The 112,225-nt window shown below is 62.6% G+C and carries 109 protein-coding genes, 1 tRNA gene and 1 pseudogene (2 of these 111 only partly in view); 55 read left to right on the top strand and 56 right to left on the bottom strand.

Annotation, left to right across the window (positions count from 1 at the left end; translation table 11 throughout):
* On the bottom strand, nucleotides 1–672 hold the 5' portion of the coding sequence (locus MESCI2_RS0111140; protein WP_027036665.1) for a LysR family transcriptional regulator. Its footprint begins 255 nt before the window's first position; 672 of the gene's 927 nt are visible here — the first part of the coding sequence; it begins with the start codon at nucleotides 670–672; its stop codon lies off the left edge, out of view.
* Nucleotides 673–788: 116 nt separating this feature from the next.
* On the opposite strand from MESCI2_RS0111140, the gene MESCI2_RS0111130 reads away from it, so the two are divergent.
* The 13 genes from MESCI2_RS0111130 to lpxB all read left to right on the top strand — a co-directional run bounded on the left by MESCI2_RS0111130 (nucleotide 789) and on the right by lpxB (nucleotide 13,887).
* Nucleotides 789–1,316, top strand: a complete 528-nt coding sequence (locus MESCI2_RS0111130) for a nuclear transport factor 2 family protein (RefSeq protein WP_027036664.1) — start codon at nucleotides 789–791, stop codon at nucleotides 1,314–1,316.
* A gap of 37 nt (nucleotides 1,317–1,353) precedes the next feature.
* Nucleotides 1,354–2,463, top strand: coding sequence for an aldo/keto reductase (locus tag MESCI2_RS0111125; RefSeq protein WP_027036663.1), 1,110 nt, complete (start codon nucleotides 1,354–1,356; stop codon nucleotides 2,461–2,463).
* A gap of 149 nt (nucleotides 2,464–2,612) precedes the next feature.
* On the top strand, nucleotides 2,613–3,335 hold the full coding sequence (gene pyrH / locus MESCI2_RS0111120) for a UMP kinase (protein ID WP_013531760.1): 723 nt from the start codon (nucleotides 2,613–2,615) through the stop codon (nucleotides 3,333–3,335).
* Nucleotides 3,336–3,434: 99 nt separating this feature from the next.
* Complete coding sequence (frr, locus tag MESCI2_RS0111115; RefSeq protein ID WP_013531759.1) at nucleotides 3,435–3,989, top strand: ribosome recycling factor; 555 nt, start codon at nucleotides 3,435–3,437, stop codon at nucleotides 3,987–3,989.
* 34 nt (nucleotides 3,990–4,023) lie between these two features.
* Nucleotides 4,024–4,758, top strand: a complete 735-nt coding sequence (locus tag MESCI2_RS0111110; protein ID WP_027036662.1) for an isoprenyl transferase — start codon at nucleotides 4,024–4,026, stop codon at nucleotides 4,756–4,758.
* Nucleotides 4,755–5,570, top strand: coding sequence for a phosphatidate cytidylyltransferase (locus MESCI2_RS0111105; protein WP_027036661.1), 816 nt, complete (start codon nucleotides 4,755–4,757; stop codon nucleotides 5,568–5,570). Before MESCI2_RS0111110 ends, MESCI2_RS0111105 begins: the two co-directional genes overlap by 4 nt.
* Before the next feature lie 104 nt (nucleotides 5,571–5,674).
* The gene (gene rseP, locus MESCI2_RS0111100) at nucleotides 5,675–6,817 is read left to right on the top strand and encodes an RIP metalloprotease RseP (RefSeq protein ID WP_027036660.1); all 1,143 of its coding nucleotides are present in this window, start codon (nucleotides 5,675–5,677) and stop codon (nucleotides 6,815–6,817) included.
* 217 nt (nucleotides 6,818–7,034) lie between these two features.
* Nucleotides 7,035–9,401: an outer membrane protein assembly factor BamA gene (bamA, locus tag MESCI2_RS0111090; RefSeq protein WP_027036659.1), complete on the top strand. Its 2,367-nt coding sequence runs from the start codon at nucleotides 7,035–7,037 to the stop codon at nucleotides 9,399–9,401.
* 75 nt (nucleotides 9,402–9,476) lie between these two features.
* Nucleotides 9,477–10,535, top strand: a complete 1,059-nt coding sequence (gene lpxD / locus MESCI2_RS0111085) for a UDP-3-O-(3-hydroxymyristoyl)glucosamine N-acyltransferase (RefSeq protein WP_027036658.1) — start codon at nucleotides 9,477–9,479, stop codon at nucleotides 10,533–10,535.
* The gene (gene fabZ / locus MESCI2_RS0111080; protein WP_027036657.1) at nucleotides 10,528–10,995 is read left to right on the top strand and encodes a 3-hydroxyacyl-ACP dehydratase FabZ; all 468 of its coding nucleotides are present in this window, start codon (nucleotides 10,528–10,530) and stop codon (nucleotides 10,993–10,995) included. The genes lpxD and fabZ overlap by 8 nt, the downstream gene beginning before the upstream one ends.
* A gap of 13 nt (nucleotides 10,996–11,008) precedes the next feature.
* Nucleotides 11,009–11,842: an acyl-ACP--UDP-N-acetylglucosamine O-acyltransferase gene (lpxA, locus tag MESCI2_RS0111075; protein WP_013531752.1), complete on the top strand. Its 834-nt coding sequence runs from the start codon at nucleotides 11,009–11,011 to the stop codon at nucleotides 11,840–11,842.
* Entirely contained in the window at nucleotides 11,829–12,725 is an 897-nt protein-coding gene (locus MESCI2_RS0111070; protein ID WP_245270302.1) for an LpxI family protein, read from the top strand. The genes lpxA and MESCI2_RS0111070 overlap by 14 nt, the downstream gene beginning before the upstream one ends.
* The gene (lpxB, locus tag MESCI2_RS0111065) at nucleotides 12,715–13,887 is read left to right on the top strand and encodes a lipid-A-disaccharide synthase (protein ID WP_027036655.1); all 1,173 of its coding nucleotides are present in this window, start codon (nucleotides 12,715–12,717) and stop codon (nucleotides 13,885–13,887) included. Before MESCI2_RS0111070 ends, lpxB begins: the two co-directional genes overlap by 11 nt.
* 31 nt (nucleotides 13,888–13,918) lie before the next feature.
* Here the strand turns inward: lpxB and gltA are convergent, their stop codons facing one another.
* Nucleotides 13,919–15,247, bottom strand: coding sequence for a citrate synthase (gltA, locus tag MESCI2_RS0111060; RefSeq protein ID WP_027036654.1), 1,329 nt, complete (start codon nucleotides 15,245–15,247; stop codon nucleotides 13,919–13,921).
* A gap of 185 nt (nucleotides 15,248–15,432) precedes the next feature.
* Complete coding sequence (gene gltX / locus MESCI2_RS0111055; protein ID WP_027036653.1) at nucleotides 15,433–16,857, bottom strand: glutamate--tRNA ligase; 1,425 nt, start codon at nucleotides 16,855–16,857, stop codon at nucleotides 15,433–15,435.
* 102 nt (nucleotides 16,858–16,959) lie between these two features.
* Here gltX and MESCI2_RS0111050 point away from each other — a divergent pair, with 102 nt between their 5' ends.
* Nucleotides 16,960–19,422 (top strand): ComEC/Rec2 family competence protein, encoded by a 2,463-nt coding sequence (locus tag MESCI2_RS0111050; protein ID WP_027036652.1) that lies wholly within the window; start codon nucleotides 16,960–16,962, stop codon nucleotides 19,420–19,422.
* Here MESCI2_RS0111050 and lexA read toward each other — a convergent pair.
* From lexA to MESCI2_RS0111030, 4 genes are all read right to left on the bottom strand, one after another.
* Complete coding sequence (lexA, locus tag MESCI2_RS0111045) at nucleotides 19,416–20,156, bottom strand: transcriptional repressor LexA (RefSeq protein WP_027036651.1); 741 nt, start codon at nucleotides 20,154–20,156, stop codon at nucleotides 19,416–19,418. The two genes, MESCI2_RS0111050 and lexA, sit on opposite strands and share 7 nt — an antisense overlap.
* A gap of 408 nt (nucleotides 20,157–20,564) precedes the next feature.
* Entirely contained in the window at nucleotides 20,565–21,812 is a 1,248-nt protein-coding gene (gene kynU, locus MESCI2_RS0111040) for a kynureninase (protein WP_027036650.1), read from the bottom strand.
* Between the two features lie 71 nt (nucleotides 21,813–21,883).
* Complete coding sequence (gene kynA, locus MESCI2_RS0111035; RefSeq protein ID WP_027036649.1) at nucleotides 21,884–22,720, bottom strand: tryptophan 2,3-dioxygenase; 837 nt, start codon at nucleotides 22,718–22,720, stop codon at nucleotides 21,884–21,886.
* Complete coding sequence (locus MESCI2_RS0111030; protein ID WP_027036648.1) at nucleotides 22,717–24,342, bottom strand: AMP-binding protein; 1,626 nt, start codon at nucleotides 24,340–24,342, stop codon at nucleotides 22,717–22,719. Before MESCI2_RS0111030 ends, kynA begins: the two co-directional genes overlap by 4 nt.
* A 313-nt stretch (nucleotides 24,343–24,655) precedes the next feature.
* Here MESCI2_RS0111030 and MESCI2_RS0111025 point away from each other — a divergent pair, with 313 nt between their 5' ends.
* Nucleotides 24,656–25,486, top strand: a complete 831-nt coding sequence (locus MESCI2_RS0111025) for an alpha/beta hydrolase (RefSeq protein ID WP_027036647.1) — start codon at nucleotides 24,656–24,658, stop codon at nucleotides 25,484–25,486.
* Nucleotides 25,487–25,534: 48 nt separating this feature from the next.
* Here the strand turns inward: MESCI2_RS0111025 and MESCI2_RS0111020 are convergent, their stop codons facing one another.
* Genes MESCI2_RS0111020 through MESCI2_RS0111000 form a run of 5 tightly spaced genes read right to left on the bottom strand, consistent with a single transcriptional unit; the run spans nucleotide 25,535 to nucleotide 30,947 of the window.
* The gene (locus MESCI2_RS0111020) at nucleotides 25,535–26,740 is read right to left on the bottom strand and encodes a molybdopterin molybdotransferase MoeA (RefSeq protein WP_027036646.1); all 1,206 of its coding nucleotides are present in this window, start codon (nucleotides 26,738–26,740) and stop codon (nucleotides 25,535–25,537) included.
* Nucleotides 26,740–27,222: a cyclic pyranopterin monophosphate synthase MoaC gene (gene moaC, locus MESCI2_RS0111015; protein WP_027036645.1), complete on the bottom strand. Its 483-nt coding sequence runs from the start codon at nucleotides 27,220–27,222 to the stop codon at nucleotides 26,740–26,742. The genes MESCI2_RS0111020 and moaC overlap by 1 nt, the downstream gene beginning before the upstream one ends.
* Before the next feature lie 2 nt (nucleotides 27,223–27,224).
* A complete protein-coding gene (gene trpC / locus MESCI2_RS0111010; RefSeq protein WP_027036644.1) occupies nucleotides 27,225–28,037 on the bottom strand; it encodes an indole-3-glycerol phosphate synthase TrpC in 813 nt (270 codons plus the stop codon).
* A gap of 10 nt (nucleotides 28,038–28,047) precedes the next feature.
* Nucleotides 28,048–29,058: an anthranilate phosphoribosyltransferase gene (gene trpD, locus MESCI2_RS0111005; protein WP_027036643.1), complete on the bottom strand. Its 1,011-nt coding sequence runs from the start codon at nucleotides 29,056–29,058 to the stop codon at nucleotides 28,048–28,050.
* Nucleotides 29,055–30,947 carry a SurA N-terminal domain-containing protein gene (locus MESCI2_RS0111000; protein WP_027036642.1) on the bottom strand — a complete coding sequence of 631 codons (1,893 nt, stop codon included), beginning with the start codon at nucleotides 30,945–30,947 and terminating at the stop codon, nucleotides 29,055–29,057. The genes trpD and MESCI2_RS0111000 overlap by 4 nt, the downstream gene beginning before the upstream one ends.
* 145 nt (nucleotides 30,948–31,092) lie before the next feature.
* Here MESCI2_RS0111000 and tpiA point away from each other — a divergent pair, with 145 nt between their 5' ends.
* The 5 genes from tpiA to MESCI2_RS0110975 all read left to right on the top strand — a co-directional run bounded on the left by tpiA (nucleotide 31,093) and on the right by MESCI2_RS0110975 (nucleotide 36,167).
* Nucleotides 31,093–31,860, top strand: coding sequence for a triose-phosphate isomerase (gene tpiA, locus MESCI2_RS0110995; RefSeq protein WP_027036641.1), 768 nt, complete (start codon nucleotides 31,093–31,095; stop codon nucleotides 31,858–31,860).
* 170 nt (nucleotides 31,861–32,030) lie between these two features.
* Nucleotides 32,031–32,501 (top strand): preprotein translocase subunit SecG, encoded by a 471-nt coding sequence (secG, locus tag MESCI2_RS0110990; protein ID WP_027036640.1) that lies wholly within the window; start codon nucleotides 32,031–32,033, stop codon nucleotides 32,499–32,501.
* Nucleotides 32,502–32,712: 211 nt separating this feature from the next.
* Nucleotides 32,713–33,843, top strand: a complete 1,131-nt coding sequence (locus MESCI2_RS0110985; protein ID WP_027036639.1) for a L,D-transpeptidase — start codon at nucleotides 32,713–32,715, stop codon at nucleotides 33,841–33,843.
* 137 nt (nucleotides 33,844–33,980) lie between these two features.
* Nucleotides 33,981–35,618, top strand: a complete 1,638-nt coding sequence (locus MESCI2_RS0110980; RefSeq protein WP_081738693.1) for a CTP synthase — start codon at nucleotides 33,981–33,983, stop codon at nucleotides 35,616–35,618.
* A 12-nt stretch (nucleotides 35,619–35,630) separates the two neighbouring features.
* The gene (locus MESCI2_RS0110975; RefSeq protein WP_027036637.1) at nucleotides 35,631–36,167 is read left to right on the top strand and encodes a DUF1697 domain-containing protein; all 537 of its coding nucleotides are present in this window, start codon (nucleotides 35,631–35,633) and stop codon (nucleotides 36,165–36,167) included.
* Nucleotides 36,168–36,203: 36 nt separating this feature from the next.
* Here MESCI2_RS0110975 and MESCI2_RS0110970 read toward each other — a convergent pair whose 3' ends face one another.
* Entirely contained in the window at nucleotides 36,204–37,661 is a 1,458-nt protein-coding gene (locus MESCI2_RS0110970) for an NCS1 family nucleobase:cation symporter-1 (protein ID WP_027036636.1), read from the bottom strand.
* 225 nt (nucleotides 37,662–37,886) lie between these two features.
* Nucleotides 37,887–38,789, bottom strand: a complete 903-nt coding sequence (locus MESCI2_RS0110965; RefSeq protein WP_027036635.1) for a LysR substrate-binding domain-containing protein — start codon at nucleotides 38,787–38,789, stop codon at nucleotides 37,887–37,889.
* 245 nt (nucleotides 38,790–39,034) lie between these two features.
* Between MESCI2_RS0110965 and MESCI2_RS0110960 the strand changes: the two genes are divergently transcribed.
* From MESCI2_RS0110960 to dusA, 9 genes are all read left to right on the top strand, one after another.
* Nucleotides 39,035–40,549 carry a leucyl aminopeptidase gene (locus tag MESCI2_RS0110960; RefSeq protein WP_027036634.1) on the top strand — a complete coding sequence of 505 codons (1,515 nt, stop codon included), beginning with the start codon at nucleotides 39,035–39,037 and terminating at the stop codon, nucleotides 40,547–40,549.
* A gap of 54 nt (nucleotides 40,550–40,603) precedes the next feature.
* Complete coding sequence (locus MESCI2_RS0110955) at nucleotides 40,604–41,509, top strand: proline iminopeptidase-family hydrolase (protein ID WP_027036633.1); 906 nt, start codon at nucleotides 40,604–40,606, stop codon at nucleotides 41,507–41,509.
* A 19-nt stretch (nucleotides 41,510–41,528) separates the two neighbouring features.
* Complete coding sequence (locus MESCI2_RS0110950) at nucleotides 41,529–43,190, top strand: ABC transporter substrate-binding protein (protein WP_024503325.1); 1,662 nt, start codon at nucleotides 41,529–41,531, stop codon at nucleotides 43,188–43,190.
* 39 nt (nucleotides 43,191–43,229) lie between these two features.
* Nucleotides 43,230–44,246: an ABC transporter permease gene (locus tag MESCI2_RS0110945; protein ID WP_027036632.1), complete on the top strand. Its 1,017-nt coding sequence runs from the start codon at nucleotides 43,230–43,232 to the stop codon at nucleotides 44,244–44,246.
* The gene (locus MESCI2_RS0110940) at nucleotides 44,246–45,217 is read left to right on the top strand and encodes an ABC transporter permease (protein WP_027036631.1); all 972 of its coding nucleotides are present in this window, start codon (nucleotides 44,246–44,248) and stop codon (nucleotides 45,215–45,217) included. The genes MESCI2_RS0110945 and MESCI2_RS0110940 overlap by 1 nt, the downstream gene beginning before the upstream one ends.
* Complete coding sequence (locus tag MESCI2_RS0110935) at nucleotides 45,214–46,173, top strand: ABC transporter ATP-binding protein (RefSeq protein WP_027036630.1); 960 nt, start codon at nucleotides 45,214–45,216, stop codon at nucleotides 46,171–46,173. The genes MESCI2_RS0110940 and MESCI2_RS0110935 overlap by 4 nt, the downstream gene beginning before the upstream one ends.
* An 8-nt stretch (nucleotides 46,174–46,181) precedes the next feature.
* The gene (locus MESCI2_RS0110930; RefSeq protein WP_032900728.1) at nucleotides 46,182–47,168 is read left to right on the top strand and encodes a dipeptide ABC transporter ATP-binding protein; all 987 of its coding nucleotides are present in this window, start codon (nucleotides 46,182–46,184) and stop codon (nucleotides 47,166–47,168) included.
* 139 nt (nucleotides 47,169–47,307) lie between these two features.
* Nucleotides 47,308–47,610 carry a DUF982 domain-containing protein gene (locus MESCI2_RS0110925; protein WP_027036628.1) on the top strand — a complete coding sequence of 101 codons (303 nt, stop codon included), beginning with the start codon at nucleotides 47,308–47,310 and terminating at the stop codon, nucleotides 47,608–47,610.
* A 365-nt stretch (nucleotides 47,611–47,975) separates the two neighbouring features.
* The gene (dusA, locus tag MESCI2_RS0110920; protein WP_027036627.1) at nucleotides 47,976–48,974 is read left to right on the top strand and encodes a tRNA dihydrouridine(20/20a) synthase DusA; all 999 of its coding nucleotides are present in this window, start codon (nucleotides 47,976–47,978) and stop codon (nucleotides 48,972–48,974) included.
* A gap of 10 nt (nucleotides 48,975–48,984) precedes the next feature.
* Here dusA and MESCI2_RS0110915 read toward each other — a convergent pair whose 3' ends face one another.
* Nucleotides 48,985–49,689 (bottom strand): TIGR02281 family clan AA aspartic protease, encoded by a 705-nt coding sequence (locus MESCI2_RS0110915; RefSeq protein ID WP_027036626.1) that lies wholly within the window; start codon nucleotides 49,687–49,689, stop codon nucleotides 48,985–48,987.
* Nucleotides 49,690–49,696: 7 nt separating this feature from the next.
* A complete protein-coding gene (locus MESCI2_RS0110910) occupies nucleotides 49,697–49,930 on the bottom strand; it encodes a DUF1289 domain-containing protein (RefSeq protein WP_027036625.1) in 234 nt (77 codons plus the stop codon).
* A gap of 197 nt (nucleotides 49,931–50,127) precedes the next feature.
* Between MESCI2_RS0110910 and MESCI2_RS0110905 the strand changes: the two genes are divergently transcribed.
* Nucleotides 50,128–51,126 (top strand): nicotinate-nucleotide--dimethylbenzimidazole phosphoribosyltransferase, encoded by a 999-nt coding sequence (locus MESCI2_RS0110905; protein ID WP_027036624.1) that lies wholly within the window; start codon nucleotides 50,128–50,130, stop codon nucleotides 51,124–51,126.
* Between the two features lie 12 nt (nucleotides 51,127–51,138).
* On the opposite strand, the gene MESCI2_RS0110900 is transcribed toward MESCI2_RS0110905, so the two are convergent.
* The gene (locus tag MESCI2_RS0110900; protein WP_027036623.1) at nucleotides 51,139–52,659 is read right to left on the bottom strand and encodes a sensor histidine kinase; all 1,521 of its coding nucleotides are present in this window, start codon (nucleotides 52,657–52,659) and stop codon (nucleotides 51,139–51,141) included.
* 75 nt (nucleotides 52,660–52,734) lie between these two features.
* Between MESCI2_RS0110900 and MESCI2_RS0110895 the strand changes: the two genes are divergently transcribed.
* From MESCI2_RS0110895 to MESCI2_RS0110880, 4 genes are all read left to right on the top strand, one after another.
* Nucleotides 52,735–53,355 carry a thermonuclease family protein gene (locus MESCI2_RS0110895; protein ID WP_027036622.1) on the top strand — a complete coding sequence of 207 codons (621 nt, stop codon included), beginning with the start codon at nucleotides 52,735–52,737 and terminating at the stop codon, nucleotides 53,353–53,355.
* Between the two features lie 43 nt (nucleotides 53,356–53,398).
* A complete protein-coding gene (locus MESCI2_RS0110890; protein ID WP_027036621.1) occupies nucleotides 53,399–54,010 on the top strand; it encodes a glutathione S-transferase in 612 nt (203 codons plus the stop codon).
* Complete coding sequence (locus tag MESCI2_RS0110885; RefSeq protein WP_032900655.1) at nucleotides 53,950–54,630, top strand: uracil-DNA glycosylase family protein; 681 nt, start codon at nucleotides 53,950–53,952, stop codon at nucleotides 54,628–54,630. The genes MESCI2_RS0110890 and MESCI2_RS0110885 overlap by 61 nt, the downstream gene beginning before the upstream one ends.
* Before the next feature lie 108 nt (nucleotides 54,631–54,738).
* Nucleotides 54,739–55,230, top strand: a complete 492-nt coding sequence (locus MESCI2_RS0110880) for an Lrp/AsnC family transcriptional regulator (protein WP_006205209.1) — start codon at nucleotides 54,739–54,741, stop codon at nucleotides 55,228–55,230.
* Between the two features lie 27 nt (nucleotides 55,231–55,257).
* Here the strand turns inward: MESCI2_RS0110880 and MESCI2_RS0110875 are convergent, their stop codons facing one another.
* From MESCI2_RS0110875 to moaA, 12 genes are all read right to left on the bottom strand, one after another.
* Nucleotides 55,258–55,827 carry a DUF3299 domain-containing protein gene (locus MESCI2_RS0110875; protein WP_027036619.1) on the bottom strand — a complete coding sequence of 190 codons (570 nt, stop codon included), beginning with the start codon at nucleotides 55,825–55,827 and terminating at the stop codon, nucleotides 55,258–55,260.
* 150 nt (nucleotides 55,828–55,977) lie between these two features.
* Nucleotides 55,978–56,682: a DNA alkylation repair protein gene (locus MESCI2_RS0110870; RefSeq protein ID WP_027036618.1), complete on the bottom strand. Its 705-nt coding sequence runs from the start codon at nucleotides 56,680–56,682 to the stop codon at nucleotides 55,978–55,980.
* 9 nt (nucleotides 56,683–56,691) lie between these two features.
* Nucleotides 56,692–57,561 carry an NAD(P)-dependent oxidoreductase gene (locus MESCI2_RS0110865; RefSeq protein WP_013531708.1) on the bottom strand — a complete coding sequence of 290 codons (870 nt, stop codon included), beginning with the start codon at nucleotides 57,559–57,561 and terminating at the stop codon, nucleotides 56,692–56,694.
* Between the two features lie 108 nt (nucleotides 57,562–57,669).
* Nucleotides 57,670–58,491, bottom strand: a complete 822-nt coding sequence (locus MESCI2_RS0110860; protein ID WP_027036617.1) for an ABC transporter permease — start codon at nucleotides 58,489–58,491, stop codon at nucleotides 57,670–57,672.
* A complete protein-coding gene (locus tag MESCI2_RS0110855) occupies nucleotides 58,488–59,207 on the bottom strand; it encodes an ABC transporter permease (RefSeq protein WP_027036616.1) in 720 nt (239 codons plus the stop codon). Before MESCI2_RS0110855 ends, MESCI2_RS0110860 begins: the two co-directional genes overlap by 4 nt.
* Before the next feature lie 77 nt (nucleotides 59,208–59,284).
* The gene (locus MESCI2_RS0110850) at nucleotides 59,285–60,070 is read right to left on the bottom strand and encodes an ABC transporter substrate-binding protein (RefSeq protein ID WP_027036615.1); all 786 of its coding nucleotides are present in this window, start codon (nucleotides 60,068–60,070) and stop codon (nucleotides 59,285–59,287) included.
* A gap of 156 nt (nucleotides 60,071–60,226) precedes the next feature.
* Entirely contained in the window at nucleotides 60,227–60,736 is a 510-nt protein-coding gene (gene mobB, locus MESCI2_RS0110845; RefSeq protein WP_027036614.1) for a molybdopterin-guanine dinucleotide biosynthesis protein B, read from the bottom strand.
* The gene (gene mobA / locus MESCI2_RS0110840; protein ID WP_027036613.1) at nucleotides 60,733–61,359 is read right to left on the bottom strand and encodes a molybdenum cofactor guanylyltransferase MobA; all 627 of its coding nucleotides are present in this window, start codon (nucleotides 61,357–61,359) and stop codon (nucleotides 60,733–60,735) included. The genes mobB and mobA overlap by 4 nt, the downstream gene beginning before the upstream one ends.
* Nucleotides 61,360–61,414: 55 nt before the next feature.
* Nucleotides 61,415–62,335 carry a DMT family transporter gene (locus MESCI2_RS0110835; RefSeq protein ID WP_027036612.1) on the bottom strand — a complete coding sequence of 307 codons (921 nt, stop codon included), beginning with the start codon at nucleotides 62,333–62,335 and terminating at the stop codon, nucleotides 61,415–61,417.
* A 220-nt stretch (nucleotides 62,336–62,555) separates the two neighbouring features.
* The gene (locus tag MESCI2_RS0110830) at nucleotides 62,556–62,915 is read right to left on the bottom strand and encodes a hypothetical protein (RefSeq protein WP_027036611.1); all 360 of its coding nucleotides are present in this window, start codon (nucleotides 62,913–62,915) and stop codon (nucleotides 62,556–62,558) included.
* Between the two features lie 120 nt (nucleotides 62,916–63,035).
* Nucleotides 63,036–63,506, bottom strand: a complete 471-nt coding sequence (locus MESCI2_RS0110825) for a hypothetical protein (protein ID WP_027036610.1) — start codon at nucleotides 63,504–63,506, stop codon at nucleotides 63,036–63,038.
* A 54-nt stretch (nucleotides 63,507–63,560) separates the two neighbouring features.
* The gene (gene moaA, locus MESCI2_RS0110820; RefSeq protein WP_027036609.1) at nucleotides 63,561–64,556 is read right to left on the bottom strand and encodes a GTP 3',8-cyclase MoaA; all 996 of its coding nucleotides are present in this window, start codon (nucleotides 64,554–64,556) and stop codon (nucleotides 63,561–63,563) included.
* A gap of 193 nt (nucleotides 64,557–64,749) precedes the next feature.
* On the opposite strand from moaA, the gene MESCI2_RS0110815 reads away from it, so the two are divergent.
* Entirely contained in the window at nucleotides 64,750–65,103 is a 354-nt protein-coding gene (locus MESCI2_RS0110815; protein ID WP_027036608.1) for a gamma-butyrobetaine hydroxylase-like domain-containing protein, read from the top strand.
* A gap of 73 nt (nucleotides 65,104–65,176) precedes the next feature.
* Entirely contained in the window at nucleotides 65,177–65,788 is a 612-nt protein-coding gene (locus MESCI2_RS0110810) for a pyridoxamine 5'-phosphate oxidase family protein (protein ID WP_027036607.1), read from the top strand.
* Between the two features lie 15 nt (nucleotides 65,789–65,803).
* On the opposite strand, the gene MESCI2_RS0110805 is transcribed toward MESCI2_RS0110810, so the two are convergent.
* Entirely contained in the window at nucleotides 65,804–66,256 is a 453-nt protein-coding gene (locus MESCI2_RS0110805; RefSeq protein WP_023813960.1) for a MarR family winged helix-turn-helix transcriptional regulator, read from the bottom strand.
* Between the two features lie 47 nt (nucleotides 66,257–66,303).
* On the opposite strand from MESCI2_RS0110805, the gene MESCI2_RS0110800 reads away from it, so the two are divergent.
* Nucleotides 66,304–67,212 (top strand): alpha/beta hydrolase, encoded by a 909-nt coding sequence (locus MESCI2_RS0110800; protein ID WP_027036606.1) that lies wholly within the window; start codon nucleotides 66,304–66,306, stop codon nucleotides 67,210–67,212.
* A gap of 13 nt (nucleotides 67,213–67,225) precedes the next feature.
* Here the strand turns inward: MESCI2_RS0110800 and MESCI2_RS0110795 are convergent, their stop codons facing one another.
* A complete protein-coding gene (locus MESCI2_RS0110795; protein ID WP_013531694.1) occupies nucleotides 67,226–67,621 on the bottom strand; it encodes a rhodanese-like domain-containing protein in 396 nt (131 codons plus the stop codon).
* Between the two features lie 54 nt (nucleotides 67,622–67,675).
* Entirely contained in the window at nucleotides 67,676–68,290 is a 615-nt protein-coding gene (locus MESCI2_RS0110790; RefSeq protein WP_027036605.1) for a TetR/AcrR family transcriptional regulator, read from the bottom strand.
* A 98-nt stretch (nucleotides 68,291–68,388) separates the two neighbouring features.
* On the opposite strand from MESCI2_RS0110790, the gene MESCI2_RS0110785 reads away from it, so the two are divergent.
* The 3 genes from MESCI2_RS0110785 (at nucleotide 68,389) to MESCI2_RS0110775 (ending at nucleotide 72,343) form a co-directional block, all read left to right on the top strand.
* Complete coding sequence (locus MESCI2_RS0110785; RefSeq protein WP_027036604.1) at nucleotides 68,389–69,135, top strand: 3-oxoacyl-ACP reductase family protein; 747 nt, start codon at nucleotides 68,389–68,391, stop codon at nucleotides 69,133–69,135.
* Nucleotides 69,136–69,344: 209 nt separating this feature from the next.
* Complete coding sequence (locus tag MESCI2_RS0110780; RefSeq protein ID WP_027036603.1) at nucleotides 69,345–71,231, top strand: L,D-transpeptidase family protein; 1,887 nt, start codon at nucleotides 69,345–69,347, stop codon at nucleotides 71,229–71,231.
* Between the two features lie 173 nt (nucleotides 71,232–71,404).
* Entirely contained in the window at nucleotides 71,405–72,343 is a 939-nt protein-coding gene (locus MESCI2_RS0110775; RefSeq protein WP_027036602.1) for an arginase family protein, read from the top strand.
* 92 nt (nucleotides 72,344–72,435) lie between these two features.
* Here MESCI2_RS0110775 and MESCI2_RS0110770 read toward each other — a convergent pair whose 3' ends face one another.
* The 3 genes from MESCI2_RS0110770 to MESCI2_RS1000000139270 form a co-directional block, all read right to left on the bottom strand.
* Nucleotides 72,436–72,921, bottom strand: coding sequence for a hypothetical protein (locus MESCI2_RS0110770; protein WP_027036601.1), 486 nt, complete (start codon nucleotides 72,919–72,921; stop codon nucleotides 72,436–72,438).
* Nucleotides 72,922–73,272: 351 nt separating this feature from the next.
* Entirely contained in the window at nucleotides 73,273–73,530 is a 258-nt protein-coding gene (locus MESCI2_RS0110765) for a PepSY domain-containing protein (RefSeq protein ID WP_024503292.1), read from the bottom strand.
* 127 nt (nucleotides 73,531–73,657) lie between these two features.
* Nucleotides 73,658–73,891 carry a GcrA family cell cycle regulator gene (locus tag MESCI2_RS1000000139270; protein WP_127219003.1) on the bottom strand — a complete coding sequence of 78 codons (234 nt, stop codon included), beginning with the start codon at nucleotides 73,889–73,891 and terminating at the stop codon, nucleotides 73,658–73,660.
* Nucleotides 73,892–74,203: 312 nt separating this feature from the next.
* On the opposite strand from MESCI2_RS1000000139270, the gene MESCI2_RS0110760 reads away from it, so the two are divergent.
* Entirely contained in the window at nucleotides 74,204–74,557 is a 354-nt protein-coding gene (locus tag MESCI2_RS0110760) for a hypothetical protein (RefSeq protein ID WP_027036600.1), read from the top strand.
* Between the two features lie 252 nt (nucleotides 74,558–74,809).
* On the opposite strand, the gene MESCI2_RS0110755 is transcribed toward MESCI2_RS0110760, so the two are convergent.
* Both MESCI2_RS0110755 and MESCI2_RS0110750 read right to left on the bottom strand, forming a co-directional pair.
* A tRNA-Val gene (locus MESCI2_RS0110755) sits at nucleotides 74,810–74,884 on the bottom strand.
* Nucleotides 74,885–75,024: 140 nt separating this feature from the next.
* Nucleotides 75,025–75,708, bottom strand: coding sequence for a phosphoglycolate phosphatase (locus tag MESCI2_RS0110750; protein WP_027036599.1), 684 nt, complete (start codon nucleotides 75,706–75,708; stop codon nucleotides 75,025–75,027).
* A 313-nt stretch (nucleotides 75,709–76,021) separates the two neighbouring features.
* On the opposite strand from MESCI2_RS0110750, the gene rpiA reads away from it, so the two are divergent.
* From rpiA to gor, 3 genes are all read left to right on the top strand, one after another.
* Entirely contained in the window at nucleotides 76,022–76,753 is a 732-nt protein-coding gene (gene rpiA, locus MESCI2_RS0110745; RefSeq protein WP_027036598.1) for a ribose-5-phosphate isomerase RpiA, read from the top strand.
* Nucleotides 76,740–77,342, top strand: a complete 603-nt coding sequence (locus tag MESCI2_RS0110740) for a DUF2059 domain-containing protein (protein ID WP_027036597.1) — start codon at nucleotides 76,740–76,742, stop codon at nucleotides 77,340–77,342. The genes rpiA and MESCI2_RS0110740 overlap by 14 nt, the downstream gene beginning before the upstream one ends.
* Before the next feature lie 117 nt (nucleotides 77,343–77,459).
* Nucleotides 77,460–78,851, top strand: a complete 1,392-nt coding sequence (gor, locus tag MESCI2_RS0110735) for a glutathione-disulfide reductase (RefSeq protein ID WP_027036596.1) — start codon at nucleotides 77,460–77,462, stop codon at nucleotides 78,849–78,851.
* 60 nt (nucleotides 78,852–78,911) lie between these two features.
* Here the strand turns inward: gor and mgtE are convergent, their stop codons facing one another.
* Both mgtE and MESCI2_RS0110725 read right to left on the bottom strand, forming a co-directional pair.
* On the bottom strand, nucleotides 78,912–80,276 hold the full coding sequence (mgtE, locus tag MESCI2_RS0110730; protein WP_027036595.1) for a magnesium transporter: 1,365 nt from the start codon (nucleotides 80,274–80,276) through the stop codon (nucleotides 78,912–78,914).
* A gap of 273 nt (nucleotides 80,277–80,549) precedes the next feature.
* Complete coding sequence (locus MESCI2_RS0110725; RefSeq protein ID WP_027036594.1) at nucleotides 80,550–82,448, bottom strand: ABC transporter ATP-binding protein/permease; 1,899 nt, start codon at nucleotides 82,446–82,448, stop codon at nucleotides 80,550–80,552.
* Between the two features lie 597 nt (nucleotides 82,449–83,045).
* On the opposite strand from MESCI2_RS0110725, the gene MESCI2_RS0110720 reads away from it, so the two are divergent.
* The gene (locus tag MESCI2_RS0110720; protein WP_027036593.1) at nucleotides 83,046–83,480 is read left to right on the top strand and encodes a hypothetical protein; all 435 of its coding nucleotides are present in this window, start codon (nucleotides 83,046–83,048) and stop codon (nucleotides 83,478–83,480) included.
* Nucleotides 83,481–83,517: 37 nt separating this feature from the next.
* On the opposite strand, the gene MESCI2_RS0110715 is transcribed toward MESCI2_RS0110720, so the two are convergent.
* Together MESCI2_RS0110715 and MESCI2_RS0110710 are read right to left on the bottom strand one after the other, a co-directional pair.
* Nucleotides 83,518–84,198, bottom strand: a complete 681-nt coding sequence (locus tag MESCI2_RS0110715) for a DsbA family oxidoreductase (RefSeq protein ID WP_027036592.1) — start codon at nucleotides 84,196–84,198, stop codon at nucleotides 83,518–83,520.
* A 17-nt stretch (nucleotides 84,199–84,215) separates the two neighbouring features.
* The gene (locus MESCI2_RS0110710) at nucleotides 84,216–86,036 is read right to left on the bottom strand and encodes an extracellular solute-binding protein (protein WP_027036591.1); all 1,821 of its coding nucleotides are present in this window, start codon (nucleotides 86,034–86,036) and stop codon (nucleotides 84,216–84,218) included.
* Between the two features lie 232 nt (nucleotides 86,037–86,268).
* Here MESCI2_RS0110710 and MESCI2_RS0110705 point away from each other — a divergent pair, with 232 nt between their 5' ends.
* Nucleotides 86,269–86,898 (top strand): invasion associated locus B family protein, encoded by a 630-nt coding sequence (locus tag MESCI2_RS0110705; RefSeq protein ID WP_027036590.1) that lies wholly within the window; start codon nucleotides 86,269–86,271, stop codon nucleotides 86,896–86,898.
* Between the two features lie 71 nt (nucleotides 86,899–86,969).
* On the opposite strand, the gene hspQ is transcribed toward MESCI2_RS0110705, so the two are convergent.
* Complete coding sequence (gene hspQ / locus MESCI2_RS0110700) at nucleotides 86,970–87,293, bottom strand: heat shock protein HspQ (RefSeq protein ID WP_023811879.1); 324 nt, start codon at nucleotides 87,291–87,293, stop codon at nucleotides 86,970–86,972.
* 125 nt (nucleotides 87,294–87,418) lie between these two features.
* Between hspQ and MESCI2_RS0110695 the strand changes: the two genes are divergently transcribed.
* Nucleotides 87,419–88,381, top strand: coding sequence for an AEC family transporter (locus MESCI2_RS0110695; protein ID WP_027036589.1), 963 nt, complete (start codon nucleotides 87,419–87,421; stop codon nucleotides 88,379–88,381).
* On the opposite strand, the gene MESCI2_RS0110690 is transcribed toward MESCI2_RS0110695, so the two are convergent.
* A complete protein-coding gene (locus MESCI2_RS0110690; protein ID WP_027036588.1) occupies nucleotides 88,358–89,569 on the bottom strand; it encodes a UbiH/UbiF family hydroxylase in 1,212 nt (403 codons plus the stop codon). The genes MESCI2_RS0110695 and MESCI2_RS0110690 overlap by 24 nt on opposite strands.
* A 70-nt stretch (nucleotides 89,570–89,639) precedes the next feature.
* Here MESCI2_RS0110690 and MESCI2_RS0110685 point away from each other — a divergent pair, with 70 nt between their 5' ends.
* The 8 genes from MESCI2_RS0110685 to MESCI2_RS0110650 all read left to right on the top strand — a co-directional run bounded on the left by MESCI2_RS0110685 (nucleotide 89,640) and on the right by MESCI2_RS0110650 (nucleotide 97,919).
* The gene (locus tag MESCI2_RS0110685) at nucleotides 89,640–90,578 is read left to right on the top strand and encodes a DUF2182 domain-containing protein (RefSeq protein WP_027036587.1); all 939 of its coding nucleotides are present in this window, start codon (nucleotides 89,640–89,642) and stop codon (nucleotides 90,576–90,578) included.
* A 14-nt stretch (nucleotides 90,579–90,592) separates the two neighbouring features.
* A complete protein-coding gene (locus MESCI2_RS0110680; protein WP_027036586.1) occupies nucleotides 90,593–91,207 on the top strand; it encodes a DUF1326 domain-containing protein in 615 nt (204 codons plus the stop codon).
* Between the two features lie 23 nt (nucleotides 91,208–91,230).
* Nucleotides 91,231–92,037, top strand: coding sequence for a phosphatidylcholine synthase (pcsA, locus tag MESCI2_RS0110675; RefSeq protein WP_027036585.1), 807 nt, complete (start codon nucleotides 91,231–91,233; stop codon nucleotides 92,035–92,037).
* A gap of 28 nt (nucleotides 92,038–92,065) precedes the next feature.
* A complete protein-coding gene (locus MESCI2_RS0110670; RefSeq protein WP_027036584.1) occupies nucleotides 92,066–93,043 on the top strand; it encodes a quinone oxidoreductase family protein in 978 nt (325 codons plus the stop codon).
* A gap of 133 nt (nucleotides 93,044–93,176) precedes the next feature.
* Nucleotides 93,177–94,754 (top strand): ABC transporter ATP-binding protein, encoded by a 1,578-nt coding sequence (locus MESCI2_RS0110665; protein WP_032900646.1) that lies wholly within the window; start codon nucleotides 93,177–93,179, stop codon nucleotides 94,752–94,754.
* Entirely contained in the window at nucleotides 94,751–95,881 is a 1,131-nt protein-coding gene (locus MESCI2_RS0110660) for an ABC transporter permease (RefSeq protein WP_027036582.1), read from the top strand. The genes MESCI2_RS0110665 and MESCI2_RS0110660 overlap by 4 nt, the downstream gene beginning before the upstream one ends.
* Nucleotides 95,881–96,801, top strand: coding sequence for an ABC transporter permease (locus tag MESCI2_RS0110655; RefSeq protein WP_027036581.1), 921 nt, complete (start codon nucleotides 95,881–95,883; stop codon nucleotides 96,799–96,801). The genes MESCI2_RS0110660 and MESCI2_RS0110655 overlap by 1 nt, the downstream gene beginning before the upstream one ends.
* 50 nt (nucleotides 96,802–96,851) lie before the next feature.
* Entirely contained in the window at nucleotides 96,852–97,919 is a 1,068-nt protein-coding gene (locus MESCI2_RS0110650) for a BMP family ABC transporter substrate-binding protein (protein WP_027036580.1), read from the top strand.
* Nucleotides 97,920–97,966: 47 nt separating this feature from the next.
* Here MESCI2_RS0110650 and MESCI2_RS01000000134615 read toward each other — a convergent pair whose 3' ends face one another.
* The 13 genes and pseudogenes from MESCI2_RS01000000134615 to MESCI2_RS0110585 form a co-directional block, all read right to left on the bottom strand.
* Entirely contained in the window at nucleotides 97,967–99,073 is a 1,107-nt protein-coding gene (locus MESCI2_RS01000000134615) for an acyltransferase family protein (RefSeq protein ID WP_081738690.1), read from the bottom strand.
* 99 nt (nucleotides 99,074–99,172) lie between these two features.
* Entirely contained in the window at nucleotides 99,173–100,486 is a 1,314-nt protein-coding gene (gene rimO / locus MESCI2_RS0110640) for a 30S ribosomal protein S12 methylthiotransferase RimO (RefSeq protein ID WP_027036579.1), read from the bottom strand.
* A gap of 142 nt (nucleotides 100,487–100,628) precedes the next feature.
* Nucleotides 100,629–101,291 carry a TerC family protein gene (locus tag MESCI2_RS0110635; RefSeq protein ID WP_027036578.1) on the bottom strand — a complete coding sequence of 221 codons (663 nt, stop codon included), beginning with the start codon at nucleotides 101,289–101,291 and terminating at the stop codon, nucleotides 100,629–100,631.
* Between the two features lie 181 nt (nucleotides 101,292–101,472).
* Nucleotides 101,473–101,880, bottom strand: coding sequence for a DUF930 domain-containing protein (locus MESCI2_RS0110630; RefSeq protein ID WP_032900643.1), 408 nt, complete (start codon nucleotides 101,878–101,880; stop codon nucleotides 101,473–101,475).
* 56 nt (nucleotides 101,881–101,936) lie between these two features.
* A complete protein-coding gene (locus MESCI2_RS0110625; protein ID WP_027036576.1) occupies nucleotides 101,937–102,632 on the bottom strand; it encodes a DUF2161 domain-containing phosphodiesterase in 696 nt (231 codons plus the stop codon).
* Nucleotides 102,633–102,731: 99 nt separating this feature from the next.
* On the bottom strand, nucleotides 102,732–103,529 hold the full coding sequence (locus tag MESCI2_RS01000000134610; protein ID WP_032900640.1) for a sterol desaturase family protein: 798 nt from the start codon (nucleotides 103,527–103,529) through the stop codon (nucleotides 102,732–102,734).
* Nucleotides 103,530–103,722: 193 nt separating this feature from the next.
* Nucleotides 103,723–103,827, bottom strand: a pseudogene (locus MESCI2_RS1000000138445) (LysR family transcriptional regulator); the annotation flags it as partial.
* Between the two features lie 160 nt (nucleotides 103,828–103,987).
* On the bottom strand, nucleotides 103,988–104,800 hold the full coding sequence (locus tag MESCI2_RS0110610; RefSeq protein ID WP_027036574.1) for an NAD-dependent epimerase/dehydratase family protein: 813 nt from the start codon (nucleotides 104,798–104,800) through the stop codon (nucleotides 103,988–103,990).
* A gap of 3 nt (nucleotides 104,801–104,803) precedes the next feature.
* Nucleotides 104,804–106,006: a pyridoxal phosphate-dependent aminotransferase gene (locus tag MESCI2_RS0110605; protein ID WP_027036573.1), complete on the bottom strand. Its 1,203-nt coding sequence runs from the start codon at nucleotides 106,004–106,006 to the stop codon at nucleotides 104,804–104,806.
* On the bottom strand, nucleotides 106,003–107,622 hold the full coding sequence (locus MESCI2_RS0110600; protein ID WP_027036572.1) for a hydantoinase B/oxoprolinase family protein: 1,620 nt from the start codon (nucleotides 107,620–107,622) through the stop codon (nucleotides 106,003–106,005). The genes MESCI2_RS0110605 and MESCI2_RS0110600 overlap by 4 nt, the downstream gene beginning before the upstream one ends.
* A complete protein-coding gene (locus MESCI2_RS0110595) occupies nucleotides 107,619–109,715 on the bottom strand; it encodes a hydantoinase/oxoprolinase family protein (RefSeq protein ID WP_027036571.1) in 2,097 nt (698 codons plus the stop codon). The genes MESCI2_RS0110600 and MESCI2_RS0110595 overlap by 4 nt, the downstream gene beginning before the upstream one ends.
* Nucleotides 109,712–111,382 (bottom strand): thiamine pyrophosphate-binding protein, encoded by a 1,671-nt coding sequence (locus MESCI2_RS0110590; protein WP_027036570.1) that lies wholly within the window; start codon nucleotides 111,380–111,382, stop codon nucleotides 109,712–109,714. The genes MESCI2_RS0110595 and MESCI2_RS0110590 overlap by 4 nt, the downstream gene beginning before the upstream one ends.
* Before the next feature lie 116 nt (nucleotides 111,383–111,498).
* A protein-coding gene (locus tag MESCI2_RS0110585; protein WP_027036569.1) for an FAD-binding oxidoreductase crosses the window boundary here: on the bottom strand, nucleotides 111,499–112,225 show its 3' portion. The gene runs 680 nt beyond the window's last position; only the last 727 of its 1,407 coding nucleotides appear in the window; its start codon lies off the right edge, out of view; the stop codon is at nucleotides 111,499–111,501.

The following is a 112,225-nucleotide window of genomic DNA, read 5'->3' as shown; positions in this document are numbered from 1 at the left end:
GACAACGCTGCCCCGCGTCTCCACGGCGATGTCCTTGCCATCATCGATCAGATCCCAGCGATAGAGCGCACCGGAGCGGACGAGCCGGTAGCCGATACAATTGTGGTTCGCCAGGTCGGCAACGCTGCCGGGACGGCCGTGCCTTCCGATGTAAGCGGGCGAGGCGACGATGACGACGGAGAATGGCGGCGTCAGCCGGACCACGACCATGTCCTGAGCGATCATCTCGCCAAGCCGGATGCCGGCATCGAAGCCTTCGCCGACGATATCGACCAGAGCCTGGTCGGCGAAGACCTCGACCGTAACCTCCGGATAGCGCTCGGCCATCGCCGCGACCACCGGCGTCACCGCCAATGGTATCGCGATGTTGGAGGCGTTGATCCTGAGCAGGCCAGACGGCCTGCCTTTGACGCTGCGGATGCGGTCCATCCGCTCGGCAATATCCTGGAGGGCCGGAGCCGCCGTTTCCACCAGCGCCTTGCCGGCCTCGGTGAGCGAAACGCTGCGAGTCGTGCGGGCGAACAAGGGCTGGCCGATCCGTTCTTCGACAATGCGCACCGCATGGCTGACCGCCGAAGGGCTCATGCCGAGTTCGGCAGCCGCAAGCGCGAAGCCGCCGCGCCGGGCAACGGCGACCACGACAGGGAGATGGCTGAGCAGATCGCGATCCATTCATGAATGATATCGCATGGTCTTTGCGAACAATGCAATCTTATCGATGCCAAGGCTGCGGTCCACATTGTCGCCAACACATCGGCGATCGGCCGATCGCATCGAGGAGACGAGACATGAATGCGTTAAGACAGGTAACTTTCGCGGCAGGCATGGCGTTGGCGCCGATGGGCGCCGGCGGGGCGGAACCATCCGACTGGCAGGCCCTCGCAGACGAACGCGCGGTCATTCGCATTGCCGATGCCATCGACCGGGCCGTCGACGCCCAGGACTGGAAACTTGCACGCAGCTATTTCGCGGATCGGGTCACTGCCGACTTCAGCAGTCTCTCAGGACAGCCGGCGGCCAACATCGCCTCCGACGATCTGATCGGCGCCTGGGCGGCCAACCTCAAGGGCAGCAAGACAAGCCTGCATCTGCGCACCAATCACCAGGTCGTTCTCGACGCGGACACGGCGACGGTCCTGTCGAACGGCTATGCCTGGAACCGGATGGAAGGAAATGGCGACCCGCTCTGGGAGGTCTGGGGCACCTATGTGCATCACCTGACGCGTTTCGCGGATGGCTGGAAGGTCGATGGCTTCACGTTCCACATGACACACGAGCGCGGCAATCCCTGGGTCAAGAACACTCCGGGCCAGTGACGCGCGGGGTACCGAGCATTGGAAGACGATTATGACCATGACCATGACCTACTACACTCTTGGCAACAGCGGCCTCAGGGTCAGCCGGCTGGCGCTGGGCACGATGACTTTCGGCAAGGAATGGGGCTGGGGAGCGGACAGGGACACGGCGCGGGCGATTTTCGACGCCTATGTCGAGGCGGGCGGCAATTTGTTCGACACGGCGGATCTCTACACAGACGGCACGGCCGAAGCCTGGCTTGGTGAATTCATCGCCGAGCGCGGGCTTCGCGACACGGCGGTGATCGCCAGCAAATTCACCATGAACACGCAGCCCGGCAATCCGAATGCCGGCGGCAATGGCCGCAAGAACATCATGCGGGCCATCGATGCTTCACTGAAGCGGTTGGGCACCGACTATATCGATCTTTATCTCATGCATGTCTGGGACAAGCTGACCCCGGCTGAAGAGGTCATGCGCACGCTGGACGACCTGGTTCGGATGGGCAAGGTGCGCCATGTCGGCCTGTCCGATGTGCCCGCCTGGTATGCGGGCCGCGCACAGGCGATCGCCGAATTCCGCGGATATGAGCCGGTTTCGGCGCTGCAGCTCGAATATTCGTTGGCCGAACGCGCGATCGAGAATGAGTTCGTGCCATTCGGCACGCGCCATGGCGCCGGCATCATGGTGTGGAGCCCGCTGGCTAGCGGACTGCTGAGCGGCAAGTATCGGCCTGCTCAGGCCGGAAACGCGGGCCGGCTCGACGGATTTCGCAACTCGACGCATCCAGGTTTCCAAAAGTTCACGCAACGCAACTGGGCTATCGTGGCCGAACTCGAGAAGGTCGCATCCGAGATCGGCCGCAGCATGCCTCAGGTCGCGCTCAACTGGGTGGCGACGCAGCCGGGGATCGCAACCGTCATCCTCGGTGCGACGACGCTCAGCCAAATGCATGACAATCTTGGCGCGCTGGATTTCGAGATTCCGAAAGCGCATCGCTACCGGCTGGAGAGAGCCAGCAGAACTCCAGCGCCGTTTCCCTATTCCTATTTCGGCTCGCAGATACAGGCGCGCGTTACCGGCGGCGCGACAACCGGCGACAAGCCCTCCAGCTACGCGTCACCGGTGCTCGTCGAAGGAGAGTCGGCCAGCGTGTCCACCAATTGATTGATGGGACAGGAAACCGGCGAATTTGCCGTTTGGGCGCCGCGTGACATCGCGGCGCCCTTCGTGTATCGGAACGCCATTGTTTCGAGGCGGCACCTGCGCGAGGGGAGCCACTTGGAACGCGCCACACGCAAAATGACGAGGCCCAGATGACGGTGAAGCCCCTCTACCGACGTGTCTTGCTGAAAGCGTCGGGCGAAGCATTGATGGGCGAGCAGCATTTCGGCATCGACGTTTCAGTGGTGGATCGCATCGCCGGCGACATCGCCGAGGCGCGCGCATTGGGCATCGAGGTCGGCGTTGTCATCGGCGGCGGCAACATTTTTCGCGGCGTGGCCGTTGCCTCCAAGGGCGGCGACCGTGTCACCGGCGACCACATGGGCATGCTTGCCACGGTGATCAATTCGTTGGCGCTGCGCACGTCGTTGAACAAGATCGGCGTCGACGCCGTGGTGCTTTCGGCGATCGCCATGCCCGAACTGTGCGAGAGCTTTTCGCAGCGCCAGGCGACCGCCTACATGAACCAGGGCAAGGTGGTGATCTTTGCCGGCGGTACCGGCAATCCATTCTTCACCACTGATTCGGCCGCAGCCCTTCGCGCCGCTGAAATCGGCGCCGACGCGCTGTTCAAGGGCACTCAGGTCGACGGCGTCTATTCGGCGGACCCGAAGAAGGACCCGAATGCGACGCGTTTCGAGCGCATCAGCCATGGCGAAGTCATAAATCGCGGCCTTTCCATCATGGATACTGCTGCGATTGCACTTGCGCGCGAAAACAACATTCCGATAATCGTCTATTCGATCCACGAAAAAGGTGGCTTCGGCGATATTCTGAGGGGCGGCGGCCGTTGCACGGTCGTCGCGGACGATTGATCGGCGGCCTGACCCGAAAAGGATGCCGGGTTTCGAAAGCCCGATTCGAAGACGGCCCCGAGGCAGTGAACCCGCATTAGACGGGTCGAGGAGACAAAGATGAGCGGTGAGTACGACGATCTCAAGCGGCGCATGGATGGGGCTATTGCCGCGTTCAAGCATGATCTGGCCTCGCTGCGGACCGGTCGCGCCTCCAGCAATCTGCTCGATGCGATCCAGGTGCAGGCCTACGGCACCACCATGCCGATCAATCAGGTCGCCAACGTCTCGGTGCCGGAGCCGCGCATGATCTCGGTATCCGTATGGGACAAGTCGATGGTTGGCGCGGTCGACCGCGCGATCCGCGAATCCAATTTGGGATTCAACCCGATCGTAGACGGCACCAACCTCAGGATTCCACTTCCCGAACTTAACGAACAGCGCCGCAAGGAATTGGTCAAGATCTCGCACACCTACGCCGAGAACGCCCGTGTCGCCGCGCGCCATGTGCGCCGCGACGGCATGGACTTCCTGAAGAAGGCGGAGAAGGACGGCGACATCAGCGAAGACGATCAGCGCAAGCGCTCGGACCAGGTCCAGAAACTTACCGACGAGACGATCAGCACCATCGACCACCTGCTTTCCGATAAGGAAGCTGAAATCATGCAGGTTTAGGGTCTTGGCCGCCGGCTGACCCGAAAGCGAGAACATGGCAACGCCCGCGCATGTCGCGATCATCATGGACGGAAACGGACGCTGGGCCAAGGCGCGCGGCATGCCCCGCCTTGCGGGCCACCGTGCCGGTGTCGAGGCGCTGCGCAAGACGGTGCGCGCGGCACCTGGGCTCGGCATCTCCTACCTGACCGTCTATGCGTTCTCATCGGAGAACTGGTCGCGGCCGAAGTCCGAGGTCAGCGACCTGATGGGCCTCTTGAAAATGTTCATCCGCCGTGACCTTGCCGAACTGCACCAGAGCGGTGTGCGGGTTAGAATCATCGGTGACCGGGCAGGGCTGCAGCCTGATATCAGGGGACTGCTCGACGAGGCCGAAACGCTGACGGCCGCAAACGAATCGCTGACGCTGGTGATCGCCTTCAACTATGGCGGACGAGACGAAATCGTTCGCACGGCACAAAAGCTTGCGGCGGCCGTGGCGCGTGGCGAACTCGACGCCGAGGCGATATCAGCCGAAAGCTTTGCCGGTGCGCTTGATACGCAAGGCATTCCCGACCCGGAACTGGTCATCCGCACCAGCGGCGAGCTTCGATTGTCGAATTTCCTTCTGTGGCAAGCCGCCTATAGCGAACTCGTCTTCCTGCCTTGCTACTGGCCCGACTTCAGCCGCGAGCACCTTGCGGAGGCCTTGCGTGAGTTTGCCGGCCGCGAACGCCGTTTCGGCGGACTTGGAGGCCAGGACGTCGCTTCGCGACCGGCCGCGGGATGAGCAATCTTCAACTGCGTATCGTTTCGGCGATCGTGCTCGCCATCATCACTCTCGGCTTGACCTGGATCGGCGGTCTGCCGTTCCGGCTGCTGTGCGCCGTAATATCGGCGGCGATCTTCTATGAATGGACCCGCATGTCGCGCCCGACCGGGGCAACGGGCCTTGGTTTTCTGCCGGAAGCACTGCTGGTTGTCTTCATTGGCGCCTTGATTGGCGGTCTGGCCGCCTCCTGGCTGCTGCCGCTTGTGGCGGCCATTGTTGCCGCAACGGCGATAGCCGCCTCGGTTCGCAAGACCGGACAATGGGATGCGAGCGGCCTTGCCTATGCCGCGGTTTCAGGCCTGTCGCTCGCCTTGCTGCGCGATGGCGATCATTCAGGCCTCATTGCCATCCTGTTCCTGTTCGCGGTCGTCTGGGCCACCGATATCCTTGCTTATTTCGTTGGCCGTGCCGTTGGGGGGCCGAAACTGGCGCCCTCTATCTCGCCCGGCAAGACGCGCAGCGGCGCGCTCGGCGGCGCGCTCGGCGGCGTCGTCGCCGGGCTGGTCCTCGCCGTAGCTGCCGGTGTCGGCAATCTGGCATTGCTCGGCCTGGTGGCGCTCGTGCTGTCGATTGTCTCGCAGGCGGGCGACCTGTTTGAATCCTGGGTCAAGCGCCGCCATGGCCGCAAGGACTCAGGTGCGCTCATACCGGGCCATGGCGGCGTCATGGATCGCGTCGATGGGCTTGTCGCAGCGGCATTCGCCCTATACGTCATCGGCTGGATTTCGGCGAACGCCGATCATCCGGCGCAGGGTCTGTTTCCCGTTTGAGTGGTGTCATTTCAGGGTCCTTTGCGCGGTGCGCCTTGGATTCGCCCGGATTGGTGTCACAGTCGCGGCGCAGTGTGCGCCGTGGAAGAATTTGAGGGTTTGTCTTGAACGAGATTCTTCACGCGCTTTTCAGCACAGAAGGCTTTGTCCTCGGCACGCTGGTGCCATTCCTCTTCGTGCTGACCGTGGTCGTGTTCGTCCACGAAATGGGCCATTACCTTGTCGGGCGCTGGTGCGGCATCGGCGTCAGGGCCTTCTCGATAGGCTTCGGCCCGGAACTCTTCGGCTTCAACGACAGCCACGGCACGCGCTGGAAACTGTGTGCGATACCGCTTGGCGGCTATGTCAAATTCGTCGGCGACATGAACGCCACATCGAGCCAGCCCACGTCGGAAGAAATTGAAACGCTGACCGAGGAAGAGCGCAAGGTCGCCTTTCACACGCAGCCGATCTGGAAGCGCGCCGCAACGGTGGTGGCCGGACCGCTGTTCAATTTCCTGCTGACGATCGTCGTCTTTTCCGTGCTGTTCACCGCCTATGGCCGCTATGTCGCCGAGCCCATGGTGGCCGAGGTGACCGCCGACAGCCCGGCGGCGAAGGCCGGCATCCTTCCCGGCGACCGATTCGTCAGCGTCGACGGCAACAAGGTCGAAACCTTTGGCGACGTCCAACGCCTGGTCTCGGGCCGTGCCGACGACGCAATCACCTTCGTCATGTTGCGCGACGGCCAGGAGGTCACCGTGACCGCGGCGCCGCGGCTGATGGAACAGGAGGACGCGCTCGGCAACAAGGTCAAGGTCGCCGTGATCGGTGTCGTCAACAACAAGGAACTCGGCCAGCCGAGGCTCATCACCTACACACCGGTCGGAGCGGTCGCGGCGGCGGTCGAGGAAACCGGTCACGTCATCCAGCGCACCGGGCAGTTCCTGCAGCGCTTTGTTGTCGGACGCGAAGACAAATGTCAGCTGGGCGGCCCGGTGAAGATCGCCGACATGGCGGGCAGGGCTGCGAAACTGGGATTCGAATGGCTGGTGCAGCTGGTTGCACTGCTATCCGTTGGCATCGGAATTCTGAACCTTTTGCCGATTCCCCCCCTCGACGGCGGTCACCTCTTGTTCTACGGGGTGGAGGCTGTCATTCGCCGTCCGGTGTCGGAACGGATGATGGAATTAGCCTATCGGGCCGGGTTGCTTCTGGTGCTGTGCTTCATGGGGTTCGTTTTTTGGAACGATCTGTTTGGGTGCTGAAATCATGAAGAAATTTGGCTTCTGCATGGACGATGTTGAGACGCCGTTTACCATGCAAGGGGATATGAGTGACGCGAAAGCCACGCCGCAGGGTTAAGTAAATACAAATTAACCAGAAGCCTTGCGTGTAGGGAAAATCCGGTTAATACGGTAGGGGAAATTACCGCACGTCCGGTTTTCTCGCCGTGGGGACTACGAGAAAAGGTTATTAAGCCCGATGAAGGCAGCATCCAAGTTTCTAAGCGCCGCGTCCGCGGTGACCCTGTCCGCGGCCATGGTCGTGCCAGGCGCGCTCTCAGTGCAGTTCGTTGCCACATCGGCGGCTGAAGCCGCTGTCGTCAGCAGAGTCGAAGTGAGCGGCAACCAGCGTATCGACGCTGAGACCATCCGCAATTACATCACCATCAAGCCGGGCAAGGCTTTCTCCAGTTCCGATATCGACGGTGCGGTCAAGGCACTGTTCGGCACCGGCCTGTTTTCGGATGTGCAGATCAACCAGGTCGGCTCGACGCTGGTGGTCAAGGTTGCCGAGTACCAGGTTGTCAACCAGGTGCTGTTCCAGAATAACAAGAAGCTCAAGGACAATGCGCTTGCGGCGGCGGTGCAGCTGAAGCCGCGCGGAACGTTCTCGCAGGCGACGCTCGATGCCGACGTGGAATCGGTCAAGGCTGCCTACCGGCGCATTGGTCGCGACGATGTGACCGTGACCACGCAGGTCATGCAGCTTGGCGACAACCGCGTGAATGTTGTCTTCAATATTGCCGAAGGCGATCGCACGCAGATCACGGCGATCAATTTCGTCGGCAACAGCGCCTATTCCAGCCGCCGCCTGTCGGATATCATCAACACCAAGCGCTCATCCTGGCTTTCCTTCGTCCTGCGCGACGACGTCTATGACGACGACAAGCTGCGCGCGGATCAGGAGCTGCTGCGCCGCTTCTACTACAATCACGGCTATGCCGACTTCCAGGTCGTGTCCGCCGTCGGCGAGCTCGACAGCGCGACGAACAAGTACACGGTCACCATCACCGTCCAGGAAGGCGACCGCTACACGTTCGGCGATGTTAGCGTCGAGAGCACGATCCCTGAAGTCGACGGTAAGTCGCTGGAATCGGTGATCGAGACCCACAAGGGTGACGTCTACAACGCCAAGAACGTCGAGGATTCCATCATCGCGCTGACCGAGAAGGTGGCCGGTTCCGGCTATGCCTTCGCGCAGGTCACGCCGCGCGGCGACCGCAATTTCGAGAACCACACCATTTCGGTGGTCTATACGATCGATCAGGGCACCAAGGCCTATATCGAGCGCATCGAGATCCGCGGCAACGATCGCACGCGTGACTATGTCATTCGCCGCGAGTTCGACGTCAGCGAAGGCGATGCCTTCAACCAGGTGCTCATCCAGCGCGCGAAAAAGCGCCTGGAAAACCTGAATTACTTTGAGAAAGTCGACATCTCGACCGTGCCGGGCTCGCAGCCCGACCAAGTCGTTCTGGTGGTCGACGTGGTTGAGAAGTCGACCGGCGAGTTCTCGGTGGGCGCTGGTTATTCGACCGGTGGCGACACGGCCGGTCCGTCGGTCGAAGGATCGGTGACCGAGCGCAACTTCCTCGGTCGTGGCCAGTTCATCAAGGTGTCGGCGGGCGGCGGCAAGAATTCACGCGACTACAGCCTGTCCTTCACAGAGCCTTATTTCCTTGGACGGCGCATCGCCGCCGGCTTCGACATCTATAAGTCGACGCGGGAGTACGACAACAACTACGACAGTGATACCACGGGTGCGACGATCCGTTTCGGCCTGCCGATCACCGACAGCATCACGACTCAGTTGGCGTACAACATCTCGCAGGAAAAATATGAAGTTGACGATGGTTGCTTGACCGGCGGGGTTTATGTTCCTGGCAGCCCTTGCAATATCTCAACCGCAATCCTTGATGGCATCGATCAGAGCCCCTGGATCAAATCGTCGGTCAGCCTGGGACTTGTCTACAATACCATCGACGACATGAAGAACCCGCATGAGGGTATCTATGCCAACACGACCGTCGAAGTGGCCGGTCTCGGCGGTGACGCCAAGTTCGTGAAGATCACGGGACGCGGCAGCGTCTATCAGACGTTGTCCGAGTCGCTTGATCTTGTCGGCCTTATTTCGGGCGGCGCCGGTCATGTCGAGGGTTATGGCAGTGACGGCCTGCGTATCTTCGATCAGTTCCAGAGCACGGACCGGATGATCCGTGGCTTCGCCTATGGCGGTATCGGGCCTGTGGATCCGCTCACGGGTGACCATCTCGGCGGCACGACCTACTTCAATGCCTCTGCTGAGGCTCAGTTCCCGCTGCCTGTCGTTCCGGAAAGCTTCGGCCTTCGCGGTGCTGTGTTTGCTGACGCCGCCACTCTCTATGGCAGCCAGGTTACAAGCGTCGCTCAGGAGTCAACGGACATGCAGCTGCGTGCCTCGGTCGGCGTCGGCCTGATGTGGGCGTCGCCGTTCGGTCCGATCCGTATCGACTATGCGATCCCGGTCAAGAAGGAAGCGCGCGACGACGTGCAGGAATTCAACTTCGGCATATCGACCCGCTTCTGATCGGCGGCCAACGATGCTCCCGGGTCTTCAGGGTCCGGGAGAAATGTTCCGACCTAGCTGGATATAGCTTCTGGAATGACCGATCCGGTGTTCTTCGCGCCATCACGCCGGTATACGGCGGGCGAAGTCGCGAATCTGACCGGCTCGGTGCTCGTCGATTCCGGCCACTCCGATATTTCGATCGAAGCACTCGCGCCGGCCAGCGAGGGCGGCGAGAATGCGCTCGTCTTTGTCGATGGCAAGCGTAATTCCGCGCTGATGCCGTCGCTGCGGGCAGCCGCGGTCCTGTGCCCGGCGGAATTTGCCGGCAAGGCGCCGGCAAGCGTTGCTGTTCTCATTCATCCGCGTCCGCAACAGGCCTTCGCGCTGATCGGGCGTCTGCTGTTTCCGAGGGCGGCGACACCAGGGCCGATGACCAGTGAAACCGGCGTCTCGCCGCACGCTCATGTCGATGCGACCGCGCATGTCGAAGCCGGTGCCGTCATCGAGGCCGGCGCGGTTATCGGGCCAGGTGCTTCTATCGGCAGCGGTACTGTCATCGCTCCAAATGCGGTCATCGGACAATCCTGCCAGATCGGCCGCGACGGCTATGTCGGTCCAGGCGCCAGCATCCAGTATGCCTTGATCGGCAATCGGGTCATCATTCACGGCGGCGCAAGGATAGGCCAGGATGGTTTTGGGTTCGTCGGTGGGGCCAAGGGTCCAGAACGCGTGCCGCAGATCGGCCGTGTCGTTATTCAGGACGACGTCGAGATCGGCTCCAACACCACCGTCGATCGCGGCGCCATGTCCGATACGATCATCGGTCAAGGCACCAAGATCGACAATCTCGTGCAGATCGCTCATAACGTCCGCATCGGCCGCAATTGCATAATAGCCGGGCTTTCGGGTATTTCGGGTTCTGTGGTCGTGGGTGACAATGTCACCATGGGCGGCGGCGTCGGGCTTGCGGATCACCTGACCATTGGGACAGGGGCCAAGCTTGCCGCCAGAAGTGGATTTATGAGCAATGTCCCTGCAGGCGAGATCTGGGGCGGCTATCCGGCACAGCCGATGGCGGAAGCCATGCGGGAGATAGCCATGCTGCGCAAGCTCGCCAGGACCCGCAAACAGGGCGAGGGAGGCAATGGCTGACATGATCGCGTCGACGACGCTGGAAGCGGTCGACATCATGGGGCTGATGAAGCTCCTGCCGCACCGCTATCCGTTCCTGATGATCGATCGTATCGTCGACATCGATGGCGACGAATCCGCCGTCGGCATCAAGAACGTGACCATAAACGAGCCGCATTTTCAGGGCCATTTCCCAGAGCAGCCGGTCATGCCGGGTGTGCTCATCGTTGAGGCGATGGCGCAGACGGCCGGCGCCATCTGTATCCGCAGCCTGGGTACCGAAAAGCCGTCGCTGGTCTATTTCCTGACCATCGACAACGCCAAATTCCGCAAACCGGTCGTTCCCGGCGACCAGTTGAAGATCTATGTCAAGAAAATCAAGAAACGCGGCAACCTGCTCAAATTCGCTTGTGAAGCCATGGTCGACGGCGCCAAGGCGGCCGAGGCCGAGATTTCAGCCATGATGGTCACCAGCGACTGACGATCGAGTGCTTATGAAAATCAAGACATCCATCCATGCTTCCTCCATTGTCGAGGAAGGCGCCAAAATCGGCCAAGGTGTGCGCATCGGGCCGTTCTGCCATGTCGGCGCCGATGTGGTGATTGGCGACGACGTCGAACTGGTCAGTCATGTCTCGGTGATGGGCGCGACGTCAATCGGCGCCTCGACCAAGGTCTACCCGATGGCGACATTGGGCGCGCCGCCGCAGAACACCAAGCACAAGGGCGGCCGAACCACCCTGGTCATCGGCAGGAACTGCACGATCCGCGAAGGCGTGACCATGCATCTCGGTACCGATTCCAGCCGTGGCGAGACGACGGTCGGCGACAACGGCAATTTCCTTGCCTACGCCCATATCGCCCATGATTGCGTCGTCGGCAACAATGCGACGTTCGCCAATGGCGCAACGCTGGGCGGCCACTGCGAGGTCGGCAACAATGTCTATATCGGCGGCCTGACCGCAGTGCATCAGTTTGTCCGCATCGGCGACAACGCCTTTCTGGGCGGTTGCTCCGCGATCGTCGGCGATGTCATCCCCTTTGCCATCGCGGTCGGCAACCGCGCCAGCCTGCGCGGTCTCAACATCATCGGCCTCAAGCGCTCCGGCCTGCCGAGGTCCGAAATCCTTGTGCTGCGCAAGGCTTACAGGATGATCTTCGATCGTTCCCGCACCGTTGGCGAGAACATCGAGTTCGCCAAGGCGGAGTTCGCGTCGTCGCCGACAGCCATGAAGATCATCGATTTCATCACCAGTCGCGGCAAGCGGCACTATGCTGTGCCGTCGCTCAAGGGCGGCGATGGCGACGATGTCGATGACGAAGACTGAGACCGCTGGTCTCGTTCTCGCACCAGGCGCCAGGGTAGGCGTCATCGCCGGCGGCGGTCATCTTCCGGTGGAAGTCGCCGAAGGTCTCGAGAGGCATCGACATCCACCCTTCATCGTCATGGTCGAAGGCGAGGTCGACCGTGGATCCGAACTTTACAGATATGAGCATGAAAGCCTTGCTCTCGAACAGATCGGCGCGCTGGCTTCATTGCTGAAACGCCGGAAGATCACCCACCTTGTGCTGGCCGGTGAGATCAGACGCCGGCCGAAACTGACCGACATGCGGTTGAGCTTCGGCCTGCTTTCGCTGATACCCACACTGATGGTGGCGCTCGCCCGCGGCGACGACGGCTTGCTGAAGCTCCTGACACGCGGTCTCGAGGCTCGCGGTATCAAGGTCGTCGGCGCCCACCAGGTCGTGCCAGATCTTGTCGCTGTCGAGGGTGTGCTGACCAAGGCTGCGCCTCTGAAATCGGATCGACGTGACATCGAAGCCGCCTACGAGGCTGCGAAAGCCATCGGCGCGCTCGATATTGGTCAGGCGGCGATCGCTATTGGTGGTCGCGCCATCGCCCTGGAGGGCATCGAGGGGACTGACGGGTTGCTCCAGCGGACAAAGGAACTGCGCAGCCATGGCAGGCTTGCCGGCAGGACGCGTGGCGTCCTTGTCAAATGCGCGAAGCCGGGGCAGGAACTGCGAGCCGATCTGCCTTCGATAGGCCCGCAAACGGTCGAGGCAGCGCATTCTGCCGGACTGGTCGGCATTGCCGTCGAAGCCGGCCGCTCACTGGTTCTGGAAGGTCCTGTCGTCATTGCGCGCGCCGACGCGCTTGGCCTGTTTGTGATCGGTCTGCCTGCCATGGAGCGTGCGCATGGCCGGTGAAACCCCACTGAGGATCGCCATCGTCGCCGGAGAGGAATCCGGCGACCTGCTCGGCGCCGATATTATCGGGGCGTTGAAGCGTGCAACAGGTCGCGATATCAGGCTTGTCGGCATTGGCGGGCGTCATTTGCAGGCGCTTGGGCTGGTCCCGCTATTCGACGGGGCTGAGATCGCGCTGATGGGGCTCAGCGCCATCCTGCGCGATCTGCCGCGTCTGATGCGGCGGATCAGCCAGACGGCAAGTGCTGTCGCGGCTGAAAAACCCGACTGCCTCATCACCATCGACAGCCCGGATTTTTCGCTGCGTGTGGCCAGGAAGGTCCGCGCCACGGATCCGGCCATACCGATCATCCACTATGTCTGCCCAAGTGTCTGGGCGTGGCGACCGGGCAGGGCGGTGGCAATGAAGCCCTATATTGACCATATTCTCTGCATCCTGCCTTTCGAAGTGAAGGAACTGAGCCGCCTGGGCGGCCCGCCCGGCACTTATGTCGGACATCGCCTCGCGCATGATCCAGGCGTGCTGGGTGCCGCCAAGGCGCAAAGCCTGCCGCGCGACCTGTCGGGGGATCGCGTCAAGACACTGCTTGTCCTGCCCGGCTCGCGGCGCAGCGAGGTGAGCAGGCTTATCGGTCCGTTCGGCGAGACAATGTCGATCCTGCGCGCGCGCGGACACCGCTTGCGCCTGCTTCTGCCGACGGTGCCGCATGTCGCCGATCTGGTCAGGACCTCGGTCGCGCGCTGGGATGAAAAACCAGAGATCATCCTCGATCCCGAGCGCAAATGGCAGACCTTCGGCAAGGCGGATGCGGCGCTGATTGCATCGGGAACGGTGTCGCTGGAATTGGCCCTGTCGGGCGTGCCGATGATCTCTTGCTACAGGCTTGATCCAGTCATGCGAATGGTCCAGGGGCTGGTCACGGTGTGGAGTGCTGCCTTGCCCAACCTGATCGCGGATCAGCCGCTGGTGCCGGAGCACTACAACCAATATGTGCGGCCGCGCTATCTGGCGCGGCAGCTCGAGGCGCTGTTTTCAGACACTGCCTATCGCGCCTGGCAGAAGCAAGGCTTTGCCGAGATCACGCGGCGTATGGCGACCGACAAGCCTTCCGGCGAGATAGCGGCAGGCGTTGTGCTTCGTCACATAAAAAAAGCGCCCTGAGGGCGCCTTTTTTCAGTCCAGACAGCCTCGATCACCGCTTGGCGATCGGCACGTAATCACGCTCGGGCGCACCGGTATAGAGCTGGCGCGGGCGGCCGATCTTCTGGCGCGGATCCTCGATCATTTCTTTCCACTGCGCGATCCAGCCGACGGTGCGGGCGACCGCGAACAGCACGGTGAACATGGTGGTGGGGAAGCCCAGCGCCTTCAGCGTAATGCCGGAATAGAAGTCGACATTCGGGTAGAGCTTCTTCTCGATGAAATAGGAATCGGTCAGCGCGATCTTTTCCAGCTCCATGGCGATGTCGAGCAGCGGGTCGTCCTTGATGCCGAGCTCGCCCAGAACCTCATGTGCCGTCTTCTGCATGATCTTGGCGCGCGGATCGTAGTTCTTGTAGACGCGGTGGCCGAAGCCCATCAAGCGGAACGGGTCGTCCTTGTCCTTGGCGCGGGCGATGAATTCGGGGATGTGATCGACATGGCCGATCTCGCCAAGCATGTTGAGCGCCGCTTCATTGGCGCCGCCATGCGCGGGTCCCCACAGGCAGGCTATGCCGGCGGCGATGCACGCAAACGGGTTGGCGCCCGAGGAGCCGGCGAGGCGAACGGTCGAGGTCGAGGCATTCTGCTCGTGGTCGGCGTGCAAAATGAAGATGCGCTCCATGGCGCGCGCCAGGACCGGGTTGATCTTGTATTCCTCGCACGGCACGGCAAAGCACATGTGCAGGAAGTTGGCGGCGAAGTTCAGTTCGTTCTTCGGGTAAATGAACGGCTGGCCGATGTGGTACTTGTAGGCCATCGCCGCGATCGTCGGCATCTTGGCGATCAGCCGCATGGAGGCAACCATGCGCTGGTAGGGGTCGGAGATGTCGGTGGAGTCGTGATAGAAGGCCGACAGCGCGCCGACCACGCCGCACATCACCGCCATCGGATGCGCGTCGCGGCGGAAGCCGGTGAAAAAGCGCGACATCTGCTCATGCACCATGGTGTGGCGCGTCACGCGATAGTCGAAATCGTCCTTCTGCGCCTTGGTCGGCAATTCACCGTAGAGCAGGAGATAGCAGACCTCGAGGAAGTCGCCATGTTCGGCCAACTGGTCGATCGGATAGCCGCGGTGGAGGAGGATGCCGGCGTCGCCGTCGATGAAGGTGATTTCGGACTCGCAGCTTGCCGTCGAGGTGAAGCCGGGATCGTAGGTGAAAGCGCCGGTGGTGGAGTAGAGCGAGGCGATGTCGATGACATCAGGCCCGACCGAACCGCTTCGCACCTTGAATTCATGGGTCTTGCCGGCGAATGCAAGCGTTGCCGTGGCCTCCTGGGTCTTGCCGCCCAAATCCATTTTTTTCGCAGCTTCGGTCATTGCAAACTCCTTCTTGTTTCCTCATGCCGGCAAAGGCAAAATTCTGCAGAGCGACACGTCGAAAATCACCGCAATGCGCGTATTCGCCACCGCATTTCAGGAGGTGCGTGCCAGATTGGGCCAAGGCCTAATGTTGCACTGCGAAACCCGCCTTTCAATGCCAATCTTCTTGGGCCAGTTTGCTCCTAATCGATTTGATCTGAGATGCGTGCCAGGCTTTCCTCGCGGCCGAGCACGGCGAGCACATCGAATACGCCCGGCGAGGTGCTTTTGCCGGTCAAAGCGGCGCGCAAAGGCTGGGCCACCGCGCCGAGCTTGTGGCCGCCGGCCGCCGCCACCTCGCGGATCGCCGCCTCCGCCGAGGCGGCTGTCCAGTCACCCGCAAGCCCGTTCAAAGCTTCGTGAGCACTGCGCAGGATCTTGCGGGCATCGTCGGTGAGCAGAAGGGCCGCCTTGTCGTCGATCGGCAGCGGTCGCGTGGCGAACAGGAAGGCCGCGCCATCGACGAGCTCGACCAGCGTCTTGGCGCGCTCCTTCAGGCCCGGAAGCGCTGCCAGCAACTGCGCCTTGGTGCTGTCGTTCAGGCGGGCGGCGATCGCCGGGCCACCTTCGAGATAGGGCAGGGTGGCGATGAAGATGTCGAACAGCTCGGCATCGCTCATGCGGCGCATATGCGCGCCGTTGATCGCTTCCAGCTTGGCGAAGTCGAAGCGCGCCGCGCCCTTGTTGACGTCGCCGATATCGAACCACGAGATCATATCCTTGATCGACATGATCTCGTCGTCGCCATGGCTCCAGCCGAGGCGCGCCAGGTAGTTGAGCAGCGCCTCCGGCAGGTAGCCCATGGCGCGATAGGCCTCGACGCCAAGTGCGCCGTGCCGCTTCGACAGCTTGGCGCCATCGGCGCCGTGGATCAGCGGGATATGCGACATGGACGGCACGTCCCAGCCCATGGCGTTGTAGATGACGGTCTGGCGGGCGGCATTGGTCAGATGATCATCGCCGCGAATGATGTGGGTGACGGCCATGTCATGATCATCGACGACGACGGCATGCATGTAGGTCGGGTTGCCGTCCGAACGCAGGATGATGAAGTCGTCGAGATCCTTGTTGGGAAAGCGCACGTCGCCCTGGACACGGTCATGGACGATGGTCTCGCCTTCGGTCGGCGCCTTGATGCGGATGGCGCCCTTAACGCCTGCGGGCGCCTCAGAGGGGTCGCGGTCGCGCCAGCGGCCGTCATAGCGGGGCGGCAGCCCCTTGGCTCTGGCGGCCTCGCGCATTGCCTCCAATTCGGCTGGCGTGGCGTAGCAATAATAGGCCTTGCCCATGCGTACGAGTTCCTCGGCCACCTCGCGGTGGCGCGGCGCACGCTCGAACTGTGACACCGGCTCGCCGTCCCAGCTCAGGCCAAGCCAGGAAAGCCCGTCGAGGATGGCAGCCGTCGCGGCTTCATTGGAGCGTTCGCGATCAGTGTCCTCGATGCGCAGCAGCATCGTGCCGCCGGTGTGCTTTGCATACAGCCAGTTGAACAGCGCCGTGCGCGCGCCGCCTATGTGCAAATAGCCGGTGGGCGAAGGGGCAAAACGGGTGACGACCTTGTCGGACATGGAACTCTCGGAAACCATCTGAAGCGGGGTGCGGTCGCGCGGACTTTCGCGCTTTGCGCGTTCATGTAGCATAGGGTGTCGAGGGCGCAAGGGGCAGACCCGATGGCTGGACGAGGCTGGGGCTCGGATCAGGGCGAGGACGCTGCCATTGGCGTCAGCGAACGGTCCCTGTTTGCGCCTCTGCCGGCCTCGTTGCCGTCGCCGTCGCCCCTCGTGCCGGATCCCGGCAAGGCGCCCTTGCAAGCGGATGTCGCCGCCTCTGTTCCTGTTGCCGAAACCGGCAGGATCGTGCGCGTGCGCCGGCAGATCGGCCTGACATCACTGCCTCGCCTGCGCCACAGTGTGAACATGGCGGCGAGCCTGGAACTCGACCGGGGCGTAGCCTTCCTGCTGGTGCCGGTCTGCCTGGCGATCGGAGCGATCGGCTATTTTTCGCTGGCGGCGGAGCCTGACTTTGCGAGACCTGTCGCGGTTGTCATTCTGACGGGGATCTGTGCGCTGGTCTCGCGTTCATGGCCAAGGACCCATCTGTGCGCCATGGCCGCACTTTTGTGCGCGCTCGGCCTGCTCGCCGCAAAGGTCGAGACATGGCGGGCGGGAACGCAGATGCTGGGTTCGGAAATCTCGACGCAGGTGACCGGCCGCGTCGTTTCACTCGACCGTATGGAGAGCGGTCGTATCCGGCTGACCATCGACGTGACCTCGACCGCCCGGCCGAAACTGCGCTATGCGCCGGAACGTGTGCGGCTTTCGGCACGCAAGATCCCGGCTGACGTGACCGCCGGCTCCCTCATCACCGGATATGCCAAGCTTTTGCCGCCGACCGGGCCGGTGCGGCCGGACAGCTATGATTTCTCCTTCGACAGCTATTTTGCCGGCATCGGCGGCAGCGGATTCTTTCTCGGCAATCCAAAGCTTGTCGTTAGCGACGATGGCGACATGCCGCTGTCGGCCCGAATTTCCTCCAGCGTGGAAAAAGCACGTGAAGGTATCGCCGACCATATCAGGGCCAGCGTCGGCGGCGCCGAAGGCGAGATCGCCGCGGCGCTCATCGTCGGCGTGCGCGCCGGCATTCCCGATGAGATCAACGAGGCGATGCGACGGACCGGCATCTACCACATCATCTCCATTTCGGGACTGCACATGGCGTTGGTCGCGGGCACCATCATGGGATTGCTGCGCGGCGCCTTCGCCTTGTTTCCCGACTTTTCCGCGCGTCGCCCGGTCAAGAAGTATGCCGCTGCCGCCGCACTGTTCTCGATCGCGGCCTATCTCATCATCTCTGGAGTCGTCGTTGCCGCCGAGCGCAGCTTCATCATGCTGGCGGTGATGCTGATTGCCGTGCTGTTCGATCGAGCAGCACTCACCATGCGCAATCTGGCGATCTCGGCGATTGCCGTCATCGTGGTGTCGCCGCACGAGGTGGTCGGCCCGAGTTTTCAGATGTCGTTCGCAGCGACCGCGGCTCTGGTCGGCGCCTATGCCGGCTGGGCCGATCACCGCGCGGGAAAAGCAAGACCGCCGCCGCCAAAGCGATCCATGCCCGGTTTCCTGACGCGAAAATTCCTGCTGGCGGCAACCGGCCTTGCCATGACCTCGATCATCGCTGGCAGCGCGACCGCATTGTTTGCGATCTGGCATTTTCAGCGTGTCTCGCCGCTCAGCCTGTTTGCCAATCTCGCGGTAATGCCGATCGTCACCGTCGTCATGTTCCTGGCCGTCGCCAGCGCGCTGCTGATGCCTTTCGGATTGGATTGGCCGGCTCTCTACCTGATGGGTAAGGGGCTGACGGCGATGATCGCCATATCGGGGTGGATCTCCGAGCGTTCGCCTGTCGATGGAGTGGGGCTGATCTCCCAACAGTCTGTCCTGCTGGTGGCGATTGCCTTGGTCATCGCGACGATGGCGACGACATGGCTGCGGCTTGCGGCTCTTCCATTCGCGATTGCCGGCCTGCTGACGGTCTCGGATACGCGCACGCCGGATGTGCTGATCTCGGAGGACGCCCGACTGGTCGCCTTGCCGATCGGCGGTGGCGAACTCGCCGTCAGCCGCGCACGGCCGAACGAATTCACCGTCGACAACTGGAAGCGCGCGCTGACATCCGAAACCATCGTCGTTCCGGAGGTGTTCGACAACAGCGATGGGCAATTCGACGTCGCGGATGCCGTTGAGCTACCGCCGGGATCGCCGTTCTATTGCTCCTCAGGCGTTTGCGTGGCCAGGCACACGTCCGGTGCGATCATTGCTTACGTCGAGGATCGCAAGGACACATGGAAGGCCTGCGGTTTCGCCGAGCTGATCGTCATCAATGACGCGACGGCCTATGACGCCTGTCACAACCCCCTGGTTCTCGTCATCACCAAGCGGCAACTGGCTCGCAAAGGCAGTGCCGCGGTCTTCTTCGATCGCCAATCGGCGACCACGCCGGCGACGATCAGCTTCGCCGTGGATAGCCCATATCGGCCCTGGCATGCGCAACGCAAATTCTCGCGCGAGGCGAGGGGGCTGCCACCCTTCAAGAGACCCGAGAAGCCAGTGGCTGAAACGCAGCCGCCTCAGTAGCGGCGGATCAGGCCAACGAGCTTGCCTTGCACCTTGACCCTGTCCGGCCCGAAAATACGGGTTTCATAGGCTGGATTGGCGGCTTCGAGAGCAATCGATGCGCCCTTGCGGCGGAACCGCTTCAGCGTCGCTTCCTCTTCATCCACCAGCGCCACGATGATCTCGCCAGGCTGGGCGGTGTCGGCGTTGCGGATGATGACGGTGTCGCCGTCGAAGATGCCGGCGTCGATCATCGAGTCGCCCTTGACCTCCAGCGCATAGTGCGCGCCGCCCATGATCATGTCCGGCGGCACGGAGATCGAATGTGTCTGATGCTGGATGGCATCGATCGGCACACCGGCGGCGATGCGGCCCATCACAGGGATCGACACGGCGGAGACCGCATCGTCGTCATTGCCGGGCGAAGGCATCCGCGAAGGCGCCGGCTTGATCTGCCGGCCAAGGGCACCACCCTGACCGAGACTGCCCTGGATGACGCTTGGCGAAAACTTCTTTGCCGCGTTGAGGCCTGGCGCGATCGAGTCCGGCAGCCTCAGCACTTCCAGCGCGCGTGCCCGGTTGGGCAGCCGGCGAATGAAGCCGCGTTCCTCCAGCGCCGTGATCAGCCGATGGATCCCGGATTTGGAGGCAAGGTCGAGCGCCTCCTTCATCTCGTCGAAGGATGGCGGAATGCCGCTCTCCTTCAGGCGTTCATGGATGAACATCAGCAGTTCATGTTGCTTGCGTGTCAGCATGGCGGCCCCCAGATTACCTGAAACCAGAATCGAAAAACAAACCCAGAACAAACACTATCTGTTCCAGTTGTGTTCTGCAACCGTTTAAAGTTTAATGAATTTGTTAAGGCTGCTGAAATTATTTGGCGCCTGCCAGCGGGTCGCGATCGACAGGCGTTGGCACGGCGATGCGCCTGCTACATTGAAATTATTATGGTTAATGACCTGTGGCTCATCCTCTGCCAAGGCTTGGCATTATCTGCCGATCGACCTCCACAAGGGGCGATATCAATCTTCGGGACGTTCGTTTGCCGTGAACGAAACGGAGCCAAAACGCCAACGTCTGTTGGCATTTGTGGCTGGAAATTCAGCCCTCGGTCGTCTGCCGGGCAGTAAGGGCGGCGACGGCAAATCGCGGGGATCGTGGCGTCAGGTAACGGCTTCCTTGACGGCGAAACGCTGGTCCTTCCATGCACCCGTGCGCAGAATGTCTTCCAGCACCTCAACCGCCAGCCAAACATCCTTGTAGCCGACATAGAGCGGCGTGAAGCCGAAACGGATGGTCGATGGCGCGCGAAAATCACCGATGACGCCGCGCTCGATCAGCGCCCGCATGATTTGATAGCCGTGATCGTGAAGGAACGACACCTGGCTGCCGCGCATGGTCGCGTCGCGGGTGGTCTCCAGCGTGAGACCGTAGGCGCCGCACCTGGCTTCGACGAGCTGGATGAACAGTTCTGTCAGTGCGACGCTCTTCTTCCGCAATGCCGCCATGTCGACGTCGCTCCAGATGGCAAGCGCGCCTTTGAGCGCCCGCATCGACAGGACCGGTTGCGTGCCGCACAGAAAACGGCGGATGCCGGTGCCGGCAACATAACCCCGTTCGAAGGCAAAGGGCCGAGCATGACCCCNCCAGCCGCTAAGCGGCTGGCTGATATCGCCGTGGTGGCGCTGGGCGGCATAGATGAAGGCCGGCGCGCCCGGACCGCCGTTGAGGTACTTGTAGGTGCAGCCAATGGCGAAATCGGCATCTGCCTGGTCGAGCTCGACGGGCAGGGCGCCGGCGGTGTGGCAAAGATCCCAGACGATCAGCGCTCCGGCCGCATGAGCCTTGCGCGTCAGCGCCGCCATGTCGCGCAGTTCACCCGATTTGTAATTGACGTGGTTGACCAGCACCACCGCGACGTTTTCGTCGATCAGCTCTTCGATGGTCGGCGCGTCGACACCCGCGAGGCGCAGCAGGACGCCGTCCCGGGTCGAGGCCACGCCTTCGGCGATGTACAGGTCGGTGGGGAAACTGTCACCTTCGGCGACAATGACCGACCGGCCGGGCCGCATCTCCAGCGCCGCATGCAGCACCTTGTAGATGTTGGTCGACGTCGTGTCGCAGACGACGGTCTGGCCGGCCGCGGCTCCAATCAGGCGTCCGAGTTGATCACCGAGTTCGATCGGCATCTCGAACCATCCGGCCGTATTCCAGGCTCGGATGAGATCCTGGGCCCATTCCTGGGTTGCCGCCTGCTGCAGCTCGCCGCAAACGGCATGAGACGCTGCCCCCAGTGAATTGCCGTCGAGATAGATCACCCCCTCCGGCAGAATGAAACGGTCGCGCATGGCCCGCAGCGGATCCGTGGCATCCATCGCTTCGACTGCGGCGAGATCAGGAATTCCACTCATGGTCAGTCAGTCCCCGGTTGTTCGCGAAGGGTGTTCCGCCGCAGCGCGTCCCTGTTTTCATTTCGACGATGTCAGAGCCGGGTGCGGACCGTCCACAGTTCCGGGAACAGCACGACCTCGAGCATCTTCTTCAGATACGAAGCACCCGACGTGCCGCCGGTGCCGCGTTTCAGGCCGATGATGCGCTCCACCGTGGTGACGTGGTTGAAGCGCCAGCGGCGGAAATAGTCCTCGAAGTCGACCAGCTTCTCGGCCAGTTCGTAGAACATCCAGTAGCGCTGCGGATCACGGTAGATGGTCTGCCAGGCGACCAGCACCTCTTCATTTTCGGTTCGCGTCTCACGCCAGTCCGTGCGTCTGGCGTCGGCACCGATGTCGAATCCGTTGCGCGCCAAAAGCAGCAGCGCTTCGTCGTAGAGCGATGGCTCGGCCAGGATCGCCTCCAGCTTTCCGCTGAGATCGGGCCGGTGCTTGTGCGGCCCGAGCATCGCGAGGTTGCGGTTGCCGGCCATGAACTCGATGGCGCGATACTGCCAGGACTGGAAACCCGAGGACTGGCCGAGCGCGTCGCGGAACTCGGTGTATTCGCTGGGCGTCATCGTCCGCAGCACATCCCAGGCATTGTTCAGCTGCTCGAAGATGCGCGCAACGCGCGACAGCATCTTGAAGCTCGGCTCGAGGCGATCGGCGCGGATGGAGCGGATCGCGGCACCAATCTCGTGCAGAGCGAGCTTCATCCAGAGTTCAGAGGTCTGATGCTGGATGATGAACAGCATCTCGTCATGCGCAGAAGACAGCGGCGTCTGGGCCTCCAGCACCTTCTCCAGGTGCAGGTAGTCGCTGTAGGACATGCGCTCCTTGAACGACATCTGGGCGCCTTCGGACGCCGGATCGTACGGTTCGCTCAATTGATTTTCTCCGTGCGCAGCCGGAAGCGCTGGATCTTGCCGGTCTGAGTCTTGGGCAGGGCGGCGATAAATTTTACCGACCGTGGATATTTGTAAGGGGCGATCGTCGCCTTGACATGGTCCTGCAGGCGCTTGGTGGTGAGGGCGTCGGGCGCGACGCCCTGCACCAGCACGACATGCGCCTCGACGATCTGGCCGCGCTCGGCATCCTCGGCGCCAATGACAGCGCATTCGGCAACGTCCGGGTGCGCCAGCAGCGCCGCCTCGACCTCGGGACCGGCGATGTTGTAGCCGGCGCTGACGATCATGTCGTCGGAGCGTGCGGCGAAATGGAAGAAGCCGTCCTCGTCCTGCGTGAAGGTATCGCCGGTGAGATTCCAGCCGTCGCGCACGTATTCCTTCTGCCTGTCATCGGCCATGTAGCGGCAGCCGGTCGGTCCACGCACCGCCAGCCTGCCGGTCGCGCCGCGCGGCACTTCGCGCATCTCGTCATCGACAATGCGCGCCTCGTAGCCGCCCACCGGCTTGCCGGTCGACGCAGGCTTCATATCGTCAAAGCGGTTGGAGATGAAGATGTGCAGCATTTCGGTGGCGCCGATGCCGTCGAGGATCGGCTTGCCGGTCTTTTGCGTCCACTCTTCGAAAACCGGAGCGGGCAAGGTTTCGCCGGCCGAAACGGCGACGCGCAGCGACGACAGGTCGGCACCTTCATCCATGGCCTTCAGCATGGCGCGGTAGGCTGTCGGCGCGGTGAAGGAGATCGTCGCTTTGTAGGTTTCGATGATGTGGATCATGTTGGGCGGCGTCGCCTGCTCCAGCAGCGTTGCCGCCGCACCGAAACGCAGCGGGAAAATGGCCAGTCCGCCAAGACCGAAGGTGAAGGCCAGCGGCGGCGAGCCGACGAAGATGTCGTCAGGCGTCACCTCCAGGATTTCGCGGGCATAGGCGTCGGCGATGATCAGCAGGTCGCGGTGGAAATGCATCGTCGCCTTCGGCACGCCTGTCGTGCCCGAGGTGAAGCCGAGCAGCGCGACATCGTCGCGGCCGGTGTTGACGGCAGTGAATGTCACGGACTTGTCGAGAGCGGCACGATCGAGTTCAGCATCATGGTTGGCGGTGCCGTCGAAGCCTATGACCTGTTTGAGGAATACGCTGTCCTTGGCGCAGGCGGTCATCTCGTCCATCAGCCTGGTGTCGCACAGCGCGACGGTGATCTCCGCCTTGTCGACGATCTTGGCGAGTTCGCCGGCGCGCAGCATCGGCATGGTGTTGACGACCACGGCGCCAACCTTGGTGGCAGCCAGCCAGCAAGCGACCATGGCGGGGTTGTTGGCCGAGCGGATCAGCACCCGGTTGCCCGGCTCGACGCCATAATTCTCGACCAGCGCGTGGGCCAGCCTGTTCGTCCAGTCGGACAGTTCCTTGTAGGTGCGGCGGCGGCCATTGCCGATCAGCGCGGTGTTGTCGCCGAGGCCTTTCTCGACCAGCCTGTCGGTCAGTTCGACCCCGGCGTTGAGGCGTTCGGGATAGTCGAATCCGTCGAGCAGGATATCGGGCCATTGCTCAGGCGGCGGCAGGTGATCGCGCGTGAACGTGTCGATATGCGCTGAAGGCCCAAGCATGTCGCCGCTCTCCCGTCTGCTGCCTGGCCAGTGCGCGACGCGCCTTGGCTGGATTTGGTGGATCTAAAAGTCCTGTTTTTGAGGAGGCTTGGTGTCGCCGTCGCACCTGCTTCGGGGATGCCCCCAGAAAGGGTACACATTGCAGGTTTGGGCAGCACAGCAGACCTCCCATTGTCGGCTGTTCGTCAGGGCAGGATCGCACCAGTCGAAATTTGTTTCAAGCCTAAAATGTTTTTGCCATCGAGCATTGACGCACGGCATAGCGGTGGCCATTGCTAGCGGAGAAGCGATGCCGTCTTGGGGAAGGGCGCAGATGTTCGAACGTCACATCGTCGATTGGGATGATGCCTATGCCAACGGTGCCAACATCGCCGGCAGCGACCGCTGGCCGGCCGCATGGGCGGAGCCGGCGCAAGCATTCCGTGATGCGCTCTCGGCAGAGGGCCGGGCACGGCTCGACATCGCCTATGGCGAAGGGCCGCGCAATCGGCTCGATCTTTTCCTTCCCAGGGCCGCGCCCAAAGGGTTGGTGGTGATTATCCATGGCGGTTACTGGCTGGAGACCGACAAGAGCTTGTGGTCGCACCTCGCCAATGGCGCGGTCGGCAGTGGCTTCGCCGTGGCGATGCCCTCCTACACGCTGTGCCCGAACATACGCATCGCCGGCATCGTCAGCGAGATTGGGGCGGCAATCGGCGAGGCAGCGGCAATGGTCGGGGGGCCGCTGATGCTGACCGGACATTCGGCCGGCGGCCATCTCGCCACCCGGATGGTGACGACAAGCACGCCGCTGGCTGCCGATGTGGCGCGGCGCATACGGCACGTCGTTTCGATTTCAGGCCTGCATGACCTGCGTCCGCTCATGCGCACCGGCATGAACGCGGCGCTGGCCATCGACGAGCACGAGGCGCTGACTGAAAGCCCGGCGCTGCTGCGGCCGATGGATGGCGCCCGCATCACTTGCTGGGTCGGCGGTGGCGAGCGCGCCGAGTTCCTGCGTCAGAATGCGTTGCTTGCCAACATTTGGACCGGCCTCGGCGCCACCACCAGCGTCGTGGTCGAGCCCGACCGGCATCATTACAGCATTGTCGACGGCCTTGCCGATTCGGCGCATCCGCTGACGCAGAGCCTGATCTCGAACTAGAGCCGGGATCATTTTCTCGTCTGTTATGAATGGCTTGTTCGGGGTTCCTCAGCGCAGCATCAAAACGCTGCAAGCCTCGCCCGCGGCTGCTGCAGGGGCAAACGGCGCCCGCACGATCAGCCCGTTGGCGTCGGCCAGCATTCTCAGCATCGAGGAATCCTGGATACCGAACGGCGTCGCCACCAGCACGCCGTCATCTTCCCTGACCACGGCTCGGACGTAGTCCTGGCGCAAATCATTGGCCGGCATTGCGGCGCCCAATCGCGCTTGGCGAACGTCCTGGCGATGATTGCGGCCGCCGAGCCGCGCCAGCAGCGGCTTCAGGAACAATTGCGAGCAGACCAGGCTTGCCACCGGGTTGCCGGGCAGGCCGATGCACCTGATGTCGCCGAGGCGGCCGAACATCAGCGGCTTGCCGGGCCGCATAGCGATCTTCCAGAAGCCGAGCGTCATGCCTTCGCCGGTCAGCACGTCGTGGATCAGGTCGTGATCGCCGACCGAGGCGCCACCAAGCGTCACGATGACATCCGCACCGGCCGCGACCGCTTTTTGTACCAGTTCGGCGATGGCCTCCTTGCGATCGGCGGCAATGCCGAGATCGAGCGCGCGGGCGCCGACCGAGTGTGCGGTGGCAGCGACGCCATAGGCATTGGACGAGATGATCTGGTCCGGGCCGAGATCACTGCCCGGCGGCAGCAATTCGTCGCCGGTGGCGATAATGGCGACCAGCGGCCGTTTCACCACGTTGACCCGGGGATGGTTGGCCGATGCTGCCAGCGATAGTGCCGCCGGGTCGAGCAAGCGGCCTTTTTCCAGCAGCATGTCGCCTGTTGAAAAATCGAGCCCGATGCGGCGGATATTGCGCCATTGCGCCGTCGGCTCGGTCACTTCGATTTCGCCGCCGCCGAGGTCGCGGACATTCTCCTGGATGACGATGGTGTCGGCGCCTTCGGGCAGCGGCGCGCCGGTGAAGATACGCACCGCTTGTCGCTCGCCGACCGTGCCGTCGAAGCCACGTCCAGCCGGCGCCATGCCGATCACCGATAGCCTGGATGGGACCGACGCCACGTCGGCGGCGCGCGCCGCATAGCCGTCCATGGCGGAAGCATCGAAAGGCGGTTGGGTGCGGAGTGCCACGACCGGTTCCGCCAGAACACGATCCACCGCCTCGAACAGAGGAACGCTTTCGGCGGCTAGAGGTGCCGCACCATCGAGCAGGCGTTCAAGCGCGTCCGCGATAGGAACCAGCGCCATCAGGCGCTCGCCTTGTAGTCACCCGACTTGCCACCCGTCTTTTCGACCAGGCGGATGCCGGTGATGACCATGGCGCGGTCGACTGCTTTGGCCATGTCGTAGATGGTCAGGCAGGCTACCGAAGCGGCGGTCAGCGCTTCCATCTCGACGCCCGTCTTGCCGGTGACGCGCGCCAGCGCGGTGACCTTCAGGCCGGGCAAAGCATGGTCCGGCTCGATGTCGACGGAAACCTTGGTCAGCAGCAGCGGATGGCAGAGCGGGATCAGCTCATGCGTCTTCTTCGCCGCCATGATGCCGGCGATGCGCGCGGTACCGAGCACATCGCCCTTCTTGGCGTTGCCGGCGAGGATCATTTTCAGCGTCTCGGGCCGCATCGCGACAAAGCCTTCGGCGATCGCCGTGCGCGTCGTCTCCGCCTTGTCTCCGACATCGACCATGTTGGCTTCGCCCTGGGCGCCGAGATGGGTGAGGGCTGATGTCATCGTCAGACGGCCTCGGCCGATACCTTGCCCGTCAAAAGCAGGCGCGTCGCCGCTGTGACGTCCTGTTGTCGCATCAGGCTCTCGCCGACGAGGAAGGTGTCGATGCCGGTCTTCTGCATCCTGAGGCAATCATCATGGGTGAAAATACCGCTCTCGCTGACCAGCAGGCGGCCGCCCGGCACCATGGGCGCCAGCCGCTCCGACGTTTTAAGGCTGGTTTCGAATGTTCTCAAATTGCGGTTGTTGATGCCGATCAGCTGCGACGACAGCTTTACCGCGCGCAGTGTCTCGGCCTCGTCATGCACCTCGATCAGCGCATCCATGCCGAGTTCGAATGCCGTTGCCTCAAGCTCGCTGGCCAGGGCGTCATCGACGCTCGCCATGATGATCAGGATCGCATCAGCGCCCCAGGCGCGGGCTTCGTAGACCTGATACGGATCGAACAGGAAATCCTTGCGCAGCGCCGGCAGGGCGACGGCTGCCCGCGCTTCGGTGAGAAATTCCGGCGCGCCCTGGAAGGATGGCGCGTCGGTCAGCACCGAAAGACAGGCAGCACCACCCTTGGCATAGGCCTGCGCCAACGCCGGCGGATCGAAATCGGCACGGATCAGGCCCTTGGAGGGGCTTGCCTTCTTGATCTCGGCGATCAGAGCGAAGCTGCCCGATCTCTGCTTCGCTTCCAGTGCGGCAAGAAAGCCGCGCGGTGCGTCGGCATCTTTTGCCCGGGCCTTGATCTCGGCCAACGGCACGCGTGCCTTTGCCGCCGCGATCTCGTCGCGCTTGTAGGCCTCGATCTTGCGAAGAATGTCAGACACGCTCTATCCGTTATCCGTTCGAAATCTCGACCAGCCTGTCGAGCACTTGCAGGGCCCGGCCGCTGTCGATGGCTTGCGCGGCGAGCGCGATGCCGTCGCCAAGCGTTGTCGCCTTGCCGGCCACAACCAGTCCGGCACCGGCGTTCATCAGCACGGTGTCGCGATAGGCGCCGGCGCCGCCGCCCAGCATATCGCGCAAGGCCTTGGCGTTGTAGTCCGCATCGCCGCCGCGCAATTCGTCCTTGCTGTGGCGCGGCAACCCAACCGCTTCAGGCGTCAGGGTGAAGCTGCGGATCTCGCCGCCGATCAGTTCGGCAACCTGCGTCTCGCCGGTGGTGGTGATCTCGTCATAGCCGTCGCCATGGGCAACCCAGGCATGCTCGGCACCCAGCGCCTTCAGCGTCTCGGCAACCGGCAGGATCCATTCCGGCAGGAACACACCGACCAGCTGCCGCTTGACGCCCGCCGGGTTGGAGAGCGGCCCGAGCAGGTTGAAGATGGTGCGGGTGCCGAGTTCGACGCGGGTCGGGCCGACATGCTTCATCGCCGGATGGTGCGCGGGCGCGAACATGAAGCCAACGCCAGCCTCGTGGATGCAGCGGCCGATGAATTCGGGCGAGATGTCGATCTTGACGCCGAGCGCAACCAGCACGTCGGCTGCCCCCGTCAGCGACGACAGGCCGCGATTGCCGTGCTTGGCAACCGGCACACCGCTGCCGGCAACGACGAAGGCCGACGCCGTCGAAATGTTGACGCTGTGGGAATTGTCGCCGCCGGTGCCGACGATGTCGATGGCATCAGTGGGCGCGTCGACGTGCAGCATCTTGGCGCGCATGGTGGCGACGGCGCCGGAAATCTCGCTCACCGTCTCGCCGCGCACCCGCAGCGCCATCAGGAAGCCGCCGATCTGGCCGGGGGTCGCATCACCCGACATGATGATGTCGAAGGCCTCGCGCGCTTCCTCGAAGGAAAGCGCGCTACCGGTCGCGATCTTGGCGATATGGGTTTTCAGCGCGCTCATCTTGTCGAGGCTTGGGCGACGGCGGCCTGGTCGATGCGAACGTCGTACTGCGTCTGCAACTGCGCCACCAATTGGTCGAGCAGGTCGTCCGACATGCCGGAGGTGAAGGATTTCTGTGCGTCATCCGGCACTGAGCTGGCATCGGCTCCGGCGGGCTCGAACACTTCGGCGACCTTGTACAGGATCTGCCCGTCGCCGGTGGGCGAGGGGATCAGGCCGGTACCGCCTTCGCCGACTCCAAACATCGCTGCGGCGCCTTCCTTGCCGAAATCGACGTCGTCAGCCTCACGCTTGACACCGCGCTTGGTCTGCTTTTCCAGCTTCAGTTCGCTGGCGATGACATCGAGCGTTGCGCCGGCCTTGAGCCGCTTTTCCAGCTCGTCAGCCTTGGCGGCGAGCCGCTTGCTTGTTTCCGCCGCCGTCCAGTCGGCCACGACTTTCTGACGAACCTCATCCAGCGTGCGGTCGCGAGCCGGCGTGATGGACGCCACCTCATAGAAGACGAAGCCGTTGTCGGCTGTGGTCAAGGCATCGTTTTCCGTGTTGGGTTCGGCGTCGAAGACGGCTTTGATCAGCTCCGGCGATTGCGGCAGGTCCTTGACGATGCTTGCATCTGGCCGCAGTCCACTGCGATCGATGGCATCGATGGTGACGACCTTAAGCTTCAGCTTGGCCGCGGCGTCGGCCAGCGAACTGCCGGCGGCGCGGGTATCATCGTAATTGTCGCGCACGTCCAGAAGGATGCGGCTTGCCTCGCCCAGCGCCAGATCCTTGCGGATCTGGTCGGACACCTCGGCCAGCGGCTTCACCACCTCGGGCTTGATCTCGGTGACGCGCAGCAGCACCGGACCGAAGGCGCCTTGCACGACCTGGCTGACTTCATTGGCGTTGAGCGCGAAGGCCGCGTCGGCGACCGCCTTGTCGGCGATCTTGTCCTTGGCAAGCGTGCCGAGCAACGTGTCGGCCGGGGTTTTGCCTTCCGCCGTGACCAGCTTGTCGAAAGTGGCGCCAGCCTTGAGCGAATCGAGTGCGGCCTTGGCCGCATCCGGCGTCTTGAACACGAGCTGCTCCACGGTGCGCAGTTCCGGCGTGGTGTAACGCGCCTTGTTCTTGTTGTAGTCGTCGCTAACCTGGCTGTCGGTGACGGCGGTCGTATCCATGATGTCGACGGGTTCGAGGCGGACATAGGAAAATTTGCGGTATTCGGGTGCCGCATATGTCTTCTTGTTGGCTTCGAAATAGGCCGAGAGCACACTGTCGGACGGCGCCGCGATCGGCTCGACCAGTGCCTTGGGCAGCGTCAAATAGTCGATGGTGCGGTCTTCGCCGCGATAGAGCGCAACCGCCTTGAAGAAAGTGTCCGGAGCCTTGAGGCCGTCCGAGACCGCCTCGACGATCTGCTGGCGCACCGCCACCTGGGCACGGTTCTTAAGATAATCCTCGGGTCGCATGCCGATCTGCTGCAGCATATATTCGAACGTTCTGCGGTCGAACTGCCCGCCCGGGCCTTTGAAGGCTGGGTCTTCGCGTGTCAGCTCGGCCAGCCGGTCCTTGGAAAGTCCGAGGCCCAGCTTGCGGGCCTGTTCGTCGAGAACGGCACCAGAGACGAGCTGCGCCAGCACCTGGTTGTCGACACCGAGCGCCTTTGCCTGTTCGTGGCTGAGACGTTGGCCGAACTGCTGCGACATGACGGCGAGCTGGCGATCGTAGGCGAGACGGTATTCGTTGATCGACACTTTGGTGCCGCCGGCCGTTATGACCGAATCATGGCCGGCCAATCCGCCCATCAGCCGTCCGGAAACGCCCCAGACCAAAAAGCTGAGCACCAGCAGCACCAGCAGCCCCTTCGCGACCCAGGTGCCTGCCGCGCTTCTCAATATACCAAGCATTTTTACTTCCGATTTATGCGCATTTTCGCATGCGCCGAGTCTGAAACAAGCGCAATAGCGCCCTTCCGGCCCACTGTCGATTGCTTTGTGGCCTGATTTTGGTAGTGAGGGCCAGAGCCCCGATATCATCCGGAGAAGCAAACCCATGACGCCAGGAATTCGCCCGCTCGTCGCCGGCAACTGGAAAATGAACGGCACCAGCGCCTCGCTCAACGAACTCCGGATGATCGGCAACGGTTTCATGAGCGGACTTGACGCGGAGACCGAAGCACTGGTTTGCGTTCCCGCAACCCTGCTTGCCCACGCCGCGGAGATCCTGTCACGCACGCCGGTGCATGCCGGCGGCGAGGATTGCCATACCAAGGAGAGCGGCGCCTACACCGGCTGCATCTCGGCGGAAATGCTCAGGGATGCCGGTGCGAGCCATGTCATCGTCGGCCATTCCGAATGCCGCGAGCAACGCGGCGAGGATGACGCCACTGTCCAAGCCAAGGCATCCGCCGCATGGCGTGCCGGGCTTGTTGCCATCATTTGCGTCGGCGAAACGCATGAACAGCGTGAAGCGGGCGCCGCGCTGGACGTGCTGTCGCGGCAGGTCGATGGTTCGGTCCCGTCAAGCGCCACCCCATCCAACACCATCATTGCCTATGAGCCGGTATGGGCGATCGGCACCGGCCTGACGCCGACGGCCGGCGATGTGGCCGCAGCACATGCACATATCCGCGAAAAGCTGTCGGAAAAGCTCGGCGGCGGCGCGGCGAAGATGCGCATTCTCTACGGCGGCTCGGTCAAGCCCTCCAACGCGGTCGAACTGCTCGGCGTCAGGAATGTCGACGGCGCGCTGGTCGGCGGCGCCAGCCTGAAAGCGGCGGATTTTCTCGGCATCGCCGAGGCCTATCGCAATATTGCTTGAAGACATTCGCTGCGCCGGACAGGGCTTCCGGTGCACGAAATCGTTGCAAAGGACGGGTTGCTTCCCATATTCCGGCCACGGGCTTGGAAATGCCGTCAAAGCATTGTATTGAGCCGCCTCCAATTCACCGGTCGTGTCCGCGGCCGGGCAAGGCCTTGCCAGGATAAACTATGGAAACCGTACTGATCGTCATCCATCTCATGGTCGTGCTCGCCCTTGTCGGCGTGGTGCTGCTGCAGCGTTCCGAAGGCGGTGGCCTCGGCATCGGTGGCGGATCCGGCTTCATGACCGCGCGTGGTGCCGCCAATGCGCTGACGCGTGCGACGGCGATCCTGGCGGCCGCTTTCTTCGCCACGTCACTGACACTGTCGATCGTCGCCCGCTACGGCGAGAAGCCGATCGATATCCTCGACCGCGTGCCGGCGACATCGGACGGCGCAGGCAAAGGCGTGCTCAACCAATTGCCCGGCACGACCGCCCCGGCGCCCGCCGGCAGCACCACGCCGACGCCGCCTTCCGGCAACGACGCCGCGGCTCCGGCGACTGCCCCGGCCACGGCGCCTGCCAGCGGTTCGACGCCGCCGGCAACCAATGGCGCCGCTCCTGCCGCGCCGACGACCCCACAGGTCCCGAACCAGTAGTCTTCAGCGCCTGAGGCAGCGATCTGTGGTCGTTTGAACACAGTCGCGGCAAATGCAGCAAGATCACGAAGATTCGACTGGGTGAGGCGGGGCCTCGCGCTTGAGGCAGCCGCGCTTATTCGACTATAGATTGCGCGCGGCATTTCCGGCGCCCTTGGGGGGCGCTGGGCGACGCCGTGGGCAACAAGCATAGAACGATCGGATCTTCGCCATGCAGCTTCGCAGCTTCATTTTCCTGGGACTTTGCGCCGCACTCGGCATGAGTTCCCCAGCCTTCGCCGGCGTGCCGGCAAATATGGCCGCACAGCCTTCGGCTGAAACAACTTCTGCCATCAACGTCGCCGTCAAGAGTGATGCGTCGCAATTGAAGCTTCTCAAGAAGAAGAAAAACCCGACGCCCGACGACCTCGCCCAGATCAAGAAGATCGAGGCCAAGATCGTTGCCGACAAGGAAGCCGCCAAAGCCAAGGCGCTCGAAGCCAGGAAACTGGCGATGCGCGAGGCGGCCAAGGCCAAGGCCGACGCTGAACGGCAGGCGTTCCTGGCCAAGAAGGGTAAGAGCGCGCAGGCAACCACCCAGGTGGCCGATGCCAAGCCGGCCAAGAAGCTGGTTGCCAAGATCATCGAGCCGATCGAACCGATCGCGCCGATCCAGTCGGCCGAGCCGCTTCCGGCAGAGGCGATGAACATCGCCCTGACGGGCAACAATGGCGAGCTGCGCAGCGAGGTCATCGGCCAGAAGCAGCCGAGCAGCGGCGGTTTGTTCGCCGGTCTCTTCGGCGGTAGCTCTTCCTCTTCGTCGATTTCATATCTTCCCGAGACACGGGCTCTCGACCAGGCTCTCGCCAAGAGGGAAGCCAAGAAGCAGTTCAAGGTGAAGCCGGAATTCGTGCCGCAGGACGTGGAATTCAGCGGTTACGCTGCCGGCACCATCGTTATCGACACCAGCGCGCGCCGCCTTTACCTCGTCGAATCGTCCTCTACGGCGCGCCGCTACGCCATCGCGGTCGGCCGCGACGGCCTGCAGTTCAAGGGCACGGTTGCAGTCGGCGACAAGCAGGAATGGCCGCGCTGGATCCCGACGCTGGACATGCAGAAGCGCGAGCCGAAGCATTACGGCCAGTATAAGGACGGTATGCCCGGCGGTGGCCAGAATCCGCTCGGCGCGCGCGCCATCTATCTCTATGACGGCAAGAAGGACACGCATCTGCGCATCCACGGCACCATTGCGCCGCAGTCGATCGGAACCAGCGCTTCGAATGGTTGCTTCCGCATGATCAACGAGCACGTCATGGACCTTTACAGCCGCGTCAGGGTTGGGACCAAGGTCGTCATCATCTGACGTTTTCGTCATCCTGCCGAAAGGGCCGGCTCAGCCGGCCCTTTTGTTTTGCCTTGTTCACGATCCAAGCGCCTTCTTGGGAAAAAAGCTTCGCGGCGGTTTTTTCTCTGGCGGAATCAATCCGGCCGCGTTAAGCGATGACTCCCATGGCGCGATATGTATTCATCACAGGCGGCGTGGTTTCCTCACTTGGAAAAGGCATTGCCGCAGCGGCCCTTGGGGCTCTCCTGCAGGCGCGAGGCTATCGCGCACGCATCAAAAAACTCGATCCTTATCTCAATGTCGATCCGGGCACGATGTCGCCGTACCAGCATGGCGAGGTTTTCGTCACCGACGATGGTGCGGAAACCGATCTTGATCTTGGCCATTACGAGCGCTTCACAGGTCGCTCCGCCAACCAGCAGGACAACATCACCACCGGCCGCATCTACAAGAACATCATCGAGCGCGAACGGCGCGGCGACTATCTCGGCGCCACCGTACAGGTCATTCCCCACGTCACCGACGAGATCAAGAATTTCGTCCTCAACGGCAATGACGACTATGATTTCGTGTTGTGCGAGATCGGCGGCACGGTCGGCGACATCGAGGCGATGCCATTCCTGGAAGCTATTCGCCAGCTCGGCAACGACCTGCCGCGCAACAACGCCGTCTACGTCCATCTGACGCTGATGCCCTACATCCCGACGGCAGGCGAGCTGAAGACCAAGCCTACCCAGCATTCGGTCAAGGAGCTGCGCGGCATCGGCATCGCGCCCGATATCCTGCTGGTCCGTGCCGATCGCGCCATTCCCAAGGAAGAGCGCAGGAAACTGTCGCTGTTCTGCAATGTGCGTGAAAGTGCCGTGATCCAGGCGCTCGACGTGCCGCATATCTACGATGTGCCGATGGCCTACCACAAGGAAGGGCTCGATTCGGAAGTGCTGGCCGCCTTCGGCATCGATCCGGCGCCGAAGCCGCGCATGGAGCCTTGGCAGGCGGTTTCGAACCGCATCCACAATCCGGAAGGCGAGGTGACCATCGCCGTTGTCGGCAAATATACCGGCCTCAAGGACGCCTACAAATCGCTGATCGAAGCGCTGTCCCATGGCGGCCTGGCCAACCACGTCAAGGTCAAGCTCGACTGGATCGAATCGGAGATCTTCGAAAAGGAAGATCCGACGCCGTGGCTGGAAAAGGTGCATGGCATCCTGGTTCCCGGCGGCTTTGGCGAGCGCGGTGCGGAAGGCAAGATCCTGGCGGCGAAGTTTGCGCGTGAGCGCAAGGTGCCGTATTTCGGCATCTGCTTTGGCATGCAGATGGCCTGCATCGAGGCGGCGCGGTCGCTGGCCGGCGTCGAGCATGCATCTTCGACCGAGTTCGGTCCGACCGAGGAGCCGGTCGTTGGTCTGATGACCGAATGGCTGAAAGGCAACATGCTGGAGAAGCGCCGCGAAACCGGCGATCTCGGCGGCACGATGCGGCTCGGCGCCTATCAGGCCGAGCTCGCCAAGGGCTCCAAGATCGCCGAGATCTACGGCGATACGCAGATTTCCGAGCGTCATCGCCACCGCTATGAGGTCAATGTCGACTACAAGGAACGGCTCGAGGATTGCGGCCTGGTGTTTGCCGGCATGTCGCCCGACGGCGTGCTGCCGGAGACGGTCGAGTATCCAGACCATCCCTGGTTCATCGGCGTGCAGTATCATCCGGAACTGAAAAGCCGGCCGCTCGACCCGCATCCGCTGTTCGCCAGTTTCATCGAGGCGGCCGTGGAGCAGAGCCGGCTGGTGTAGACCGGTCGAGCCATGCAGACCTATGTCGCATTGCTCTACAGCATCATCCTGGGCGAGGGTCGCCGGGTCGTCATGGCCGATCTCAAGGCCCTGGCGGAAGATCTCGGGCTGAAGAATTCGCGCACGCTGGTAGCGACCGGCAATCTGGTCTTCGAGGCGCCGGCAACTGATATCGGCGACCTCGAACAGCGGCTGGAAACAGCCTTCGAAAAGACCTTCGGCCGCCATGTCGATATCATCGTGCGTGATTCCGAGGACTGGCTGAAGCTTGCCGCCGGCAATCCCTTCCCGGTCGATTCGGCTAAAGCAGGCGATCAGGTGGCCGTACGGGTGATGCGCAAGCCTGCGCCCGTGGAGGCTGTGAAGGGGCTCCGAGCCTATGCCGGCGAGGATGAAAAAGTGACTTCGGTCGGCGGCGACATCTGGGTCGTATTTTCACGCGAGAGGCCAAGCTCGCGGCTGCTTGCGGCGATGAATCACAAGCGCATGGGCACGGGCACGTCGCGCAACTGGAACACAGTGCGCAGATTGGCCGAGATGCTCGGGTAGGTTTTGGGGCGGCTCTCGCCGCCCCAATTCACCTTGTCAGGCTTTCGCGGTCCTGGCGCCGGCGCCCAAAGCGGCGGTGCGCAGCACGTAGTAGATGATGCCGGCGATCGCCACGCCGAAGAACCAGCCATAGACACCCCACCAGGACGGCAGCCAGTTGGTGAAGTTCGGCAGGATCGACGAGAAGATGGCGCCGATGCCTGCGGCGATGAAGGCGTTGACGTGCCAGCCGCCCTGGAAACGGAACTCGCCGTCTTCGCGGTAAAGCGCCTCGACGTCGACCTCACCCTTCCGGATCAGGTAGTAGTCGACCATCATCACCCCGAAAATCGGCCCCATCGTCGCGCCGATGATGTTGACGAAGGAAGCGGCACTGCCTTCCCACGGCGCGAAGGGATAGAGCAGCAGGGCGATCACGGCCGCGATATAGCCGCCCTTCTTGAAGTCGATCTGCCTGGGGAAGACGTTGGAGAAGTCGAAGGCCGGCGAGACGAAGTTTGCCACCACGTTGATGCCGAGGGTCGCCACGGCAAAGGTCAAGGCTGCGAGCGCTGCCAGGAACCAGCTGTCGAATTTCGCCGAGATCTGGTCGGGATGCAGCAGCACTTCGCCATAGACGTCGAAGGCGGCAATGGTGGTGACGCCGGCGACCAGCGAAAACAGGATGAGGTTGATCGGCAGGCCCCAAATGTTGCCCTTGCGCAGCGATGCCTTGTCCGGCGCGTAACGGGCGAAATCGCAGAAATTGAGATAGAGCGCCGAGAAATAGGTGACCCAAATCGCCGCCACCGCAAACAGCGAGGTCCACGAGCCGGGCGTGCCGGGCACGCCCGCGTCCTTCGTCTTGTCCAGCAACACGTCCATCGGGATATCGCTGGTGAAGGCAAATCTCCCGGATTTGACGCAGAGATAGATCGCCAGGATCAGCATCATCACCCACACCGCGGGGCCGGCCCAGTCCTGGAAGCGGCGCACCGTTTCCATGCCGTTCTGGATGATCAGCAATTGCAGCCCCCAGATGACCACGAAGCAGATCACCTCCAGGCCGGTATGGCCGAGGAAATGCGTGTTGGCGTTGAAATCGGCGAACCATTGCGTGCGGATCAGCAGCGCCACGATCGCGCCCGAGGCGGCGGCCGTCTGCGCGCCGTACCAGAAGCAGGCGACGATGGCGCGCACCAGTGCCGGTATGTTGGCGCCCCAGATGCCGAAGGAGGCGCGGGCTAGCACGGGGTAGGGCACGCCCGTCTTCACGCCGGCATAGCCGACCATGTTCATCAGCGCGTAGATGATCAGCGAGCCGATGCCTATGGCGATGATGAAATTGACGAAGCCGCCGCAAAACAGGAACAGACTGGCGGCAAGATAGTAGCCCCAAAGGCTGTGGACGTCCGACGTCCAGACGTTGAAGATCGAGAATGGTCCCCAGTTTCGAACTTTGGCCGGAGCCAGATCCTCGTTGTACAGATCAGGTGAAGCACCCTGTATCGTCATTGCAATGTTCCCCTTTTGCAGCACGCGCCCTCACGCGTTGGCCGCGTGCAGGTTAAGCCTGCCGCAGGGGAACCGACAAGCAGCCTATTTGCCGGCTTTGGCCTTAAAGATATTCAATGAGAACTGCGATTATCGCTGCAAGGCGATGGTGGGTCATCGCTGAACCCGGCACGGATGATTCGAAGTTCGACGCTGGGATTCCAATCTGAAACGGTAGGGCGCCATCTAAGCGATGGCCATCACCTGCTTGTGGTCCGCGACTTCGGCGAGCAGCCAATCCTGAAACAGGCCGGTGCCTGGTTTGTTGCCGATGCTGCGACGCTGATGCAGGTAAATGCCGGCCGGATAGGTGTGGCGGGCACGGAACGGCGCGACCAGTTTGCCTTGCTGCAGAAAATCTTGCGCCATGATCGTGTCCGCAAGCGCTATTCCAGCGCCATTGATCGCTTCGCGCATGATCAGGGTGCAATCGTCCAGTGTTGTGCTGGATTTTGGCGTCGTTTCCAGAACCCCTTCCTGCTCCAGCCAACGCTTCCATCTCATGGTTTCGCATTCATGGATCAGATGATGATTGACCAGATCGGCCGGCGATCGCAGCGGCACAGGCCCCTCCAAAAGCGAAGGCGCACAGACCGGCGTCAAAAGCAGCGGGATCAGCAACGTCAAAGCCGGGCCGGCCTTGTAGACAAACTCGTCGACAATGGCCAAATCGAAGTTGGCGCGCTTGCCTGAAGTGGAGATCTCCAGATCCACCGACGGATGCAACCGGCGAAAGTTCGGCAACCGATCCGCCAGCCAAAGGTTCAGAACGGTGGGCACGCACAAGACCCGCACACGTTGGATCTTGCCGTGGCGCGACCCCTCGGAGAGGCTGACGTCATCGGTGGCACGCCAGATGGCTTCGAACGCCTCCGAGAGGCTGCGCGCATAGTAGGAGCCCCTTATGGTTGGGGTTATCTGGCGAAACCCGCGTTCGAACAGGTCCTGGCCGAGATTTCGTTCAAGCGCGCGGATGTGGCGGCTGACAGCCGAGGGTGTCAGATGCAGTTCTTCCGCCGCGTCCTTGACGCTGCCGAGGCGAGCGGCGGCCTCGAAAGCGCGCATGCCATTGAGTGAGGGAAGGGCCATTGGCCGATCATGAATTGTCAGTTGAGTTTTTGTCAATCGACATGGGCAGAATTCGCGTTTGATCGCCTGCCCCGTTAGGGAATACCCAGAAGAGAAGAGCAATTAAGTCGTCTCAAGAAAGCGACTGTTTGGGAACCGGCACTGTACCACGAACGGCGGAGACCGGCTTGACCAGTCTCCACCGGGATGAGCGAAGCGTTGCTCGCTACCCGGCTGGTATTGCCGCAATTGGAGAGCGCCAGCCTATGCCTCAATCGCCAGCGCCGGTCTTCGAGACCGCGGATGAGATTTCCGCGGAAACCTCCGTCGTCGTGATTTTGCAAACTGCCCACACGGGCTTTGGCCCGCGGGCAGTCGCCCTGGATGCCGAAATGAGCGGGATTCTCTCTCGTGCCTGCTCCGACCCGGCCGCCTTGACCGAATCCGGCACCTGCATCGATCTTATTGCCCCGCAGGCAGTATCGACCAGGCGTGTGGTCGTCCTGGCCTTGGGCAAAGCCGAAGCCGTAACCACCCTGTCATTGGCGCGCGCCGGCGGTCTGCTTGCCGCGCATCTGGAGGGCAAGGGGGAATGCGCGGCTACCCTGGTCCTGGACCCCATCGCTGGCGTTGAACTATCCGGCGCCGAAATCCTGGCGCGTGTCGCGCTTGGCATGCGGCTGCGCCGCTATCGTTTCGACATGCGCAACCGGCGGCAAGGCGCGGGGGCGGATCGAACCTTGCGGGTGAAACTGGTCGGGGCCGGCGGCCCGGATCTGACCGCGGCGCTGGCGCGGATCAATGCAATCGCCGACGGCGTCGAATATGCACGCACCTTGGTCAACCTGCCGCCGAACCATCTCCACCCCGACAATTTCCATGATCATCTGGAGCCGCTGCGTGAAGCCGGCATCGACATCGAAATGCTCGATGCCGCGCAACTGAAAGAGCTCGGCATGAATGCGCTCCTGGCCGTCGGGTCGGGCTCGGCGCGGCCGCCACGGGTCGCCGTCCTGCGCTACCGCGGCAAGGGTTCTCCCGCCCAACCGCTCGCTTTCGTCGGCAAGGGCGTCTGTTTCGATTCCGGCGGTCTCTGCATCAAGGGCGGAGCGCAGATGTTCGACATGAAGGCCGACATGGGCGGAGCGGCCGCTGTGGTCGGCCTGCTGATCGCGCTCGCCCGGCAAGGCAGTCCGGTACACGTTGTCGGTGTTCTCGGCATCGCCGAGAACATGCCATCCGGCACCGCTCTCAAACCGCGCGACATCATCACGACGGCCTCGGGACAGACCGTGGAAGTGTTCGACACGGATGCGGAGGGACGCCTGCTTCTGGCCGACTGCCTTCACTATGCGGCCACGCGCTTCAACCCTTCGGTGATCGTCGATCTGGCGACGCTGACCTATTCGGTGACGCGTGGCCTGGGGTCGATATTCGCCGGCCTGTTCAGCACCGACGATGCCATCGCGTCACAGATGATCGCGGCTGGAGAAACGGTCGGCGAGCGGTTCTGGCGGCTGCCGCTCGACCGGGCCTATGATGAGGGTCTGCAATCGCCGTTCGCGGACCTCAGGCATCATGCCAAGGACATGGAAGACGGCGACGCGCCCTATGCCGCGGCCTTCCTGCGCCACTTCACGGAAGATCGCCCGTGGGTGCATCTCGACATCGCCAGCAAGGAACTGACCGACACCGATCGGCCTCTTGGCAGGCAAGGTGCCACGGCTTTTGGCGTGCAGATGCTGGAAGAGTGGGTGCAGGTCACCCGCAACATGAGTTAGGCGCCTGCCGTCACGGACAAATACAAGATGCCTTCAACCGCACTGGGAACTGGGATGTCATCTGAGATCATCGGCATGGAAGGACGGGCCGCTTTCGGCGCCTACGAGACCTGGTATCGGGTCAGTGGCGAACTCGGTGGCGAGAAGGCGCCTGTGGTGATCCTGCATGGCGGGCCGGGCGTCGCCCACAATTATGTCGACGCCTACAAGCTTCTTGCGCGCAGGGATCGCGCCGTCATTCACTACGACCAGTTGGGCTGCGGCAATTCCACCTTGCTCCCCGAAAAAGGCGCCGATTTCTGGACACCTGGGCTGTTCATCGACGAGCTTGAAAACCTGGTCGACCATCTCGGCATTCGGACAGGCTTCCACGTCCTCGGCCAGAGCTGGGGCGGCATGCTGGGCGCCGAATATGCCGTGACGCGGCCGCAGGGCCTGAAATCGCTGACCATAGCCAACTCACCGGCTTCCATGAAGCTGTGGGTCGAAGAGGCCAACCGGTTGCGTGCGGATCTGCCTGCGGATGTGCAGGAGACCCTGACCCGGCACGAGCAGGCCGGCACGACGGACGATGCGGCGTATCAGGCGGCGACGATGGTGTTCTACGAGCGGCATGTCTGCCGGGTCGTGCCTTTCCCGCCCGAAGTCACGGAAAGTTTCGCCCAGGTCGTGCGCAATCCGACCGTCTATAATCTGATGAATGGGCCAAACGAGTTCCACGTCATCGGAACGTTGAAGAACTGGAGCATCGTCGACCGTCTGCCGGCCATCGATGTTCCCACGCTGATCATCTCCGGACGTCACGACGAGGCCACGCCCGCGACCGTGCAGCCCTACAAGGACGGCATCAAGGGGTCGCGCTGGGAGATATTCGAGCATTCCAGCCACATGCCGCATGTCGAAGAGCAAGATGCGTGCATGCGGGTGGTGGGAGACTTCCTGGACCACAACGACAATTGAAAAAAAGGGGAATGAAGACATGAAGAAACTGCTTCTGGCGGCAACAGCCGCGGCATTGCTGGCCGGTACATGGCTGGCCCCGGCACAGGCCGAATATCTCAAGGAGCACCGAGGCGGCACCATCCGCCTGCTGGCCCGCTCAGCGGCCGGAACGCTCGATCCGCACATCAATTACACGGACCAGGGCTGGCAGATGTACCAGCCGATCTATGACGGCCTGGTGGCCTTCCGCAAAGCCGAGGGCATGGACGGCTTCACCATCGTCCCCGATCTGGCCGAGGCCCTGCCGCAGGTCAGCAATGACGGTAAGACCTTCACCTTCAAGCTGCGCAAGGGCATCAAGTTCTCCAGCGGCCAGGATCTTGGCGTGAAGGACGTCGTTGCTTCCTTCCAGCGCATCTTCAAGGTTTCCGGACCGACCTCCGGCACGTTCTATGCCGGTATCGTCGGTGCCGACAAATGCCTGGCCGACACCAAGAGCTGCACGCTGGAAGGCGGCGTTGTCGGCGACGAAGCCGCCGGCACCATCACCATCAACATCACCAAGCCGGATGCCGAGCTGCTCTACAAGCTCGCCTTGCCGCATGCCGTGGTCCTGCCGGCGGACACGCCCGCCGAAGACATGGGTTCCAAGCCCATTCCCAGCACCGGTGCCTACATGATCTCCGCCTTCGACCCCAACAAGGGCATGACGGTTTCCCGCAACCCCAATTTCAAGCAGTGGAGCGAAGAAGCCCAGCCGGACGGCTATCCGGATGTCGTCCAATATGATTTCGGCCTGTCCGAAGAGGCAGCCGTCACCGCGATCCAGAACGGCGAAGCGGACTGGATGTTCGACGCGCTGCCGAGCGATCGCCTGGGCGAACTGGGCAGCAAGTCCATGGACCAGCTGCACATCTCGCCGCTTTCGGCTTGGTGGTACGCGCCGCTGAACAACCGTCTCGCACCCTTCGACAATGAAAAAGCCCGCCAGGCCGTTGCCTATGCGATCGATCGCAACACGCTGGTCAAGCTGTTCGGCGGCAAGGTGCTGGCCTCGCCGGTCTGTCAGGTCCTGCCCCCGGACTTCCCCGGCCATGAAGACTATTGCCCCTTCACCAAGAATCCGGGCGCCAAATGGTCGGCTCCCGACCTCGACAAGGCAAAGCAGCTCGTCGAGGACTCCGGCACCAAGGGCCAGAAGGTGACGATCATCGTCGAGGACACCGCCATTTCGCGGTCCATCGGCGTCTATCTGCAGAGCGTGCTGACCAGCATCGGCTATGTCGCCGACGTCAAGCCGATCTCGTCGAACATCCAGTTCACCTACATCCAGAACACCAACAACAAGGTGCAGATGTCCGTCACCCAGTGGTACAAGGACTATCCGGCGGCTTCGGACTTCCTGAACATCCTGTTCAGCTGCGCCTCCTTCCGTGAAGGCTCGGATGCCTCGATCAACATCGCCGGCTTCTGCGACAAGGAAATCGACGCCAAGATGCAAAAAGCATTGGACCTCGGCGTCACCGACCAGAAAGCCGCCGACAAAATGTGGGCTGAAATCGACAGGCAAGTCACCGACAAGGCACCTGCCGTTGGCCTCTTCACGCCGAAGCGGCTCGACTTTGTCAGCAAACGTCTGGGCAATTTCAAGTTCAACCGGCAGTTCAACTGGATGATCACCCAATCCTGGGTACAGTAATGGCCTGGGTGCAGTAACGAACCGCAGAGGGGCACGTCCGTGTCGAACGTAGCTGTCGCCGCGCCGCGCAAGACGCGAGGGCCCTGGGCCGTCGCGTTTGCGAAGCTGGCAACGGACGGGGCCGCCATGGCGTCCCTGGCCGTGTTCCTCCTCATCGTCCTTGCCTGCCTCAGTGCGCCTCTCTATGCGAAATGGGCCGGCGTGGACCCATTCGCCTCAACGCTCGACGCCGTCATCCAGATCGACGGTGCCGACGTTCCGGTGATGGAACAGTCGACGGAGGGGCTTGGGCTTGGCTACACACCGCTTGGTCCAACCTGGCGGCTGGGCAATTATTTCCTCGGCGCCGACAGCCAGGGGCGCGATGTCATGGCCAGGATGCTCTATGGCGGGCTGAGCTCGTTGCTGATCTCCGGAGCAGCCACCATCTTCACCCTGATCCTGGGCACGGCGGCGGGATTGATCGCTGGCTATTTCGGCGGCGTCACCGACACGGTGCTGTCGCGCTTCCTCGACATCCTTTGGGCGTTCCCGATCTATCTGCTGGCGATTTCGCTCTCCATCGTCACCATCGCGCATGGCATCACGATCGGACCGATCCAGATCGAGTCCGGCAGCCTGTGGCTGCCTGTCATCATCATCGGCATCGTCTATGTGCCCTACGTAGCCCGCCCAATACGCGGGCAGGTCCTGGCACTGCGCAAAAGCGAGTTCGTGCTGGCCGCGATCAATCTGGGCGTGCCGGGGTGGCGCATCCTGTGGCGCGACATCCTGCCCAACGTCACCACCACGCTCATCGTCTTCGTGCCGCTGATGATGGCGCTGAATATGCTTACGGAATCAGCCCTTTCCTTCCTTTCGATCGGTGTGCAGCCACCCGCGGCGAGCTGGGGCACCATCATCCAGGACGGGCAGGCGCTGCTTTACACCAGGCCATTGGTGGCGCTTGTGCCGGGCCTGGCGATCGCGGTTTCCGTCATGGCGCTCAACGTCTTCGGCGACGGCCTGCGCGACGCGCTCGACCCGCGCTCCAAGGTGCGGCTGGGGCGCGACTGATGATCTACCCAATCCTGCGCCGGTTCGGCCAGATGCTGTTCGTGATGTTCGGCATCTCGGTCATCGTCTTCCTGATTTTCTTCGCAACGCCGGGCGCCGACCCGGCGGCGCGGATCGCCGGCCGCAATGCATCGCCCGAAGTGCTGGAGGCGGTACGCCACAGCTTCGGCTTCGACCGGCCGCTCTACGTGCAATATGTGACGATGATGGAGAAGATCTTCGTCACCGGCGATCTGACCTCCTTCGTCAATCGTGGCTGGAAGGTGGTGCCGGCGGTCATGGATTCGATCCCGGTCACACTCTCGCTGGTGTTCGGAGCGGCGATCCTGTGGGTGGTGGTCTCCATCGTCATCGGCATCGCCGCCGCCGCCACGCGCGGCAGCTGGCTGGACAAGCTGCTGATGGCGCTAGGGCTGCTCGGTATTTCGATGCCGGTCTACTGGCTGGGCGAAGTGATGAACCTGATCACCCAGAGCCGCTATCACGACAGCTGGGCGTTCTCCTGGGTGCCGCCGCTCGGCTACAAGAATTTCTCCGACGATCCGAAAGGCTGGTTCCTGACCCTGGTCATTCCGTGGATCACGCTGTCCATTCTCTACATCGGCATTTACGGGCGCGTGCTGCGCGCGGCAATCATCGAATCCCTGCAGGAAGACTATATCCGCACGGCCCGGGCCAAGGGGCTGTCGGAGACCCGCATCCTGCTGCGCCATGCCTTGCGCACGTCGCTCATCGCCTTCGTCACTCTGTTCGGCCTGGACTTCGGTGCGCTGGTCGGAGGCTCGGCCCTGCTGACGGAGGTGGTGTTCGGGCTGCACGGCATCGGCAAGCTCACTTATGACGCGCTGCAGAATCTCGATCTGCCGATGATCATGGCAACGGTGATGTACGCCTCGATGTTCGTGGTTATCGCCAACGCGGTCGTCGATTTCGTCTATATCCTTCTCGATCCGCGCCTGAGGACATCATGATACTGTCGGTGCGCGACCTCAGAGTTTCCTTCCGCACAAATGATGGCCTGGTGCGAGCCATCGATGGCGTTTCCTTCGACCTCGAGGAGAGCGAAATCCTCGGCGTCGTCGGTGAGTCCGGTTCCGGCAAGACGGTGTCGCTGCTGGCCGTCATGGGTCTCATCACAGATCCCAACGCCACCATCGAAGGGTCGATCCGCTACAAGGGCCGCGAACTCGTGGGACTGCCCGCGCGCGAACTCAGGCGGCTGCGCGGCAACGAGATCGCGATGATCTTCCAGGATCCGATGACCGCCCTGACGCCTGTCTACACGATCGGCTGGCAGATCGCCGAACAGATCCGCGCGCATCGCAACATCAGCAAGTCCAAGGCGATGGAGCGCGTGGAGGAACTGCTGGCCGAGGTGAATTTTCCGAACCCGCACGAGGCGATGTCGCGCTACCCGCACCAACTGTCCGGAGGCATGCGTCAGCGGGCGGTGATCGCGATGGCTTTGTCCTGCAATCCGGCGCTTCTGGTGGCTGACGAACCGACCACTGCGCTCGACGTCACGGTGCAGGCCGGCATTCTCGATCTGGTGCGCAAGCTGCGCGCGACGCACAAGTCGGCGGTCGTCTTCATCACACATGACATGGGCGTGGTCTCCGAACTCGCCGACCGGGTCATGGTCATGTATGCCGGCCGCGTGGTGGAGCGCGGCAGTCGCGCGGAGCTGTTTTCCGATCCGCGACACCCCTATACGCGCGCGCTGCTGGGTTCGATCCCGCCGCTGACCGGCGAAAAACCACGGCGCCTGCCGGCCATTCCCGGTTCACCGCCGTCGTTGCTGCGATTGCCGCAGGGCTGTGCTTTCGGTCCGCGATGCCCGGTTCACTACGAGCCCTGCGGGGCCGGCAAACCCGACCTCGGGAGCGGCACCCATGCCGCGGCATGCTTCAGGGTGGCACAGGCATGAGCGGACCGATGATCGACAAGAACCGCCCAATCCTCGAGACGCGTTCGCTGGGCAAGCGTTTTTCCATCGGCAGCCGTTTTTCCGCCGAAGGCAAGCGAACCGTTCATGCGGTCGACAATGTTTCCCTGACCGTGTGGCGCGGCGAGACTGTCGGGCTGGTCGGCGAATCCGGATGCGGCAAGTCCACGCTGGCGCGCTGCCTGGTGAGGCTCTACGACATATCGGACGGCGAGCTTCTGTTCGAAGGCAACGATATCACCTCGAAGTCGCTGTCCGAACTCAGGCCGCTGCGGCGCCGCCTGCAAATGGTTTTCCAGGACCCGTCGGCATCGCTCAATCCGCGCCGGCGCGTCGGCGACCTGGTGGCCGAGCCGCTGCGCATCCATGGCAGGCTCTCGTCGAGCGAGATCACCAGACGCGTGGCGGAACTGTTCGACCTTGTCGGCTTGCTGCCGGATCACGTCATGCGGTTTCCGCACGAATTTTCCGGCGGGCAACGCCAGCGCGTCGGCATCGCGCGGGCTATTGCATTGAACCCGGACCTCGTGGTCCTGGACGAACCCGTCTCGGCGCTCGACGTGTCGGTGCAGGCGCAAATCGTCAACCTGCTCGCCGATCTGCAGGAAAAACTCAACCTCACTTACATCTTCATCGCCCACGACCTGTCGGTGGTGCGTCAGGTTTCGACCCGCATAGCGGTCATGTATCTCGGCTCGATCGTCGAAGAAGGGCCGGCGGAAGACGTGTTTGCAGCACCAGCCCATCCCTATAGCCAGGCGCTGATTTCGGCGGTTCCCGTCGTGGAGACGACGCCCGGCGGGACGCGCAAGCGCATCATCCTCACCGGCGACGTACCGAGCCCTCTGAACCCTCCAACCGGCTGCCGTTTCCATCCCCGATGCCCTATCGCGGCAGAGCGCTGCCGTTCGGAGCGGCCGCAGTTGCGGGAATACCGACCCGGTCGCAAAGTTGCCTGCCACTTCCCGACGATGTAGGCGACACTCACCACCGCACGGGTGATCGCCTTCGCCTGACAGATTTCTAAAAGATTCCATTTTTTACCTGGAACCAACCGGCTGTTGGCGCGTTTGCTGGGGTTCGATCGAGCGCATTGCGGTCGACCGGGAGGAAACGATGGATCAATTGCATTTCTTTTCGCCCGTGCGGATTTCGCGCGGGCAGGGACACCCTGTGGAAGAAATCGATAATGTTGCCGAAGCCATGATGTTCTTGCGGAAATGGCCGACAGGACGGCGCGGTCCGGTTTATCAGTGCGCGCTGAATTGTTGCTCGGCCGCCTTGTCGGGCCAGATGTCGGCCGAGGAAGCAAGGAAAGCGTTCACCGGCTTCGCCCGCATCACGCGCCTTCTCGATGACGACATGGCGTTGCCGGTAGCCGGCGAAGGCGAGGCCAGCGTGCACGGGTTGCGGCGATAAGACTGTTGTCCTGACGGTCCTACAAGGTCTCGCGCTACAGCGGCGCGGGACCGTTGTGCTGCGCTATGTGAAGCATCATCACCATTCCCGGTTCCTCAAGGGCTGGCCTTCCCAGTTCCTAGCCACATCCATTGGCGCAGACACCGTTATACGAAGCTGGAGGGTTCCGTCCTCCGCCCAGGCATCGAAAGAGATGACGCGTTGGCAATTCCGGCCAGGTCGACCTATACGCTACCTTGCGATTGACGTATTCGGCGCCGCACGCCGTCGCGCCGGCCAGTCATCCGCCGAATTTGCGGCTTGGGCCTATCACGGCGCGTGGTAGAGTCGGTACGACACGATCCAACCTATTGAAGTTACGAAACATGCAAGATTATCAAAGGCTTAGGATAGCCATAGCCCCCATGATGGACTGGACGGACCGGCATTGCCGGTTCTTCCACCGCCAGTTGACGAGCCATGCGCTGCTTTACACCGAGATGGTGGTGGCCGACGCGGTCATTCACGGCGCGCGCGAGCGGCTGCTCGGCTTCGATGCGGTGGAACATCCGGTCGCGCTGCAGCTCGGCGGCTCTGATCGTGAAAAGCTTGCCGAGGCTGCGCGCATCGGCGAGGCATTTGGTTATGACGAGATCAACCTCAATGTCGGCTGTCCGTCAGACCGCGTCCAGTCGGGTACGTTCGGCGCCTGCCTGATGAAGGTGCCGGACCTCGTCGCCGACTGTGTCGCAGCGATGAAAGCGGCGGTGACAATTCCCGTCACCGTCAAATGCCGCATCGGCGTCGACGAGCAGGATCCAGAGCCGGCTCTCGATGCGCTGGCGGATAGTGTTTTCGATGCCGGTGCCGACGCGCTTTGGGTGCATGCGCGCAAAGCGTGGCTGGAAGGGCTGAGCCCCAAGGAAAACCGCGACATCCCGCCGCTCGACTATAACAGGGTCTATCGGCTAAAGGACAGAAAACATAACGAATTCATCGGCATCAATGGTGGAATTCAATCGATCGAAGAGGCGCGGGCGCATCTCGATCATGTCGACGGCGCCATGCTTGGCCGCGCCGCCTACCACACGCCCGGCATTCTGGCCGGCGTCGATGCCGCTTTCTACGGCGTCCAGTCCGAGCCCTTCGATTTCGCCGTGCTGATCGATACGATGGCGGACTATGCGGCACGCCATATCGAACAGGGTGGGCGGCTTGGCCATGTCACCCGCCATATGGTCGGACTGTTCCATGGCCTGCCCGGTGCGCGCCGCTACCGGCAGATCCTGTCCACGGACGCGACAAAACCCGGCGCCGGCCCGGACGTGCTGAAGACGGCTTTCGCGGCCGTCGAGTTCGGTGGATCGGCAGCCGAAGCGGCTTGAGCTTCGGGGATCAATCCCTGAGGATCATGCGGTCGCCGCGCACGTCAAAACCCGACAATGAACCGATGAAATTCATGCCGAGCAGGCTCTGGCTGAGCATACCGGGTGCGGCGATCATCACCGACATATCCTTGCGCATGATGCCGCCGATCGCAATCTGATCGGTTTTCACGGCCGCGGCGCGCGCCATGCCGTTGGCGGTCGAAACCGGTATGGTGTAGTTGAGCGCCGCTGGATTGAATCCGGCGGCCTGCGCATCTTGCGATGTCAGCACGGTGCTGGTCGCGCCGGTATCCACCACGGCCCGGACCGGGTTGCCATTGATCAGGATGCGCGCTTCGAAATGGCCGTTGTCCGCCTTGTCGAGCGTCACCGTGGCGTGGCCGTCCTCGACGCCAAGCGCAAGCGGGCTGCCGGGAACAAGGCCCGCGGTCACCCGGCTGGCGACATCCTGCAACTCATAGCGATACTGGTAGCCGGCGATCAGCGCGAGTGCGATCGCCGCCCAGGCGCCGAGATTGCGGGCCATGGCGCCCAGGGGTCGGCCCGAGCGAAGCAGCGCGGCACCGATAAGGGCGCCAAAGGCGCCGAGCCAGATCAGCCGGCTGAAATCGTTGTTCTCCACGCCGAGCGTGCTGCCGGCGGAATCGTTGAGCATGAGCAGGACTGCTCCCACCCCGATCGCGGCCATCAAAATCCAGAACAACCGGCTCATCCGCACCTCACGATAGCGCGTCGCGTTCGCGCGCCATGCGGGTGCGGCGCGTTTCCCGGCGCGGCCGGCGCTCGACCGTCTCCAGCCGGGCCGGCAATTGCGCCATGACGCTGCGTCGCGTTTCCGTCGTCATCCCGATCCAGGCGCCGATTTCCTCGCGCGTGCGACCGCAACCGAAACAGAAGCCGGTTTTCATGTCGATCGAACAGACCAGGATGCACGGGGATTCGATGGCCGTCATGACTTTCTCTTGGGATTCCATCCGGAATTCCTTGTTCCACCTCCACATGGTGCAACGGCAAAGCCAATGCAAGCCCTCGCGATTGCGCCCTTCGGGGCCGGCTTTGCGGCAAATGCAGGCCCATCATCCCAGAGGTTGTGCCAACTCCGCAAGGCGGCTATGCCGCTCACCAACTCCAGGGAATGATCGATAACAAGATGACCAGCGCACTGCCTTTCGACGATTTTCGCAACCTGTTGGCCAATCTGCCGGCGGCCGACACGGCAGCCGAGACCCGCGTGCGCACGCTGTTTGCCAAGGCCGACAAACCAGGCAATTCGCTTGGCCGCATCGAGGACATCGCTGCCTGGCTGGCCGCCTGGAGCGGACGGGCTCCGCCCGCGGTGACAAGACCGCTGATGGCGGTCTTTGCCGGCAATCACGGCGTCACGCGCCACGGCATTTCGCCACGGCCGGTGGCGGCGACCGCCAACGCGGTCGAGCTTTGCGCCGCCGGAGGTGCCGCGATCAACCAGATCTGCATTACCTACGATCTCGGGCTGAAGGTTTTCGATCTTGCCCTGCACATCCCGACCGCCGACATCACCGAAGAGGCCGCACTGGACGAGCGTGGCTGTGCCGCCACCATGGCCTTCGGCATGGAAGCGATCGCCGGCGGCACCGACCTTTTGTGTCTCGGCGATCTCGGCGTCGGCAACTCCACCGTCGCCGCCACCCTGTTTGCGGCGCTGTTCGGGGGCAGGGGCGCCGATTGGGTCGGCCCGGGGTCGGGCGCCGATGCGGCGATGCAGGCACGCAAGACCGACGTGGTCGATGCGGCGCTGGCTTTTCATGGCGGCCATCTCGGCGACCCGCTCGAGGCGCTGCGCCGGGTCGGCGGCCGTGAATTCGCAGCGATCGCCGGCGCCATCCTTGCCGCGCGCATGCAGAATATCCCGGTGCTGCTCGACGGATTGGCCGCCACGGCAGCCGCAGCGGTACTGCATGGCGTCAATCCCGCCGCGCTCGATCATTGCCTGCTGGCCAGCCTGTCGCCGGAACCCGCGCATGCACGCGCCGCCCAACGGCTCGGGCTGCGCCCGTTGCTTGATCTGGGCATCAGCCATGGCGAAGGGGCGGGGGCCGCCCTTGCCGCGGGTCTGGTCAAGGCCGCCGCGCTGACCAGTTCGGGCATGGCTGCGGCGGTACACGGCTAGAGTCTTGCCGGATTACCGCCGTCGAGCTGCGACCGCCGCGGTCGGCAGTGCTGGCAGCTCCTCCATCACCCGGCTGAGCGGGAAGATGGCGATCGCCTCGGTCCCTTCGCGCAGCTTGGAATGAAGTTCGAACTCGCCGCCGTGCATGGCAAGCAGCCCCTGCACGATCGGCAGGCCAAGGCCGGTGCCTTGCTCGGCGCTCTTGATGGCAATGGAGCCCTGGCCGAAGGCGGAAAGCACGATCGGAATCTCGTCTTCCGGTATGCCCGGCCCGTTGTCCTTGATCGAAATATATTGTCCGCCGCCCGCGGTCCAACCAACGCGGACACGGATTTCGCCGCCGGTGGCGGTGAATTTTATCGCATTCGACAGAAGGTTGAGCGTGATCTGCCGCACCGCACGCTCATCGGCGAAAAGGCGCGGTAGCTCGTGCTCGAAATCCTGGACGACCCGGATATCCTTGTTGCGCGCCCTCAACTCCATCATGTGACAGCAGTCCTCGACGATACCAAGCAGCATCACCGGCTCTTCGTTGAGCTGGTAGCGGCCGGCTTCGATGCGCGACAGGTCGAGAATCTCGTTGATCAGGTCGAGCAGATGCTGGCCGGATTCGTGCACGTCATGGGCGTAGTCGCGATAGGTGGGATTGCTCATCGGCCCCAGCACCTCGTTCGACATCACTTCGGAAAAACCGAGAATGGCGTTGAGCGGCGTGCGCAATTCGTGGCTCATCGAAGCGAGGAACCGCGATTTCGCCAGATTGGCGTCCTCGGCCCGCCGCCGCGCCTCGTCCGACATCGATTTCGCCGTCTCCAGTTCGGCGATGAGCGCATCCTTTTCGGAGCGGAACGACAACATCATCAGGGACGAGTGGTTGAGATGACGGGCCACATAGGCCAAGAACGGCAGCGACACGACCAGCAGCGCGGCCATGATCGCCTCGACCGGCATCCATAGCTTAGCGCCGGCATAGGCGTAGAGCGCAACGGGAAGGGCAAAGGTCGCCAGCAGCGCCCCGCGCAGAGACGAGGTCATCACCGCGGTCGCCGCCATGGCGAACAACAGCACCACGGCCTTGACGATGTGGAATGGATCAACCTCGCAGACGCTGCAGCCAAGCCACACGAACCATGCCCAGCCGAGACCGCACAGGAAATGGCCGATCAGGAATTCCCGTCGTGCTTGCAAAGGGTTGAGCTCGGAAGCTTCAGTGCGCTCGATGCGCCGCGCCATGAAGGCAACGATGGTGTAGCAGGTCAGGGTGAACAGCGCCCAAAGCCCGATCTCGTTGCCGATTCCGGCCAGCCGGCCACCCGCGGCCATCGCCAGCACGAGAAGCGGGATGGCGATGGCGCCGCTTGTCATCGCGCGGGCATGCAGCTTCAGCAGTTCACGATCGAAATCGGGATTGCCGGCCTGCTGCGAAAGACGGTCACGCGTCTTGCGCACCGCGCGCGCCACATCGCTGTTGCGATGAGGTTTCCTGCGGTCCACAATGAACTTGTCCGCTGTGTTCGAGCGTTGCAAGGGCATCAAAACTTCAATTTATGCGAGCAGCGGTTTCCAAGTGTTAAGCTACGTTCGAATGATTAACCAACCGTTTGCCATATGAGCCGCTCATGGTCGCCAAGACCGCGCCGGAGATACGTTGCGCGCCCCAGAAGCCTGTGGCGCCGGCTGGTGGATTACGGGCTTGCCGTCATCATCCTCGGACTGCTGATCCTGCTGGCGGCCCGCCTCGACCGGGTGGAGACACGCAAGACACAAGGCCTGGCAATCATCAACGACGGCGATTCGATCACGCTTGGCACCGAGCGTATCCGCATGCGCGGCATCGATGCTCCGGAATATGCGCAGACCTGCCGCAAGAACGGCACTGACTATTCCTGCGGCACGCTTGCGCGCCAGTCGCTGGTTCGCCTGATTGCCGGCAAGCCCGTCTCTTGTGCCGGCTGGCAGCGTGATCGTTATGGCCGGCTGCTCGGTGACTGCACCGCCGGCGGCAAGGATCTCAACCGCGCGCAGGTCGAGGCGGGCTGGGCGGTTGCCTATGGCGACTTCGAGAGCGAGGAGGCCGTCGCCCGCGCGGGAAAGGCCGGCATCTGGGCGGGAACGTTCGATCAGCCGCAAGACTGGCGAGACAGCCATCACGGCGAAGTCGTCGAGAAGAAGCACGGCACGCTGGCGTCGATCGGCGATGCCGTGCGCGAGATTTTTCGCTTCTGGTGATGCACATCCTGGAACTGGAACCGAGAACGAACAGGAGGATGGAATGAAACTCTTCGACGGTGGCCGGGCGCCCAATCCACGGCGGGTCCGCGTTTTCCTGGCCGAGAAAGGCATCGAGGTTGCGCAGGTGCCCATCGACATGGGGGCGCTGGAACACAGGCAGCAGGCGGTCAGCTCGCGCAATCCCTTGCAGCGCCTGCCGGTGCTGGAACTCGACGACGGCACCATCATCACGGAATCCGTCGCCATCTGCCGTTATTTCGAGGAGCTGCATCCCGAACCGGCCCTGTTCGGGCGTGGCGCACTCGGCAAGGCGCAGGTCGAGATGTGGCAGAGGCGGATGGAATTCAATTTGCTCAGTTGCGTCACGCAGGCCTTCCGGCACATCCATCCGGCGATGAAGGAATGGGAAATCCCGCAGGTCTCCGAATGGGGCGAGGCCAACAAGCCGAAGGCCGTGGCGTTCCTCAGGCTGCTGGATGGCGAACTGGGCAGCCGGGAGTTCATCGCCGGTGACAGCTATTCGATCGCCGACATCACCGGCCTGATCGCTGTCGACTTCATGAAGCCGGCACGCATCAAGGTGCCGGATGATTGCTCGAATGTGTTGCGTTGGCATCAGGCCGTCTCCAGCCGGCCGAGCGCATCAGCCTGAGAATGACTGCCGAACTCGAAAACCTCGTCGCCAAGGTCCGCGCCTGTCGCATCTGCGTGGAAAATCCGGCCGGCAAGCCGTTGCCGCATGAGCCACGACCTGTGCTGCGCCCATCGTCCAGCGCCCGTATCCTGATCGCCAGCCAGGCGCCGGGGACCAAGGTGCATCTGTCGGGCATGCCGTTCACCGACGCCTCCGGCGATCGCTTGCGCAGTTGGCTTGGTGTGACGAGCGACGAATTCTACGACATCGAAAAATTCGCCATCGTCCCGATGGGTTTCTGCTTTCCCGGCCAGGATGCCAAGGGAGGAGACCTGCCGCCGAGGCGCGAATGCGCGGCGGCCTGGCGCGCACCTTTGATGGCCTCGATGCCACGGATCGATCTGGTGCTGACAATCGGCATCTACGCGCAGTCCTGGCACATGGGTGCGGCGCGCCGGCCTTCCCTGACGGAAACGGTCATGGAGTGGCGCTCCATCTGGGAGAATTCCGTCGGTCCGAAAGTGTTGCCGCTGCCGCATCCGTCGTGGCGCAACACCGGCTGGCTGAAGAAGAATCCATGGTTTGAAATGGATTTGCTGCCTTTTCTGCGTTCGGAAATCCGCTATCGCCTTAGTTGACCTTTCAGCAAGAAATCACTCGCTTTTTGCCCGATCGGCAGAATTTCTTTCTTGTGAAAGGCCTGGATAAGGCAGAGTATAGGCAATCTATTCCCCTGGGAGCACGATATGGATCGCCTCGATAGAAAAATTCTCCGCCTCTTGCAGGAGGACGCGACACTCGCGGTCGCCGATGTCGCCAAGAAAGTCGGGCTGTCGACGACGCCTTGCTGGAGGCGCATCCAGAAGCTCGAGGAAGAGGGCGTCATCAAGCGGCGCGTTGCCATTCTCGACCATGAAAAGGTCAATGTGCGCGTCACCGTCTTCGTGTCGATCCGCACCAATTCGCACAGCCATGAATGGCTGCGGCGTTTCTCGGAAGTCATCCAGGAGTTTCCCGAGGTGGTCGAGTTCTACCGCATGAGCGGCGACGTCGACTATCTCCTGCGCGTCGTGGTGCCCGACATCGCCGCCTATGACGCCTTCTACAAGCGGCTGATCGCCAAGATCGAAATCCGTGACGTGTCGTCGTCCTTCGCCATGGAGCAGATCAAGTACACGACCGAGATCCCGCTCGACTACATGGTGCTGGATAAGGAATCGGGTGCCAACGCCGCCTGAGCTTGACCTCGCATAAGGTCGTCCCGCTTAGTTCTTCTTTTTGTTGAGGAAACTCCAGGGTGAGTTCACCGGCAGCGTGATCGTATCCGGCACGCTGTCCACGGCGACTACCTCTGCCTTGCGCACCGTGTAGCCGGATTGGATGACGCTGACACCATCGAGGATGAACAGCTGGCTCTTCTCCATGTCCGGCTTCAGCGCCCCGGTGACGGCGACCGGCTGATAGGCTTCCGACATCTTGTAGGGGTGGGCCGGCGTGACCAGGACGATCTGGTTGGGTGGCGGCGTCGGCATGTGGCTGCACGCACCCGTCCACGGCACCAGCAAGAACTGATAGACAAGGTCGCCATCGCGATCGACCGGCAATGCATAGCCGGCCAACTGAATGCTTTTGTCCTGCAGATTGACAGACAGCGTCTCGCCATGGTCGGGCAATTTTGCCGCGATCATCGGCAACCCGACGTTTTCGGCGGCGGATTGTGTAGCCGGACGCAGATCCTTCCAGAATATGTGCGCGGTCTCGGCCGAGGCATCAACGGCAGCGGACACAAACAACGCAGCTGCGAGCACTATGGTTGATCTGACATATTTGCTCATTGGCCGCGTCCTTTGGGTCTGGAGTAAAGACGCCGTTGCTAATGACGTCAACGCTCGAGCCGCATCACATGTCGGCGAGAACCGGCCATGCCTGTCTCGTTGAACCCGAGTGCCACAAGGATGTCGCGAAAGCCCATGAAGTCGCGTCCGTCAGCCTTTCCTGGCAGCGATCCGCTCGATCGTCTTGGCATTGGTCAGTTCCCTCACTGCGTCCTTGCCGATCCAGCGCGCCGTCTTGTCTGCCGACTGCGCCAGTCGTTCGGCGGCAGCAAGGGCAGCACCATGCATGTCCATCGATCTTTTGCCGATCGACCGAAGCGCCCAGTTGACGGCTTTCTTCACGAAATTGCGGCTGTCGGTGGCATGCGCTTCGATGATCGGCAGGAAGGAGAGGAAGGTCGCCCCTGGCTCCTTCTTCCGGTGGACGACAGACCAGGCCATCATGGCGAAGGCCGTGCGCCGAACGAATTCCCGCTCGTCCGCCGCGAACTCGCCGATCAGTTCCTTCCAGGCGTCCGTATCGACAAAGAGGTCGGAGACGCCGTCGACGATGTCCCAGGAGTCGAAACCGGCCGCCCATCGTCTTGCATCTCCAGCAGAAAACCGTTTCGGGTCAGCCGTGACGGAGGCAATGAACTGCGCCTCCATGATGCCGCTGTCCCATAGTTCGAAGGCGCGCTCGTGGTTGCGTTTGATCTTCCTGGCGATCTGCCGCTGCATACCGTGCGAGATGCCAAGCGCGCGGTCGATCTTGATGCCGTAGCGCAACATGCCGAGGCGGTTCTCCTCCGATCCGATAGCGCGAAGATGGGCGACGATTTCCGCGGCACTGGATTGAGGCGAGAGTTCTGCCACCGCGGAAACCTATTTTTCGAGACGCGCCAGAAGGGAGGACGTGTCCCAGCGCTTGCCGCCCATCGCCTGCACATCCTTGTAGAACTGGTCGACGAGTGCGGTGACCGGCAGTCTGGCGCCATTGCGGTCGGCCTCGGCCAGGCAGATACCGAGATCCTTGCGCATCCAGTCGACGGCGAAGCCGAAATCATATTTGCCGGCGTTCATCGTCTTGTGGCGGTTCTCCATCTGCCAGGAGCCCGCAGCACCCTTGGAAATCACCTCGATCACCTTCTCGATGTCGAGCCCGGCCTTCTTGCCGAAATGGATGCCCTCGGCCAGACCCTGGACGAGGCCGGCTATGGTGATCTGGTTGATCATCTTGGTGAGCTGGCCGGCACCGGCCGACCCCATCAAGCCGACCATGCGGGCAAAGGCGTCGATGACAGGCTTCGCTTTGTCGAAAGCGTCCTGCTCGCCGCCGACCATGACGGTCAGCACGCCGTTCTCGGCGCCGGCCTGGCCGCCCGAGACCGGCGCGTCGAGAAACGAAAATCCACCGGCTTGCGCCGCCGCCGCCAACTCGCGAGCGACCTCTGCCGAGGCCGTGGTGTTGTCGATGAAGACGGAACCCTTCTTCATCGATTTGAAGGCGCCTTCCGGACCGGTCGTCACCGAACGCAAATCGTCGTCATTGCCGACACAGGAGAAGACAAAATCCTTGCCTTCGGCGGCCTGTGCTGGCGTCGCCGCAAGGCTGCCGCCATGCTGGCCAACCCATTGCTCGGCCTTGGCCTTGGTGCGGTTGTAGACGGTGACGTCATGGCCGCCCTTGTTCTTCAAGTGCCCGGCCATTGGATAGCCCATCACGCCAAGACCGAGAAATGCAACAGATGCCATGAGCTTGCCCTTCAGAAACGGAATTTGCTGCGAGACGTCTAGGCTCTGCGCGCAATTCGTCAAGATGCGTAGGGCAGGATCGACTGGTGCAGCTGAATTTGAAAATAGTCAGCGTTTCAGGTGAACGGTGATCCGGCGCTCGATCCATTCGACGCCATGGCGCAATATCTCGACCATCACCAGATAGACGAGCGCGACCCAGATATAGGCCTGGATGTCGAACGAGTTGGCGAAGGCGAGCTTGGCATTGCCCATCAGATCATAGACCGTGATGATGGCGACGATGGCGGACGCCTTGACCATCAGGATCAGTTCGTTGCCATAGGGCCGCAAGGCGACGATCAGGGCCTGCGGCAGGATGATCTTGCGCAAGGTCTGCAGTTTGTGCAGGCCAAGCGAGGCCGCGCCTTCCCATTGCCCTCTTGGCACGCTCTCGATGGCGCCGCGCAAGATCTCCGCCTGGTAGGCGGCGGTGTTGAGCGCGAAGGCAAAGACGCCGCAGTTGAACGCGTCCTTGAAAAAATCCCAGAGGCCTACCGACTGAAGCTCGACGCGGAACGAGCCCAATCCGTAATAGACCAGATAGGTCTGGACCAGCAACGGCGTGCCGCGGAAGAAATAGACGTAGCAATAGGCGAGGCCGGACAGGATCCGGTTCTTGGACATGCGCCCATAAGCGACGGGCACCGACAGTATCGCGCCGAGCACCATCGATATGGAAACCAGCGAGAGCGTTACCCCAAGCCCACGCAAATAGGCCGGCGCATATTTGGCGAAGAACTCAGGGTTCCAGGCGAGGAAGAGATAGCTGACGATGCCAATGCCGAACAAAATCCATAGGCAGACCAGCGCGTAACCGGCGATACGCCTGCGCGGCCAGCCGCGCGCCCGTGGCGGCGGACGTTCGACCATTGTGGCGGTGGCGCTCATCGCTGCGCCTCCCGCCGGCCGAGCGAGCGCAGGATCGCGCTGGTGGCGAAGGACGACAGGACGGCCAGGGCAAGAAAGACCAGGGAGGCGACGCCGAAGAACAGGAAAGCGTGCTTGGTGACGCGGGCGGCAATGCTGGCATTGCGCAGCGTCTCGGCGAGGCCGACGACCGACACCAGCGACGTGTCCTTGAGCAGGCTGAGCCAGCAGTTCTCCAGGCCGGGGAACGCGATGCGCAGCAGCTGCGGCACGATCACCTTGCGCATGGTCAGCCAGTTCGAAAGACCGATGGCATAGCCGCCCTCGTATTGGCCTTTGGGAATGGCGCGGAAGGCCGACAGGAAAACCTCGCTGGCATAGGACGAGAAGATCAGCGCAAGCACGATCATGCCGGCGACGAAGCTGTTGACGTCGATGGTGGTGTCCGGCCGGAAATACCTGACGAGATGCTGCAGCAGGATCGGCATGCCGAAGAAGAACAGGAAAAGCGTCACCAGCTCCGGCAGGCCGCGAAAGACGGTGGTGTAGATGTTGGCGGCAAGGCGCAGCGAGGGTTCTTCGGACTGCTTGGCGAGAGCGATGAAAAAGCCGATCGTCAATCCGATGGGCAGCGTGGCAAGCGCAAGCGCTATGGTGATCAGTGCGCCATAGGCAATATCGTCAAGCCAGCCTTCGGGTCCCCAACTGAGAAGTGTCCATATGCTCTGGGCTGGCATCGACCGGTCTTATCCCCACGGCATTCCCAAGATGAATAGAAAGACGGCGGGGAAATTCCCCGCCGTCTTGACCTTTATCAGGACTCGGCGCCGTAGACGTCGAACTTGAAGTACTTGTCGTTGATTTCCTTGTATTTTCCATTGGCGCGAATGGCGTCGATGGCTGAGTTGAGCTTGTTGACCAGGTCGGTTTCGCCCTTGCGCACGGCAATGCCAGCGCCAGGCCCGAAGATCTCGACCGGCTGCGGCGACGGTTGGCCGAGGATCTTGCAGCAGGCGCCGTCAGGCGAATCCAGAAACTGCTGCAGCACGACGATGTCGTCCTCGATGGCGTCGAGACGACCATTGGCAAGATCTGCCTGCTCCTCGGGGCTGCTCGGATAGCCCTTCACGGTGCTGTCGGTGTAGGTCTTCGAGGCATAGTTGAAATGCGTCGTGGTGGTGGCGACGCCGATGGTCTTGCCGGCGAGATCTTCCTTGGTCACGCCTTTCAGCGTGCTGTCCTTCGGCACGGCGAGCGCCGACGGCGTGTTGTAGTATTTGTGCGAAAAGTCGACCTTTTCCATCCGCTCCGGCGTGATCGACATCGAGGCGACGATGGCGTCGAACTTGCCGGCCTGAAGGGCGGGAATGATGCCGTCCCAATCCTGGGCGACGAAGGTGCACTTTACCTTCATCTCATCACAAAGCGCCTTGGCGATGTCGATGTCGAAGCCTACGAGCTGACCATCGGCGGTAAGGTTGTTGAAGGGTGGGTAGGCGCCTTCGGTGCCGATCCTCAGGGTCTTTTCCTGGGCTTGGGCGACGCCGAGCGTCAGCAGCGCGGCCGATGCGGCAAGCGCGATACGCAGTGAAATACGCATGATGGTCCTCTCTTATGGTCCCGGCCGTCGTTCCGAACGGCTCTGTGGGGCGGTGCTTTTGACCGCCCGCTGGCGCGATACTCCCACTCTTTCCAAGAAAAAAGCAACTGCAAAACCGTAAAAATGGGCAAGGCTATTCTGCCGTTGCGTCAGCGCTCAAGCAACGAGCCCGGTGGTGTGCTCGATGAAGTCGGCTATCGATTTTGCATCGTCGAGATCGAATACCGGCAGCTGCTCGCCTTCAATCGCAAAATCGGCGGCGACAGCGACGATGTTGGGATCCTCCGCCGAAAGCGGCGTGCGGTCCTTCGCATCCAGCCGGCGGGTTTCGATCTTGCTGTGGGCTTCGCGCTTGTAGCCCTCGACCAGCACGAGGTCGCAAGGGGCAAGCCGCGACAGGACAGTCTCCAATGTCGGCTCATCCTCGCCGCGCAGCTCGTGCATCAGTGCCCAGCGAACGCCGGAGACGATCGCGACTTCGGTGGCGCCGGCCTGCCGGTGGCGAAAACTGTCGGCACCCGGTTTGTCGATGTCGAAATCATGATGGGCGTGTTTCACCGTCGACACCTTCCAGCCGCGCCGGACAAGTTCGGTGACCAGCCTTTCGGTCAAAGTCGTCTTGCCGGAATTCTTCCAGCCGGTGATGCCGAAGACGCGTCTGTTCATGGCTTGATGCTCTGCAACAGACGCTCGGCAGACACAAGATCGTCCGGTTCGTTGATGTTGAAGAAAGGGTCGACCCCCGCCGATGGCGGAACCGGGAATTCCACCTCGACAAAACCGTGCCGGTCGATGAAAGCCGAAACCCGCCTGATATCCTCGTCGACCAGAAAGTGCCGCAAGGCGTCGCGGCAGCCGATCGGCCAGAGCGCGAAGGTCGGGTGCCGCTTGCCGGCAGAGCGGGCAACAGCAATCGAACCGGGGCTTCGATCGGCGGCCGCTGCCAGACGCGCGACAAGGTCCAACGGCAGGAAAGGTGTGTCGCCGGCAGCGGTGACGATCGCCTGGCAGGCCGTGTTGGCGGCGGCCCATTCGAGGCCGGTGAGGATCCCGGCAAGCGGCCCGGCAAAGCCGGTCACCGTGTCGGCAAGTACCGGCAGGCCAAAGCGCAGGAACCTTGCAGGGTCGCCATTGGCGCTGAGCGCCAGCGATTCGATCTGCGGGGTGAAGCGCGACACGACCTGGTCAAGCAGGCAGCCATCGCCAAGCGGCAACAGGCTCTTGTCGCCGCCGCCCATCCGTCTGGACTGGCCACCGGCCAGAATGATCCCCGCAATGTCTCGCTTCATGCCACGAAGCCTGTACGCCAGCCGTCGGAAATCACAAGAACCTTCAATGATCTGGCTAGATTCCGTCCGGAACCATGGTTGGCCCCGTGCTTTCGGCAACGATCTTTCGCCGGCCGACGATCCGCTCACGGTAGAGCGCATAGAGGCCGGAGCCGATGATGATGGTGGCGCCGACGATCATCGGCAGATCGGGAATGTCGGCGAAGATGAACAGGCCAAGCAGGATCGACCAGATCAGGGCCGTGTAGCGGAACGGCGCGATGAAGGAGATGTCGCCCGCCCGCATCGCCATGATGATGAACTGGTAGCCGATCACCACCAGCACCGCGGCCAGGGCCAGCAGGGCTGTGCTGTCCCCCGTCATCGGCGTCCAGCCGCCCATTGCCGGCAACAGCGCCGCACCGACGATGGTCATGGCAAGCGCGGTTGCCGTCGACACCAGCAATGTCGGAATAGCCTTGGGGATCCGCTTGGTTGCGAGATCGCGCACCGCACAACAGGCGACGCTGGCAAGCGCCGCCAGCGAGTAGATGCTGAACCCTTCGAAGCCAGGCCGCACGATGATCAGCACGCCGGCAAATCCGATGGCGATGGCCAGCCAGCGCCGCCAGCCGACAGCCTCGCCAAAGACGAGTGCGGCCCCCATCGTCACCGCCAGTGGCAGCGCCTGCAGCACCGCCGAAACATCGGCGATCGGCAAATGGGCGAGGGCGACGAGAAAACTCACCGTGGCGCCGGCCTCGCTGACCACCCGCAAGGCCACCAGAGGCTGCAGCATCGAGCCCGGGCGGGCGAGCGCGCCGCGCTGCCAGGCGAGTAAGCCGACGAAAAGCGAAGCGAAAGCGCCACGGATCAACATGACCTGCGCCATGTTCATCGATTGCGACGAGTATTTGGTGATGGCGTCATTGAGGCAGAAGCCGGCCATCGCCACCACCATGAACAACGCGCCGCGAATATTTGGTGACAAGGGCAAGACGGCTACCGGTTCTGCTAATGCATGTCGCCCAAAAGTGACCTCGTTTTGGGGAAACGACATGCATAGGAAACAAAGACCTGAAGCGCGTCGCCTGAATCCGTTCAACCGCGACTCGCTTTAGGCAGTAAGCCTGTAACAGCCGGGCATGAAACAGCAACAGCAAAGGGCTGGGCCACAGCCTTGTTTGTGGCCCAGCAGATCACCTGCGATGGCGCACTTATTTCTTCGGCGTCAGCACTTCGGTGCCATTGCCTTCCTTGCCGGCGATGGTCCACAGACCATGCAGCGAGCCGTCATCCATCATCTTGTAGACGACAAGGCCGATATCCTTGCCCATGACATAGCCGGCGGAGAAGGCGTCGTCGTTGCGCATGCAGATGCCATCGGAAGATGAGCCACCCGTCTCCCAATGGATGGTGCAGGTCGTTCCGCTGGTCAGCGCGATGGTTGCCTCGCCGCCATAGGCCGAGCCGTCGAAGTTGGTGCCGGCGACGGTATAGGTGCCGCCGATCGACTGCGCCGCTGCGGGCACGGCCGCGAGACCAAGCAATGCCAGAGTAAGAACGAGTTTGCGCATGATGTATTCCCCCTGTGAGCGAAGAGCCGCTTCCAGGGAAAGGCTAGGCTGGAACAGACTGGCCGTAAATCCGGCTGCGGTTCGCGAACAAGACTTTTTCTGGGGTGTGGTCCGAAACCGTCATGGCCCCTTGAGACTGCCGACGATGGCGCCGACCAGCGGGTCGTATTTCGACTTCAGGGCCGGAGGGTAGTCGACCCAGACCGTGCGGATGATACCGTCTCTCCCAAACAGACGTCGCTCGTAAAAGATCTTTCCATCCTTAACGCCCGACAGCACCGCCCAATCGCTGCCGGCCTTGCCATAGGTCACCTTGTAGCCGGCTTCATCGCTGGCCTTCTCGGCCGCCACAAAGCCCTTCGGCGTATCGTTGTCTATGTTGAGGATGCCGGAGCAGATCAGGCTGGCGCCATCGGCGCTCAGCCATTGCTGTCCGTCGCCATTTTCGGGCTCCGGCTGGCGATCGGTGAAGATCTCGTCGGGAAAGGTGCAGACGGTGCCGAAGCGCCCGTTCACATAAGTGAACGGCGCGGCGACCGCACTGGTTGCTGCTATTGTCGCAATGGCCAGGAATGAAAAGTGCAGCCGCATGCTCGCCTCGAGGTCATGATCCCGAAGCGATCTTGCATGAATTTTGCGAAAAGATCAGCCGCCGGTGACGCTCATGTGGCGCGATACCGATGGGCGGCTGGTGCGGCGGTCGATGATGAAGTCGTGGCCCTTGGGCTTGCGGCCGATGGCTTCGTCTATTGCATCGGCGACCAACTCGTTGCCCTCGGAGGCGCGCAAGGGCGCACGGAGATCGGCGGCATCTTCCTGGCCCAGGCACATATAGAGCGTGCCGGTGCAGGTCAGCCGGACGCGGTTGCAGCTTTCGCAGAAATTATGCGTCATCGGCGTGATGAAGCCGAGTCGTCCGCCGGTCTCGGCGACCTGAACGTAGCGCGCCGGGCCGCCGGTCTTGAAGGGAATGTCGGTCAGCGTGAACTGGCGCTCCAGCGACGCGCGCAGCAGCGAAAGCGGCAGATACTGGTCGGTGCGGTCGGCGTCGATTTCGCCCATCGGCATGGTTTCGATGACCGTCAAATCCATGCCGCGGCCATGCGCCCAGCGCATCATCTCGGGCAGCTCGGCGTCGTTGAAATCCTTCAGCGCCACCGCGTTGAGCTTGACCTTCAGCCCGGCCGCCTGCGCGGCATCGATGCCTTGCATGACCTTGTCGAGATGGCCCCAGCGGGTGATCTTGTGGAACTTGTCGGCATCGAGCGTATCGAGCGACACGTTGATGCGCTTGACGCCGCAATCGGCGAGTTCGGCGGCAAAGCGCGACAGCTGCGAGCCGTTGGTGGTCAGCGTCAGTTCTTCCAGCGCGCCGCTGTCGAGATGCCGCGACAGCTGGCGCACCAGATGCATGATGTTCTTGCGCACCAGCGGTTCACCGCCGGTCAGACGCAATCGCCTGACACCCTTTTCGATGAAAACCGTGCACAGCCGGTCGAGCTCTTCCAGCGACAGCAGGTCCTTCTTCGGCAGGAAGGCCATGTCCTCGGCCATGCAATAGGTGCAGCGGAAATCGCAGCGGTCGGTGACCGACACTCTGAGATAGCTGATCGTGCGACCAAAGGGGTCGATCATGTCCATGCTTCAAGCGCTTCCCGTGAACGACGTCGTTATATACCGCTATGTGATACGATACGGCCTGGCATTCAAGATAGCCGGTGTTGATCTTTGGTAACATCTCTCAGCCGACATCGCATGTCGGTCGGCCTTGTCAGGTCTTTTCCCGTTTGGCGAAGCGGCGTAGGGAAGGGTGGATGATACGGGATCGAACAGCATGACCGCACCGAAAGAACTCCGGGTCTCGAAGGACCGCAAACTTCTGTCCGTCACATTTCCCGACCACCATCCGTTCGAATTGCCGGCCGAACTGCTGCGCGTCGCCTCGCCATCGGCCGAAGTGCAAGGCCATTCGCCCGAACAGCGGGTGACGGTCCCCGGCAAGCGCAATGTGGCAATCCTGAAGATAGAGCCGGTCGGCAACTACGCCGTGCGCATCACCTTCGACGATTTCCACGACACCGGCATCTTCACCTGGAATTACCTGCACACGCTCGGCCACGAAAAGAATGCGCGCTGGGAAGCCTATCTCGCGGAGCTTGCGGAAAAGGGCCTCAGCCGGGACCGCTAGATTGATTCCCCTCATTGTCGTCAAAACGTCATCGAGATGGCGTAGCGCCGGCAAAGGTCTGGAGGCGAGAAAAATGTCCGTCATCACCACGGTCGAGCAGCTCGAGGCGCTCTATGGCGTTCCAGGCGAGGCCTCACTGGTCAAGGAACTCGACCAAATCATTCCCGAATATGCCGCCTTCATCGAAGCCTCGCCCTTTGTCGGGCTGGCAACCAGCGGGCCGGAGGGGCTGGACTGTTCGCCACGCGGCGATCTCGCCGGCTTCGTGCGCATCCATGATCCGAAGACGCTGATGATGCCGGACCGACGCGGCAACAACCGCGCCGATTCGCTGAAAAACATCATCCGCGACCCGCGCGTCGGCCTGCTATTCCTGGTGCCGGGCTCCGGCACGACGCTGCGCGTCAACGGCCGCGCTCATATCACGACGGATACAGCGCTGTGCGCGTCATTCACGGTGGACGGCAAGGCGGCGCGATCGGTAACCGTCGTCGACATCGATTCGGTCTATTTCCAATGCGCCCGGGCCATCGTCCGCTCCGAGCTGTGGAACCCGGCAAGGCATGTCGACCCGAAGTCGCTGCCGACGCCCGGGCAGATCCTGGAAATCACCAGCCGCAAGAACATCGATGGCGAAACCTACGACAAGGAATGGCCGGAACGGGCGAAGAAGACGATGTGGTAGCGGGCTGAAAGGCCGTCACGCCTCCTTCAGCACATCATAGATCTTGCGCATCTGCTCGCCGATCATGTCACATTGTTCCGGCGTCGACTGGCTCATCGCCTTCTCGATCAGCGCCATATGCACTTTCAGCGCCTGCATCAGCAGCGCCTCGCCGGCCTCGGTGAGGGCGAGCCGCAGGATGCGCTTGTCCTTCTCGTCGCCTTCCCGGCGCAGCAAGCCACGCGCTTCCAGCTGCGGCAAAAGCATGGTGATGTTGGAACGGCCGACGAGCAGCTTGCGGGCAAGATCGTGCTGCGACATGCCGGGGTGGCGATAGAGGTTCATCAGCACGTCGAGCTGCGCCGGCTTCAGGTCGAGCGGCGCCAGCTTCACCGCCAGCGTGCGCTCCAGCACATGGCAGGCGCGCGCCACCGCGACCCAGTTGCGGAAACGCGGGTTGTCCCAAGGCAGCTCTTGTTTATTGTTCATCTTTGAACTATTATGTTCATGCTTGAACGTATGGATGGATTTTCACTATGGCATCATTCGGGCTGAAGGTCATCCGGGGCGTGTTCGGTGCGGCAGAGCGTGTCGCGCCGCGGCTCAGCGGACGCGCGGCGTTCGAATTGTTCTGCCGCACCCCGAATGTCAAGGCGCTCAGCGAAGGCGAGCGCCGCGCAGTCGACCGTGCGGCCGGGTTCATGACCGAGGCGCGTCATCACCGGCTGAAGACCGCGACCGGCTGCGTCATGGTGCACGAGTTCCGGCCCGAGCCGGGCAGGGGCGTTGCCGGCACGGTGCTCGTCGTGCATGGCTGGCGCTCGCGCACCGAATATATGCGCGCCTTGATCGAAGGTTATCGCGCCGCCGGCTACAGGGTCGTTTCGCTTGACCTGCCTGGCCACGGCCAGTCGCAGGGCAGGCGCCTCAACATGGTCAATGCCGTGGACGCGGTGCGGGTTGCCGGCGAGTGGTTCGGCCCCTTCGTGGCAGTGGTCGGCCATTCCTTCGGCGGCGCCGTCGCCGCCAACGCCATCGCCGGTTCGGTCAAGAACATCCCGCCGCTGGCGGCCGGACGCCTGGTGCTGATCGCGGCGCCCAGTTCGCTGCCGGCGATCTTTGCCGACTTCAGTCATATGCTGAATGTAGGCCCGCGCTCCCAAGCCGCCATGGCGGACCGGGTCGAGCATCTTTCCGGCCGGCCGCTGCACGAATTCACCGGCGACCGCCAGCTTGCCCAGGCCCCGGTGCCGACCCTGGTCATCCACGCGCCGGATGACCGCGAAGTCTCGGCCGATCACGCAAGGCGCTATGCCGGCGCCGGCGGCCATGTGCGGCTCTACTGGGCCGACGGGCTTGGCCACCGCCGTATTCTCGCCGACAAGGGTGTGGTCGAACACGCGGTCGGCTTCGTGACGAATCGCGAGCCATTGCTGCTGCATTGAGCGGCGGTCGAGATTATTTCTTCTTCTCGCCGGGTTCGACCGGCAGTCCGGCGGCCTTCCAGGCGGTGTAGCCGCCAAGGATGTGCTTGACCGGCGAAAGCCCCATATCCTGCGCCGTCTTTGTGGCCAGCGCCGAGCGCCAGCCGCCGGCGCAGAAGAACACGAAGCTCTTTCCCGAGGCGAAGAACGGCTTGTGATAGGGGCTTTCTGGGTCGATCCAGAATTCCAGCATGCCGCGCGTGACATGTTTGGCGCCCGGAATTCTGCCATCGCGTTCCACCTCGCGGGGATCGCGCAGGTCAACGAAGATCGTGTCTTCATCGTCGAGCAGCCCGGCCGCTTCCTCCGGCGAAACCACCTCGATCACGGCGTTCGCCTCGTCCAGCAGCTCGCGATAACCCTTTTTCACGCTCTCATCCCTCCGGCCTTGCTGGCGGATTTCGAGCACACCAGCCGGCGTTTGTCACGCCGCGCTGCCGCCGGCCAGCGTCCTCCAGGCCGCCATGGCCCCGGCCACCGTCGCCAGCAGGGCATCATGTGAGGCACCGTCACGCGCCTGTATCGACATGCCGTGCTGGACCGTGGCGAAAAAGGTCGCGGCGGCATTCGAATCGAAATCCGCGGGCAATTCGCCTTCGGCAACGCCGCGCTCCAGACGCTTTTGCAGGGCGCTGTGGTTTTCGGCACGACGACGGCGAAGATCATCGCAGATGGCGCCGCGGCTCGAATCCTGATGCAGCGCGCCGAGCGTGATCAGGCAGCCCTGCGGGCGATCGTTCTGCGAATAGGCTTTCGCCGTCAGGCACAGGAATTGTTCGATCGCCAACCGCGCGGTCGGAGCCTCATCCAATGCCAGCCAGATGTCGGCACCCTCGGTGTGTGAATAAAAATCCGTCGCCTCCAGGAACAGCGCCTCCTTGCTGCCGAAGGCAGCGTAGAGGCTGGGCGAGTTGATGCCCATGGCGGCGGTCAGCTCGCTCATCGATGCGCCTTCGTAACCGCGCGCCCAAAACACCTGCATGGCGCGACGCAGGGCTGCGGTTCGATCGAAGGTGCGGGGGCGGCCTCGTTCCGACATGATGCTCTTTTCTGTGTTGATCGATACATAATTAAGTTGACGCCGACGGGCAAGGCTGACAGATATTTATGTATCGATCGTTACAAAAGGAGAAATCGATGTCATCCAACCAACTGGGCGGCAAGGCCGCGCTCGTCACCGGCGGCAGTCGCGGCATCGGTGCGGCAATTGCGCGACGGCTCGCGGCCGACGGCGCCAGTGTCGCGCTGACTTATGTGCATGGCGAGGAGCAGGCTCGCTCGGTTGTCGCCGAGATAGAGGCCGAGGGTGGCCGCGCCATCGCGATCAAGGCCGACAACCGCGATGCGGTCGCCATAGACAAGGCGGTCGACGACGCCGTGACCGCCTTCGGCCGGCTCGACATCCTGGTGAACAGCGCAGGGATCTGGCGCGCTGCCCCCATCGACACGCTGTCGCTCGCCGATTTCGACGAGACCATGGAGGTCAATCTCCGGGCCCCGTTCATCGCTTCGAAGGCGGCGGCCGTGCATATGGGTGAGGGCGGCAGGATCATCTCGATCGGCAGCAACCTTGCCGAGAGGGCGACCGACGGCAGCCTCACGGCCTATTCAGCCAGCAAGGCGGCGCTGGTCGGCCTGACCAAGGCGCTGGCGCGCGACCTCGGCCCGCGCGGCATCACCGCCAATGTCGTCCACCCCGGCTCGACCGACACCGACATGAACCCGGCCGACGGCCCGCATGCCGAACACCAGCGCCGGAAGATGGCAACACCGCGCTTCGGCAAGGCCGAGGACATTGCCGGCATGGTCGCCTGGCTCGCAGGCCCGGAAGGCCGCTTCGTCACCGGCGCTGCTCTGACCATCGATGGCGGCGCCAACGCCTGATCCGCAGAGATTTCCGGCTGGGGCGGAACAACCCTCCGCTCCAGCCGTCACGATCTTGTGAAACCGTTCTGCAACAGGCTTTCCAAAATTTATGAAAGCTTAACGAAATCGGTATGAATCAGTATAGTCGCGCCTTACATCCGCCATGCGGTGAGCGGGACGATCTAGCGTGCGGAACGGGAACCGGTTGCGGCCGGAGCGGGTGATTCATGAAATTCCTCGGAAACAAAGCAACCGTGATGCCGCTGCTGGCAGTCACGGCAACGCTGGCTTTCGGTGTACCCCAGGCAGGCGCGCAGGGGCTCTTCGACATGCTTTTCGGCGGCGGCGTCAAGCATGCGCCGAAAGGCGAGTTTCCGCCCCCGCCACCGAAGCACAAGCCAAAGCCGAAGGCGCCGGCCAGCGGTGGCGGTGCGAGAATCAGCAGCCCATCCTATTACACCTATAAGGCCGACCGGCTGGTTCGCGTCGACTTCTCGGCGCTGGCCCCGACGCCGGAGCCGGCGGCGCCACAGGACGCCGCCTTCGTTCCGTCGGCTACGGGTGCCGCGTTTCGTGAAGCGGTTGCCAGCTTGGGCGACTACGAACTTTTAGCCGAGCCCGACATCGCCAAGGCGCTGATCGCCTACTACTCGGCCAATCCGGATTTCATCTGGATAAGCGGAACCAGCCTCAACAGCCGCGCGCAGGATGCGGTGCGGGTGCTTGGCGAGGCTTCAAGCTATGGTCTCACGCCCGCCGACTATACGGTCGAAGTGCCCGCTGCCGGCGCATCGACGACTGACGCCAATGCGCAACTGAAAGAGCTCGTCCGTTTCGAGATGGCGCTTTCCGCGCGTGTGCTGCGCTATGCCCGCGACGCCCAGAACGGCCGCGTCGATCCCAACCGCATGACCGGATACTATGATTTCCCGGCCAAGCCGCTCGATCTGCAAGGCGTGCTGAAAACGCTGGCTCATACCCAGCAAGTGCGCACCTATCTCGAATCGCGGCATCCGCAGAATGCGGAATACCAGGCGCTGCGTGTCGAACTCGAATCGCTGCAGGCCAGTGCGGAAAACGAAATCGTCGTCGACCCCAAACTGTTGCTGAAGCCGGGCGAAACCAGCCCCGAACTGCCGAAGCTGCTGACCCTCATCGCGCGCAATCTCGATGACGAGATGGGCGGCGCCTATGGCGAGATCCTGTCCAGGCTGGCCACCAGCGAGGTCTATGATCCGGAACTGGTCCCGGTTATCAAGGCCGTGCAGCAGAAGGCAGGCATGAAGGGCGACGGCGTCATCGGCCCGCGCACCGTCGCGACGCTGGCCGGAACATCCAAGGCCGACAAGCTGCTGAAGGTGGAAGTGGCGCTGGAGGAACTGCGCTGGCTGCCCTCCGATCTTGGCAGCCCGCGCGTCTTCATCAACCAGCCGGCCTTTACCGCAAGCTACATCGACAATGGCGAGGAAAAGCTCAAGACGCGTGTCGTCGTCGGCCGGACCACCAACCAGACCTCCTTCTTCTACGACCAGATCAAGCAGGTCGATTTCCATCCCTATTGGGGCGTGCCGCAGTCGATCATCGTCAACGAGATGCTGCCGAGATTGCGCAACGATCCGGGCTATCTTGACCGGGCCGGCTATGAGGTGACGGATTCGCGCGGCAAGCGCATTCCTTCCTCGGCGGTCAACTGGGGCGCCTATGGCTCGAACATCCCCTACAGCGTGCGCCAGCAGCCGAGCGAGGCCAATGCATTGGGCGAATTGAAGATCCTGTTCCCCAACAAGCACGCGATCTACATGCACGACACGCCGCAGAAATCATTCTTCCAGCGGGATATGCGCGCGCTCAGCCATGGCTGCGTGCGGCTGCAGGACCCGCGCGGCATGGCCGCGGCGGTGCTTGGCACCTCGGTGGACTATATCGCCGAGAAGCTGAAGCACGGCCACTCGACCGAGAATGTGACACGCACGATCCCGGTCTATGTCGCCTATTTCACCGCCTGGCCTGATCTGTCCGGCAAGGTCGAATATTTCGGCGACGTCTACGACCGCGACTCGCGGCTGAAGCAGGCTCTGGACGCTACGGAGGCGGTTCGCTCGCCTTCGAGTTGATCCAAGCCTTTCGGTAGGCCGTGAACTCATAAATAGGACGTGACCGGAAGCGGAAAGGCGGCTGAGAGGGAACGAGGAGCGGCGGCTTACCGTTGTCGGACAAGCTCAAAACGCAACTGTGATCCTGTTTCGGCAGGGACGAACGATGTTGAGCGCTCGAAGCGGAGGCGCCTATGTCGAGCCATTATGCGATTCTCGAAGCCCCCTCCACGCTGGGCCTGGCGACCGACGGTGTGGAGCGCTTGCCTGACCGACTGCTTGACCTTGGCCTTGCGGAGCGCATCCATGCGCGCCGCGCCGGACGGCTGGTTGTGCCTCCGAAGGACCCGACGCCCGATCCCGAGACCGGCACCCTGAACGCCAGGGCAATTGCGCAGTGGTCGCCCAAGCTCGCCGACGCCGTGGAAGCGGTGCTTGACGCAGGCGGGTTTCCAGTCGTGCTGGGCGGCGATTGCACGATCGTGCTGGGCACGGCGCTCGCGTTTCGACGGCGCGGCCGTTACGGCTTGCTCTTCATTGACGGCAACGCCGATTTCTTCCAGCCAGAGGCGGAACCCAATGGTGAAGGCGCCTCGATGGACCTCGCCTTCGTCACCGGCTACGGTCCGTCGCTTCTGACCGACATCGAAGGTCGCGCTCCTCTGGTCCGCCCTGAAGACGCTGTCGCCTTCGCGTATCGCGATCACAAGGATCAGGAGGAGTACGGAAGCCAGCCGCTCCCCGAGGAGCTCAAGGTGCTTGACCTTCCCGCTGTGCGCGACACGGGCATCGAGGCCGCCGCACGCGAAGCGGTCGATCACCTGACGAGAGCGGAATTGGACGGCTTCTTCATCCATCTCGACGCCGACTGTCTCGACGACGTCATCATGCCGGCTGTCGATTTTCGCGTGCCAGGCGGGTTGTCTTGGGACGAATTAACGGCCGCGCTTCGGCTTGCCTTGGCGAGCGGCAAGGCAGTCGGCCTCGAGATCACCATCTACAATCCGCGCCTTGATGAGGACGGCAGCGCCGGACGCGGCCTCGCCGACGTATTGGCCGCTGCGCTCGGAACAGCAGCGCCCTCACGACGACGAGCCATGTCTGCTCTACGCAGCAAGGAGCGACCGACTTGAGGTCGTTTCCTACTGCCTTCATATTGCGGCGGAATCTGTTTCGCGGCTCCGCATGAGCCGATAGGCTGGACTCCGCGATTGTGAGTCTGCAGCTAGTGGCGCTCGAACAATGGCCGCCGGAAGCCGGCGTCACGCCCGGCGATCAGCCAATAGAGCAACCCGGCGATAAGGCCGGCAGCGGCGATGATGCCGATGTCGACCCAACGCTCCGGGTCCATATCCTCCGGTGCGCTCGGCCAGATCAGGGCGAAGCCGCCGACCGCGGCGCCGGCGCCGAAAACCATGTGCAGCAGGACATTGCGCAAGGAGAAGAACTCGGCGATCAGCGCGAAGATCAGCGTCTGCAGCGCGGTCACCACGATGGTCAGGAAATAGACGAACATGCCGAGCGGCGGCACCAGCAGCACCGCGATCGGCGAAACCCCCATGACGTCGAAATAGCTGGGCGCGTTGGGCAAGGAACTGAGCACGCCATAGATCATCGCCACGGCGATCAGGCCGACCAGAACCGACACAAAGTAGCCGGCCAACATCATCAATATGCGCTTCATCACGTGCTTTGCCGTCGCCATCCCCATCCCCCAATGCGGCGCGCACAGTCAGCCATCAAAGCGAGGCTGACGCAAGGGGGCGACGGTTGGCAAGGGCAATCGCTTTAGGCCAACGACAAGTCCGACTTGCAGCGGAGAACGCCAATCGCCAAAGTCAGCGCTGCCCCTCATTGTCCTGCCGGACATTTCTCCCCGTATAGTGACGGGGAGAAAGGGGCTGGCCGCAACGCCGGCGCCATCCTCGCAACGCTGGCGATTGGCGAAATGCGCGATGACAGCGTCCCTCTCCCCGTTACCTATACGGGGAGAGGATGCCGGCAGGCAGGTGAGGGGCGGCGCCGGCGCCGGGAAAGGCTGGCTAATTTGATGCGGCGAACCCTATTTCGGCTCCGCCGTTACAGGATCGTAGGTGATTTCAACCTTCGCCTTGTCCGCCGTGTAATAGGTGACGGTGTAGGCGCCGCTGTCCCAGTCGACCTCGTCCACATAGCGAAAGCCGTCGCGCTGCTCGACCTTGGCGATGATCTCCGACAGCTTCTTGGCATTGGGCGGCGGCAGCGGCTTGTCGTCCGCGGCGAGGGCCGGCGCGCCGGCGAGAAGAACGGCGACGCTTGTCGCCAGCAGAAATCTGGACATGGCTTTCCCTCAAGTTTTCGTCGGAGAGAAACTCGCTGGCGTGCCGGTTTGTTCCGCAGCCGGAATGCGTGCCGATTCGGTTCACCAATTTGCAGCTGCCCGAATGAGGGGCCGCCGCCCGCTTGACTTAAGCGGCGCGTCGCTGAGCGGGGTGGAGACCTGAACGGGATCGACGAGGGTCGACGGCGGTCACGATGCTGTGGTGGTGATCGCAATAGACGCGATCCGCCGAAGTTGGCCCGGCACAGAAACGATAACCGCCGGGTACCGACCGGTCTTCGCTTACCGGGAAGCGGCACTGATAGACGCCTAGCTGGATGAGGGGGACGTCTTTCGAAATTGGTCTGACATTTTCAGGCATGGTTTTTCAGGTTCCTGGTTCATAGCCATTGCCGGCTGACGGCCGCTGCGCGACCGCGTCAAAGCGAGCTTCTCTCGTTTTGGAGGGCTGTGGATCACCATATGGTGTCGCTCGCAGTGTCAATGAAGCCCCGAAACCCTGCTTTCGCAAGCCAATCATTGCGACTTAAGGCCACACCGGCTGCTGGGCGGGGGCTGCGGAAGCGAATACATTTTGTCAGCAGACAATGTGGTCGCGCCCCGGAGCGTCTCTTCGAACCGTTGCGCCGGTGCTATGGTGTGCCTGCATGATCAGAGAGCAGGGATATGAGGCATGCCCGAAATCACACGCCGTACACTTCTTGCGTTCACCGCCGTGGCCTCGGTCATTGAACCGACATTTGCCGAAGCGGAAGGTGCCTCACCCGAATTGCGGGCGCTGATCGGAGCCCATGAGGCCAGCTATGCCGGGCTTCACAGGGTTGTTCGTCGAGCGGGCAGCAGCAGCCACGAACGCAAGACGGCAGACCGGATTGAACAGGAAGCATTGCTGGCCATCTGTTCCTATCCGGCGATCAGCCGAGGCGACCGCCGGGCCAAGGCCGATTACCTGTTGACCGCCGAGGCTCGGGGTGAACTCGACCTGGAAGAGCACATGCAGGCCATCCTGCACTCGATGAAGCGCTGATCGCGGCTCGACCGGGGCATCTCCACAACCAGACATCGCCGACTCTACCACCGTGGCGACAAGCGGGTCGGGCATTGTCGGTATCTCTAGGTCGATGCTCTATAAATTTGTTTGGCGAAGGCAAATTGCGTGCGAGAAAATTCGGGCGCGCGCACGTTAATCCTCAAATTCGAATCGGAGCGGTATTGAGGGAGATGACCTGATCAATGAGGCGGCGTTCACAGCGGCCACAGATCGACTGACGTAAGGATTTGGTGGGCGATGCAGGGATTGAACCTGCGACCCCACCCGTGTGAAGGGTGTGCTCTCCCGCTGAGCTAATCGCCCGCTCGTTGCCCGAAGGCCAAGCGAGCCGCGATATAAGGGAGGCAGGTGCGGTAAGTCAAGGCGCTGTCCGGCGTTCTGACAAGGATCGGATTTGCTGCCCTCACAGCCCTGTCTGCGACGCGACGCCGGCCGCCTTCCGGTTAGTTTCCGGCAGCGGCAATCAGCCTTTGCGCCAGGTCGAGCGTCAGCGCGTCGAAATGCGAAATGACAGCCGAGGGTTCGAATTCGCGGACATGGCGGTCGGTGTAGCCGAAATCGACCGCCACCACGGGAATGCCGGCGGCTTTCGCCGTGTCGATGTCGGTTTGCGAATCGCCAACCATCAGCGCGTGGTGCGGGTCGCCGCCGGCCAGCTTGATGGTCTCGATCAGATGGCGCGGGTCGGGCTTGCGGAAGGCGAACGTGTCCTGGCCGGCGATGGCCGCGAAATGCTTGGTCAGGCCGAGCGCCTCGATCAGCGCCAGCGAGTTGGCTTCGTATTTGTTGGTGCAGATGGCGAGGATATAGCCGGCCGCCTCGAAGCGCGCGATCGCCTCGACGACACCGGGGTAGGGGCGCGACTTGCCGGGGATGTTGAGCGTGTAGTGGTCGAGGAAAAGTTTCAGCAGCCGGTCGTGCTCCTCGACGGCAAGCGATCGCTGATGGGCGGCGTGCGCCCGCTCGATCATCACCCGGCCGCCGTGGCCGACGAAACGCCTGAAGCCGGCTTCGTCGACCGCCGCGATCTCGCTGGCGGCAAGGCTGTGGTTCAGGCTGTCGAGCAGGTCCGGCGCTGTGTCGATCAGCGTACCGTCGAGGTCGAACACGATGATCGGTCGGGTCATGGTCTGTCCTGGGCAGGTGTGCAATGGGCAGGCGATAGCGGCTGCGGCGCGTCAAGGCAAGCGCGGGGCCAGTTCGTTCAGGCGGGCCTGCCCATCGGGCATTCGCTGCTGGACACCGATATGAAAAACCCGCCTCGGCGGCGGGTTGTTGGCGCAAATCGGCACCATGGGCAAAAATGTAGCATAGCTGCACTCACCGGTCAAGGAAATAATTCCTATAAACGCATCATTTGGGGACCCGCCGCCTGGGGCTTTGACCGGACCGGCAAAAATGCTACGAGCCCGGCAGCGAACTTCCGGGGCAACAACCGACATGGATGCAAGGCAGTTGAAGGTCGAAGCCGCGCGGGCAGCACTCGCCCATGTGAGTGACGGCATGCGGCTCGGCATCGGCACCGGCACAACGGCCGAGGAATTCGTGCGGCTGCTCGCCGAAAAGGTCGCCACCGGCATGACCGTCATCGGTGTGCCGACTTCGGAGCGCACTGCGTTGCTCTGCCGCGAACTCGGCGTGCCGCTGTCGACGCTAGAGGAAACGCCAGAGCTCGACCTCACCGTCGACGGCGCCGACGAAGTCGACCCGGAACTGACCTTGGTCAAGGGCGGCGGCGGCGCGCTGCTGCGCGAGAAGATCGTCGCCGCGGCGTCCCAGCGCATGATCGTCATCGCCGACCGCTCCAAGATGGTTGAGACGCTCGGCCGTTTTCCCCTGCCGATCGAAGTCAATCCGTTCGGCCTGCGCGCCACTGAAATCGCGGTTGCCGCAGCGGCTGAAAAGCTCGGTCTTTCCGGACCGGTCACATTGAGGATGACGGGGGGACAGGCTTTTGTTACAGACGGCGGCCATTTTATCCTCGATGCATCTTTTGGCCGCATTCCGGATACAAGAGCGCTTTCGAATGCTCTCCACGCCATTCCGGGCGTGGTCGAGCATGGTCTTTTCATCGGGCTGGCTTCAGCGGCCATCATCGCCGGCGGCGACGGTATCCAAACCGTCCATGCCGCCCGAAAACCAGGGAGTTCTACCGATCATGATGTTGCATAACCGGGTTCGCAGCCTTTCCGTCCTTCTGGCGGCCTCGGCCGTTTTCGCCTTCTCTTCGCCGGCGTTTTCGCAGGATGTCACGGATTCGCACCTGAAGGCCGCCCGCGCGGCGGTCGCTGCGATCCACGCGACCGACCCGTTCGATGCCATCCTGCCGCAGGCGGCCGCGGCGCTCGAATCGCAGCTGATCCAGAAGAACCCGGACATGCAGGAACTGATCGGCAAGACGATCAACGAGAAGGCGCTGGCGCTGGCCTCGCGCCGCGCCGACCTCGAGAAGGAAGCAGCACTCGCCTACGCAAAAGTGTTCTCCGAAAAGGAACTGACCGACATCGCCGCTTTCTACAATTCCGATTCGGGCAAGAAGCTGCTCGATAGCGGCCCGACGGTGACCCGCGAACTGGTCAAGGCAGCCGATATCTGGCAGAACGGCCTCGGCCGCGATCTCGCCCAGCAGGTCGGCGAAACGCTGGCCGCCGCCGCCAAGGCAAAGGCGCAGGCGGCACCTGCCGCGCCCGCCGACGGAGCCGCCGCTCCGGCCGATGGCGCAGCGCCCGCCGATGGCGCGGCCCCCGCGGACAACAACTGACCCCGCATTTTCAAATGGCCTTGCGGCCTACTGCGAAAGCCCGGCCTGTCCGGGCTTTTCTTTTGCCGTTTTGCGGCCTACCTGTCTGACACATTTCTGAAACCTGGGAGCCGCGTCATGGCCGGTTACGACTACGATCTTTTCGTCATCGGCGGCGGCTCGGGCGGGGTGAGGGCGGCGCGTGTCGCGGCGGCACTCGGCAAGCGTGTCGGCATCGCCGAGGAATACCGCTATGGCGGCACCTGCGTCATCCGCGGCTGCGTGCCGAAAAAGCTCTATGTCTATGCCTCGCAATTTCCCGAGCATTTTGCCGACGCCGCCGGCTATGGCTGGACGGTGCCGGAAGCCAGCTTCGACTGGCAGACGCTGGTCGCCAACAAGGATCGCGAGATCAGCCGGCTGGAGGCGATCTACGTCAGGAACGTCGAGGGCGCCGGCGGCGAGACCTTCCACTCGCGCGCCATGATCGTCGATCCGCATGTCGTGCATCTTCTGGGTGAGGATCGCACCGTCACAGCAGACCAGATCCTGATTGCCACCGGCGGCCGACCCGCGGCGCATCCGGCGCTTCCCGGCCATGAACATTGCATCTTTTCCAACGAGGCTTTCGACCTCAAGGAATTGCCCAAGGCGATCATGATCGAGGGCGGCGGCTACATCGCCGTCGAGTTCGCCAACATTTTTCACGGTCTCGGCGTCGACACCACGCTGGTCTATCGCGGCAAGGAGATCCTCAGCCGGTTCGACATGGACCTGCGGCGTATGCTGCACGAAACGATGGAAAAGAAGGGGATAAGGATTCGCTGCCATTCCGTGTCCGAATGGATCCGCAAGCGGCCGGACGGCCGGCTCGACGCGCTCGTCAGCGGCGGCGAGGTGCTGACCGTCGACCAGGTGATGCTGGCCATCGGCCGCATTCCCAACACCGAGAATATGGGCCTGGAAGGCATCGGACTGGAGATGACCAAGACCGGCGCCATCGCCGTCGACCAATACTCCCGTACCAACGTCGACAGCATCTGGGCGATCGGCGACGTCACCAACCGCGTGCAGTTGACGCCGGTGGCGATTCATGAGGCGATGTGTTTCATCGAAACCGCCTTCAAGGGAAATCCGACCGCGCCCGATCACGAGACGATCGCGACCGCTGTCTTTTCACAGCCGGAGATCGGCACGGTCGGCCTGTCGGAGGACGATGCCGTCAAGCGCTTCCCCGACATCGAGATCTACCGCGCGACATTCCGGCCGATGCGGCACACGCTGTCCGGGCGCGACGAGAAGATGCTGATAAAGCTGGTGGTCGATGGCGCGTCGAAAAAAGTGCTTGGCGCCCACATATTGGGGCCGGATGCAGGCGAGATGGCGCAGCTGCTCGGCATCCCGCTGAAAGCCGGCCTGACCAAGGATGATTTCGACCGCACGATGGCGGTGCATCCGACAGCGGCGGAAGAACTGGTCACCATGTACAAGCCGACCTATCGCGTGAAGGACGGCGCGCGGGTCGATTGACGGCAAATCCGGGTTGAGGAACTCCGCCGCGGCAAGGTCATGCCGCGGCGAAGATCGTCGCTACAGAAGCGTGCCGCGCAGGATCACCAGCGCCACCGAAAAGTAGATCACCAGCCCGGTGACATCGACCAGCGTGGCGACGAACGGCGCCGATGCGCTGGCAGGGTCGAAGCCGATGCGTTTCAAGGCGAACGGCAGCATCGAGCCCGACAGCGAACCGAAGGTGACGATGCCGACCAGTGCAGCACCCACCGTGGTGGCGATCAGCGGCCAGTGCGGGCCATAATCGTAGAAGCCCATATATTGCCAGAGCGCGATGCGGCAGACGCCGACCACGCCGAGCATGGCGCCCAGCACCAGGCCGGTGGGCAGCTCACGCAGCGCCACCCGCCACCAGTCGCCAAGACCGATCTCGCGCAGCGCCAGCGCGCGGATGACCAGCGAAGTCGCCTGCGAGCCGGAATTGCCGCCGGAGCTCATGATCAGCGGGATGAACAGCGTCAGCACGATCGCCTTCTCCAGCTCGCCCTCATAGCTCTGCATGGCGTTGGCCGTCAGCATCTCCGAGATGAACAGCGCGCACAGCCAGCCGCCGCGTTTCTTGATCATGGCGAGAAAGCTCATCTTCATGTACGGCTCGTCCAGCGCCTCCATGCCGCCGAAACGGTGCACGTCCTCGGTCGTCTCCGCGATCATCGTGTCGATGATGTCGTCGATGGTGACGATGCCGATGATCTTGCCATGGTCGACGACCGGAACGGCGAGCAGATCGTATTTGGAGATCGTCTGCGCCAGGGTTTCGCGATCGGTCAGCGGGCCGACCGTCACCGGAAGGTGATCCGGCGCCACCGTCATGATCGAATCGTCCGCCTCACCGGTGATCAGCCGGCGCAGGCCGGTCGAGCGCACGAGCAGGTGCGTCTGCGGATCGACGATATAGATCGCGTAGACGGTTTCGCGCGTCCGCTCCACCTTGCGGATGTAGTCGAGCGTCTGCCCGACGGTCCAGTCCGAGGGCACGCTGACGAACTCCGTCGTCATGATCGATGCGGCGCTGCCTTCGGGATAGCCGAGGATGGAGAGCAGCGTTGCGCGCAACGGCGGCGCAAGCCCGCCAAGCAGCTCGGAACGGGCCGGCTCTTCCAGCTCGCGCAGGATGTCGGCGGCCCGGTCGACCGACATGGCGGTGAGCAGCTTGCCCGCCTTGACGCGCGGCAGCGCCTCCATGAGTTCGGGCGCGCCGTCGAGTTCCGGCTGATCGAAGATCTCGACCAGACGTTCGAACGTCACTTCGCAGAGCAGTTCCGTCGCGGTCTCTCGAGGCTCCCTGTTCAGGGCCTCGACAATGTCGGCGACGTGATCATTGGCTAGGATACGGGCAATCGCGACGGCTTCGTCGCTTGCCACCGTGGTAAATTCGTTCATGGCTCACTCCTTGCCGTCCGGCAGGACATGAACCATGTGAGGTCACGTCAGGGCGGACGGCTGTTGCGTTCGACTGTGACTGTCGCCAGGCATGGCGCGGTGACCTTTCCGCTTGCGGGTTCGCGTTTTTACTATCTGCAAGCGGGCGCAACATAGGAGCGCGCCTTGCCGTGTCAATCGCGGTGAGGAGGGAAAAGGCCGACGAGCGGCCGAGATCGCGAGACTGTGATCGCCGGCCGCCGTTCGACCAGGCAGACCGGGGTGGAATAGCCGTTATTTCTGCTTCAGCCGGCGCGAGAAGCGCAGCCACTTGTCTTCGACCGGCCTTGGGGCCGGCCTGGGCTGCGCCAGAATGGTGGTGAGTTCGGCGGGCAGGGTTGGAACCAGCGGCTTCTTGGTGGCGACGCCGTCGGCGATCGCGACGATGCTGTGATAGAATTCGCTGCCCGTCATCGATCTCGGCGCCACCGCCTCGTGCATGACGCTGATCACCGTGACATCGGGGCAGTTGTCCTTGATGGCCTGGTGGAAGGCGACCTTGCCATCGGGGTCGAGCGCGCCGGTCGCCTCGTCGAGGAACAGCAGCCCCGGCTGCTGCAGCACGATGCGAGCCACCACCAGCTTCTGTTTCTGGCCGCCCGACAGAACCTGGTCCCAGCCTTTGCCTTCGCGGCTTTCGTCGTTCATATGCGAGAGGAAGTCGCCAAGGCCGGCCTTGTACAGCGCCGCCGCGACTTGGGCGTCGCTATGATCGCGCTCGGAGCCCGGCAGGCAGACCAGCTGTTTCAGCGTTACCTGCTGCAGCTTGACCTCCTGGGCGGCATAGAAACTCTTCACCCCTTCGGGGAAGACGATGGTGCCCTGGCCATAGGGCCACAGGCCGTTGATCGCCTTGATCAGCGACGTCTTGCCACAACCGGACTCGCCTTTCAGGAAAGTCCATTCGCCGCGCCGGAAGCGCAGATTGGCGGCGCTGAGGAAGGGCGTTGCATCCTCGCCTTGATGCGCCAGTTCGAGCTTCTGGATGGTCAGGCCGAAAACCGGGTTCTGGCTGGTGTAGCGGAAGTCGGAACGGCCGGTCTGGCTGTAGAACTCCTGCGGGTGCTGGACATTCTCGATCGCGTTGGCCAGCTCGGTGACACGCTGGCTGTTGGCGCGCAGCGTGGCGATGGCGGGCATGACGTGGATGAACCACGAACACTGGCCGATCAGAGAATTGACCAGCTCGGAGCCGGTTATATAGCCCTTCAGATCGAGGCGGTTGTGGATGAACGGCACGAGGCCCGGTCCATAGGCGACAATGCGCGCGCCGATGAAATTGTAGATCAGCTCGAACGACATGTAGACGGTGTTGACGATGTTCAGCCGCGTCCAGGTGCCGTCGATATCGACATAGAGCCGGCCATGCATGGTCCTTTGCACGCCTTCGCCCTGAGACGCCGCGACATGGAAGGAGCGGCGCAGGAACGTCGTCAGTTCGCCGCGATAGCTGCCTTCGGCCTTCTGCATCCTGACGTTGAGGCGCTCGAGCAGGCCGCCGAGCTTGACCGCGATCCATGTGTTCAGCGGCACATAGGTGGCGACGGCCAGGAAGGCGAGGATGGCGCTGCCATAGCTGCCGAGGAACTCCAGCCCCTTCACCTCGACGGAGTTTTCGAGCAGCTTCTGGCCGACGAAAAAGAGCGAGGTGGCAACGGCCAGCACGCCCATGGCGAGCCCGATGGCGCCGCCGGTCATGTCCTTGATGGATTCCTGGACGCGCTGGTCGATGTTGTCGGGCGCACCGCCGCCGGTCGACGCGTGCTGGGCATGGAAATGCGTGTGATTGTTGTCCAGCAATGCCTCATTGAAGCGGCTGTCCAGCCAACCGCGCCACTTGCGGTGCAACGTCGCCGAGACAAGGTTGCGGATGCCGGTGAAGCCAGCGTCCTTGAGCACGACCAGCAGCACGAGGACGCCGGCATTGACCAACAGCGAGCGAAGCGGCGTGGTGTTGGCGGCGTCATGGAAGAAGGCGATCGAATTGACCAGTTCGCCGGAGGCTTCGGCAAACCAGACACCGGCCTTGCTGGACAGCGCCGTGAGCAGCGCGATCACCAGCGTCAGCGTCCAGGCTTCCTTCCAGCGGTCGGAAACCCAGTACGCCCGCATCAGGCCCCAGAAGCTGCGCATCGACGACACCGGCGTCAGAAGCGATCGCCCTGCGGCATCGCGAGGTGTTTTTTCCGGTACTGACTCTTGCGATGGTCTACCGACCCGAATCACGATCCCGCCCAAACCTTTTTTCTTTTGTTACGGATGGTAACACCAATTGATCATTTTCCATTAATTTAAAACCGGGCCGACCGGATTGCCCTGGCAGCCGTTGCCGTGAGGCAACAGATTACATGCTGAAATATAGCGGCAACGGTCGATAAAAATCATGATATCGCTATTGATTTCAGATACTTGATTTACAGAGGCGTGACATTGGTTGGGTTCCCTTAGGGAAGGTTTTCACACGGTTTTGTGAACTCGAAAACGGTAGGACCGAGCACTTTTCTCAAAGCGGGCTGACCCGAACACCCAAAAATTTGCCGTTCGTGACTCGCCAGGCTTGCCGTTGTCGTCCCTGCCGGAGGCAGGACGTGACCGGAGAATCGGCCGATCGGCGCTTCCTTGTCGGATCGGCTGAGGAACTGCGTTTGACAATTCATCCACTTGGGATTGAACCTTGCCCGGCATCGTCGACACTCATGCATATCCGGTTCTCCAACAAGGAAGCTCCCAATGCTTGCACGCGCGGCAATCCTGTCCCTCTTCGCCTGGCTGCCCCTCGTACCTTTGGCGCATGCCGGCGGGCAGAGCATCCCGGCCAGCGCCGAAGGCCAGATCGAGTTCAACACGCCGTCCGGCAACATCGGCTGCATCTACACGCCCAAAGGCGGCACCGGCACCTATGAGCCAAGGGATGGCGGCCCGGAGCTGAGCTGCTCGCGCGTCGAGCCAAGCTACGTCACGATTATCCTGGGTCCGAAGGGGCCAGCCACTCTGATCAAGAACCCAGGCGAGCAGGGCTGCTGCAGCGATGTCGACAAGCTTGGCTACGGCAACAGCTGGAGCGCCGGGCCGTTCTCGTGCCAGTCGTCAACCAAGGGACTGACCTGCACGGCGACGAACGGCCATGGATTTTTCATCAGCAAGACCAAGGCGACGGTGAAGTAACGTTTGCTGCTCCGGAGAGGAGAGGGCGGTCGGCCTCTCAGCCGGCCTTGTCCAGTTCGCCGCGCGCCTTGGCGGCCGCCACCTGGCGAATGGCATCGGCCAGCGTATCGGCATCCTGCGCGCCCATGACTGCGTATTTGTCCTCGATCAGGAAGCACGGTACGCCAGAAATGCCCATGCGCGACGCGGTGGCGATCTCGGTGCGCACCGCCTCGACATCGGCCTCGGTCGGCAAAAGCGTGGCGACCACGGATGCGTCCATGCCGGCCTCGCGCGCCGCCTCGACCAGCAAGGCATGGTCGCCGATGTCAGCGCCTTCCTCGAAATTCAGCTGGAACAGCCGGCGCACAAGCCTGTTCTGAATGGCCTCGCCGGCGGCGCCTGCCCAGCGGATCAGCCGGTGCGCATCCAGTGTGTTCGGCGCCACCTTGATGGCGTCGAAGGCGAACGAGATGCCTTCGATTTCGCCGAGCGGCTCGATGCGGGCGTGAATCTCGCGGATGCGCTCGTCGCTGCCGAATTTTGCCAGCATGTATTCGCGGCGGTCCTTGCCTTCAGGCGGAATGGTCGGATCGAGCTGGAACGGCCGCCAGCGGACATGCACGTCGACATCGCCGACGGCGGCGATTGCCCTGTCGAGCCGCTTCTGGCCGATGAAGCACCAGGGGCAGACGACATCGGACACCACATCGACGGTGATGGCGTTCAATTCGCTCATCTCGATCTCCTGATCCCTCAGTTGGGTTTACGCCACCATGTTGGCAGTTGATATCCAAATATGGGCGTCTTTTGCGGATGTTCCAGGTAGTTCCAGTAGGCGATCCATTGCTGCGTGTTGTACTGCATCGGCACCATGTAGTTGCCGGAGATCAGCAGCCGGTCGAGAACGCGAACGGCGGCAACATAATCCTCCTTGGAGCGGGCGCGCAGCATCGCCTCGATCGCCGCGTCCACAGCCGGATCGGCGACGCCGGCGAGATTGAACGAGCCTTCCGTCCTGGCTGCGGCGGAACTCCAGCGCCCGCTCTGCTCGATGCCGGGCGACAACGAATTGTTGAAGCCGCTCGATCCGATCAGGACCTCGAAGTCGAAGCGCTGCTTGCGCGACTGGATCTGGTCGCCGTCGAGGCTGCGAATGGTGAGAGCGATGCCGATCTTCTCCAGCGTGCGCTGGTAGATGCCGGCAAGGCGCTCCTCGTCCTGCGACGCGGTCAGTATCTCGAAGCCGAAGGGTTTGCCTTCGGGATCGAGCATCGTTCCATTCTGCACGTGGTAGCCGACACTTTTCAAAAGATCGAAGGCTGCCTTCAAGACGCGGCGGTCCTGGCCCGATCCGTCGGTCACCGGCGGCCGCCATGTACCGTCCATGACATCGGCCGGGACGCGGCCGGGGTAGGGCGCCAGAAGCGCTTTCTCCCTGTCGTCGGCCGGATGGCCGAGCGCGGAAAGCTCGGAATTCTGCCAATAACTCATCGTGCGCGTGTATTTGCCGCCGAACAGGTTCTTGTTGGCCCATTCGAAGTCGTAGAGCATGCCGAGCGCGCGCCGCACGACAGGGTTGGCGAATTTCGGCAACCGCGTGTTGAACAGGAAACCGGTCACCACGGGAGGAATGCCGGTGTCGAAGGTTTCGGCGACCACGTCGCCCTTGTGGAAGGCCGGAAAATCGAGATCGCGCTCGCGCTTCACCGGATCGCTGTCGTCGTCGATGGCGCAAAGGCCTTTCTTGAACGCTTCGAGCTTGGCGTTGGCGTTGAGGAAATACTCGATGGTGATCTGGTCGTAATTGTCGAAGCCGCGCTTGGCCGGGACATCCTTGCCCCAGTAATCCGGGTTGCGCTTGAACACGATGCGCTGGCCGGGCTGCACCTGCGCGATCGTATAAGGGCCGCTGCCGATCACCGGCTTGAGTGTCGTCCTGTCGAAAGTCTCCTTGTCGAAGGCGTGCTTCGGGATGATCGGGGTCAGCGCGATGATCAGCGGGAATTCGCGATCGGCCTTGTCGTTGAAGGTGAAGCGCACGCTGTGATCGCCGGTCTTTTCGAGCTTGGCGACCCTGGCCATGCGGTCGCTGTAAGGCGGTCGGCCTTTCTCGGTGTAGACGTCATAGCTGAACAGCACGTCCTCCGGCGTCACCGGCTGACCGTCCGACCATTTGGCCTTCGGATTGAGATGGAATTCGATGCTCTTGCGCTCCGGGTCCATGTCGGCGCTGTCGGCCAACAAACCGTAGAGTGTGAAAGCCTCGTCGGCATTGCGCTGCATCAACGGCTCGAAGACCAGATTGCCGAAGATCGTATCCATCATGCCGCGCGCCGTCGTGCGCAGGCTCTTGAGGATGAAAGGATTGAGATTGTCGAAGCTGCCGACGACGCAATAGGTGATCGAGCCACCCTTCGGCGCGTCGGGATTGACGTAGTCGAAATGCGTATAGCCGGGCGGCAGCGCCGGCTCGCCCTTCATGGCGATAGCGTGCTTCGGCTCCGATGCGGCCGGCTGATGCGAAAGGGCGAGAAACGATATCCCGGTGATCAGCCAAACAACAACGCGGCCCATGACCGTCTCCTTACTGGGTCGGCTTGATGATTCGGTGTGCACCCTAGCATGAGGCGGCGGCGCGCCGGCCAACCGCGCGTTCAACAATTGCTGACGCCGGGCTGGATTCGGCCTCGCTTGCAGTGTAACACGCCCTCCGAAGTCATTCTGTTGCCTCATTTCGGCAACAGGTAGCTGGACCACACGGCACGAAGAAGCCGGTCCCGGGATCATTTGAGAGGAAGTGCACGACATGACGAGCCTGAACAGCAACGCGTACCGCCTGTCGGTCATGGCCGCTGGCGTGATCGGCTTTCTGGGCGCAGGACTCCCCGCCGCTTCCGCACAGCAGCAACAGCAGATTCCGCAAGGCTGGTTCAAGGCCTGCACCAAGCAGGAAGACGTCGACATCTGCAACGTCCAGAACATCACCACCGCCGGCAACGGCCAGCTGGTCACCGGCGTCAGCCTGATCGAGCTGAAGGGCAAGGTGAACCGCAAGGTGTTCCAGGTGACTGTTCCGACCGGCCGTCTGGTGCCTCCCGGCATCGGCCTGCAGATCGACACCGGCAAGGCGCAGAAGCTCGACTATGTGATCTGCTTCCCGGATCGTTGCGTGGCCGAAGTGCCGCTGACCGATCAGCTCGTCGCGGCATTCAAGAAAGGCCAGGCGATCACGCTGACTTCCGTCAATTTCCAGAACCAGCCCAATCCGATCAAGATCGCCCTGCAGGGCTTCAGCGGCGCCTATGACGGCCCGGCACTGCAGCAGTCGGACATCGAGGACCGGCAGAAGAAGCTTCAGGACTTCGTCGCCAAGAACAACCAGGATTTCGCCAAGAAGCTCAAGGAAGAGCAGGACAAGGCGAAGACCGCCAACTGATCGGCCGATATCGCCGAGCCAGCAAAAAAGCGGGGTCATGCCCCGCTTTTTTGTGCCCGTCTCTCCGCGGGTTAGTGCCTTGACTGCCGTTTCGGCTGGTAGCCGCCGTCCGGCCTCTTGTCGAACATCTCCTTGATCTGCGGATGCCGGACCGGCTCACCCGACTGGTCCTCGAGCAGATTCTGCTCGGAGACGTAGGCGATGTATTCGGTCTCCGAATTCTCGGCGAGCAGGTGATAGAAGGGCTGATCCTTGCGGGGCCGAACGTCGGCGGGGATGGCTTCGTACCACTCGTCGGTGTTGGCGAATTGCGGGTCGACGTCGAAAATGATGCCCCTGAATGGAAACAGCCGGTGGCGAACCACCTGTCCGATTGCGAATTTGGCTGTTTTCATCGTACTCACCACTGAATTCCTTGGGCTTATTTGGCGCAGACCGCGCATCAATTCAATCCCGAGGCGCTTGACGCCCTATTAAGCAACGGGCTAGCCCGGCGCCAGGGTTTCGGACCAGCATAAAAATGTCTGACGTCATCGGTCTTGTTCTTCCGTTCTTCGGCTTGATTTTTGTCGGGTTTCTGGTGGCGCGCATCACCAGGCAGCCGCTGGAGGCGCTCGGCTGGATGAACACGTTCATCGTCTATGTCGCGCTGCCGGCACTTTTCTTCCAACTGCTTGCCAAGACGCCGTTCGAAGACCTGACGGAATGGCGCTTCATCTTCGGCTCGGTCGTCTCGACCTTCATGATATTTTCCTTGATGTTCATGGGGTCGGTGCTGACCTCGCGCGGCGAGATAGCGCAATCGACCATCAAGGCGCTCGCGGCCGCCTATGGCAATATCGGCTATATGGGGCCGGGCCTGGCATTGCTGGCCTTCGGCGAGGCGGCGGCAGTGCCGGTCGCCCTGATCTTTTGTTTCGAGAACATCATGCATTTCGCCATCGCGCCCATGATGATGGCGCTGTCGGGCGACGAGAAGACCACTCCTCTCCGGCTTGCGCTGGGTGTAGTGCGCAAGATCGTCCTGCACCCGTTCATCATCGCAACCGCCCTGGGTGTCGGCGCCGCCTATATCGGCTTTCTACCGCCCGTGCCGGTGGAGCGCTTTCTGGAATATCTTTCCCGGGCGGCCGCACCTTGCGCGCTGTTTGCCATGGGCGTCACGCTGGCGCTCAGGCCGCTCAATCGCGTCCCGCACGAGATGGTTCCGATTGCGGCGCTGAAGCTGATCCTGCACCCGTTGCTCTGCTATGTCGTGCTAAGCTGGATCGGCAATTTCTCTCAGACATGGGTCTTCTCGGCGGTGCTTCTGGCGGCATTGCCGACCGCCACCAACGTCTTCGTCATCGCCCAGCAGTATGGCGTCTGGGTACAGCGCGCGTCGGCCAGTGTGCTGATCACAACCTGCCTGTCGGTCGTGACCGTCACCGGGCTGCTCTACCTGATCCGGCACAACATCCTAGCGCCGGACCTGTTTCCCTAACCCGCCGGCAAGCGCGGCAAAACCGCTGCCGGGACGAAGCCCCTCGCGCATGAAAAAAGCCCGAAGCGGCGCGAAGCCTCCGAGCACGCCGAGCCCGGCAACGCGGGCCATCTGCGCTGGCAGCATGTCGGAAAGCAGCGACATGTTGAGCAGGTTGACCGCGCTGCTGCGCGCCAGAATGTCGGGGCGGCGCTTGAAATCGTAGGCCGCAAGCGCCTTGGCGGCGCCTGGGTCAGCTCGATTTTCACAAGCGATTCCAATTAGATCGTCGATATCCCTGATGCCGAGATTGAGGCCTTGCGCGCCGATCGGCGGAAACACATGGGCCGCTTCGCCGACCAGCGCCACCCGATCTCGGGCGAAACGCAGCGGTGTCACCGCCGAAAGCGGATAGATCTGCCGGCCCGGTTCGACCGTCACCCGGCCCAGCATCGACTGCATCTGCTGTTCGACCCGCTGAGAAAGCGTCGCATCCTCCAGTGCGGCGAGGTCGGTCGCGGTCTCGGGCTTGACCACCCAGACCAGGCTGGAGCGATTGCCGGGCAGGGGAACCTGCGTGAACGGACCGGTCTCGGTGTGGAATTCGGTCGAGGTGAAGGCGTGGTCGCCGCTATGGCCGAAATTGAGGACGAGAGCTGCCTGCGGATAGGAGCGGGCCGAAGTCGAGATGCCGGCTGCCTGGCGCGCCGGTGACAACCGCCCATCGGCGGCGACCGCCAGCGCTGCGTCGACCGTGCTTCCGTCGGCCAGGATGGCACGGGCGTGCTCGGCATCGAGATGCCAGTTCGCCACTATCGACCTCAGCCAGTCGATGCCGGCATGCGCGGCAACGGCGCTGGCGAGTGCCGGGTTGAGGACGCTGTTGGGAAGGTTCAGCCCGAATTGATCCTCGTCGATCTCGCTGGCACGGAAGGTGACGACCGGGCTGCGGATCAGCCGGCTGGTGGCGTCAACGATGCGCATCACTTTCAGGGGCGCCGCCTTGGATTTGACGGCTTCGAGCACACCAAGCCGGTCGAGCACTTTCAAGGCAGGGTTCATCAGGGCCGTCGTGCGGCCATCGGGGGCGGTGGCCTCCGGCCCGACCAATGTCACCGGGAAACCTTCGGCGGCAAAACCGAGCGCCGCGATCAGCCCTGCCGGCCCCGTGCCGGCAACCAGTATCCGCGCAGTTTGCTGATGCTCCAAGATCGGCTTCCGGCTTGCAATGCGAGGCGGTCCACCCGACCTGCCGTTCGATGAGCATATAGGTCAGATCATGCAGCTTGATCAACGCGGCGATTCGGCCCATTCGGATGTCATGACCGGCCAGCAGGACGACTTCAGCCATCTCGACCGCGCCGGCCGCGCCATGGCCGGCATCGCGCGCAATCCTCGGGTCACGGTAAACGTCGTTGTCGGCGCTTGCATCCTGCTTGCCTGGCTGTCTCTGGCAGCGATGGCGATCCGCGGGTCTCAAACTGGAATTGCGGGCGTCGGCGCCCCCGGCGACACGATCCTGCGCAGCCTGCCGCAACTGCCGCTGCCCGATTTCCTGGAACGGTTCTTTGTGCTGTGCCTCTCACCGGTGCCTTTGAACGCAGGTCTCGGCTTGCAGGCAGGCGCGCTCGTTTCGATGTGGTTCCTGATGGCGATCGCGACGATGCTGCCTTCGGCGGCGCCGATGATCCGCACCTATTGCGAGATCACTGACACGGCACACATCAAGGGCGAACCGGTCGTTCACCCGCTGGTGCTGGTCGCCGGTTACCTCAGCGTCTGGCTCGCCGCGTCAATGATGTTCGCGGCACTGACCTTGGCCGCCCATGCATTCGCCTCGTCAGCCGGGATGCTCGATCCGGTCGTCGGCCTTGCCGGTGCGCTCGCTCTCCTGATCGCCGGCCTCTACCAGTTCAGCGGCCTGAAGGAAGCTTGCCTGAAGAAATGCAAGAACCCGTTCTCGATCCTTTTCGCGAACTGGAGCGCCAGGCCGGCCAGCGTCTTTCGGCTCGGTGTCGCGCAAGGTCTGTGGTGTCTCGGCTGCTGCTGGGCCTTGATGCTGGTGATGTTCGCCGTTGGCGTCATGAACATTTTCTGGATGGCGTTGATCGGGCTGTTCACCCTGATCGAAAAACAAACAGCCAGCAGGGTTCCAACCCGGCTGGCCGGTGCGATACTGCTTGTCTGGGCAGCCGCGCTGCTAGTAGTCTCGCTGTGAGTGGGGGGAAATCGATGGCAGACCAGAGCTGGGCGATGAAGGGAGAGCTCGTACTCTCCTGCAATTGCACGGTTTTTTGCCCCTGCGTGCTATCGCTTGGCAATCATCCGCCGACCGAAGGCTATTGCCAGACCTGGGCGGGGTTTCGTATCGATGCAGGCCATTTCGGTGAGGTCGATCTGTCCGGCCTCAATCTCGGGCTGATTATGGAAATCCCCGGCTACATGAGCCGCGGCAACTGGACCGCCGGCCTGTTCATCGACAACCGAGCCTCGGTCTACGCGGTCAAGGCGCTGACCAAGATCTTCACCGGCAAGGCAGGCGGAACCACATCGCTGCTCTCCATCCTCGTCGGCAAATTCCTCGGTGTCGAACAAGTGCCGATCACCTATGAGACGCGTGACAAGACGCGTATCTTCCAGATTCCGAAGATCATCGACGGGGCGGTGACACCCATCCAAGGCAAGGACCGCGACAAGGACACGGTGATCAGCAATTCGGAATACTGGATCGCGCCCGAGATCATCGTGGCCAGGTCCGACAAGAGCAAGATGCGGGCTTTCGGCCGCAACTGGAATTTCGCCGGCCGTTCGGCCGAAATCTGCAAGCTGGATTGGCGGGGCCCGTGAGCAAGAACACAACGGCCAGGAATTTGGCAGCACGCAAAGCCGCCAAAAAGATAACGGACCGGATCCCCAGGCCGAAGAAGAAGGTCACCTGGCCACAGGCGAGGGCGTTCTCCGTCCATCTCTTGACCGCATCAGGCTCGTTCCTGGCCTTCCTGTCGCTGGTGGCGGCAAGCGAAGAGCGCTGGACGGCGATGTTCTGGTGGCTCGGGCTGGCATTGTTCGTCGACGGCATCGATGGACCGATCGCGCGCAAGCTCGAGGTCAAGGAAATCCTGCCGACTTGGTCGGGCGAACTGCTCGACAACATCATCGACTACGTGACCTACGTGCTGATCCCGGCCTTCGCCCTCTATCAGCGCGGCTTCATGGGCGAGGGCCTGTCATTCCTGTCGGCGGCGATCATCGTCGTTTCCAGCGCCATCTACTATGCCGACACCGGCATGAAGACGAAGGAGAATTTCTTCAAGGGATTCCCCGTAGTCTGGAACATGGTGGTGTTCACCCTGTTCGTAATCGAGCCCGGACAATGGGTTTCGTTCGCGGTTGTGGTGGTGGCCGGCGTCCTGACTTTCGTGCCGATCAACTTCATCCACCCGGTGCGGGTGGTGCGGCTACGGCGCATCAACCTTGGGATGACTCTCTTGTGGTGCGCTTTCGGCGCGCTTGCCCTGGCCCAGGCGGCGCTCGCTGCCTTCTACGATCAGATCGGCGTGCTGGGCGAGCAGGTCAGCACCTTCACCAAGATCGGCATCACCATCACCGGGCTTTACCTTGCCTGCATCGGCGGCATCATGCAGTTCTTTCCCAAGCTCGGCGCCAAAAAGGCCTGATCAGCCACTCCCAGAGGAAGTCTAAGCTATGTCCAAAGCGATCCGCATCCACGCCAATGGCGGCCCGGAAGTTCTGACCTATGAGGACACTGACCCCGGCCAGCCGGGATCCGGGCAGATCCTGGTCCGGCACACCGCGATCGGCCTCAATTTCATCGATGTCTACCATCGCTCTGGCCTCTATCCGCCACCCGGCGGCTTCCCGCTCGTGCCAGGCAGCGAAGCCGCCGGCGTGGTGCTGGAAGTCGGCGAGGGCGTCGACTGGCTGAATCCGGGCGATCGCATCGCCTATGCGGTGACGACGGGGGCTTATGCGCAAGAACGCGTCATCGATGCCAGCCGCGTCGTCAAGGTGCCGGATGGCATCAGCGACGAACAGGCCGCAGCGATGATGCTGAAGGGCATGACCGCGGAATATCTGCTGCGCCGGACGTTCAAGGTGAAGGCCGGCGACACGATCCTGTTCCATGCCGCGGCAGGCGGCGTCGGACTGATCCTCGGCCAATGGGCAAAACATCTCGGCGCCACCGTCATCGGCACCGCCAGCTCGTCCGACAAGATCGAGCTCGCCAGGGCGCACGGATTCGACCACGTCATCAACTACAAGGAACAGGATTTCGTTGCCGGCGTCGCCGCTATTACCGGCGGCAAAAAATGCGACGTCGTCTACGATTCGGTCGGCAACGACACATTTCCGGCTTCGCTCGACTGCCTGCGGCCGCTTGGCATGTTCGTCAGCTTTGGCCAGTCCTCGGGACCCATACCGCCGTTCAGCATGTCGTTGCTGGCACAGAAGGGCTCGCTGTTCGCAACAAGGCCGACACTGTTCGTCTACAACGCAAAACGCGAGGACCTCGACGCTTCTGCCGCCGCCCTGTTCGAGGTCGTGCTCAGCGGCGCGGTCGAGATCAAGATCAACCAGCGCTACGCGCTCAAGGACGCCGGCAAGGCGCATTCCGACCTCGAGGGCCGCAGGACCACAGGGACGACCATTCTCATCCCTTAGTCCGTTCTGCCTTGCTATCCCTTGAATTTCCGCTGAAATTCTTGAAGCTCTTTCAAGACGCGTGCCGCTTTCCGATGAGAGCCGGCCGCGCCTACCATACCTGCGGGAACACAGAACATGTCTGGCTAACCAGATGGGAGGCACTGTGAGTGCAAATCAGGACGGCACGAACCTGCTTGAGGTGCGTGGCCTCACCAAGATATTCGGCACGCTGACGGCGTGCGATCATATCGATCTCGACATCGCCAGGGGTGAAATCCACGCCTTGCTCGGCGAAAACGGCGCCGGCAAGTCGACGCTGGTCAAGATGCTGTTCGGTTCGCTGGAGCCCAATGCCGGCGAGATCTTCTGGAACGGCCAGGCCGTCAGGATTTCCAGCCCCGGCGCCGCGAAAAAACTTGGCATCGGCATGGTGTTCCAGCATTTTTCGCTGTTCGAGGCGCTGACCGCGGCCGAAAACATCGCGCTGTCGCTGGACGACGGCTCGCCGATCAGCAGCATCGCTGCCAAGGCGAGGGCGCTTTCCTTCAGCTATGGCCTGCCGCTCGATCCTGACTCGCTGGTCGGCGACCTGTCGGTGGGCGAACGCCAGCGCATCGAAATCATCCGCTGCCTGCTGCAGACGCCGCAGCTCATCATCCTGGACGAACCGACCTCGGTGCTGACGCCGCAGGAAGCCGACAAGCTGTTCGAGACACTGGAGCGCCTGCGCTCGGAAGGCAAATCCATCCTCTACATCTCGCACCGGCTCGAAGAGGTCAAACGCATCTGCGACCGCGCCACGGTGCTGCGCCACGGCAAGGTGGTCGGCCACTGCAATCCACGTGAGGAAACCGCGTCTTCGCTGGCTCGCATGATGGTGGGCAACGAGGTGCAGGCCGTGGTGCGCGCGCCGGTCGAGGGTATCGACAAGGCGCAGCCGCTGCTCGAAATCCGCAATCTCAATCGCAAACCGGCAACGCCGTTCTCGATACCGCTCAAGGGCATCAACCTGAATGTCCGCGCCGGTGAGGTGATCGGCATAGCCGGTGTCGCCGGCAACGGCCAGGGCGAGTTCTTTGAAACCGTCTCCGGCGAGGTGCTGCAGCAGGATGCCGCCTCGGTGCGCATTCGTGGCAAGGATGCGGGAGGCCTCACCATCACCGGACGCCGCCTGCTGGGCGCCGCCTTCGTGCCGGAAGAGCGCCTCGGCCACGGTGCCGCACCGCGCATGAAGCTTTCCGAAAACCTGCTGCTGTCGCGCCATGCCACCGACGGCAAGGCGTTCGTCGGTTCCGGCGGAATGGTCAAGAGCGCTGCCATCCAGGCCGCGTCCCAACGCATCATCGAGGCGATGGATGTGCGCAAGAGTGCGCCGGATCCGGAGGCCGCGGCCCTTTCGGGCGGCAATCTGCAGAAATTCATCGTGGGCCGCGAACTCGACCGACGGCCAAGCGTCATGGTGGTGAACCAGCCGACCTGGGGCGTGGATGCGGGCGCTGCCGCCCACATCCGCCAGGCCTTGATCGAGTTGTCGCGCAGCGGATCGGCGGTGCTGGTGATCAGCCAGGATCTCGACGAGCTGTTCGAGATATCGGATGCGATCGCGGTCATGCACAATGGCGAGTTGTCGAGGCCAATTCCGATCGCTGAAGCCACCTTCGAGAGGGTCGGCTTGCTGATGGGCGGCGCCGAACCAGGCCACGCCGAACACACGCTGGAGACGGCATGATGCGCCTCGAACTCGTCAAACGCCCGCAGCGTTCCATGCTGTTTTCGGCCCTGTCGCCGTTCATTGCCTTTGCGCTGACCATCATTGCCGGCGCCGTCATGTTCGCGCTGCTCGGCGTCAATCCGCTGACCGCGTTCAATATCTATTTCATCGAGCCGATCAGCCAGGTCTGGCAGTTGCATGAGCTGGCGATCAAGGCCGCGCCGCTCATCCTGATCGCCGTCGGCCTCTCTGTTTGCTATAAGGCCAACATCTGGAACATCGGCGCCGAAGGCCAGTTCATCCTCGGCGGCATCGTCGGCTCGATGGTGCCGGTGCTGTTTCCGCAGTTCGAAGGCCCGCTGGTGCTGCCGCTGATGCTGTTGCTCGGCATGGTTGGCGGCGCGGCCTATGCAGCGATCCCGGCTCTGCTCAAGACCCGCTTCGGCACCAACGAGATCCTGACCAGCCTGATGCTGGTCTATGTCGCGCAGCTTTTCCTTGATTGGCTGGTGCGCGGCCCCTGGCGCGATCCGCAGGGCCATGGCTTCCCGCAGACCATCCAGTTCAACGATTCGGCGGTGTTGCCGGAACTGATGCCGGATGCCGGACGGGCAAACTGGGGTTTTGTCTTCGCGCTGGTCGCCGCGGTGCTGGTCTGGATCCTGATGAGCCGCATGCTGAAAGGTTTTGAGGTGCGCGTGCTTGGCTCAAGCCCGCGGGCAGGGCGCTTCGCCGGCTTCGGCCTTAACCGCATGGTCTTTTTTGCTTTCCTGCTGTCAGGCGCGCTGGCGGGGCTTGCCGGCATCTCGGAAGTCTCAGGCGCCATCGGGCAGTTGCAGCCTGTCATTTCGCCCGGCTATGGCTTCACCGCCATCATCGTGGCTTTCCTTGGCCGCCTCAACCCGCTCGGCATCGTTGCCGCCGGTCTGGTGCTGGCGCTGACCTATCTCGGCGGCGAAGCGGTGCAGAGCGCGCTCGGCATCTCCGACAAGGTGGCGCGGGTGTTCCAGGGCATGCTGCTGTTCTTCGTGCTCGGCTGCGACACGCTCATCCACTACCGCATCCGCGTGATCGGCCTGGCGCTGACCAAACCGGAAGGCGTGGCCAAACTCGAAGCCGCGCCGAAGCTGAAGGAAGCCCGCTGATGGACATCACCGTAAACATCCTTCTGACCATCGCCACCGCGGCAACGCCGCTGCTGATCGCGGCAATCGGCGAATTGGTGGTCGAGCGCTCCGGCGTGCTCAATCTCGGCGTCGAGGGCATGATGATCATGGGCGCCGTCGGCGGCTTCGGTGCAACCTATCTCACCGGATCACCCTGGATCGGCCTTCTGGCGGCTATCGCCATGGGCGCGGTGTTCTCGCTGCTGTTTGCCGTCATGACGCTGTCGCTGGCCACCAACCAGGTGGCGACCGGCCTGTCGCTGACGCTGCTCGGCCTTGGCCTGTCCGGCATGATGGGCACCAGATTCGTCGGCCAGCCCGGCGAAAGGCTGCCCAACCTCTACATTCCCGGCCTGACGGAAATCCCTGTGGTCGGCAGGCTGCTGTTCGGGCAGGATCCGATCTTCTACATCTCGATCGCGCTCACCGCTGCCGTCATGTGGTTCCTGTTCAAGACCCGGACCGGACTGACGCTGCGTTCGATCGGCGACAGCCACACCTCGGCGCATGCGCTTGGCATCAAGGTGATCCGTTATCGCTACCTCGCGGTCATCTTCGGCGGTGCCTGTGCCGGCCTTGCCGGCGGCCATCTCTCGCTGGTCTACACGCCGCAATGGGTCGAGAACATGAGCGCCGGCCGCGGCTGGATTGCGCTGGCGCTGGTGGTGTTCGCCTCGTGGCGGCCATGGCGGGTGCTGGCCGGCGCCTACATCTTCGGCGCGGTGTGGATCGGCCAGCTTCATGCACAGGCTTTTGGCATTCCAGTGCCCTCACAGTTCCTTTCTTCGCTGCCCTATCTGGCAACCGTCGTGGTTCTCGTTCTAATCTCGCGCAACAAGCGTCTGACGATGATGAACACGCCGGCTTCCTTGGGGCAGCCATTCGTTCCGGATCGTTGACAATAAAAACAAACGGGAAGCTCCAAGGCTTAACTCAGAGAGGTAACACGATGAAAAAACTGCTTATTGCCCTGATGACCACGACCGCCGCCATGTCGCTGGCAGCGACGGCCGAGGCCGCGGACAAGCTGAAGGCCTGCTGGGTCTACACCGGCCCGATCGGCGACTTCGGCTACTCCTACCAGCACGATCAGGGCCGTCTCGAGGTGGAGAAGGCGCTCGGTGACAAGGTCGAGACCGCCTATCTCGAAAACGTCTCGGAAGGCCCCGATGCCGACCGTGCTTTCGAGCGCCTGGCACGCGAAGGCTGCAAGATCATCTTCGGCACCTCCTTCGGCTTCATGGACCCGGAAGTGAAGGTCGCCAAGAAATTCCCGAAGGTGATGTTCGAGCACGCCACCGGTTACAAGACCGCTGACAATCTCGGCATCTACAATGCGCGCTTCTACGAAGGCCGCTACATTCTTGGCCAGATCGCCGCCAAGGAATCGAAGGCTGGGGTCGCCGGCTATATCGTTTCCTTCCCGATCCCCGAAGTGGTGATGGGCATCAACTCCTTCATGCTCGGCGCGCAGTCGATCAATCCGAACTTCAAGGCCAAGATCGTCTGGGTGAACTCCTGGTTCGATCCGGGCAAGGAAGCCGACGCCGCCAAGGCGCTGTTCGACCAGGGCGCCGACATCATCGTCCAGCACACCGATTCGACCGCTGCCCTGCAGGTGGCCGAGGAGCGCAAGCTGAAAGGCTTCGGCCAGTCCTCCGACATGATCAAGTTCGCGCCGAACGCGCAGTTGACCTCGCTCACCGACGAATGGGGTCCGTATTACATCAGCCGCGTCCAGGCCGCGCTCGACGGCACCTGGAAGCCGGACAATGTCTGGCTCGGCATCAAGGACGGCGCCGTCAAGATGTCGGCCTACACCAACATGCCCGACGACGTTAAGGCGATGGCCGAAGCCACCGAAAAGAAGATCGCCGGCGGCTGGAACCCCTTCACCGGACCGGTTGCCAAGCAGGACGGCACGCCGTGGCTGAAGGATGGTGAAGTCGCCGACGACGGCACGCTGCTCGGCATGAATTTTTATGTGAAGGGCGTCGACGACAAGCTGCCGCAGTAAGCAGCGCAAAAGGTCGAAATGAGGAGGGCGCCGCGAGGCGCCCTTCTTCATTCGGCGGGCTGCGCTCCGGCTGAGATGCGGCGAAACCGCCCCAGGCCGGCATCAACCGCGCGGCCGAGCCAAACCCGGAGCAGAAGCTGCGCGGGTCGTTCGCAGGTGCGCCAGATCGCCCACGAAACGAAGAGCATCAGCGCGATGCAGCCAAAGGCGGCAAGCCATTTGCCGACAAGGGGCGTTGCCGTATTGATGGCGAGATAGCCGATGTCCTGGTGCAGCAAATAGAGCGGATAGGTCAGCCCGCCCAGCGCCAGGGTGAGCGCCGACGGCCGCAGACGATTGCGCAGCAGCACCGCGCCGATCAAGGTCGCGTGCATGACGACGTTGGCGACGACGAGATTGGCGGAGGCAACGGCAATGCCGTAGTGGCCAAGCATCCAGTGCTGCGTTACCGACAGCGTGCCACAGGAGATCAGGAACGCGGCGGCAAGCAGCAGCATTGCAGGCAGTGAACGGCCATGAGCATGCAGGTGGTGGACCAGCACGCCGGCGGCGAAGAACGGTCCGAACTCGGTGATGAACAGCAGCCTAGCGGCGCCGCTGCCGATGAAGAACTCGTTCAAGGCCGAGATCGCCAGCCAGATGAAGATCAGCTCCAGCTTGCGTTTCTGAAACAGCCCGGTGAGCAGGGCCAGCGTTACCCAGCCGTAGAACACCAGTTCAAGAACGATCGACCAGTAGACGCCGTCCATGAAGGGCTGACCGAACGCCGGCGCGAACATCGACAGATTGGCGGCATACTGAACGAAAGAGGCCGAAAGCAGCGGTGACCCGGCAAGAAAGACAATCGCGAAGGTGATCGTCATGCAGAGCAGGAAGCCCGGATAGAGGCGAACGACCCGCGCGACCGCAAACTGATCCCAGCTGCGGTTTTCCGCCGACCAGGCAATGACGAAACCGCTGATCAGGAAGAACAGATTGACGCCGAGATAGCCGTAGAGGGCGAACGGTGCCGCAAGCGGGTAACCCTGCGCGAGGTAGCCCTCGGCGGCAGCGCCGCGAAAGAAATAATGGAAGAACACGACGGCAAGTGCTGCCGCCAGCCTGAGCAGGTCCAGCGTCGCGATGTAATTTTGTTCCGCAGGTCTGGTGATCATCCGCATTTCCCGCATCTACGGTCAGCAAACCATAGAGCGGATCGCGGCTGAGCGGGTTAAGACGGCTGAACTATCGCCAGATGTAGTAAATACGGCCCGTCAGACCGCCGAACCATAGAGGTCATAGGCATCGGCGCGGTCGATCTTGACGGTGACGATGTCGCCTTGGCGCAGCGGACGGCGCGACTGGATGTGCACCGAGCCGTCGATCTCGGGCGCGTCGTATTTGGTGCGGCCCTTTGCCGACGTGCCGTGCGCCTCGTCGATCAGCACTGGCAGGCGCTTGCCGACCTTCTTGGCCAGCTGCGTCGCCGAAATCTTCTGCTGGCGCTGCATGAAGCGGTGCCAGCGCGCCTCCTTGATCTCCTGCGGGACCTGTTCGAGACCGAGATCGTTGGAACGGGCGCCGCGGACCGGCTCATATTTGAAGCAGCCGGCGCGGTCGATCTTGGCTTCATCGAGCCAGTCGAGCAGCATCTCGAAATCGTCATCCGTCTCGCCGGGGAAGCCGACGATGAAGGTGGAGCGGATGGCCAGATCCGGGCAGACCTCGCGCCAGCCGCGAATGCGCTCGAGCGTCTTTTCGCCATGCGCCGGCCGGCGCATGTTCTTCAACACCTGCGGCGAGGCATGCTGGAACGGGATATCCAGGTAAGGCAGGATCTTGCCCTCTGCCATCAGCGGGATGACGTCGGCGACATGCGGGTAGGGGTAGACATAGTGCATGCGCACCCAGATGCCGAGCTTGCCCAGTTCCTCGGACAGATCGAGGAATTTCGCGCGCACCTCACGGTCGCCGAACATCGACGTCTGGTACTTGATGTCGATGCCGTAGGCGCTGGTGTCCTGCGAGATGACCAGAAGTTCCTTGACGCCAGCCTTGGCCAGTTTCTCGGCTTCGCGCAGCACATCGGCCGCCGGCCGCGAGACGAGGTCGCCACGCAGTGCGGGAATGATGCAGAAGGTGCAGCGGTTGTTGCAGCCTTCGGAAATCTTGAGATAGGCGTAGTGGCGCGGCGTCAGCTTGACGCCCTGCGGTGGCAGGAGATCGATATAGGGGTCGTGCGAAGGCGGTGCGGCCTCATGGACCGCAGCCATCACGCTCTCATAGGCCTGCGGCCCGGTGATCGCCAGCACGTTGGGGTGCTTTTCGCGAATGACGTCCGGCTCGGCGCCCAGGCAACCGGTGACGATCACCCGGCCGTTTTCCGAAAGCGCGGAGCCGATGGCGTTGAGCGACTCGTCGCGGGCGGAATCGAGAAAGCCGCAGGTGTTGACGACGACGAGGTCGGCGCCGTCATGCTTGCGCGCGATTTCGTAACCTTCGGCGCGCAGGCGCGTGATGATGCGCTCCGAATCCACAAGGGCCTTCGGGCATCCAAGACTGACAAAACTCACGCGGGGAGCGGACATAGAGGGTTTCCGGGCTTTTCAGGATTGCGGCGCAGTACCACACTTATTGCGGTATTGGTATGGGCAGGCCTGCTATGCGGCAAAACGCATGGCGATTGCGCCGCGGACCGAGCTCCGGATCGAAGCCGCGGCTGATGCGGTCTCAGCCGACGGCGCCGTTTACGTGCGGCCAGACTTCCACCGCGCCACGATAGACCATGTCCAAAGCCACATAGAAAATGATCAGCAGGCCGACATAGGCAATCCAGCGGTGGCGATGCAGCAGCTTGGCAATGAAAGTCGCGGCGAGGCCCATCAGCGCGATCGACAGCACCAGGCCGATAACCAGCACCGGAAAATGATCGCGCGCGGCACCCGCGACAGCCAGCACGTTGTCGAGCGACATCGACACGTCGGCGACGACAATCTGCAAGGCAGCCTGGCCAAGGGTCTTGCGCTTCGTCTTGCCGGCCACCGCATTGTCGCTGTCGAAATCGGAGTTAGACAGCGCCTCGGTCGCTTCCAGCTCGTCGGCATGCGACGTGCGAAGCTCGCGATACATCTTCCAGCAGACCCACAGCAGCAGGATGCCGCCGGCCAGCAGCAGGCCGACGATCGCCAGCAGCTTGACGGTAATTGCGGCAAACCCGATGCGCAGCACCGTAGCCGCCACCACGCCGAGAAGAATCGCCTTCTTGCGTTGTTCGGCAGGCAGGCCGGCAGCGGCAAGGCCGATGACGATTGCATTGTCGCCGGCCAGCACGAGATCGATGGCGATGACCTGGAGCAGGGCGGTCAGACTGGCAGCGCTGAAAAAAATGTCCATCGACAGGAAGCCCTTGCTGATTTTGCCGAGTGTTCGTCGATTATCCAGAGGCCCTAACTTGGTGGTCCCTTGGCGTCAAGGGATCACGCGTGGCGCCGTCACCGAAGCATCGTCACGTCAAGCCGGATCCAAGGCTCGCGGCACTCGCCGACAGCCAGGCAAAACCATGGCCGATCACAAATCAATCGTAGAGATTATACTTTGCCCAGTCGGCTTCCGGAATCTCGTCGCCGATCCGGTAGCGGAGCTGCAGGACTTCCATATGGTCCGGTGCGGTCTGGCACTTGAATTTCAGCCTGTACCACTGCCCCTTGCTGCGAAACGCAGCACCCGGGCTCTTGATCGCATCGGCACCCATCTCGGGCGTCGCAAAGGCGTAGGCGACGACGCGGTCGGCTTTGAATTTGCGATCGTCATGGGTAATGCGGTCGAGCACTTCGGCGTCGCAACGCTGTTCAAGGCGAGTTTGGGGATCGAGTTTCATCAGACCGGCGCGCAATGCATTGTCCATTGCGACGGCTGGAAAACTCAGTGTCACTGACGCCAAGGCGGTCATGCAGAGCTTCTTCATGGGCGGGACAAGCAACATATTTTGTCGGAGAAATCAACCGAGCGAACCGCCTCGGACGCCGCGGGAATCTTCAATCATATGGCCGGTGCGTTCAAAATTGCGTGTCGGGATTCGTGCGATGCCTGCGGCCAGCGGACCAAAGACGCACGGCCGGCATCGGTAAGATCGTAAAGGCCGCGGTCGACGCGCGCGAACCAGCCATAAACATTGTGCTGCAGGATTTTCGGCGCGATCGGCGTCACCGCCTTCAGATCCCGCGGCCGCCTGGGTCCGTCCACCATGGCGGCAGCGCAGGCGAGGGCGCTTTGGCGATAGGCCGTCATGATCGGATTGCGCGTCCCGCCCCCCACAACCGGATCGCCGCGACGGCGCTGGTGCTCGTCGACCAGGCGAGAGCGCCGGCGGGCATTCTTGCGCGGCGCCAGCGCGATCGGGCTGAGAAGCACCTCGACCCGGTCCGTCGCGGTCACGCCAAGCAGGCCGAAACCAAGCCGGCGGCAGAGATTGCGGAACCTGGCATCGCTTTCGCGTCCCTTGCCGCGAGCCGACATGCGCGCGGCCAGCCACACCTCGTCGCAGGCCGCCGCGCGATCGACACCTTGCAGCACCAGTTCGAGATTGAACTGCAGCTTCAACTCGCAGATGACGACAATCGGCGGCTCGCCCTCGCGCAATGCAACGACATCGCAGCCGCCGATCTCGCCTTTGACGACAAAGTCGAGGCTTTCGAGGAACCGCTTCACCGGCGCATAGAGTGAGGTCTCGTTCATGCCTCGAAGGTTTAGCCGATTCGAGACGAAAAGCCTTCCCGTTCGGCGTTCCACGGCTCGAAGGGGACCGGCGTGGATGCCGCACCGTCGAGCCAGCCGTCAGGCCTCGGTGTTCGGCAGCGCCCGGTTCGGCGGTTTCCTGCGGCGCAGGAGCGGATAGCCGATCTGGCCGAAATAGGTGGAAGGGATCGGATCGTCGACGCCGTACTTGTCCGGCACCTTGTCACCGGTGGGATTGTAGGTGCCGAACAGCAGGTCGAGGAAAGGCAACTGCCCGGCGAAGTTCTTGTCATAGGCTTCGCGCTGGTTGGCATGGTGCCAGCGATGGAACTGCGGGCTGGCGATCAGCCACTTCAAGGGGCCGAACGGAATCCGCACGTTTGAATGCACAAGCAGCGTATGTCCAAGGTAGAGAGTCGAAAAGACGGCGATCGACGCTTCCGAGAAGCCGAGGAAAAAGATCGGCGTCAGCGATATTGCCTTTGTGACGATGGCGTCGACGGGATGATTGTGGAAGGCCCCGAGCCAGTCGAGTTCCTCGATGCCGTGGTGAACGGCATGGAACTTCCAAAGCGCGGGGATTTTGTGGAAGGCCCGATGTGTCCAGTAGACGCCGACATCGGTGATCACGATGATTTCGGCAACCTGCAGCCAGACGGGCTGGCCGCTGACGGCCTGCGTTATCCCCGGCGGGACCAGAAGTGCAGCAGCACCGAGCGCGCCTGCCGCCATCATGACGATGGCCAGCTTTATGATGAAGCCGTTGAACAGCAGATAGATCAGATCGACAGCGAAACCCTTGCGGAAGATCTTCTGCGGCCGCTCGGCAAAGAGATGTTCGAACGGAATGAAGATCAGCGCGCAGATCAGAAGTGCCTTGATGCCAAAGATATCCATCGATTCGCCTCTGCTGCCGGCGCGCCGCCTGCTCCCTCGAGAAGAAACACATCTCCCTTTCCAAACGCTAAAGCCTCTGTCTTTTGCGTAAGAGCCCCGACGCGCGGAACGTGCGAGAATGTCGCCGAACGCGACGGCTCGGAATGGGACCGTCGAGCGCGGTTCCTTGACAAGGCTTCGAACCGTTCGTGTCCTAGCCGTCAGGACCCCAAACATCCGGGTTGCGTTTGAAATACTCAATCAGCATCTCGGTGAGCACGCGCACTTTCCGCGTAGGATGCCGCCCCCGGGGGAGAACCGAGGCCAGGTCGACCACGTTCTCTTTGGGTTTCGGCGCGGGTTTCGGGGGTTTTTTGCCCTTGCGCTTGGCGTCGATCATGGCAATCAACGCGGAGGCGAGCGACGATTGAACAGTTGGGCTTCCGTCTGCGCAATCTAGCGGATCGGTATTTTGATAGTTACGCCCGCTTGTCGTCCGGATGGCCAAGCTCGCAGAACCACCCGCCCAGATACTTCACCGATGGCGCCTTGGGATCCGGAATCTGCGTCTTCGCCTCGACCGCTGTGCGGAACGACTCGGCACTATCCTGCGGAACAAATCCCAGATGGTTGGCGCCGCTGTTGTCGACCATTTTCAGCTTGTTGTCGGATATGCCGAACGAGATTGTGTGCCCGACGCGCGGCGCCGTCAGTGCTGCTTCGACCAGGCGCACGCAGTCGGCGAAGGAAAGATACGACCACAGCATGCGTCGGTCGGCCGGTTCGGGGAAGGACGAGAAGATACGCAGGCAAGCCGTCTCAATACCGAACTTGTCCCAGTAGAGCCGGCTCAGGCTTTCGACGAAATTCTTCGACACGCCGTAGAGGCTGTCGGGGCGCACCGGCGCGTCGACGCCGATATGGGCTTCGACCTCATGATAGCCGATGGCATGCACCGAGGAAGCATAGATGACCCGCTTCACGCCGTGTTTCCGGGCACCTTCGTAGATGTGGTACGAACCACGGATGCTGGAATCCAGGATCGTTTGCCATTCGCATTCAAGCGGCGCGCCGCCGAAATGCACGATCGCATCGCAATACTTTGTCGCTGCGATGGTGGCCTCCATGTCGGCGAGATCGAAGACCGCTTCTTCCTCGTGAGGAGCAAGATCGCCGAACGGTTCGCGACCCGCCAGGCGGATGGTTTTTGCCAGCGGCACCAGTCCCTTTCGCAGTTCCGAGCCGAGCCGGCCGGCTGCGCCGGTGATCAGGATGCGTTCGTAATGGGGCATGGTCTACTCCACTTGCGCGACGGCGGCATTGATCCGCTCGATCGCTTCGGCGAGCACCTCCTCGCTGGTGGCGGTGGAGATGCGGAAATAGGGTGAAAGTCCGTAGGCAGCACCCGGCACCGATGCCACGCGGCCTTCGTTGAGGAGATAGGTCGCCACCGCCGTATCGTCCTCCAGCACGACGCCTCTTGGGGTCCTGCGGCCGATCAGGCTGGCGCAGCCGATATAGGCATAGAAGGCGCCTTCGGGCGGCGGCAGCGTCAGGCCGTTGATGCGCCTTATGCCATCGACGACCAGGTTCCTGCGCGCCTCGAATGCCTCGCGGAAACGGGTCACCTCGTCCTGCGGGCCGTTCAATGCGGCGACCGTCGCCGCCTGGGCAATCGAGCAGACCGAAGTGACCGACTGGCTCTGGATCGTCGACATCGCCTTGACCAGTGGCGCCGGGCCGGCTGCATAACCGACACGCCAGCCGGTCATCGCGTAGGCCTTGGCCACGCCGTTGACGATAAGGCTTCGGTCCTTCAGGTCCGGGCAGGCCTTGCCGAACGACACGAATTCGCGACCATCGAAGATGATGTGTTCATAGATCTCGTCCGACAGGATGAGCACTTGCGGATGCCTGGCAAGGACCGCGCCAAGCGCCTTGAGATCGTCGGCCGAGTAGACTGCGCCGGATGGATTGCCGGGCATGTTAAGGAACAGCCATTTGGTTCTCGGCGTGATCGCCTTTTCCAAGAGTTCGGGCGTCAGCCTGAAGCCGCCGCTTTCCCTGCATTCGACCGTGACGGGCGTGCCGCCAAGCAGCTTCACCATCTCAGGATAGGAGACGAAATAGGGCGCGGGCAGGATGGCCTCGTCGCCGGGTTCCAGCGTCGCCATCAGCGCGTTGAAGATGATCTGCTTGGCGCCGTTGGCAACGACGATGTCGTCGGCCGTGTAGTCCAGCCCGTTCTCGCGCCTGAACTTCCCGGCCACGGCCTCGCGCACTTCCGGCGAGCCGGCTGCGGCAGTGTAGAGGGTCTGGCCCGCTTTGGCGGCTGCATAGGCTGCTTCGATGATGTGGGCAGGCGTCGGAAAATCAGGTTCGCCAAGGCCAAGGTCGATGACGTCGACGCCTTTGGCCCGTAGCGCCCTGGCGGCCTGGGAGGCCGCCATCGAAGCCGACGGCTTGACCACGGACAGGCGCGAGGAAATGTAGCTCATCGGCTTTTCTCCGAAATATAGCCCCTGGACACGTCCTGTGCCCGCGCCTCCGTACTGCGCCTGGCGGGATCGCCATAGCCACCACCGCCGGGAAGTTCCAGAACCAGCCGACGCCCTTCCGGAACGTGCTGCCAGCCCTTGGGGCGCATCAGCGTGCCATCGTCGAGCCTGACGATACCGGCGATCCCGTCCTTGCCGCCATTGCGGCCCTTGGCCGGATGTTTGACCCGGTCGAACATGGCGGAGAAGTCGAACTCGTGACCTTCGGTGGCCGCGATTTCCAGGATCTGGCCGAGGCCGCCGCGAAATTCCCCGTCACCGCCGGAATCGGGACGCAGTTCCTTGCGCCAGATGACGATCGGTCCGGTGTGCTCGGTCGCCTCGATCGGCATCGTATGGACACCGGACGGAAAGGCAGTGGCGGAAAGCCCGTCCAGCGTCGGGCGTGCGCCCATGCCGCCGGAATTGAACATCAGCACCTCGGCGCGGCGCCCGTCGCCGCCGGCGACCGGCCTGACCGAGATGTGGATGTTCCACAGTGCCGCCGCGCCTTCGGCAAGGATCTGGCCCGGCAGCGCCTTGGCCAGCGCGCCCAGCACCAGATCGGGCACCATATGGCCGATGACGTGGCGCAGGGAGACCGGCGCCGGTCGCGGAGCGTTCAGGATGTTGGTCGGCGACGAAATGGTGAACAGAGCAAGCGAGGCCGCATTGTTCGGGATCTCCGGCGCCACCACGCATTTCAGGGCGTAGCAGGCATAGGCCTTGCTGTAGATGATCGGAACGTTGATGCCCCATCGGCTTGTCGGATCGGTGCCGGAGAAATCGACGTTCAAATGGTCGTCGCCAATCGAGACGGCTGCCACCAGCTTGACCGGCGTATCGTAGCCGTCGGTCACCAACTCGTTCGACCAGGTGCCTTTCGGCAGCGCCTTGATGCGTTCCAGCGTCGCGTCATGCGTGCGCGTGAAGATGAACTCTCCCAGCCTGTCCAACGATGCCAGGCCGATCTCCTTCATCATGTCGACCAGGCGGCGATGGCCGACCTCGTTGCAGGCGGCCAGCGAATAGAAGTCGCCGACGACCTGGTTCGGCTCGCGTACATTGGCGCGCAGGATCTTCACCAGATCGAGGTTCACCTTGCCGCGCTCGGCGAACTTCATGATCGGGATCTGGATGCCTTCCTCGTAGACCGACTTGCCGTCGGCGCCGAAGCCACGTCCGCCAACATCGACCACGTGTGCGGTGCAGGCGAAGAACGCCACCAGTTCGCCGTTGAGGAACGACGGCGAGACCATGGTGATGTCATGGAGATGACCAGTGCCTTTCCAGGGATCGTTGGTGACATAGGTGTCGCCCTCGTACATCTCCTCGCGCGGGATCTCGTTCATGAATTGCAGCACGGCCTCGGCCATGGTGTTCACATGCCCGGGCGTGCCGGTCACCGCCTGCGCCAGCATCTCGCCGCGCGGATTGAACACGCCGGCCGACAGGTCGCCCGATTCACGCACCGATGTCGAGAAGGCCGTGCGCAACAGGGTCAGCGCCTGCTCCTCGACCACCGAAATCAGGCGATTCCACATCACCTGCATGCGGATTTCCAAGATGTCGCTCATGCCTGGACCCCTTTGCGGATCAGGAGGATCGAACCGTCGCTCTGCAGCACGGCATCGAAGAGAGTGGTGACGACCGTCGACGTCTCACGCTCGACGATCACCGCCGGACCACTGATGCGATCCCCCGGCGAGAGGTCGGCGCGTTCGATGATAGCCGAAATCTGCACCGTTCCGGTCGTCGGGTCGAAAACCCCGCGCGTCTGCGAAGCAGCAACGGGTCGTGTCCCCATGGTGATAGCGTGCCTGGCGGGGGCCGGTCGCACGTCTTGCGCTTTGACCGACCAGGTGACGATTTCGATTTCCAACCCGTCAAGGCCATCAATGGCACGGCCGAAGAAGCGCGCGTAATTGTCCCGGAAAGCGTCCTTGAGGCTCACATCGTCGCCGGGCTTGAACGCCCTGTCGGGCAGCGGCACCGGGATTTCCCAACCCTGGCCGGCATAGCGCATGAAGGCGGTGATCTCGCGGGTGATGGCACCGTCGGTGCCGGCCCGCACGAAGCTCTCGGCGGTCGTCTTCAGCCCGTCGAGCAGCGCATTCACCTCGCATGCATCGAAACGCGACAGCCGCATCAATTTGGAAGCCAGCGCCTCGTAGCCGAACGGCGCCTTGAGGAAGCCGATGGCCGAACCGACGCCGGCGCCTTGCGGAACAAGGCACTGTTCTACGCCAAGTTTTTCGCACAGCCGTGCCGCGTGCAGGGGCGCGGCGCCGCCAAAGGCGATCATGACATTGTCGGAGATGTTCTTGCCGTTTTCCACCGCGTGCACGCGGGCGGCATTGGCCATGTTCTCGTCGACGACCTCGCAGATGCCGAAAGCGGCGGAAACGGAATTGAGCGAAAGCCGGGTGCCGACATCACGGGTGATTGCCTGCTCGGAAGCCTGGGTGTCGAGTCTGATGGCGCCGCCGGCGAAATTGTCGGGATCGAGTTTGCCCAGCACCAGGTCGGCATCGGTGATGGCCGGGCGGCTGCCGCCGCGCCCGTAGCAGGCGGGACCGGGTTCGGACCCGGCACTTTCCGGGCCGGTCTGGATGCGTCCCATGGCGTCGACCCAGGCGATCGAGCCGCCGCCGGCGCCGATCTCGATCATCTCGATGACGGGGATCGAGATCGGCATGCCGGAGCCCTTGCAGAAGCGATAGGTGCGGGCGACCTCGAAGGTCCGCGCCGTGCGCGGCGAATAGTCCTCGATCAGGCAGATCTTCGCGGTCGTCCCGCCCATGTCGTAGGAGACGACGGAGTCCAGATCGAAGCGCCGCGCCACGTCGGCCGCGAAGATGGCGCCGCCGGCAGGTCCGGACTCGACCAGGCGCACCGGAAATTCGGACGCGGTTTCCACCGAGATCAGGCCGCCGCCCGAGTGGATCATGAACACTGGGCAGTTCGCCCCCATCTCCTTCAGCCGCACCTGGAGGCGCACCAGATAGTCGGCCATCTGCGGCCGGACATAGGCATTGGCGCAAACCGTGTTGAAGCGTTCGAACTCGCGCATCTGCGGCGAGACCTCGGCGCTGATGGAAATCGGTATGTCGAGCTTTCTGGCGAGGATTTCGCGCGCCCGCCGCTCATGCACCGGGTCCATATAGGAATGGATGAAGCCGATGGCGACGGCGCCGAAGCCGCCGGCGGCGATGCTGTCGGCGATCTCGTCGAGCGCCGCTTCGTCCAGCGGCTGCAATTCCCGTCCGTCCGCGCCGATGCGCCCCTTGACCGTATAGCGATGTTCGCGCGGGATCAGCGGCGGCGGCAGTTTCAGGTTCAGATCATACTGTTCGAACCGGTTTTCCGTGCGCATCTCGATGACATCGCGAAACCCTTCGGTGGTGACCAGCGCCGTCTTGGCGCCACGCCGTTCGATGAGCGCGTTGGTCGCCAGCGTGGTGCCGTGGATGACGATGTCGAGGTCCGCCAGTGTGATGCCGGCGTCGCGCACGACGATCTCGATGCCGTCGAGGATGGCCTGTTCGGGGGCGGCATAGTTGGTCAGGATCTTGGTCGAAAAGATCATGCCGCGCACATCGACCACGATATCGGTGAATGTGCCGCCGATATCCGCGCCGAGACGGATGTCATTTGCCGTACTGGTCATGCGTTGGCCTTCTGCGAAGCGAGCGCTGCGTCGCGCATTTGGGAAAGGGTCTGACGCGGCGTGATCGCCTCCGGGGAAATATCCAGCTCCAGGACCGCGCCGGTCGCGGACGCCAGCGCCCTGCCGAAAGCACCGGCGAAATCGCCGGTCGCGCCGACTCGCTCGGCATGGAAGCCATAGGCCCGGGCGATGCCGACGAAATCCGGGTTCTCGATGTTGGTTCCCGATACGCGCGCCGGATAGTGCCGCTCCTGATGGGCGCGGATGGTGCCGTAGATGCCATTGTTCAGGATCAGGACGATCGGCTGCGCTCCGGCCTGCATCGCCGTCCCCAACTCCTGGCAGTTCATCTGGAAATCGCCGTCGCCGGCAAAACAGACCACCGTGCGGTCGGGAAAGGCCACCTTGGCCGCGATGGCCGCCGGCAGGCCGTAGCCCATGGCGCCGGATTGCGGCGCCAGCAGCCGTGCCTTCGGTCCGAACTTGAAGAACTTGTTTGGCCACACGGTGAAATTGCCGGCGCCATTGGTGAGGATGACGTCGGTGGGTAGGTTCTCGCGCAGCCAGCGGCTGACCTCGACCATGTCGACCGGGCCCGGCTGGGCCGGAGCGATGAACGTGCCCTCATAGCTTTGGCGCGCCTGCGACCGCCACGCGGCCCAGTCGCCCTTGACCGGCGAGAGCGCCTTGGCGAAGGCGTTCGGCCCGGCATGGATGCCAAGCGAGGGCACGTAGATCTTGCCGATCTCGCGATCCGAACCGTGCACATGGATCAGCTTCTGCTTCGGCTCGGGCACGGACAGCAGCGTGTAGCCATCCGTGGTCATCTCGCCAAAGCGCACATTGATCGCCAGAATCACATCGGCGTCGCGGATCAGCGTCTTGACATGCGGGACCATGCCGACACCGGCCTCGCCGACGAAGACCGGCGAACCATTGTCGAACTGATCCTGGAAACGGAACGCCGCGACCACCGGAATGTCGGAGGTTTCGGCGAAAGCCTGGAGCGCGGCGCGCCCGTCAGCGGACCAGTTGGCGCCGCCGATCAGGACGACCGGCCTGCGGGCGGCGGCAAGCATGGATTGGGCCTCGGCCAGCGCGTCGGCATCGGCCGCGGCCTCGAACAGCCTGGCCGGTCCGCTGAGTGCAGCGACATCGGTCAGCGTCGTCAGCATGTCCTCGGGCAGGGCGATCACCACGGGGCCGGGCCGCCCGGTCAGCGCCGTGGTCCAGGCCCGGGCAATGATTTCCGGGAGGCGCTCGACATCGTCGATTTCCACGGCCCATTTCGCCATCGTGCCGAACACCGCCCGGTAGTCGATCTCCTGGAACGCTTCGCGGCCGCGCATGTCGGTGCCGACCTGGCCAACGAACAGGATCATCGGCGAACTGTCTTGCATCGCGGTGTGCACCCCGATGGACGCATTGGTTACGCCCGGGCCACGCGTCACGAAGCAGATGCCCGGCGAGCCCGTCAGCTTGCCGTAGGCCGAGGCCATGAATGCCGCACCGCCTTCATTGCGACACAGCACGTAGTCCAGCTTTCCATGAGTGTCGTGCAGCGCGTCCAGCACGGCCAGGTAGCTTTCGCCCGGCACACCGAAACTCTTGGTCGCGCCGAGCGCGATCAGGCACTCGACAAGAAGGCGACCGCCATTGCGGATCATGCTGCGACATCCTTCATTCAGGCGGCAAGCGGACCGAGCCTGCCTTTCGGATTCATACGTGCACGCTGGCGGATCGAGACGAAACCAAGAAATGCCGTCTATTCGAAAGTTTTTCTTTACTGAGAGGCGCGCACCAGGACGTCCGGGTTCATCGTGGCCAGCGGATCGAACGCACCTTTGAGCCGCGCCATGAGCTCTCGCTCCACCAGGCCGCGATTGCGGTCGGCCATGACCACCTTTGCCCGGCCAAGCCCATGCTCGGCCGCAAAGCTGCCGCCCATCTGAGTGGCAAGAGATGACAGCGCCTCGGCGAACAGTTCGGCCTTGCCGTCGAAATCGGCTCGACCTTCCGGCGGAGACAAATTGTAGTGGATGTTTCCGTCGCCGAGGTGCCCGAACGGGTTTATCCGCACGCCGGGAAGAATGCCGCCGCAGATCTTCGCGCCTGCCATCACGAAACGGGCGATTGCACCTGGAGGCACTGAGATGTCGTGCTTGAGCTGGTCGCCTTCCAGCCTCTGTCCCTCCGGTTGCTCTTCACGCAGCCGCCAGAACTGTGCCCGATGCGCACCCGTCGCCGCCAGCGCGCCGTCGCAGACCAGGCCCTGTTCCATGCCCCATTCCAGCGCCGAAGCCAGGATCTCGTCCAAGGGAACACGTGACGATCCCGATGCCAGTTCGACCAGCAGATAGACGTCGCCCCGTGTTTCCAGTTGGTAGGCAAGGTCGGGCAGGTGCTTGAGCGCCAGTTGCAGGCCGACATCGGAGAAGAACTCGAGGCCAGTCAGGAATTCCCCGGCCTCGCCGCGCAGGAAGGCGCCGAACGAAACGGCGGCAGCAAAA

It is taken from the genome of Mesorhizobium ciceri WSM4083, assembly GCF_000519305.1.
Taxonomy (GTDB): Bacteria; Pseudomonadota; Alphaproteobacteria; order Rhizobiales; family Rhizobiaceae; genus Mesorhizobium; species Mesorhizobium ciceri_B.
The sequence above is the reverse complement of the archived record's forward strand: the minus strand, read 5'-3'. Positions and strand labels throughout refer to the sequence as shown.

Coding starts and splice junctions, on each gene's coding strand:
- MESCI2_RS0111130 (WP_027036664.1), top strand. CDS start 789: ATGAATGCGTTAAGACAGGTAACTTTCGCGGCAGGCATGGCGTTGGCG.
- MESCI2_RS0111125 (WP_027036663.1), top strand. CDS start 1,354: ATGACCATGACCTACTACACTCTTGGCAACAGCGGCCTCAGGGTCAGC.
- pyrH (WP_013531760.1), top strand. CDS start 2,613: ATGACGGTGAAGCCCCTCTACCGACGTGTCTTGCTGAAAGCGTCGGGC.
- frr (WP_013531759.1), top strand. CDS start 3,435: ATGAGCGGTGAGTACGACGATCTCAAGCGGCGCATGGATGGGGCTATT.
- MESCI2_RS0111110 (WP_027036662.1), top strand. CDS start 4,024: ATGGCAACGCCCGCGCATGTCGCGATCATCATGGACGGAAACGGACGC.
- MESCI2_RS0111105 (WP_027036661.1), top strand. CDS start 4,755: ATGAGCAATCTTCAACTGCGTATCGTTTCGGCGATCGTGCTCGCCATC.
- bamA (WP_027036659.1), top strand. CDS start 7,035: ATGAAGGCAGCATCCAAGTTTCTAAGCGCCGCGTCCGCGGTGACCCTG.
- lpxD (WP_027036658.1), top strand. CDS start 9,477: ATGACCGATCCGGTGTTCTTCGCGCCATCACGCCGGTATACGGCGGGC.
- fabZ (WP_027036657.1), top strand. CDS start 10,528: ATGGCTGACATGATCGCGTCGACGACGCTGGAAGCGGTCGACATCATG.
- lpxA (WP_013531752.1), top strand. CDS start 11,009: ATGAAAATCAAGACATCCATCCATGCTTCCTCCATTGTCGAGGAAGGC.
- MESCI2_RS0111070 (WP_245270302.1), top strand. CDS start 11,829: ATGACGAAGACTGAGACCGCTGGTCTCGTTCTCGCACCAGGCGCCAGG.
- lpxB (WP_027036655.1), top strand. CDS start 12,715: ATGGCCGGTGAAACCCCACTGAGGATCGCCATCGTCGCCGGAGAGGAA.
- gltA (WP_027036654.1), bottom strand. CDS start 15,247: ATGACCGAAGCTGCGAAAAAAATGGATTTGGGCGGCAAGACCCAGGAG.
- gltX (WP_027036653.1), bottom strand. CDS start 16,857: ATGTCCGACAAGGTCGTCACCCGTTTTGCCCCTTCGCCCACCGGCTAT.
- MESCI2_RS0111050 (WP_027036652.1), top strand. CDS start 16,960: ATGGCTGGACGAGGCTGGGGCTCGGATCAGGGCGAGGACGCTGCCATT.
- lexA (WP_027036651.1), bottom strand. CDS start 20,156: ATGCTGACACGCAAGCAACATGAACTGCTGATGTTCATCCATGAACGC.
- MESCI2_RS0111030 (WP_027036648.1), bottom strand. CDS start 24,342: ATGCTTGGGCCTTCAGCGCATATCGACACGTTCACGCGCGATCACCTG.
- MESCI2_RS0111025 (WP_027036647.1), top strand. CDS start 24,656: ATGTTCGAACGTCACATCGTCGATTGGGATGATGCCTATGCCAACGGT.
- MESCI2_RS0111020 (WP_027036646.1), bottom strand. CDS start 26,740: ATGGCGCTGGTTCCTATCGCGGACGCGCTTGAACGCCTGCTCGATGGT.
- moaC (WP_027036645.1), bottom strand. CDS start 27,222: ATGACATCAGCCCTCACCCATCTCGGCGCCCAGGGCGAAGCCAACATG.
- trpD (WP_027036643.1), bottom strand. CDS start 29,058: ATGAGCGCGCTGAAAACCCATATCGCCAAGATCGCGACCGGTAGCGCG.
- MESCI2_RS0111000 (WP_027036642.1), bottom strand. CDS start 30,947: ATGCTTGGTATATTGAGAAGCGCGGCAGGCACCTGGGTCGCGAAGGGG.
- tpiA (WP_027036641.1), top strand. CDS start 31,093: ATGACGCCAGGAATTCGCCCGCTCGTCGCCGGCAACTGGAAAATGAAC.
- secG (WP_027036640.1), top strand. CDS start 32,031: ATGGAAACCGTACTGATCGTCATCCATCTCATGGTCGTGCTCGCCCTT.
- MESCI2_RS0110985 (WP_027036639.1), top strand. CDS start 32,713: ATGCAGCTTCGCAGCTTCATTTTCCTGGGACTTTGCGCCGCACTCGGC.
- MESCI2_RS0110980 (WP_081738693.1), top strand. CDS start 33,981: ATGACTCCCATGGCGCGATATGTATTCATCACAGGCGGCGTGGTTTCC.
- MESCI2_RS0110975 (WP_027036637.1), top strand. CDS start 35,631: ATGCAGACCTATGTCGCATTGCTCTACAGCATCATCCTGGGCGAGGGT.
- MESCI2_RS0110970 (WP_027036636.1), bottom strand. CDS start 37,661: ATGACGATACAGGGTGCTTCACCTGATCTGTACAACGAGGATCTGGCT.
- MESCI2_RS0110965 (WP_027036635.1), bottom strand. CDS start 38,789: ATGGCCCTTCCCTCACTCAATGGCATGCGCGCTTTCGAGGCCGCCGCT.
- MESCI2_RS0110960 (WP_027036634.1), top strand. CDS start 39,035: ATGCCTCAATCGCCAGCGCCGGTCTTCGAGACCGCGGATGAGATTTCC.
- MESCI2_RS0110955 (WP_027036633.1), top strand. CDS start 40,604: ATGTCATCTGAGATCATCGGCATGGAAGGACGGGCCGCTTTCGGCGCC.
- MESCI2_RS0110950 (WP_024503325.1), top strand. CDS start 41,529: ATGAAGAAACTGCTTCTGGCGGCAACAGCCGCGGCATTGCTGGCCGGT.
- MESCI2_RS0110940 (WP_027036631.1), top strand. CDS start 44,246: ATGATCTACCCAATCCTGCGCCGGTTCGGCCAGATGCTGTTCGTGATG.
- MESCI2_RS0110935 (WP_027036630.1), top strand. CDS start 45,214: ATGATACTGTCGGTGCGCGACCTCAGAGTTTCCTTCCGCACAAATGAT.
- MESCI2_RS0110930 (WP_032900728.1), top strand. CDS start 46,182: ATGATCGACAAGAACCGCCCAATCCTCGAGACGCGTTCGCTGGGCAAG.
- MESCI2_RS0110925 (WP_027036628.1), top strand. CDS start 47,308: ATGGATCAATTGCATTTCTTTTCGCCCGTGCGGATTTCGCGCGGGCAG.
- dusA (WP_027036627.1), top strand. CDS start 47,976: ATGCAAGATTATCAAAGGCTTAGGATAGCCATAGCCCCCATGATGGAC.
- MESCI2_RS0110915 (WP_027036626.1), bottom strand. CDS start 49,689: ATGAGCCGGTTGTTCTGGATTTTGATGGCCGCGATCGGGGTGGGAGCA.
- MESCI2_RS0110910 (WP_027036625.1), bottom strand. CDS start 49,930: ATGACGGCCATCGAATCCCCGTGCATCCTGGTCTGTTCGATCGACATG.
- MESCI2_RS0110905 (WP_027036624.1), top strand. CDS start 50,128: ATGACCAGCGCACTGCCTTTCGACGATTTTCGCAACCTGTTGGCCAAT.
- MESCI2_RS0110900 (WP_027036623.1), bottom strand. CDS start 52,659: ATGCCCTTGCAACGCTCGAACACAGCGGACAAGTTCATTGTGGACCGC.
- MESCI2_RS0110895 (WP_027036622.1), top strand. CDS start 52,735: ATGAGCCGCTCATGGTCGCCAAGACCGCGCCGGAGATACGTTGCGCGC.
- MESCI2_RS0110890 (WP_027036621.1), top strand. CDS start 53,399: ATGAAACTCTTCGACGGTGGCCGGGCGCCCAATCCACGGCGGGTCCGC.
- MESCI2_RS0110880 (WP_006205209.1), top strand. CDS start 54,739: ATGGATCGCCTCGATAGAAAAATTCTCCGCCTCTTGCAGGAGGACGCG.
- MESCI2_RS0110875 (WP_027036619.1), bottom strand. CDS start 55,827: ATGAGCAAATATGTCAGATCAACCATAGTGCTCGCAGCTGCGTTGTTT.
- MESCI2_RS0110865 (WP_013531708.1), bottom strand. CDS start 57,561: ATGGCATCTGTTGCATTTCTCGGTCTTGGCGTGATGGGCTATCCAATG.
- MESCI2_RS0110860 (WP_027036617.1), bottom strand. CDS start 58,491: ATGAGCGCCACCGCCACAATGGTCGAACGTCCGCCGCCACGGGCGCGC.
- MESCI2_RS0110855 (WP_027036616.1), bottom strand. CDS start 59,207: ATGCCAGCCCAGAGCATATGGACACTTCTCAGTTGGGGACCCGAAGGC.
- MESCI2_RS0110850 (WP_027036615.1), bottom strand. CDS start 60,070: ATGCGTATTTCACTGCGTATCGCGCTTGCCGCATCGGCCGCGCTGCTG.
- mobB (WP_027036614.1), bottom strand. CDS start 60,736: ATGAACAGACGCGTCTTCGGCATCACCGGCTGGAAGAATTCCGGCAAG.
- mobA (WP_027036613.1), bottom strand. CDS start 61,359: ATGAAGCGAGACATTGCGGGGATCATTCTGGCCGGTGGCCAGTCCAGA.
- MESCI2_RS0110830 (WP_027036611.1), bottom strand. CDS start 62,915: ATGCGCAAACTCGTTCTTACTCTGGCATTGCTTGGTCTCGCGGCCGTG.
- MESCI2_RS0110825 (WP_027036610.1), bottom strand. CDS start 63,506: ATGCGGCTGCACTTTTCATTCCTGGCCATTGCGACAATAGCAGCAACC.
- moaA (WP_027036609.1), bottom strand. CDS start 64,556: ATGGACATGATCGACCCCTTTGGTCGCACGATCAGCTATCTCAGAGTG.
- MESCI2_RS0110815 (WP_027036608.1), top strand. CDS start 64,750: ATGACCGCACCGAAAGAACTCCGGGTCTCGAAGGACCGCAAACTTCTG.
- MESCI2_RS0110810 (WP_027036607.1), top strand. CDS start 65,177: ATGTCCGTCATCACCACGGTCGAGCAGCTCGAGGCGCTCTATGGCGTT.
- MESCI2_RS0110805 (WP_023813960.1), bottom strand. CDS start 66,256: ATGAACAATAAACAAGAGCTGCCTTGGGACAACCCGCGTTTCCGCAAC.
- MESCI2_RS0110800 (WP_027036606.1), top strand. CDS start 66,304: ATGGCATCATTCGGGCTGAAGGTCATCCGGGGCGTGTTCGGTGCGGCA.
- MESCI2_RS0110790 (WP_027036605.1), bottom strand. CDS start 68,290: ATGTCGGAACGAGGCCGCCCCCGCACCTTCGATCGAACCGCAGCCCTG.
- MESCI2_RS0110785 (WP_027036604.1), top strand. CDS start 68,389: ATGTCATCCAACCAACTGGGCGGCAAGGCCGCGCTCGTCACCGGCGGC.
- MESCI2_RS0110780 (WP_027036603.1), top strand. CDS start 69,345: ATGAAATTCCTCGGAAACAAAGCAACCGTGATGCCGCTGCTGGCAGTC.
- MESCI2_RS0110775 (WP_027036602.1), top strand. CDS start 71,405: ATGTCGAGCCATTATGCGATTCTCGAAGCCCCCTCCACGCTGGGCCTG.
- MESCI2_RS0110770 (WP_027036601.1), bottom strand. CDS start 72,921: ATGGGGATGGCGACGGCAAAGCACGTGATGAAGCGCATATTGATGATG.
- MESCI2_RS0110765 (WP_024503292.1), bottom strand. CDS start 73,530: ATGTCCAGATTTCTGCTGGCGACAAGCGTCGCCGTTCTTCTCGCCGGC.
- MESCI2_RS1000000139270 (WP_127219003.1), bottom strand. CDS start 73,891: ATGCCTGAAAATGTCAGACCAATTTCGAAAGACGTCCCCCTCATCCAG.
- MESCI2_RS0110760 (WP_027036600.1), top strand. CDS start 74,204: ATGCCCGAAATCACACGCCGTACACTTCTTGCGTTCACCGCCGTGGCC.
- MESCI2_RS0110750 (WP_027036599.1), bottom strand. CDS start 75,708: ATGACCCGACCGATCATCGTGTTCGACCTCGACGGTACGCTGATCGAC.
- rpiA (WP_027036598.1), top strand. CDS start 76,022: ATGGATGCAAGGCAGTTGAAGGTCGAAGCCGCGCGGGCAGCACTCGCC.
- MESCI2_RS0110740 (WP_027036597.1), top strand. CDS start 76,740: ATGATGTTGCATAACCGGGTTCGCAGCCTTTCCGTCCTTCTGGCGGCC.
- gor (WP_027036596.1), top strand. CDS start 77,460: ATGGCCGGTTACGACTACGATCTTTTCGTCATCGGCGGCGGCTCGGGC.
- mgtE (WP_027036595.1), bottom strand. CDS start 80,276: ATGAACGAATTTACCACGGTGGCAAGCGACGAAGCCGTCGCGATTGCC.
- MESCI2_RS0110725 (WP_027036594.1), bottom strand. CDS start 82,448: ATGCGCAGCTTCTGGGGCCTGATGCGGGCGTACTGGGTTTCCGACCGC.
- MESCI2_RS0110720 (WP_027036593.1), top strand. CDS start 83,046: ATGCTTGCACGCGCGGCAATCCTGTCCCTCTTCGCCTGGCTGCCCCTC.
- MESCI2_RS0110715 (WP_027036592.1), bottom strand. CDS start 84,198: ATGAGCGAATTGAACGCCATCACCGTCGATGTGGTGTCCGATGTCGTC.
- MESCI2_RS0110710 (WP_027036591.1), bottom strand. CDS start 86,036: ATGGGCCGCGTTGTTGTTTGGCTGATCACCGGGATATCGTTTCTCGCC.
- MESCI2_RS0110705 (WP_027036590.1), top strand. CDS start 86,269: ATGACGAGCCTGAACAGCAACGCGTACCGCCTGTCGGTCATGGCCGCT.
- hspQ (WP_023811879.1), bottom strand. CDS start 87,293: ATGAAAACAGCCAAATTCGCAATCGGACAGGTGGTTCGCCACCGGCTG.
- MESCI2_RS0110695 (WP_027036589.1), top strand. CDS start 87,419: ATGTCTGACGTCATCGGTCTTGTTCTTCCGTTCTTCGGCTTGATTTTT.
- MESCI2_RS0110685 (WP_027036587.1), top strand. CDS start 89,640: ATGCAGCTTGATCAACGCGGCGATTCGGCCCATTCGGATGTCATGACC.
- MESCI2_RS0110680 (WP_027036586.1), top strand. CDS start 90,593: ATGGCAGACCAGAGCTGGGCGATGAAGGGAGAGCTCGTACTCTCCTGC.
- MESCI2_RS0110670 (WP_027036584.1), top strand. CDS start 92,066: ATGTCCAAAGCGATCCGCATCCACGCCAATGGCGGCCCGGAAGTTCTG.
- MESCI2_RS0110665 (WP_032900646.1), top strand. CDS start 93,177: ATGGGAGGCACTGTGAGTGCAAATCAGGACGGCACGAACCTGCTTGAG.
- MESCI2_RS0110660 (WP_027036582.1), top strand. CDS start 94,751: ATGATGCGCCTCGAACTCGTCAAACGCCCGCAGCGTTCCATGCTGTTT.
- MESCI2_RS0110655 (WP_027036581.1), top strand. CDS start 95,881: ATGGACATCACCGTAAACATCCTTCTGACCATCGCCACCGCGGCAACG.
- MESCI2_RS0110650 (WP_027036580.1), top strand. CDS start 96,852: ATGAAAAAACTGCTTATTGCCCTGATGACCACGACCGCCGCCATGTCG.
- MESCI2_RS01000000134615 (WP_081738690.1), bottom strand. CDS start 99,073: ATGATCACCAGACCTGCGGAACAAAATTACATCGCGACGCTGGACCTG.
- rimO (WP_027036579.1), bottom strand. CDS start 100,486: ATGTCCGCTCCCCGCGTGAGTTTTGTCAGTCTTGGATGCCCGAAGGCC.
- MESCI2_RS0110635 (WP_027036578.1), bottom strand. CDS start 101,291: ATGGACATTTTTTTCAGCGCTGCCAGTCTGACCGCCCTGCTCCAGGTC.
- MESCI2_RS0110630 (WP_032900643.1), bottom strand. CDS start 101,880: ATGTTGCTTGTCCCGCCCATGAAGAAGCTCTGCATGACCGCCTTGGCG.
- MESCI2_RS0110625 (WP_027036576.1), bottom strand. CDS start 102,632: ATGAACGAGACCTCACTCTATGCGCCGGTGAAGCGGTTCCTCGAAAGC.
- MESCI2_RS01000000134610 (WP_032900640.1), bottom strand. CDS start 103,529: ATGGATATCTTTGGCATCAAGGCACTTCTGATCTGCGCGCTGATCTTC.
- MESCI2_RS0110610 (WP_027036574.1), bottom strand. CDS start 104,800: ATGCCCCATTACGAACGCATCCTGATCACCGGCGCAGCCGGCCGGCTC.
- MESCI2_RS0110605 (WP_027036573.1), bottom strand. CDS start 106,006: ATGAGCTACATTTCCTCGCGCCTGTCCGTGGTCAAGCCGTCGGCTTCG.
- MESCI2_RS0110600 (WP_027036572.1), bottom strand. CDS start 107,622: ATGAGCGACATCTTGGAAATCCGCATGCAGGTGATGTGGAATCGCCTG.
- MESCI2_RS0110595 (WP_027036571.1), bottom strand. CDS start 109,715: ATGACCAGTACGGCAAATGACATCCGTCTCGGCGCGGATATCGGCGGC.
- MESCI2_RS0110590 (WP_027036570.1), bottom strand. CDS start 111,382: ATGATCCGCAATGGCGGTCGCCTTCTTGTCGAGTGCCTGATCGCGCTC.